The following is a 115,343-nucleotide window of genomic DNA, read 5'->3' as shown; positions in this document are numbered from 1 at the left end:
AGTAAGGATTGTCGGCAGGATACTCGACTTCCCCCGAGACCATGGACTCGACGCGCTGCATGACATCGTCAAAGCGCAGTCCGACGGCCTCCATGGCCGCCTGTGCCACGCTGCCGTTTTCATGCAGCAGTCCTAAGAGGATGTGCTCCGTGCCGATATAATCCTGTTCGAGCTCGTGCGAGGCGTATTGAGCAAACTCGATGGCCTTGATGGCACGGCTCGTAAAGTGATTCCGATAGTTCATTTTGGAACCTCCTGGCTCCGGGCATAGGTCAGCAGAGCACTCCGCACATGCTGTGCCCGCAGCCTGTCTATTTCATTCTTGGATAAATTTTCATTTTCGGCAAGGTTCTGCAGATAGCTCGTGCGGCTGCCGATGAGGATTTCGGCAAAGCAGTCTGCGGATACCTCGCCAATAAGCTTGAGGTCAATGCCCAGGCGCACCTTCGAGAGGAGTTCGAGCACTTCTTTTTCCGACAGGAGCCTTGCATAGCGCAGCGTGCCGTAGGCACGCCAAACCTCATCTTCGAGTCTTTCCTTCATATATAAGGCGAGGGCCTTGCGCGCCTGACGCTCATGCGAGACGATTTCCATGACGGCCGTCTTGAGATTCTCGATGATCTCGGCTTCCGAGAAGCCCAGGGTCAGCTGATTCGAGATCTGGAACAGATTGCCGACGCTCTCCGTCTCGTCGCCGTAGACACTGCGGATGGCAAGGCCGAGCTGCGGCGAGATGTTCATGATGCTCTGGATATTACGCGTAAAGACGAGGCCCGGCAGATGCAGAAGGACCGAAGCCCTGAGGCCCGTGCCGAGATTTGTCGGACATGAGGTCAGGTAGCCCATCTTTTCATCAAAGGCAATGTCGACCTGCGATTCGACCATATCGTCGATATGCGAAGCACGCGCAAACGGCGTATCGAGGTCAAGCCCCGAGGCCATGCACTGGATGCGCAGATGGTCCTCCTCATTGACCATGATGCTCGTCGCGCGGTCCGCTGTGATAAAGGCGATGCGGTGCTGCGGATTCTGGACGAAATTGCGGCTGATGAGCTGCTTTTCGATGAGGACATCGCGCTGCAGCGGCGTGAGACGTTCGAGGTCTAAGATGTCAAATTCCTGCCCGAGGTCTGCGGCAATGCCCGGCAGCAGTTTTTCGGCCTGCAGCCGCACCTCGGCGAGCTGGTTGAAATCCGCGCGGTTCGGGAAGGGAATCTCGCGGAAATTGCGCGCGAGGCGGATGCGGCTTGAGAGCACGACATCACTCTCTTTGCCGCCGGCGGCCAGCCACGAGAGGCGGCTGCTGCGCAAAAGTTCATTTACTGCCATGCTCTGCGCCCCCTTCCTTTTCTTCCAGTTCTTTCTCTAAGAGGCGGATCTTGTCGCGCAGTTCCGCAGCTTTTTCGTATTCTTCCTGTGCCACGCATTCCTGCAGCGTCCTGCGCATCTTTTCAATCGTATGCTTGGCCGCAAGCGTGCCGCCCGTGCGGTGCGGAATCTTGCCGCTGTGCGTGCTCGAACCGTGAATGCGGCGCAAAAGCGGCTCAAGCTGACGGCGGAACGTCGCATAGCACACCGAGCAGCCGATTTTGCCCGTCTGCTGAAAATCGCGGTAGCTCATGCCGCAGTTCGGGCAGACGAGCTCGGTCATCTGCTCTTCCTGATGCCTTGCATCATCCTTCGTCGGCGCACTGAACACGCCCTTTAAAAAGTCATTCATCGACACATTGCGATGTTTCTGGTTCTCCATGAGGAATTCACCGTATTTCGCCGCGCATTTCTCACAGAGATTCTTCTCGATCTTGCCATCCGGCCCGATCTGGGTAATATGGACGACCGCCCGATTGCGGCCGCAGTCATCACATAACATGATAATTCTCCTTATTATATTCTACTCTTCTCTGCGTTTTCCCGTCAGCCGGCCGCATGGCAGCCGGCGGTCCTACGAGAAATTCTCCACCGTCATCAGCATGGATTTCAAGAGATGCACGCGTTCCTTTGCGGACATCCCTTCCGACTCGAAGACAGACGATACGACCTGCATCATCAGCGCCGCTTCGCGGTTCGTGATCATCGCGTGCTGCAAGAGATAATGGACCATGGACTGCACTGTCTGATACTCCGTATCTTCATTAATCTTATCCATCATATCCTGATAGACGAGATTTTTGAGCGGCACCTGCACGATGCGGATGTAGCCGCCAAGACCGCGGCGCGATTCCACGACAAAGCCCTTGGCAGGCGTAAAGCGCGTTGACAAAACATAACTGATCTGGGACGGCGCACACGATATCTCGTCGGCGATATCCGTACGGCGCAGCTCCACCTTGCCATCCTGTTTGGCTGCGAGCTGGCGCAGGATGTATGCTTCAATAAGATCTGCAATATTACTCAAGATAATCACCTTCGTTTAAACTAATTGACTATTTGACTATTATTGATTTTATTATATTTGTTTTTTTGACTTATTGCAAGAGGATTTTCCTTCCCGAGCTCATTTTTTGTCAAAAATAAAAAGCCTTCTCCCTGAGGAAAAGACTTTTGTTTTTTATGAATTGGCCACGCCGATGGCCTTGTCGACATCTTTGTAAAAGCTCTTGAACATCTTGCGCAGAGCGTTGGCATAGCGGTCCGGGTCTTCGGCTTCAAGATGGCGCGAGAGGACGACATTTCCCGTGCGCGAATCGATGAGCGAAAGGTCCGCAGCCGTGCGGTACCAGAAGGAGTAATATCCATAATAATCATGAACAGTCGTCTTGTAATAGACGCGTTTGCCTTCATGCTCATTGCCCTTGTCATCGCGCCACTTGAATTTTTCCGTATTATAGTCGGTGACGCTTGTATCAGCATACGGCGGGTTCCATGTCTCGCCGCGCGCATAGTCCGTGATGGCACCCGTTACATAGTAGCGGCCGCCATTCGGCGCATAATCAACCTTGACGCGCTTCAAATCATCGCCGGCTTCATCTTTATACGCATAATAAATCGTCTTGATGGCAAATTCATCCTGACTGGCCGCATAGGGAAGCTCGAGATTGCGGAAGCCCATAGTCGGCGCGCCTGCAGGCACATTCTGGTCATGGTCTTTCTTCAGCCTGTTCCAGTCACCGGTGAAATTCTTGGCAATCTGCTCAAAGGCATGCCACTGGTCGACCTCGTAATTGCGGTAATAGTCGATGAGCGTCATGGCCTCTTTGCCCGTCGCTGCATCGTAGAGGCGAAAATCCATGTCGAGCATCTGCAGCGTCGAATCATGCGCCGGAATCATGTGGCTTGCGTACCAGCTTTGATAATTGCATTTCGACTTGTCGCCGCTCGGGCCGTTTTCGATATTGTAATACGTTTCCATCTTCACGGTCGTCCAGGTCGCCGGCGAGTGGTCGACGCGTTCCTGCTCGTAGCGGATATGCGGCAGCAGATAGCCCTCGGCCCCCGTCGTATCGTAGACGGCTTTGGCCCTGTCTTTCTCACTGTCAAAATGGCGCAGCAGCTCGTTGTAAGCTGGATCCATACGCAGGATTTCCCGCTTTTCCCTTTTCTTGTCCGCGGCCTTTGCATCGCCAGGGTCCTCAAAATTCATGAAGTTCGTGCGCTTGATGCGCTTGTGGATGCGTTTGGCCAAAGCCGCATTATAGCCCTGAAATTCATCCACCTTGCCGTCAGGAGCCTGCAGATAGCGCAGCGGAAACAGCACGACTTTCTTGAAATCCTTGGCCTGCACCTCGGCACTTTCGTCCATCCAGATATTGCCGGCCGCTTCCGCGCCGGCCAGTGGCATCCCCAAAGACAGCAGGCAGCCAAGTGCCAGCGCCTTGATGCCCGTACTTTTTGTAAGTCTCATTTCTTCCCCTCGTCTCTCCCAAAACTCACATGGCCTTCTTGAACTGGTCGGCCAGATTGACGGCAGCGTCGCTCACCGCTGAAGCGATGGCATCTTCCTCGCCGCTGTCATGACGCTGCCAGACGGCATGATAGGAAAGCTCGGCCTTGCGCCGCGAATCCGCCTTAGTCACAAAGACGATTTTGCCCGTATGCGTGTCCATGACGCGCAGCGAAAGCTCCGCGTAGACGGTCTTATCTTTGCCCGAAAGACCGAGCGCGCCGCTCTGGGCCTTGACATTTCCGAGTGTCGTCAGATAGCCGAAGACGAGATAATCTGTCCTGCCCGAGAGCTCCGGCACGATGCGGCCTTCGCCCAGAGCATCGATGTACGCACTTTCATCATAGCGGGCCTTTGTGGCTTCCTCACTGAAATCGTAGAGGTCAAATGCCTCATTATCCGCGAGCTCTGCCGTCAGTTCCACGCGGGCCGCATCGAGAATCTGGTTGATTTCCTGCGGGTCCTTGAGATCCGTCAGGGTGATGTCCGTTTTCTGGACGCGGCTCGCAAAGCCGACGACCGCCACGCTCGGTTTCGCGGCTTCTGCATGGGCGGGCAGCAGCCCGAAGGCAAAGGACAGCAGCGGCAAAAACAGCAGCAGCGCCCAAAACGAAATGCATTTTTTATGGAATTCAATGCGTGAACGACGCCTGTTCATTGCCCTTCACCTCAACCTCACGGAAGCCATGCTTCTTGATGTCACTGGCCACATCCTTAGCCGATGTCTCCATGACCTCGCCTAAAAGCGTATCGACGTCCATGCCCTTGCCCGTCTTGCCGAGGCCAAAATTGACCATCTGTGCCGTCTTCTTGTTCTCGACATGACCTTCATACGTTTTGCCCGTCTGCGCATTGATGAGATAATAATCAAGCGAAGCGCTGAGTTTCTTGCCCTTCGTCTCGCGTTCCGTATGCGTGGCAAATATGCTGTGCTTGAGACGCACATCAAAATCTTTAAGGTTCACGAAGAGCAAATAGCCGGCCTGATATTCCTGCCCGATGCGTGCGGCCTCCTGCTGCTCAGCCGGTGAAAGCCGGTACGGCGCCGTGCTCTTTTTCCACGCAGCAATGCGGTCCTCCTGATGAAAGTAAGCCCTGCCCATCGCCGCATCGGCATAATGCGCGAGTTTTGCCGCCGTGTAGCCGCGGTCGAACTGATGGCCGTGCACGATGGCGTCCATGTGGATTTCCGAAAGCTTCCCGGCCTCACCGCCCGCGCCGATGGCATCGTGGCGTCCGGCCTCGTTCGTGAGGTCAGCGCGGCCGCTGACCCCGAAACCTTGTTTCTGCAGTGCTTCGGACAGCTTGTCGACAAAGGTCGCACAGGCGTCGGCCTTGAGCTCATAATCCCCATAGCTCTGGACCTCGCCGATAAAAATCGACGGTCCTGCCTGCTTTTTCTCAAAAAGACCCGCTGCCTGCGCGGCAGGAGAACCCGTGAACAGCACCGTCAGGGCAAAAAAAGTCCCTGTCAGCAGCATTATATATGGTAGGAATCTTCCCTTCATCCTGCTTCCTCCTAAAATCAACGGTGCGTTTTGCTGCCGCTTGCCTTGCCGTCCATACGGGCGATGAGGCCGCGCGGTCCGTTCACGGCATCATCGATGGCACTTTCGAGTGCGTCCAATGCCTGCTGTTTATCGACTTCATCCGTGCCGATGCGAATGAGCCCGAGCGGGGCCTTGACGAGCGTATTGTTCTTCTTGGAACGTCCTATAGCCGCGAGCACGACGCGTCCTGTCTCGACATCGACGAGGCGCATGCTCACGGTCGCCGTGACCTGCGCGCGCTTCGTGCCGGCCCCGACGACCGTCGTTTCTGAATGACGCGTCGTCAGGCCGTTGATGCTGCCGAGCAGCAGATATTGGGCACCGAGCTGATTGCCGATGGCCGCGCAGGTATCCTCGTCGACAAGGCCCGACATGTCGAAGCTGTATTCATTGAGAATATCGCGCTGGCGCGTGCGTTCCACAAGTTCAAAGCGGTCGGACTCCGACAAAGCATTATAGGCAAAATCCACGACATCCTTCATTTCCTCGCGGCTGAACTCCTTTGAGATCAAGCCGTTATCGTGAAAAGGCACGATGCCGACCACGGGATGATTTTTTAGATTCGCCGCCATGCAGGTGCTGCTGATGCAGAAGACCAGCAGCAGCACGAGCGGCAGGATTTTTTTGACCAAAAGATGATTTTGACGCATGATTGTATGCTCCCTTTTCTCATTCCAAATTCCAGCGCGTTCCGCTTGCCATTTTGCCATTTTACCACTCATGCAGGCCGGCTTCCGAGCCGAGATGGCGGAATTTCTCTTCCAGATGCTCTGCGGCCTTGGCCGAAGCTTTCGCCGCGGCCTTGGCTTTAGCCGTGCTCTCGCTGTTGCCCACACCTTTGGCCGTCGTCGTGAACGTGCCGACCACTTCGCCCGACGCCGCGCGGATGACCTGTACCGTAAGCGAGGCATTCCCGGTCTTCAGCAAAGTTTTTTGGTAACTGCCGTTCTCGCCGTCCGGCAGGGAAATATCCGTGGCCGAAGTTTGGAGACTGCCGAGCACGAGATAATCTGCCCCGAGCGACTGGCCCGCCGCCATGCGCCCCGCAGCATCGCGAAGGCCAAAGGGGCTGGTCCCTGCCACCTGCTCTGCGGCCGCGACATGTGAAAAACCGAGCTCCAGGAGCTTATCGTCGAGGGCAGACTCCGCCGCCTTCGCGTGGCTGCCATCGGCCTGGCTGACGACGACGGCAATGCGCGGGTCATTGAGCATCATGACCATGCTGAGATTGTTCATGAGCTGTGCGTTGGGATTTGTGTCGACGTCCATGCGCGCGCGCAGATGCACGAGGCCGTTCTCCTGTTTTTTCTCGAGAATCTCCGTACTCGTAATGAAGCCCTGTGCCTTCGTATAAATCTGGTCGAGCTTGACCGCGGCATTTTCGACCAGGGTGCGCGAATCGACAAACGTCCCCGCGACTTCCTCCACGGCCGCGCGCGACGCATCCTTCAGCGCGCTGCGTTCATCCGTGCCGTAGCCGTCGACCACCACCGACTGGGCGGCAGCCGTCGCGCTCATCATGAAAACGGCGGCCAATGTCAAAAGGCTTTTCTGCCACCAGGATTTTCCCATAAAGATTCCTCCCCAAAGCTGTATTCTTTCCCCAAAATATCCTCTGTTGAAAAAACGTTCTAAAACCATCACTAAGTAACATTATAAACAGCCAATAATTTTTTCGCAAATAATTCGCAAATAAAAAGAGCCCTTTGCCAAATCCGCAGAGCAGAGATTGGCAAACAGCTCTTTTTCGTTATTGAAGGGCTTCTTTCAGCACTTCCATATTCTTTTTCATGGCCGTGATGTAAGCATCCATGGCTTCTTCATTGGCTTCGCCCGTGACGACGGGGTCGAGCTCGTACATTTTCGCGCCCGTCTCGCCCGCAATCGTCTGCGCGGCAACCGGCGAATACTGTGGCTCCGTGAAGAGAACCTTCACGGGCAGGGCCCTGACCTTGGCCACCGTATCTTCGAGTTCCTTCGGCGTCGGCTCCGTGCCCGGCTCGCGCTCGATGACGCTGATGATGTTGAGCTTGAATTCCTTCGCGAGATACGGGAACGCCTCGTGGAACGTCACGATGTCCTTATGCGGCAGATTGTCGAGATTCTCGTGCATCTCCTCGCGCAGGGCCGTGAGCTTCGTGACATAATCGAGGGCATTCTTGCGGTAGTCATCGGCATGCTTGGGGTCTGCCTCGCAGAGCTGCGAGGTGATGGCCTCGACCTGTGCGATATTGTACGTCACGCTGAGCCAGACATGCGGGTTGATTTCATCCCCATCCTTGAGGAAGTTGATGTCATCCGACTTCGAAGCATCGATGACCTTGAGATTCTTCTGCTGCTTGATGACCTTATCGAGGAAACTCTCCATGCCCGCACCGTTGACGATGAAGGCATCGGCCTTTTCGAGCGTCTTCATGTCTTCCGTCGTCAGCTGATAGTCGTGCAGGCAGCCCGTCTGCGGTTTTGTCATGTTGACGACCTCGACGCCGTCAACGCCCTTCGTGATGTTGATGGCATCGATGTACATCGGATAGAACGACGTGACAATGCGGAATTTCTTATCATGACCGGCACTCTGCGTACTGCCGCAGCCCGCTGCCGTGACGGCAAAAACGGCCAGCATCATGAAAAGCAGGATTTTTTTCAGATTCAAAAGGATTTCCCTCCCTGTAAACTCTCTTAGCTTGATATATGTTCTCAAGTATAAGAGAAGTGTTGTTTTCTGTCAAGAAAAAACAGAGCCGCCAAAAGAGACAGCTCTGCAAAAATTTCAAATTCAGCCAATGATGACAAGGGATTCCTTGACCTTGACATTCTGACCGGCTTCGACGTTGACGGCCTTGATCGTGCCGTCGGCATCCGCCGTGATCTCGTTCTGCATCTTCATGGCCTCGAGCACGAGCAGGACATCGCCGGCCTTGACCGTCTGGCCGACTTCGGCGATGACTTTGACAATCTTGCCCGGCATCGGCGCATCGATGGAATGCTCGCCAGCACCGGCTGCCACTGTCTCTTTCTCTTTGGCCTTGGCCTTCGCTGCTTTTTTCGGTGCTTCGACCTTCGGTGCAGCGACTTTCGGCGTAATCTTCGGTGCTGCCGGCTGCGCTGCTGCAGCTGTTGGTGCGGCATCCTTGACTTCTTCGACTTCTACTGCATAGGTGATGCCGTTGACCTTGATATTGAACTTCTTCATGAAAACTTCCTCCAACTGTCTGACTCTATGACTTTACGACGATGCAAATAAAAATCACATCTATATATTATAAATTTAAAAAGCTCAGCGTCTGCCGCCGCGTGCCGAGAGCGACCATTCATCGCTGCGCTTGATGCGCAGGGCAATGACCTTGTGCTCCGGCTTCGTCATCATCTCGACGGCTGCGGCGATGACGGCCACGATTTCAGGCTTCACGCCTCTTACATCCAGTCTCATACGAATTTCCTCCATTAAGGCTTAAAGCGGAATATTGCCGTGTTTCTTGGCAGGACCGACTTCGCGCTTGCTCGCCAGCGCACTGAACGCCGTGATGAGCAGAGGACGCGTTTCCTTCGGCTCAATGACCATGTCGACATAGCCGCGCTCCGCCGCAAGATACGGATTCGAGAAATCATCGATGTACTGCTGCGTCTTGGCTTCCTTATCGGGGTCACGGCGGAAGATGATATTCGCTGCGCCCGAAGGTCCCATGACGGCAATCTCTGCCGACGGCCAGGCCATGACCTGGTCCGAGCCGAGCTCGTGGCAGCACATGGCGATATAAGCACCGCCGTAGGCCTTGCGCGTAATGACCGTGACTTTTGGCACCGTGGCCTCGCTGTAAGCATAGAGCATTTTCGCGCCGTGGCGGATAATGCCCGTGTGCTCCTGATTGACGCCCGGCAGGAAGCCCGGCACATCAACGAGCGTCAACAGAGGGATGTTGAACGCATCGCAGAAACGCACGAAGCGCGCGGCCTTGTCCGAAGCATCGACATCGAGGCAGCCGGCCATGACCTTCGGCTGATTGGCCACAATGCCGACGACCTTGCCGTCGAGGCGTCCGTAACCGATGATGATATTCGTCGCAAAGAGCTTCTGGATTTCGAAGAATTCGCCGTTGTCGACGAGGGTGCGGATGACTTCTTTCATATCATACGGCATGTTCGGATTGTCCGGAATGATGGAGTTCAGGCTCTCATCCTGACGGTTCGGGTCATCCGTCGGCTCGATGGCCGGTGCATCCTCGAGGTTGTTGCTCGGCAGATACGAGAGCAGCTCGCGGATTTTGGCGAGGCAGTCGTCCTCGTTCTCGCAGGCAAAGTGCGCCACACCCGAGCGCGTGTTGTGCGTGACGGCGCCGCCGAGTGCCTCCGGCGTGACTTCTTCCGCCGTGACCGACTTGATGACGGCCGGGCCCGTGATGAACATCTGGCTCGTATTCTTGACCATGAAGATGAAGTCCGTGATGGCCGGGCTGTAAACAGCGCCGCCGGCACACGGTCCCATGATGACCGAAATCTGCGGAATGACGCCCGAAGCCGCCGTATTGCGGAAGAAGATACCGCCAAAGCCCGACAGGGCATCGACGCCTTCCTGAATGCGGGCGCCGCCCGAATCATTGATGCCGATGCACGGTGCACCCATCTTGAGCGCAAGGTCCTGCACCTTCCAAATCTTATGTGCGTGCTTCTCGCCGAGGCTGCCGCCCGAGACCGTGAAGTCCTGTGCATACGCATAAATCAGGCGGCCGTCAATCGTGCCGTAGCCCGTGACGATGCCGTCACCCGGCATATCCTTCTTGTCCATGCCGAAGTTTGAGCAGCGGTGTTTGACGAACATATCGAGTTCGACAAACGAATTCTCGTCAAAAAGTCTTTCGAGGCGTTCGCGCGCCGTATATTTTCCCTGTGCATGCTGTTTTTCTACGCGAGCCGGACCACCGCCCTGACGGATGTGCTCCTTCTTCGCGTTCATCTGATCGATTTTTTCCTGAACGCTTGCCATTCTATTCCTCCTACAAGAGATTAAGCATAGTTCTGTATTTTATTTTGCACTATTTCCCCATAAATTGCAAGCTGATACTAAATTTTCTTAGCACCTGCCCATAAAAAATCGTGCTGAGCAGCCCCAGCACGATTTTTCTTTACGCCTTCATCGAGCCCGTCTCGAGATAGCGCTGATGGAACGAGAACGCCTCGTTCAGGAGATGCGGCGTATGCGCATGGCCCGTCGCCTCATCCGCACGCTTGAAGTAATCCATGAGCAGCGGGCGGTAGTCGGGGTGCGCGCAGTTGTTGATGATTTCGAGCGCACGCTGGCGCGGGGATTTGCCGCGCAGATCGGCAACGCCCTGCTCCGTGATGATGATATCGACATCGTGCTCGGGCTGGTCGACATGCGAGCAGAACGGCACAACGGCAGAAACGTCGCCGCCTTTGGCCACGGACGGCGTATAGAAAATCGTCAGATAGGCATTGCGCGCAAAATCGCCGCTGCCGCCGATGCCGTTCATCATATGCGTGCCGGCGATATGCGTCGAATTGACATTGCCGTAAATATCAACTTCAATAGCCGTATTCATGGCAATGACGCCGAGACGGCGGATGACCTCCGCAGCGTTCGATATCTCCTGCGGACGCAGAATCATGTACTTCTTGTATTTATCGATGTCCTTGAAGAAGCGGGCCATGCCCTCAGGCGAAGGCGAAAACGCCGTGCCCGAAGCGAAATTGAGCTTGCCTGCATCGATGAGGTCGAGCATGCCGTCCTGAATGACTTCAGTGAAAACCGTGAGGTCGTGGAAATCCGAATGGACCAAACCGGCCGTCACGGCATTGGCGACATTGCCCACGCCCGACTGGAACGGCAGCAGATTCTTCGGCATGCGGTCCTGCTTGATTTCCTGCTTGAGAAATTCAAACGTCAAATCCGACATTCTCTGCGACGTCTCGTCGACCGGTGACAAAGAGCGCGTATGGTCGATGATATCACAGGGCACAATGTATTTGATCTTGTCGATGGGACAGGGAATATACGGCGTGCCGATGCGGTCATCGACGTGGATGATCGGAATGGGCAGGCGGTTGGGCGGGTCGAGCGGCAGATACACATCATGCATGCCCTCAAACTCCAGCGGCTGGGCATTGTTGACCTCGACAATGACCGTATCCGCCGACTGCACAAAAGAAGCCGAGTTGCCGACGGCCGTTGTCGGGATGATATTGCCCTCTTCCGTGATGGCACACGCCTCGATGATGGCCACATCAACGTGTCCGAGATACCCGCAGCGCGAAAGCTGCGCGACTTCCGAAAGATGAATATCGATATAATCGACCGTACCATCATTGATCTGTCCGCGCAGCGTCTTATCCGTCTGAAACGGCAGACGCTTCTTGATGCCATGGACCGAAGCCAGCGCCTCATCAAACTCAGGCCCCGTCGAAGCACCTGTCATGATGTTGACCGTAAAGGGCTCCTTCTTCATGCGGTCCGCCAGGGCCATCGGCATGGCCTTCGGATACGCCGAAGACGTAAAACCGCTCGTCGCCAATGTCATGCCCGGCTTAATGAACTCCGCAGCCTCCTCCGGCGTGACAATTCTGGACTGCAATGTTTTATTGCGTACGCGATCGAGGATATCAACCATCAAAAAACCTCCCTGCAAAGCAATGCCATAAAGATTGCTTATCATCTATTGTTTTATCGATTCGTGCGATTCATTCTTCTTCTAAATATTCTCCCTCTGACCCTAAAATCCTTCTTGATTTGCAAGTTTGTTTACCGAATTTGTTTACATCGAGGAACGAAGCGCGGGGGCCTATATTTCGGCTTCGGCGGCTCCGCTAAATGAAAACCATGTTACAAACAGAGGCTATGTTGCTTCGCCGCCTGCCGCGGCGTTCTTACATCACAAAACAATGCATATACTTATTGGTTTTCATCCCTTCGGGCAGTCGCTGCGCCGCCTGCAGGCGAAACACAGGTCCCCGCTTCAATGCTCTGTATCTAGATTCTAGCAAAAGCTGCTCATTTTGCAAAGGAGGGACACGGGGGATACCCATAAGCGAAGCTTCAGCCTGCTGCGCGGAGCGTTGGGTATCCCCCGTGCCCCTCCGCTGCCATTAGATACGCGAGAACTGCGCAAAAAAAAGACCACCGCAATATATCATGCGATGGCCTTCAAAATCTTACATGCGTGTAATATGGTAGGAAAGTGTGCTGAGTCCGATGGAAAGGTCCTCATTGACAATGTGCATCGTATCGGGAACCTGCATCTTGATCGGCGCAAAATTCCAAATGCCCTTGACGCCTGCATCGACGAGCTGGTCGGCCACGCCTTGTGCAAAGGCGGCCGGCACGGCGATGATGCCAATCTGGATATTGCGCTCCTTGACGATGCGCTTGAGATTGCGGACATCCTCGACCTTGACGTGATTGACGGTCCGGCCGATGACATTCTGGTCCTGGTCAAAGAGGGCCACGAGGTTGAAGCCGAGCGTCACGAAATTCTGGTAGTTCGCCAGGGCCACACCGAGATGACCGATGCCGACGATGGCGATGTTCCAGTGATTGTCGAGTCCCAGTATGCTACCGACGTTGCGCTTGAGCTCATTGACATAGTAGCCCACGCCCTTTTTGCCGAACTGGCCGAATGAAGCGAGGTCCTTGCGGATCTGCTCCGGCGTGATGCCGAGACGGCGGCCGAGTTCATCCGAAGAGATGATGTCGCGGCCTTCATCCTGCAGCAAACGCAGGGTGCGGAAATAAAGCGGCAGACGGTCAATCGTCGCCTTTGATATCGTGCTTGTCTTCTTCATGGCCATCAGCCTCCTTTACAGCTTTTACAGTTTTTACAGGTTTCGTAGTTTCTGCAGCATGTTCTTCTTTTTGCTCTGCCTGCGCTTCGCCGTCCGGCTGCTTCGCTTCTGCCTGAGTTTCTTTTTTCTCCGGCTCAGAGCCTGCCTCTGCTTTCTCTGCTTCTCCTGTTTGTTCTGCTGTCTTTACTTCTTTTACTTCTGCTTCTTTTGTCTCTTTTATTTCTTTGTTTTCTTTTCCTGCTTTTTCTTCAGCGGCTTTATTTTCTCCATTTGCTTTTGCAGACATTTCGGAGCTGACGGCTGCTTTCTCTTTGGCAGCAGCTTCTTCTTCCGCTTTGCGCTGCAGGAGTGCCTTGCGGACTTCTTCGGCGAGCTCATCCATGGGGTCCATGGGCTTCTGCTCTTCTTTTTTATCCGCAGCTGCTGTTTGGTCTTCCGCGGAAGGTTCCTCTGCAGGGGCAGTTGCTGCTGCATCCTTTGCATCTGCAGCCGTCTTGCCGTCTTTCTCTGCTGCAGTGCTCTTGTCCTGTTCCTCAGCAGGCACTTCGACCTCGCGGGTCAGGACGGACTGCATTTTCTCATGCGTCTTTTCGTTGACCTTGCCCCCGACTTCTTTAGCATGATGCCACAGCGACGATGTCAGGCCTGCGAGTCTGCCCGATGCGGCAGAAGCATCTGCCTCTTTAGCTGCCTTTGGCGGGCTCATCAGGGAGAGGACGCCGGCCAGCGCGGCCATCATCCAGAGGACCATGGACGAAGGAATGTTGAAGAGCAGGTCGTCGGTGATGCCGTTTAAGGCAATTGAGAGCACGGCCAGGCCGATGCCCTTCGTGAAGCCTTCGAGCAGAGCGCCTTCATCCCAGTCCTGCCACAGGCGCTGCCAGTTGAATGCTTTTCTCGCGGCAAAAACTTTTCTGCCGGCTTCCGCAGCATCCGTCTTCTTTATCTCGAAGTTCGTGCGCAGGGCCATGACCATCGTGCCGAAGAAGAACCAGAAAAATGCCACGGCTCCCGGGATGCCGATTTCTGCCATATAGTTGAGGTAGATATTGTGCGCATGCACGATGAGCACATTGGCTCCCTGCAGGTAAAAATCGTACTCGGGATAGACCATCCAGTAAGCACCCCAGCCGATGCCGAGGAACGGATGGTCCTGAATCATGGCAATCGTGCTCTCCCAGAAGGCAAGCCTCATTTCGGTCGAAGTATCGACTTTCGTGAAGACCGAGGTGATGCGTTCGTAAAGCACGGGGTCTGCGGCAAACAGGACGGCCACGACGACAATGCAGGCGATAAGGACCCTGCGGTCTTTCAAGGCACCGTAGACCGCGAGAATCACGGCGATGACGAGACAGGCTCCGCGCGCATACGTCATGGCGAGGCACGCAGCTGCTGCGAGCATAAACGCGCCCAGCAGGATGCGTCTTTCCCGGTCTTTGCAGTACATGAACAGACCAAAGGCCAGGCAGATGACGATGTCGAGGTAGCCCGCGAGGATATTCGGATTCTCCCAGGTCGAAAAGACGCGCTTCCTGAGTTCCGGGAAGGCGTCGCCGTCGACCCATTTCATCGAGCTGATATCAATGCCAAACAGGAACTGGTAATAGCCGTAAATGATGACGATGACGGCTGACGCCGCTGCCATCTTGAGGATGGACTTCATCTGTTCCGGACGCCTTACATTCTGCCCAACAAGCAGATACGTCAGCACGTAAACGCCGACGAGGTTGTAATAATTGTAGAAACTGAAGCCACGGTCCGGCGATGCCAGGATGGAAAGGGCACTGATGAGCACGAACAGGACGGCCGGCACATCAAAGTGCAGATGACGGAAGTGAAAGTCCTTGTCGATATAGAACCGCCAGGCCGTGCCCACGGCACCCAGAAGCAGGGCAGCCGTCGCGAGCCCCGGTGAAAGCGGCAAGAAAAAGACCTCTGCGAGCAGGCCGTACCAGGCAAGAGCCTTGGCGCGGTTGTTCCAGCGCTCATGATGAAACGCTTTGCGCTTGGCACGGATGTGCTCCGTCGTCGGATTGTTTTTTTCCTTCATGCCTTCACCCCTTCCGCGCCAGCAGCATCTGGCGCACGCCGCCCACAAGGTACAGGGACCCCGCTATGACGAGCAGCTTTTCGCTGTTGGCAAGCTCCAAGGCACGGTCAAGTGCCTCTTGATTATCGGCAAAGGCCTCGACATGCTGGACAGCCGGCGCCACGCGGCGCAAAAGGTCATCTGCAGAGTCAGCCCGCTCCGACTGCGGTTTTGTCACGACGACCGTGTCACTTGGACGCAGCAGGATGTCGAGCATCGTATCGATGTCCTTGTCCTTGAGGATGCCCAGAAGCAGGACGCGGCCCTCTGCCGGAAAAACCGTGTCGAGGCTTTCGCGCAGGGCCTTCATGCCGGCCGGATTGTGCGCGCCGTCGATGAGAATCTTCTGGGAGCCGAGCTCCAGACGCTCAAAACGCGCCGGCCAGCTCACGAGGCACAGGGCCTCGCAGACCGACTGCATCGTGATGCGTTCATCGATGTTGTGCAGGAGACGCACCGTCATCAGGGCCACGGCACTGTTTTCCACCTGATGGCAGCCGAGCAGATGCAGCTCATACAGCTTTTTCTCGATGCCCAAAAGCTCCGACGTGAATTCGAGCTTCTGCGTATGGCCGTCGCACGACAGGAAGTGCGAGGAAAAATCTTCCCCTGCCACAAAAATATCCGCGTTCTTCGTTTCGGCCGTCTCACGAATGACCTCTAAGGGCTCGCCCTTGGCCGCCGTGACAACGGGGACGCCCTCTTTGATAATGCCGGCTTTATTCTCGGCAATGCTTTTGAGCGTGCCGCCGAGTTTATCGGCATGCTCCATTGTGACATTTGTGATGACCGAGACTTCCGGCGTGATGACATTCGTCGAGTCGAGCGTGCCGCCGAGGCCGACCTCGATGACCGCGTACTCGACCTGGCATTTGGCAAAATAATAGAAGCCAAGTGCCGTGAGCACCTCAAACTGTGTCGGGCATTCATCGCCTTCCGCGAGCATCTCGTCGATTTTTTCACGGATGACCGTCAGGCCTGCCGCAAAATCCTCTTCACTGATGTTCTGCCCGTCCACGCGGATGCGCTCCGTATAAGAAACGAGATGCGGCGAGCTGTAAAGCCCCGTATGAATGCCGCTGCGGCGCAGGACGCCCTCGACCATGGCCGAAACCGAGCCCTTGCCGTTCGTGCCCGTCACGTGAATCGTACGATAGCGGTCCTGCGGCATATCAAGAAGCTCTAAGAGTCTCCTGATACGCACAAGGCCGAGACGGATGCCAAAAATCTTCAGTCCTTCCAGATAGGAAATGGACTCCTGATAATTCATATCGCGTCGCTCCATTTCTCAAAGCTTGGCAAGATCCTCGATGCGGCCTGCCACGGCATTCTTCTTCTCTTCATAACCGGCGAGCTTCTCGCGCTCCTTGGCGACGACAGCCTCCGGTGCCTTTTTGAGGAAGCCTTCATTGCTGAGCTTGCCCGTCAGGCGCTTGATTTCTTTTTCGAGCTTATCCATTTCCTTCTGCAGGCGGGCCGTCTCCTTCTCGACATCGATGAGCCCCTTGAGCGGCAGATAAATCTCGACGCCATCGACGACACCGGCCATGGCGTTCTCCGGCTTTTCGGCCGTCTCTTCAAGCAGCGTGACAGGTTCGGCAGCAGCCAGTGCCTTGAGGTAGCCCTCGTTGGCGGCAAAGACCGGACGCAGCTTGCTCTCCGTGAAATGCAGCATGACTTCGCTCTTATGGCCCGGTGCTGCCCCGACTTCTGCGCGCAGGTTGCGGACCGTCTTGATGGTCTCCATGATGGCCGTCATCTGAGCTTCGGCTTCATCATCGATGAATTTTTCATCGCCTGCCGGCCAGTCGGCAATCATGATGCTCTTATATTTCTCGTCATGCGGCACTTTCTGCCAGATTTCTTCCGTAAGGAACGGCATGAACGGGTGCAGCAGGCGCAGCGTATGCTCGAGAACGTACGAAAGGACATAGAGGGCCGTGTTCTTCGCGCGCTCATTTTCCTTATCGTAGAGGCGTGCCTTCGTGAGCTCGATGTACCAGTCGCAGAACTCGTTCCAGATGAACTCGTAAATCATGCGGCCCGCTTCGCCGAGCTCGAAGTTGTCGAGGCTCTTCGTGACATCGCGCTCCGTCTTCGCATAGCGCGAGAGAATCCACTTGTCTGCCAGCGTGAAGTCGCTCTCCTCAGGCTTAAAGCTCTTGTCAAAGCCCTCAAAGTTCATGAGCATGTAGCGCGAAGCATTCCAGATTTTATTGGCAAAGTTGCGGGCCGATTCGACGCGTTCCCAGTAGAAGCGCATATCATTGCCCGGCGTATTGCCCGTAATGAGCATGAAGCGCAGCGTATCCGCGCCGTATTTTTCGATGACTTCGACCGGGTCGATGCCGTTGCCGAGCGACTTGCTCATCTTGCGGCCCTGACTGTCGCGCACGAGGCCGTGGATGAAGACATGGCGGAACGGAATGTCCTTGCCGAATTCCATGCCCATCATGACCATGCGGGCCACCCAGAAGAAGATGATATCGTAGCCCGTGACGAGTGTCGACGTCGGATAGAACTGCTCGAGCTCAGGCGTCTTGTCCGGCCAGCCGAACGTCTCAAACGGCCAGAGGCCCGAGCTGAACCACGTGTCGAGCACGTCTTCATCCTGATGGATGTGCTTGCTGTGGCAGTGCGGGCATTCCGTGAGGTCCGTGCGCGAAACGCTCGTCTCGCCGCAGTCGTCGCAGTACCATGCAGGGATGCGGTGGCCCCACCAGAGCTGACGCGAAATGCACCAGTCGCGGATATTTTCGAGCCAGTTGATGTAGATTTTCGTGAAGCGTTCCGGCACAAACTGGATGCGGCCGTCCTTGACAGCTTCGATGGCCGGCTTGGCAAGGCTGTCCATCTTGACGAACCACTGCTTCGAGACGAGCGGCTCAATCGTCGAATGGCAGCGCGAGCAATGGCCGACAGCATGCTCATGCTCTTCAACGGAAACGAGCACGCCCGTCTCCTCGAGCTCCTTGACGAGGGCCTTGCGGCATTCGTAGCGGTCCATGCCGGCGTACTTGCCTGCGCCTTCGAGCATCTTGCCCGTATTGCCGATGACCTTGATTTCCTCAAGATGATGGCGCTGCCCCATCTCAAAGTCGTTCGGGTCATGGGCCGGCGTGACTTTGACGGCGCCCGTGCCGAAATTTTTGTCGACGTATTCATCGGCAAAGAGCGGGATGCGGCGGCCGACAATCGGCAGAATCAAAGTCTTGCCGACGAGGTCTTTATAGCGCTCATCGTCCGGATGAACCGCAACGCCCGTATCGCCGAACATCGTCTCCGGACGCGTCGTGGCGATTTCGACGTATTTGCCCGGCTCGCCTTCGACTTCGTAGCGCAGATGCCAGAGATGGCCCTTTTCCGTCTCGTGCTCGACTTCGATATCCGAGATGGCCGTGTTGCAGGACGGACACCAATTCGTGATGCGCGTGCCCTGATAAATGAGGCCTTTTTCATAGAGGCTGACAAAGACTTCGCGCACGGCGCGGCTGCAGCCTTCGTCCATCGTGAAGCGCTCGCGGTCCCAATCGAGCGAGGAGCCGAGGGAACGCAGCTGGAACATGATGCGGCTGCCGAATTTTTCCTTCCAGTCCCAGACGCGCTCGAGGAATTTCTCGCGGCCGAGCTCGTAGCGGTTCGTGCCTTCCTTGCGCAGCGCGGCCTCGACTTTTGCCTGCGTCGCAATGCCGGCGTGGTCGCAGCCCGGAATCCAGACCGTGTTGTAGCCCTGCATGCGGTGATAGCGGATCAGGATATCCTGCAGCGTATTGTCGAGCGCGTGGCCCATGTGCAGCTGGCCCGTGACATTTGGCGGCGGAATGACCATGCTGTACGGCTTCTTGCTCTTGTCGACCTCAGCATGGAAGAATTTATTCTTCTCCCAGAACGTATACCATTTCTTCTCAAACGACTGCGGGTCATAGACTTTCGGGATATTGTTCCCGAGCTCTTCTTTCTCTGCCATTTAAATCCTCCTCAATAAATAAAGCGCCTCCGTCCAAAAGGACGAAAGCGCCTGCCTTCGTGGTACCACCAATTTTCTCAGGCTCACGCCTGACTCTCGCGTTAACGCCGCCAACGTCCCCGCCTACAATACTTTCAGCACTTTCAGCGAAGCAACTCCGAAGCTACCTTCCGCATTCTCCTGCCAGAGCTCACACCAGCCGCCCCGTCTCTTTGCCAGAAGCAATCCGTACTCCTCTTCGTCATCGTCTTTGACAAAATTTTTCCTATACGGGAATTATCTTATCACAAGACACCCCAAAAAGCAATTCTTTCCCTAAAGTCTCTCCCGTACCTCAATCCAATTCCTTCTGACCATGCAGTGTACGGAACCTTGCTTTGTCACTGTCATAGTCGGGACTCGTCAAGTCATTCTTGTCCTCATAATCATCCGGCACCATAATCCCCATGACAGCTAGCATTGTATTATAGATCAAATCATTTGTAAAACGAACCTGCGCATGTTCTCTAAGTTCATGAAGAACACCTGGATTTCTGCTCATGTACTCATCTGAAAAAATCATATAAAATGGAATTCTTGTCATATCCTGCGTAAAGCGGCTGGCATCGTGCCCAATATTGCGGTCAACATCATCGGCATGGTCTGCAAAATACACCATTCCCTGAAAATTCGGCATCTGTTTCGCCGTGTCATAAAGATGCTGCACAACGTAATCGTTGTAAAGAATGCTGTTATCGTATTCAGCCGTCGCCCCTTGTTCTACAGCAAAATCCTTCGGATAACGATCAGCATAGCTGCCATGATTCCCCATAAGATGAATCACGATGAGCATTTTATCAGTCGGCTTAATTTGTGCCAAATGATCAGCCAATGCGCCATCGTATACAGCTGTCTCGGTTGTTTCGCCAACATGTGTATTAAGCCATTCTTGTTCATCAGCCTCGCTGGCAATCGCTGAAGTCGGTGTATCCCATGCACCATAGCGAACCTGATTGCTGAGCCAGACTGTTTCATAGCCGGCCGCTTTCGCTGCTTCAATTAAAGTTGTAGATTTTGCTAAGTCACGCTGGTCATATTGATTTTTAGCAGTCAATGCATAGGAAAGAACTGGTACCGTATGTGTATGACAAGAGCGGGCATCCGTGAAAAATACCGTGTGCGTATCATTCTTCATCTGGTCAAGCCACGGAGTTGTCTCTTTATCATAACCATACGCTGACATGTGCATCTTGTTTTGCGATTCTCCAATCACAAGTATATAAACGCCGTCACGCCCACTGCTGATGCCGGCAAGATTGTCTTTCAGAGCCGCTGCCCTTGCGTTCCTATAAAGTGTAAAATCACGATAGGCCTGCAAACCGCGCTGGGATTCCCATGCAAGATGTTTATAAAAGTTATCGCGCGTGCGATATAAGGAATATCCTGTCAGCAAAATGCAAAATACGACCAGCATGAATCCCCAACGATTTTTTAGAGAATCCCTCAGGCAAACCAAAGACGGCTGCCATTGGCGCAGTATAAAGACGTAGGCCGACAGCAAAACAGCCATAACGCCCCACGCCTGCCATGGCATAAAGTCAAGCAAATAACTCTTAGCCTCTGCCGGATTCGTCTGAAACACAGCCAGAACAGCCGTAGCGTTAAGCAAACTGTGAGAAGCAAAGAAATATCCCCATGGCAGAAGAAACACTAAAAATACAATTGCATAAAAAAATATTGATACGATTCTTCTTATTTTCCCCAATGGCAGTAAAGACTGCAGGAGGAAAAATGCCCCTGAAATTATCAAAGAGAACGCAATCGTTCTGTACTGCATGGGCAGCGGCAAAGGCTGCTTGGCCAGCAAACCAATAAATGCAGGCGACATCAATAAAACGGCAGTACAAAAGGACCGCATCAGAAACTGCTTTTTCCCGGTCAGGCATGCACAGGCAAAAGTCAAAACAAGCACACACAAGGCCAGATCACCCGATTTTGCTTTCCAAAATGGAAAAATTAAATAAATCAATAGTTCCAACAAAGCATACCCAGCCAGTGCACCGCTTGCGTAGATAAAAACGGTCTTAGGGCACCATTTCTTCACCGACAACATCTCCTAACCATTATGAAAAAACTTGATTCCGATTAGATTCGTATTATAAAATTATACATTTTGTACAATACATTTTCAAGTCTTTCCGTTTTGAGCAATACTAAGAGATTTGCCTGTTCTTATAGTATAATCGGGACAAACAGGGAGGGATATGGGTGAAATTTGGCGACCGCATTCGTTATGCCAGGGAATGTTTGGACATTTCGCGCAACGATTTGGCGAAAAAATTGCAGTTAAGTTATTTTACACTGTCAAAATATGAAACCAGTGAACGTGAACCGGATTACCAGACACTCCTGCACATCGCACAAGCTCTCCATGTATCTACAGATTTTCTGCTCGGCAATGAAATGACACAAACCGCCATGGATTTATCAGAATCAGAGCTATCCTTTTTAATGCAATACCGCGTTCTCTCTTCAAAAGCAAAAGCACGCATCCAAAATCAAATGAACTTTGAATTTATACAACAGCAACAAAAATAACGCCATGATTCAAAATACACTCTGAATCATGGCGTTATTTTTGTTAAATTAGAATAAACACTTGAAATCGGCTCAGGCTTCACTCGCCAAGTCCTTTAACGGGACATGATGAACACAGCGGCAGCCATCGCCTTTGCCGCAGCGGTTGTAGTATTCCACTTTGTCGTGATACATGCGGCGGTCGGTGATGCGCAGCGCTTCGTTGAGCGTCCTGCTGTCCGCGGTCCAGTCGCTGCCCACGGCGACAAAAATCTCCTTTTCCTGCTCCAGTTTTTCACGAAGGCGCTTAAAGCTGTTCACAAAATCGATTTTTTTGATGAGCGGCACGAGCACGACGAACTCGTCGCCGCCGGCGCGGTAGGTATTTTCCACGCCATAGCACTCCGTCAAAATGGCTGCGGCCCGCTGCAGGGCCCTGTCGCCGGCCTCATGGCCAAAGTTGTCGTTGATTTCCTTGAGGCCGTTGAGGTCCGCATAAACGACGCCGACGCTGCACGCGCTCTGCTGCACGGCATCCATTTTCTCGATCAGCGCGTTGCGGTTATGAAGACCGGTCAGGGAATCGTAGCGGCTCAGACGCTCGAGCTCCGCCATGAGACTGTGATTTGTGATTTTCGAAGCGATAAAATACGAGACCGTCTCCAAGATATCTGCGGTATTGATAAGGTCACTGACTTCGTAATTATCGGCCCCGAGATAGCCGATGCAGCTGCCATCGTGATAGAACGGCACGGCGATGAGCCTTTCTATGCCCTGCCGCTTTAAGATGTCATAGGCCGCAGGGTCATAGGCCTTGAACGCTTCGAGTTTCTCGATAAGCACGTAGGGTACATCCTTGAGCATTTTCTCCCAGCCGCTGAGATACTCCCTGCAGTCGAGATTCTGCAGCGTGTCAATCTCCGGCGTGATGCCCTCTGCGCACCATTCAAACGTATTCGAGACCGTTTTGCCGTCCGTTTCGAGGATATAAAGTCTGTCGGGATGAATGACGCGGCTGAGTTCCTGCAGCGCGTGATTCATCGAAGTCTCATAATCTTCTTCATTATTGAGGATTTTGGAAATGCTCAATATGGCCTTCTGCGAGGCATCGCGCTGCTCCATGTTCAGCTTATATGCACGGTCGGCATCGATATTCATAAAGGTATAGGACACATAGCCCGAACGAGACAGTGGCATAATCGTAAAATCAAGCCAGTGCTGAATCTCCGGCGCATAAACGCTGTCGCGGATGGGCCGCCCCGTCTTGATGGCCTGCCCGCAGTACGTCATCCAGCAGGGATCGGCCTCTTCAAATGAGGACATAAACATACTGCCGATGAGCTCCTGCTGGCTTTTCCCCGCCAGCTCGCAGTAAAGACGATTGACATAAACATACTGCGTATCCTTTACTGTCTCGCCGTCCTCAGCAAAAAACACCTTAAAAACGGCATAGGCCACCGGAACATCGTTATAAACATCAGGTGTCCAGCTGTTTTCCATCTTACTCATCCTATCTTATCCCGTCTTGCCAAAACAAAACAGACCATCTGCTCAGATACCGCAAAAAGCTTTGCTCCTATCCGAAAGAGATAATCTGTTTCATTTTATTTCTCTGCTTTCATTATAACATAAAGAAAACATTTTGTTTGCTTATTTCTTTCCTTTTGTCTGGAAAAGGCAGCATAATTTACGTTTTATCCACCAGCCTGAGGGGCTGGGCGTGGCGTGCGGCGCGGTGGCCAGTGCCCTTGTCGCGCCGATTGTAATACTCGACTTTATCATGATACATACGGCAGTCGGTGACGCGCAGCGCTTCATTGAGCTTCGTGCTGTCGGCAATCCAGTGACCGCCGACGGCCACAGAGATCTCTTTTTCCTGCTGCAGTTTCTCCCGCAGACGGCTGAGGCTGCTTTGAAAATCGATTTTCGTGATGAGCGGCACCAAAACAACGAATTCATCGCCGCCGGCACGGTAGGTATTTTCCACGCCATAGCACTCCGTCAAAATGGCTGCGGCCCGCTGCAGGGCCCTGTCGCCGGCTCCATGGCCAAAGTTGTCGTTGATTTCCTTGAGCCCGTTGAGGTCGGCATACACCACACCGACACTATAAGTGCACTGCTGCATGGCATCCATTTTTTCGGTCAGGGCATTGCGGTTATGCAGGCCGGTCAGGGAATCGTAGCGGCTCAGCCGCTCGAGCTCGGTCATGAGACTGTGATTCGTGATCTTGGAGGCGATAAAGTACGAGACCGTTTCCAAGATATCCGCGGTATTGATGAGGTCGCTCACTTCGTAATTATCCGCCCCGAGGTAGCCGATGAGCTGGCCATCGTGATAAAACGGCACATCAAGGATTCTTTTGATGCCCTGCCGCTTCAGATTGTAATAATCAACGGGGTCGTCCTTCTTGAGCATCTCGATATCCTCAATGAGCACATTCGGCGAGTCCTTGAGAAATTTCTCCCAGCCGCCGATGTATTCCTCATAGTCAAGGTCCTGCAGGGTGTCAATTTCCGGCGTGATGCCCTCCGCACACCATTCAAACGTATTCGAGACCGTTTTGCCGTCTGTTTCGAGAATATAGAGACGGTCAGGATGAATGACGCGGCTGAGTTCCTGCAGCGCGTGATTCATCGAAATCTCATAATCCTCATCATTATTTAGTATTTTCGAAATATTCAAGATAGCCTTCTGCGAGGCATCCCGTCGCTCCATGTTCATCTTATAGGCACGGTCAGCATCGATATTCATAAAGGTATACGCCACATAGCCAGGTTTCGCGAGCGGCATGACCGTAAAGTCCAGCCAATGCTGGATTTCCTGCGAATAAATGCTGTCGTGAACCGGCCGCCCTGTCCTTATGGCCTGTTCGCAGTACGTCAGCCAGCGCGGGTCCGCCTTATCGTAAGAGGACAGGAACAAACTGCCAACGAGCTCTGCCTGACTTTTCCCTGCCATCTCGCAGTAAAGCCGGTTGGCATAAACATACTGTGTGTTCTTGACGGTCTTACCATCCTCCGCAAAAAGTACCTTATAAACGACATATGCCACTGGAATATCATTGTAAACATCAGGTGTCCAGCTGTTTTCCATCTTACTCATCCTATCTTACCCGGTTTTGCAAAGACAAAACAAACCAGACTATCCCTCTCATCACCAAAAACTTCCCTCCTATTGCCTTCGCTTCTATTGGGAAAGAGATACTCCGTTTTATTTTTCTTATCCGTATTAGCTAATATCATTATAGCACAGTTAAAACATTTTGTTTGTGCAAATCTGTCCATCTCAGGAAAAATGTCCCCCCCTAATGGACTAAAACAGCAAAAGACACGCTGCAGGGCTTTACTGCAGCGTGTCTTTTCATGACTTGTCGCTTCTATTGATTTTGTTGATTTTATGAAGATTTATTTGGCAGAGGTCTGTGCCGAATTCTGCCGATGGCGCAGATAGCTCGGCACAATCAGAAGAGCGCTGACCGCAAGGCCGAAGAACAATGGATTGCCGGCGGCGCCGAGGAAAACAACGGCGAGAGCAGCGGCTGTCGAAAGTGCCATCGAGAGCGTCGCACCGATATTTGTCACGGTATGCGGCGCAAAGATGGCAAAACTCAGCGGCAGGAAAATACCGCCGCTGCGCAGGGCCATGGAAAGGTAGTTCCAGAACAGGACCTGCGAACCTTCGTTGGCAAAGGCGATGAAGGCCGCGAGGGCAATTACTGCGAGCACGATGGCACGCGTGACGGCGAGTTCGGAGAAATGGTATGGATGATTGACCGTCGGGATTTCCGTGATGTCGATTTCCTGCTGCTCGGGGTCATCGGCGAGCTTATGAATCTTGCGGGCGCGCAGCGTCACGCGGGCGCGGTGGAAGATATCGCGCGAAAGCATCGTGCCGATGCCGAGCGAGAGGCCGGCAATCGAGCCAATCAGGGACAGCATGATGCCGCCCATCGCAATGCCGCCGAGGAGCGACGGCTGCTCCGTCAAAAGATATACCGGCAGCGAGAGAATTGGCGTGACTTCCGGATGAGCTGCATGCATGTAGATGCCGACGAGGGCACACGGCAGTCCGACCGGCAGGCTGATGAGCGCGGCAAAAAAGGCGGCGACCGAGGCCGTGCGCGGGTTCGAAGCCGAAAAAATCGCCTGAATGTACGACTGCGTGCAGAGCATGCCGATGACGACGGACAGGAAATTTGCGAGGATATGGCCCGTATCGCCGTGCAGCAGATTGAACGTGCCGTCCGGAATAGCCGCTGCCACAGCAGCATCCGCGAAAAGCGAATGCGCGGCCATGGCTCCGGCGATGGCCATTGTCACCCAGATGACAATCATCTTGAGGATGCCGCCGACACCGGCACTCTTCATGCCGCCGAAAAACGCATAGGCCGCGACCGCAAGAATCAAGAGAATCGTCGACGGAAAGAACGAAATGCCAAAAATCGCCGAAACGATGTAAATGGCCGGCAGACAGCTCGCGACGGCGCTGAAGAGAATGCCGATGGACGAAACGATGCTCGAGAACACGCCGCAGGTCAGGCCGAAGTTCTGCGCGAGAAACTGCGGAATCGTCTCCAAGGCCGTTTTGCGCAGGGGCCGCGCATAAAAAAGTCCCATGATGATGAGGCCGACGCCCGAACCAATCGTGAACCACCAGGCCGAGAGCCCCGCCGTCGCTGCGAGCTGTGCCGTACCGACGGTGGCGCCGCCGCCCACGCACGTGCCCGCAATGCCGCCCGCGACGAGCGGCACACCGGCCGAGCGCCCGCCGACGCTGAAGCCCTTGGTCGAATGGACCGAACCTGCCGCGCGGATGCCAAAGCCCAAGACCACGGCAATCGTCGCACAGATGACGACAAGCTGAAATAACGAAATCTCCATGAATTCCTCTCCCTCACGATAAAACTAAAAGAAAAACGCCCCGTGCTCCAAAAGAGGGGCGCATAACATACATCCAGCAGAAAAGACGTCAAAGGGGACTTGCCAACGCTCCGCGCAGCAGGCTGAAGCTGCGCTTATGGCAAGTCCCCTTTGACTCACGATTTGCGTACGACATTATGAAAATATCTTACGCTCGTCTATTTTTTTCGTCAACTATTTTAATTGATTTATCATGTCTTAGCAAAGCCAATGCCTCAGCCAAACCAAATCCAGAGCACACCGGCTACGGCGACGACTACGGCTGCGGTGTTGCGGTGATAGTAATCCGCGAGCCAGTTTGCATGGGTTGTATCGTAGAGCCAGCCGAGCACGCGCAGGGCGATGTAGTGAATGACACAGCCCACGATGTAGGCGAGGCCGACTTCGATGGCAACGGCGAGCATCGTGATGGAAAGTCCGACCATCGCAAAAATTCCCGTGAGGAACAGGCCGAGGATCACGGCAGCTGCGACGATGACAAAGAACGTGCCGCCGAGGGCGACGCCGACACCGGCAAAGGCCGTGAGGATTGCTTTTAATGCGTCCATGATTTTCCCTCCTATCGAAATAAACATCTCCTGAAACGAAATGGTATGAATCTGCCTTCATTATAGAGAGTATCCGCAAAGATGGCAAGAGTGCATTTTGCGTCAGCCATTTTTTTCTTCGAGCAGAGGTTTCAGGAATTTGCCCGTATACGAGGCCGGCACCTTGACGATATCTTCCGGCCTGCCTGCCGCGACAATCGTGCCGCCCTTGTCGCCGCCTTCGGGGCCGAGGTCGATGATGTAATCGGCCGTCTTGATGACGTCGAGATTGTGCTCGATGACGACGACCGTATCGCCGCCATCGACAAGGCGCTGCAGAATGTCGAGCAGTTTGTGGATATCCGCAGTGTGCAGGCCCGTCGTCGGCTCGTCGAGGATGTAGAGCGTCTTGCCCGTCGAGCGGCGCGAAAGTTCCGTCGCGAGCTTGACGCGCTGAGCCTCGCCGCCCGAAAGCGTCGTCGCCGGCTGGCCGAGCTTGATGTAGCCGAGGCCGACATCCTGAATAATTTTGAGCTTGCGCGCAATGCGCGGCACATTGGCAAAGAACTCCACGGCCTCATCAATGGTCATGTCGAGGACTTCCGAGATATTTTTTCCCTTATAGCGGACTTCGAGCGTCTCGCGGTTGTAGCGCGCGCCCTTGCAGACTTCACACGGCACATAGACATCGGGCAGGAAGTGCATCTCGATTTTTAAAATGCCGTCGCCCTTGCACGCCTCGCAGCGTCCGCCCTTGACGTTGAAGCTGAAGCGGCCTGCCTTATAACCGCGCATGCGCGCTTCGCTCGTCTGGCTGAAGAGCTCGCGGATGGCATCAAAAACGCCCGTGTACGTCGCCGGGTTGGAGCGCGGCGTGCGGCCAATCGGCTGCTGGTCGATGTCGATGATCTTGTCGATGTTCTCAAGACCTTTAATTTTCTTGTGTTTGCCCGGCTTGCCCTTCGCGTGGTAAAGACGCGAAGCGATGCCCTTGTAGAGAATCTCATTAATGAGCGTCGACTTGCCCGAGCCCGAGACGCCCGTGACGAGCGTTAAGGTGCCGAGCGGGAAACGCACGTTGATGTTCTTGAGATTATTTTCGGCCGCCCCGACGACCTCGAGGAATTTGCCATTGCCCGGACGGCGCTTAGAAGGCACCGGGATGAATTTGCGGCGCGAGAGATACGCACCCGTGATGGAATTGGGATTCTCTTTAATTTCTTCGGCCGTGCCCTCGGCGACGACCTGTCCGCCGTGCGCGCCGGCCCCCGGCCCGATGTCGATGATGTGGTCAGCCGCGTACATTGTATCTTCATCGTGCTCGACGACAATCAGCGTATTGCCGAGGTCGCGCAGATGCTTCAAGGTCGCGAGCAGGCGATTGTTGTCGCGCTGATGCAGGCCGATGCTCGGCTCATCGAGGACGTAGAGCACCCCCTGCAGCCCCGAACCGATCTGCGTCGCGAGGCGGATGCGCTGGGCCTCGCCGCCCGAGAGCGTCCCTGCCGAACGCGCGAGCGTCAGGTAGTCGAGTCCGACATTTAGGAGGAAATTCAGCCTTGCGTGGATTTCCTTTAAGATCTGCGCGGCAATTTTTGCCTCGCGCGGCGTCAGCGTCAGCTGCTCAAAAAATGCATCGGCCTGACGAATCGTCATGCGCGTGACCTCGTCGATATTTTTGCCGCCCACCGTGACCGCAAGCGTCTCGGGCTTGAGCCTTGCGCCGTGGCAGGCCTTGCACGGGATTTCCGTCATGTAGTTTTCGTACGACTCGCGCATCTCGTCGCTGTCCGTCTCCTGATAGCGGCGCGCGAGCAGCGGCAGCACGCCCTCAAACGGCACGAAGTATTCCTTGTCCTCGCCGAACATATTCGTATAGCGGAATTTGAAACGCTCCTCGCCCGAGCCGTGCAGGAGCACCTGCTGCGTCTTTTTGTCGAGCTCCCGCCACGGCGTCTCAAGTGTATAGCCGCGGTTTTCGAGTATGGCCTTCATCACGCACATCGCGTACGAATGGAGGTTCTTCGACAGCGGCGCAAAGACGCCTTCGCCGACGGAAAGCGCGGGGTCCGGCAGCACGAGCTCCTCGTCGAACTCCATATGGCTGCCGAGGCCCGTGCAGACGGGGCAGGCACCGTACGGATTATTGAACGAAAACATGCGCGGCGTGATTTCCGGCAGGCTGATGCCGCAGTCCACACAGGCGAAATTCTCACTGAACATCAAAAGCTCGCCCCCGACAATCTGGACATAGGCAACGCCGTCGCCGAGCTTCAGGGCCGTCTCCAAGGAATCTGCAAGGCGCGTCTCCATGCCCTCGCGCACGACGAGACGGTCGATGACGACTTCAATCGTGTGTTTTTTATTTTTTTCGAGCTGGATGTCCTCGCCGACGTCCATGACCTCGCCGTCGATGCGCACGCGTACATAACCTTCATGACGAATGTGCGCGAGAATCTTCTTATGCTCGCCCTTCTTGCCGCGCACGACCTGCGCCATAATCAGCAGTTTCGTGCGTTCCGGTAGTTCCTTGATTTGATCCATCATCTGGTCGACGGTCTGCTGCGTGATGGGTTTGCCGCATTTTGGGCAGTGCGGATGGCCGGCGCGCGCAAAGAGCAGGCGCAGATAATCGTAAATCTCCGTGACCGTGCCAACCGTCGAACGCGGATTGTGGCTCGTCGTCTTCTGGTCGATGGAGATGGCTGGCGAAAGGCCGTCAATCTGGTCGACATCGGGCTTGTCCATCTGCCCGAGGAACTGACGTGCATACGACGACAGTGACTCGACATAGCGGCGCTGTCCTTCGGCATAAATCGTATCAAAGGCCAAGGACGACTTGCCCGAGCCCGAAAGGCCCGTGATGACGACGAGCTTGTCGCGCGGGATATCGACATTGATATTTTTTAGGTTGTGGGCTCTGGCGCCCCGAATCTTAATGTATTTTTCCATACTAAAACCTTCTATAATATATACTCAAGCTTTTTGATGAATCATCGTGTAGTAAACGAGAATGCTCAACAGATAGCCGCTGAGCATCAAAATGCCCATGGGCAGCGGATTGCTGTCACCGGCAATGCCGACGAGCGGCATCATCGCACCGCCGAGAATCATCTGACTGAAGCCCAAGAGAGCACTGGCCGAGCCGGCATTTTTCCCCTGCCGCGAGAGCGCGAGCGAGAAACTCGCCGTGCCCATGACGGAAAGCGGCACAATCGTGACGAAGAGCACGGGCAGCGTGTACCAGATGGGCGCGCCGAAAGCGAAACCAGCGAGCAGCAGCGCGGAACCAACAAGCGGCAGAAACAGGGAGTACTCCAAGAGCTTCTCATCGGGCACGCGGCCGGCAAAACGGGCCGGCACCGTGCCCGCCAAAAAGAGGCCGACGCCGATGCCGCCAAAAATCAGGCTGTACATCTGCGCCGAAACATGGTAGACATTCTGAAATACAAAGGAGCTGCCGCCAATATAGGAAAAGAACGAACCAAAAAAGAACAGCTGCAGCAGGCAGTGGCCAATAAAATAACGGTCGCGCACGAGCTGCGGGAATTTGGCAAAGGACTGCCCGACGCTTTTAATGCGCTCGGCAGGTTTCAGTGTCTCGCGGTAAATCAGCGTCGAAACGAACTGCGCCACGCCAATGAGCACGAGCAGGGCAAAAATACCGCGCCAGCTCGTAAAGCGCAGGACCTGACCGCCGATGACCGGCGCTAAGATTGGCGCGAGGCCGTTGACGAGCATCAGGATGGCGAAAAAGCGCGTGAGTTCCGGCCCCTCTGCCACATCGCGCGCAATCGCCCGCGCGATGACGATGCCGCTTGCACCGCTGAAGCCCTGCAGGAAGCGGAACACGAGAAAGGAAGAAATATTCTCTGACAGATATGCCCCAAGGCTTGCCGCCGTAAACACGGCCATGCCGATAAGCAATGGCTTTCTGCGGCCGAACCGGTCGGAAAGCGGCCCCATGAAAATCTGGCCAAAGGCCATGCCGAGCATCGTCATGGTCAGAGTCAGCTGCGCGAGTGACGCCGAAATGCCAAAGGCCTCGACAAACTCCGGCAGAGCCGGCAGGTACATATCGGTCGAGAGCGGCGCCATCGCCGTCATGATGCCGAGGAACACGGTCAAAAATAATTTCTGTTTTGGACTCAAGGTCAAAAAAATCTTCCTTCCTATTATATAGTCTTCTTATATCGTCTTCTCACGCCTATCCCAAGGTATTTGTCACTTTTTCGCACCGGGCAGGCTGCCGTCGAGCTCGAGAATCATATCGCGAAGCTCGGCCGCCCGCTCAAATTCGAGGGCCCGCGACGCCTGCTGCATTTCGCGCGTCAGCGTCTTGATGAGTTTTTCCTTATCTTTCTTCGTGAGCTTCTTCTTGCCCTTCTTGACTTCATACTTGCCATTCGTCTCCGCGACCAGTGTCGTCTCGATGAGCGGCTTGATGGGCTTGACGATGGTCTTCGGCACGATGCCATGGGCCTTGTTATAGGCGTCCTGTATCTCGCGGCGGCGTGCCGTCTCGTCGATTGCGCGCTTCATCGAATCCGTGATGCGGTCCGCGTACATGATGACGTGGCCGTTCGCGTTGCGCGCCGCGCGGCCGATGATCTGAATCAGCGAAGTATCGCTGCGCAAAAATCCTTCTTTATCGGCATCGAGAATGGCAATGAGCGAGACTTCCGGCATATCGAGGCCTTCGCGCAGCAGGTTGATGCCGACGAGCACGTCAAATTCACCGGCGCGCAGGTCGTGGATGATTTCCGCGCGCTCAATCGTCGCGATATCCGAATGGAGATAGCGGACCTTGACGCCGACTTCTGTGAAGTAGTCCGTGAGATTTTCGGCCATCTTCTTCGTCAGCGTCGTGACGAGCACGCGCTCATGGCGTTCGATGCGCAGCTTGATTTCGGCGAGCAGGTCGTCAATCTGCCCTTCAAGCGGCCGGACCTCGATTTCCGGGTCGAGAAGGCCCGTCGGTCTGATAATCTGCTGTGCGACCTGCTGCGCATGTTCGAGCTCGTATTTGCCCGGCGTCGCTGAAACGTAGATAATCTGATTGATGCGCGCGGCGAATTCTTCAAATGTCAAAGGGCGGTTGTCAAAGGCCGATGGCAGGCGGAAGCCATTCTCGACGAGCGAGACCTTGCGGCTGCGGTCGCCCGCGTACATCGCGTGAAGCTGCGGCAGCGTCACATGGCTCTCATCCATGACAATCAAAAAATCCTCTGGGAAATAATCGAGCAGCGTATACGGCGCGTCGCCGGCCTTGCGGTGCGTCAGATGGCGCGAATAGTTCTCGATGCCGGAGCAGTAGCCCATTTCCTGCATCATCTCGAGGTCGTAGCGCGTGCGCTGCTCAATACGCTGGGCCTCGAGGAGCTTGCCTTCGGCCTTGAATTTTTTGACCTGCTCCTCCATCTCCGCTTCGATATCCTTCATCGCAATCTTGAGGTCCTCGTCCTCCGTGACGTAATGCGAAGCCGGGAAAATCATCGAATGCGTGCGCTCGCCGTAAACCTCACCCGTCACGACATCGAACTCGACGATGCGGTCGACCTCGTCGCCGAAGAGTTCGATGCGCACAGCGCGGTTGTTGTAGCCGGCCGGAAAGACCTCGATGACATCGCCGCGCACGCGGAACTGGCCGCGCTCGAAGGCCACATCGTTGCGCTCATAGCGGATGGAGACGAGCTTGCGGAGAATCGCATCGCGGTCCACTTCCTGTCCCTTGTGCAGGGAAAGCACCATTTCATGGTAGCTTTCCGGCGAACCGAGTCCGTAGATGCACGAGACCGACGCGACGATGATGACATCGCGCCGTTCGAAAAGCGAGCACGTCGCGCTGTGGCGCAGTTCATCGATTTCATCGTTAATCGAAGCATCCTTCTCGATGTACGTATCCGTCGAGGCGATATAGGCCTCAGGCTGATAAAAATCGTAATAGCTGACGAAGTAGCCGACGTAATTATGCGGGAAAAACGCCTTGAACTCGCTCGCGAGCTGCGCAGCGAGAGTCTTATTATGCGCGATGACGAGCGTCGGCTTCTGGACCTTCTCGATGACCTTCGCAATCGTATACGTCTTGCCCGTGCCCGTCGCACCTAAAAGCACCTGTGCCTGCTGCCCGTTTTTTACGCCTTGTGCCAGTTCTTCGATCGCCTGCGGCTGGTCGCCCATCGGCTCAAACGGCGCCACTACCTGAAAAGGCGTCTCCTTATCAAAATGCATTGTATTGAGTTTTGGCACCATCGCCATCGCGGTCCCTCCCGTAATCAAAAAATATTATCCATTGTCAAACGTAACTCCATTATATACGTCCGGACAAAAAAAATCCACCATCTGATAGAGAGAGTTCCCTTCCCTCTTTCAGATGGCGGATTTCGATATTACAGCTTAATCAACTCAGCCTTTGACGACGATATTGACGAGCTTCTTCGGCACGCAGATGACTTTGACAATCTGTTTGCCGGCCGTGAGTTCCTTCGTGCGCGGCAGGTCCATGGCGATGGCCTTCATGCCGTCGCGGTCCGTGTCCGCAGGAATCGTGATTTTGTCGCGGACTTTGCCGTTGATCTGCAGGACGATCTCGATCTCATCGAGCTTCGTCGCGGCTTCGTCATACGTCGGCCACTTCTGCTGATGAACGCTGCCCTGACCTGCAAACAGGCGGCTCCAGAGTTCTTCCGTGATATGCGGGGCGAACGGGGCGAGCAGCTTGATGAGGTTCTTGGCGACTTCACGCGCAAGGCCTGCGTTGATTTCTTTATCCTGGAAGCCATAGAAAGCATTGACGAGCTCCATGATGGACGAAACGGCCGTGTTGAACATGAAGCGGTCGCGCACATCTTCCGTGACTTTGCGGATCGTCACGTGCAGGATGCGGCGCAGGTCTTTCTCTTCCTTTGTGAGCTTCGTGACATCGTAATCATCCGCACCGTTCTTGATGTCCTCTTCGAAATGGCCGAGGATGCGCCATACGCGGTTCAGGAAGCGGTACGAGCCTTCAACGCCCTGGTCGCTCCACTCGAGGTCGCGGTCGACAGGTGCGGCGAACAGGATAAAGAGGCGGGCCGTATCGGCGCCGTACTTCGCGATGATTTCTTCCGGCGAGACGACATTGCCCTTCGACTTCGACATCTTCGAGCCGTCTTTGAGGACCATGCCCTGCGTCAGAAGGTTCGTGAACGGCTCATCGAAGTCGACGAGGCCGGCATCATGCAGAACCTTCGTGAAGAAGCGCGAGTACAAGAGATGCAGGATGGCATGTTCGATGCCGCCGATGTACTGGTCGACAGGAGCCCAGTAGTTGACTTTATCCTTCGCGAACGGCTCCTTGTCGTTGTGCGGGTCCGTATAGCGCAGGTAATACCACGAGGAGCAGATGAACGTATCCATCGTATCCGTCTCGCGCGTCGCGTCGGCGCCGCATTTCGGGCACTTGCAGTGCACGAAGCTCTCGCTCGACGCCAGCGGCGAAAGCGAGCCCTGCTCAAACGAGACATCTTCCGGCAGCATGACCGGCAGGTCTTTTTCCGGTACGAGCACCTCGCCGCAGTGCGGGCAGTTGATGACCGGAATCGGTGCACCCCAATAGCGCTGACGCGAAATCAGCCAGTCGCGCAGGCGGAAGTTGACGCGGCGCTTGCCAAAGCCCTCTTTTTCGGCCTTGTCCATGATGCCCTTCATGGCTTCCTTGATGTCCATGCCCGTGAATTCCGCGGAGTTGACGAGCACGCCGTCCTTGTCCGTATACGCTTCCGTCATTTCTTCGAGCTTGAGCTCATGGTCGCGCGGCTGCAGCGTGATGATTTTCGGGATGTTGTACTTCGTCGCAAACATCCAGTCACGCGAATCCTCGGACGGAACGCCGATGACCGCGCCCGTGCCGTAGTCGGCAAGAACGTAGTTCGTGACCCAGATCTGGACTTTATTGCCGTTGAACGGGTTGATGCAGTATGCACCCGTGAAGATACCCTCTTTTTCGGACTCGCTCGACGTGCGCTCAATCTCGCTCTGGTTTCGCGTGCGCTTGACGAAAGACTTGATTTCCTCAGCCTTCGGGTTGTTCTCGCAGATTTTGTCGACGAGCGGATGCTCGGCAGCGAGAGCGAGGAACGTGATGCCGTAGACCGTATCCGGACGCGTCGTGTAAGCCGCGATTTTCTCGCCGAGTTCCGGTGCCTCGAGGTTGAACTCAAGGCCTTCGCTGCGGCCAATCCAGTTGTCCTGCATCGTCTTGACGCGCTCCGGCCAGCCCTTGAGCTTGTCGAGGTCCTTCAGGAGCACATCGGCATAATCCGTAATCTTGAGGAACCACTGCGACAGGTCTTTCTTGTGGACCTCATGGTCGCAGCGCCAGCACTTGCCGTCGATGACCTGCTCGTTCGCGAGAACCGTGCCGCACGTATCGCACCAGTTGACCGATGCTTTTTTCTTGTAGGCGAGGCCGCGCTTGTAGAAGAGCTCAAAGAGCCACTGCGTCCATTTATAATAGGAAGGGTCGCACGTCTTGACTTCGCGGTCCCAGTCGTAGGAAAGGCCGAGCTTCTTCTGCTGCTTTTCCATGTTCTCGATGTTGCTGTACGTCCAGTCGGCCGGTTTTACGCCGTGCTTGATGGCCGCGTTCTCGGCCGGCATGCCGAAGGAGTCAAAGCCCATCGGATGCAGCACATTGAAGCCTTCCATCGTCTTGTAGCGCGCCATGACGTCGCCGATGGCGTAGTTGCGCACATGACCCATGTGCAGATTGCCCGATGGATACGGGAACATCTCGAGTGCATAATACTTCGGGCGGTTCGGGTCTGCTTCTGTCTTATAGACCTTGCCCTCTTCCCATTTTTTCTGCCATTTTGCCTCGATGTCCTGCGGCGAATATCTTTCCATGCTGTTTCCTCCTAAATAAAAAGTCCCCGGCCGTCATTTCTGACAGCCAGGGACGATGATTCGCGGTACCACCCTGCTTGATGCCTGAGCATCCTCTCGGAGCCTTAACGCGGCTGACGTCAGCTGTTTTGGCTTTAAGGCCTCCCCAGCAGCTCCTCAGCAGTGAGTTCAGCAAATTCTGCCGCCAGCTCTCACCTGCCGCTGGCTCTCTTGGGGCTCCTTTTGCCTACTGCTCTGCCTTCATCGGATTTACGCATTTACATATGACTTATTATAGCCGCGAAAATCCATATCGTCAACTATTTCTCTTTCGGTGCATGGCTGCTTTCAAAGGCCAGCTGCTTTTCGTGCGTCTGCTGCCACTTGCGGCGGGCATCCTCGTAGCTCTCGCAGTCAAGCGTAAAGCCCTTGCCCGAGACTTCCGACGTATCCGAGACAATCATGAAGGCCTGCGGGTCGTGATGATTGACGATGGTCTTGACGCGGCTGACCTGCGTGAGGCTCACGACGACGAACAGAATATTCTTCGGCTCCTCGGCAAAACCGCCGCGCCCGTCGATAAATGTCGCGCCGCGGTGGACATTCTCCATAATGTCGCTGCAGATGGCCCTGGCCTGCGGCGAGACGATGAAGATAGATTTCTCGCGGTTGAGGCCGGCTGCCACGCGGTTCGTGAGCTCCGCCGTGACATAAATCGAAACGATGCTGAACAGTGCGACCTCGATGCCAAAGAGGGCCACCGAGCCCATGATAATCAGGAAGTTCAGGATGAAAACGACCGTACCGACATCGACGGAATAATATTTCTTCGTGACGGCCGCGATGACATCGAGACCGCCCGTGTTGGCGTTCGCGCGAAAGACCATGCCGAAGCCGACGCCGGCGAGCACGCCGCCAAAAATCGAATTGAGCATGGGGTCCTGACAGATGCTCCAGCCGACGAGAAAATGCGTCGCATCGAGGATGACGGAAAGGGCCACTGTGCCAAAAATCGTGTCCGCGGCATAGAGCTTGCCAAAAACATGATAGGCAAGATAGAGAATCGGCAGATTGTAAACGAGGTTCTGCATGCCGACGGGCAGGTCCGTCAGGTAGTAAATGATGAGCGCAACGCCGCTGATGCCGCCCGTCAGGAGATGCGCCGGTATCAAAAAGAGGTTGAAGCCAAGACAGACGAGCAGGCAGCCCAGTGTAATCTGGAAATAACGCAGGGCATGCTTGCGCCAGATATTCTGATTCATAGAGACGCTCTCTTTCTCTGACCCAAATCAGGCCAGCGAGAAAAAGTCCTTTGACTTGCGGTCGGCGATGACTTCGACATGGCCTTGATCCTGCAGCTCTTCGCGCAGGCGCTCGGCGAGGACCTCGACAACAGGGAATTCCGTGCCGAAATGGCCGGCATCGATGACGTGCATGCCGAGCTCGGCGGCGTGCTGGGCATCGTGATAGCGCACATCGCCCGTCACGTAGGCATCGGCGCCCATGGCCGCGGCTTTTGCGATGAATTCTGCACCGGCGCCGCTGCAGAGAGCAACTTTGCGCACGGGACGGTCACCGGCATCGACAAAGCGCACGTGCTCGGTTGGCAGGGCATGGCGCACCTGCTCGGCAAATTCACGGATGGTCATCGGCTGCGGAAGTGTGCCGATACGGCCGAGGCTCTCTGTCTGGCCGTCCTCAGCCTGTGCCGTGATGACAAAACTCGAGAGTTTGCCGAGGCCGATGGCTTCGGCGAGCACATCATTGACGCCGCCGCGCGCGATATCGAGATTCGTATGCGCTGCTGCCACGGCGATATCGTGCTGCAGCAGGAGCTGCAGGCGATGGCCGAGCGGCTCATCCGTGCGGATTTTCTTGATTGGACGGAAGATCAGCGGATGGTGCGCGACGATCATCTCGGCTCCTTCGCGGATAGCCTGACGGACCACGCTGTCGCTGACATCGAGGGCCGTGAGGATGCGGCTGACCTCCCTTTGCGGGCTGCCGACGAGCAGTCCCGGGTTATCCCAGTCCTCTGCTAAATGACGCGGTGCGATGCGCTCGAGCGCATCCATGACAACTTGACATTTCACCATGACAAATGCTCCTCCAATTCCTTGATATGACGAACGGCCGCCTGATACTTCTTGGATTTCCGCGCTTTCTCGCTCTTTTCCATGCCGGCAGCGGCGCGCCGCTGCTGAAACAAAAGCGACTCAATGTGATGGCGCAAAAGAGGCGGCTTTTTCTGCCAGAGCATCGGGCCGATCTCTAAGAGCAGCGGCGACGGCATCTTGCGGCGGCCGCGTTTAGCCATAATGATCTCATAAATGCGGCCGTCGTCGAGTGCCAGCGTCTCATCAGCAATATACCAGTGATTTTTATAAAGCCACTGGCGAAGCTCGGCAGCGCCTCCCTGCGGCTGCAGGATCAGCGTCTTAAGCCCTGCCACGATTTTGGGCGAAGCGGCCAGTATTTCCATCATAAGCGTGCCGCCCATGCCGGCAATGCAGACCGTATCGACTTCACCGGGGGCAAGACTCTGCAGACCGTCGCCGAGGCGCACGGAGATGACGTCATCCGTCAGTCCGTTTTCCCGCACGGTGCGGACCGCGGCCTCATAAGGCCCGGCATTTTTATCACTGGCAACGACAAATTTCGCCTTGCCAGACTGTACAAGTTCTACAGCGAGATACCCATGATCCGTGCCGATATCGGCCACACGGCTCCCCGCCGGCACAAAATCGGCCAGCGCCTGCAGCCTGTCACCAAGCTTCATGAAAATCCCTCCTTTAAAACACAAAGCATGAAAACATGAAAGCGCAAAACGGCAGCAAAAAGAAAAATTCTGACTTTGCCTTTATCTTAACATAAGAAAAAGGGTGTAACAAGCGTTACACCCTGATATTTCATTTGGCTCCTCGAGCAGGATTCGAACCTGCGACAGCCTGATTAACAGTCAGGTGCTCTACCGGCTGAGCTATCGAGGAATATCAACAACAGATATTATGATACACGAAAAAAATCATTTTGGCAAGTCTTTTTTACAAAAAAAGAAAAAATTGTGCTCAAAAAGAAAAGGCCCGCCAACCGGACCTTTCATCTCATAAAATCAATCCAAGAAATCTTTGAGCTTGCGGCTGCGGCTCGGATGGCGCAGCTTGCGCAGAGCCTTCGCTTCAATCTGGCGGATGCGCTCGCGCGTAACGCCGAAGTTCTGGCCGACTTCCTCAAGCGTGCGGGCACGGCCGTCATCGAGGCCGAAGCGCAGGCGCAGGACTTTTTCCTCGCGCGGCGTCAGCGTATCGAGAACTTCCTCGAGCTGCTCCTTCAGCAGCATGAAGGATGCCGCATCAGCCGGTGCCGGTGCATCCTGGTCCTCGATGAAGTCGCCGAGATGCGAGTCTTCCTCTTCGCCGATTGGCGTCTCGAGGGAAACAGGCTCCTGCGCAATCTTCATGATTTCACGCACGCGCTCAACGGAAATTTCCATTTCCTTGGCAATCTCCTCCGGGGTCGGTTCGCGGCCGAGCTGCTGCAGGAGCTGACGGGAAACGCGGATGAGCTTGTTGATGGTCTCGACCATATGCACCGGAATGCGAATCGTGCGGGCCTGGTCCGCGATGGCACGCGTGATGGCCTGACGAATCCACCAGGTCGCATACGTGCTGAACTTATAGCCCTTGTTGTAATCGAATTTTTCCACTGCCTTGATGAGGCCGAGATTGCCTTCCTGAATCAGGTCGAGGAACAGCATGCCGCGGCCGACATAGCGCTTGGCAATGCTGACAACGAGGCGCAGATTTGCCTCGGCCAGACGTTTCTGTGCTTCTTCATCGCCGGCTTCCATGCGCTTGGCGAGAGCAACCTCTTCTTCTGCCGTCAGCAGAGGCACACGGCCAATCTCCTTGAGGTACATGCGCACCGGATCATCGATGCTGACGCCCTCCGGCACGGAGAGGTCAATCTCGACTTCCTCATCCGACTTGTCGATATCTACATCATCGTCATTCGAATTATCCTGTGAATCATCGACGATCTCGATGCCGCGTTTGCTGAACGTATCGTACATGGTATCAATCTCGTCCGGAGAAAGGTCCTGCTTCTGCAGGGCATCGATGAGTTCCCCATAGGTCAGAGTGCCACCATTCTTTTTGCCTTTGGCCAGAAGATTCTCCACAATTTCAGAACTGGAACTGCCCGCCTTGCCGGCAGTTTTTGCTGTCTTTTTTTCAGCCATTCGACTGCCCCCTTTCCACATGTTTCATCCATCTTTTCTCTAGTGATTTACCATTCATCCATTTCATGTTTGATTCTATTTACCTCATTCAATTCCTGCAGACAGGCCTTATCCTGGCCCTTCTGCGCATATTCATTTGCCCTGCGGCTGTGTTCTTCGTACAGCACATTCAGGTACGCCCTGCGCAGCACGCGCAGCGAATCATCGTAAGCCTCTGTCTCATCACGGCCGCCAAGATCCTCAACGAGCGCGCGGGAAAGCTCCGCCGCGGCCTCATCACTCAGGGACGACGCACTGGCATCATCGACCGGCCGGCCTTCCTCTGCTGCTTTCTGCAGAAAGGCCAGGATCTCATGCTGCACAGGGTCCCTTATGCCGTCAAGCGGGACGATTGTCTGAAGATGAGCGAGTACGGCAGGATCCTGCCAGGCCATGCGAATGACGGTGCGGCCGGCTTTGCGCAGAGCCGTATCAGGCTTTGCGACGGCCCTGCGCATGTTCTGGCGCTGCCCCGTGCTGACAGGCTCAGGCTCTTCATGATAATGACGGAGCTCCGAGCGCACAAGGCCTTCATCGAGCATCAGCGTCTGCGCTAGTTTTTTCTCATATTCCAAAAGCACAGTCTGACTGCGGATGCCCGCAAGCACGGGAACCATCTCGTGCAGGGCCTTGACCTTGCCGTCGAGTGTGTCGTAATTCGTATGCGACAGGACATAGCGCAGCCGGTATTCCACCAGCGGCAGTGCCTTGCTGACGAGTTCACGGAAAGCATCCGCTCCGTGCTTCCGGATAAATTCATCTGGATCCTTGCCATCCGGTACGACAATGACGCGGACAACGGCCCCTGTATCACGCACAATGGAGAGTGCGCGAATCGTTGCTTTCTGGCCGGCCTCATCGCTGTCATAACAGAAGCAGATTTCCGGTGCATAATGCAGAAGTTTCTTGGCATGCTCGGGTGTAAACGAAGTGCCAAGCGAAGCCACGACATTATGTACACCGGCATCGAATACCGAAATGGCATCCATGTACCCCTCGACCACAATGGCCCGTCCCTCCTGCTGGATGGCGCGGTGCGAACGGTCGAGGCCGAAGAGGATTTTCCTCTTATTAAATAAGATGGTTTCCGGTGTATTGAGATATTTGGGTGTCGAGTCATCGAGCACGCGCCCGCCAAACCCTACTACCCTGCCGCGTTCATCGGCGATGGGAATGATGACGCGTCCGCGGAAGCGGTCGTAGAGGCCGCCCCCCTGCCTGCGCTCAGCCGCAAGGCCGCTTGCCAGTAAAAACTCCTGCTTAATTCCACGCTTCAGAAAAGCAGTGGACAACTTATCCCAGGCAGGCGGTGCATAGCCGAGCTGGAATTCCTCGATGGTTTCTTCCCGGATGCCGCGCCCGGCAAAATAGGCTTTGCCCGTTTCGCCCATGCGCGTCATGGTCAGACAGTTGTGGAAAAAGTCACGCGCGAGTTCATTGACCTTCCGGAGGTCCTTGATCTCACGCTCCCTGGCAATCTCCTGAGGACTCTGACGGCGTTCCGGCAGCGGTATCCCCAGTTTTTCTGCCTGCAGCTTGATTGCGTCAAAATACGAGATGTTTTCGATAAGTGAAATAAACTTAAACGCGTTGCCGCCGGCATGACAGCCAAAGCAATAAAAGAAACCCTTATCCGGAACGACAGAAAAAGACGCCGTCTTTTCCTGATGGAACGGACAGCAGCCCCAGTAGCGGTTTCCCCTGCGCTTCAGGGGCACATACCCCTGCACGACGCGCAGGATATCCGTGGCCTCACTGACCCTTTCGACGAAATTGTCCATCGCCTCATTTCGCATTCGTTCCAAAGTCTGTCATCCTTCCCCCCATTCATGCTGCTGCATAAAGGGGCACTTTTGTATATTCGCTGTCATTTGCGAAAAACCTTCCTGCACTGCACAAACTTTCTGCTGTTTTGCCAGCAGAGATTTCTCTTGGGCCTTCTTTTCAGATATATATTCCGCAAAAAAACGAAATCTCCTTTTTCTCATGTGCAAAATTTATCATTGGCCTGCCCATCAGCGGCTGTAGCGTATGACACGGCCCACGGGCGGAATGAAAATCTCCGAGAACAGCTGTACCGCATAGCTGTCCGTGAGGCCTGCAACGTAGTCCGTCACGATCTGCCTGCGGCCCCAGCGTTTTTCCCGCTGACAGAATTCCTCCGGCAGTTCCGTCGGGTGCTCCAGGAAATACGCATAGAGCTGCCGCAGCATGAAACCGGCCTGACGCCTTTCATGCGCGAGGGCGTCCGACAAATAGATATGCTCGAACATAAACTTACGGAAAATGTCCATGACCTCTTTTACTTCGTCCGACTGCCGGATATCCTGCAAATCCGCCGAACTCTCAATCATATCGGCCACCATGCTCGTAATCATATGCGAGGTATCCTCGCCAAAGCATTTGTAGACAATATCCGGAAGGTCCCCGTGATGCAGGAGTCCCGCCCGCAGGCTGTCATCATAATCATGGGTCAGATAGGCAATGCGGTCAGCCGTGCGCACGATGCATCCTTCCAGTGTTTTGGGAAGATGCGGCCCCGTGTGATTGACGATGCCATCCTTGACCTCAAACGTCAGGTTGAGGCCCCTGCCGCCCTTTTCCAGAAATTCCACAACGCGCAGGCTCTGCTCATTATGGGCAAAATGCCCCGTGAGTTCGTTCATCACGGCTTCGCCGGCATGGCCAAACGGAGTATGCCCGACATCGTGGCCGAGGGCAATGGCTTCGACGAGGTCCTCGTTGAGGCGGAGCCCCCGCGCAATCGTCCGCGAAATCTGCGCGACCTCAAGGCTGTGCGTCATGCGCGTGCGGTAATGATCGCCCGCCATGATGTAAACCTGAGTCTTATGCTTGAGACGCCTGAATGACTTCGAATGCAGGATGCGGTCGCGGTCGCGCTGGAATTTCGTGCGCAGTCTGCACTCGGTGACCGGCTGCTTGCGTCCTGCCAGGCGGCTCTTCGCTGCCTGCGGCGCCAGATACTGTTCTTCAAAAGCTTCTGTCCGTTCCCGTATGTTCACACGATTCCTCCTTCCCCCTTGTTCCCTGTTCCTTTGACCATCTGCCCGCCGCATTTTCCTGCGGATAAACAGTGACAAAGTTCTTCTTTTGTCATATAATTATATATTACGCGCTTGATGTTCAATTTCCTGCTGACAGCATCTCATTTCTTTATTTTTTGCAAAATATGCATAACAGGAGTAAAATAAAGGCATCTGACTTGATATGAGGTGATCCTTTGCTTACACTCTGGAAAAATAAAGGAAAAGTACTCTTATGCACCTGCCTGCTCACGGCCATTTCCTGTGCAGCGGCTTCTGCTGAAAATACGCAGCCCGTCACAGAAGTACGGCCCATCACATCGTTTGCCCAAAGCGTGCAGCCTGTCATTTCAGCCAATTCTGTCCGCTACGATGAACAGATGGGCCGCTATATCTGCCATGGCAATGTGCGCATCAGCCTCGGCGACCGCACAATTGCTGCCGATGAAGCCCAGCTCACGGGCGACCTCAGCGCCATCTGGACACAGGGCCATGCCAAGTTTACCGAAGGAGAAACGACGTTCTGCAGTGAGGCCATTTACGCCCGTCCGGCAGACGGTCTCGCTTATTTTTTCGGCGACCGCTGCAAACTCAAGCGCCCCGGTCTGGCCATTGACAGCGACTCCATCGAATACAACTGGCAGAATAAGATTGCGGTCTTCGACGGCCACGTGCTGCTCATCGACAGCAGCGGCGAAAAAGCTGCCGCCCATCTCGAATACGATTTCAACAAAAACAAGGCTTCCTGACCGCAGCTTGCGAAAAATATTTTCCATATTAATTCCATATAATAATAAGGGAACAAAAAGAAGGGCCCGGCATCCAAATGATTCGAATGAGTCTTTGGACGCCGGGTCCTTCTTTATGAATCTTTCAGTCAGCTCAGCCTTCAGGCCAGGACAATCTTCGTGAAATCGGCAATGCGGTTCACGAGGGTATCAATGGACTTCAGGAGTGCGAGACGGTTGTTCTTGATCTTCTCGTCCTTATCCATGACCATGACATCATCGAAGAACGCATTGATGGGCTGCTCGAGCTCGGCAAGAGCCGCGATGGCCTCAGCATAAGCTTCTTTCTTGATATCGCCGTCCACGGCAGCGGCCGCTTTTTCATAAGCGGCGAAGAGATTTTTCTCTGCGTCGTTCTGGAACAGGGCGGGACTTACTTCAGCCGCTTCGGCTTTCTTCGCGAGATTTGCCACGCGGACAAAGGCCTGAATGCCAGCTTCCGCCTTGGCAGAGGCCACAAAGTCGGCAACAGCTTTGGCACGCAGAGCTACGGCATAAATATCATCGACATCCGCAAGAACGGCGTCGACGACATCATAGCGGATATCCTCGAGCACGTTCTTGAGGCGCAGGCGCATGAAGTCGGCCACATCCTGCTGCATCTTGGCGCGGGCCTTTTCGTCCGTGATGCCATAGAGGTCCATGGACTTGGCGACGATGGCAGCAAGGCTCAGATGATACTGGGCTTCAATGATCATGTTGACGAGGCCGAGTGCCTGACGGCGCAGGGCAAACGGGTCCTGCGAGCCCGTCGGAATCTTGCCGAGGCTGAACGTGCCGACAATCGTATCAATCTTATCGGCGAGGCTCACGATGCGGCCGGCCGTCGTCTGCGGCTGACTGTCGCCGGCAAAACGCGGCTTGTAATGCTCGTCGATGGCAATGGCGACTTTCTCGCACTCGCCGTCGAGTTTTGCGTATTCGCGGCCCATGATGCCCTGCAGTTCCGTGAACTCCGTGACCATGCCCGTGACGAGGTCTGCCTTCGAGAGGATGGCAGCGCGCTTTGCATGTTTATGTGCCTTCTCGTCGGCGCCGATGGCATCCGCGATGAAGTCCGCGAGTTTTTCGAGGCGTTCCGTCTTCTCATACATCGTGCCGAGGCCCTGCTGGAAGACAACGGTCTTGAGTTTCTCGCGATGTTCTTCAAGACTCTTCTTGCGGTCTTCGTCGAAGAAGAACTGCGCGTCAGCGAGGCGGGCACGCAGCACGCGCTCATTGCCATGCTGGACCGTCTCGAGGTACTCTTTGCCGCCGTTGCGGACCGTGATGAAGAGAGGCAGGAGCTTGCCTTCGGCCGTCTTGACCGGGAAATAGCGCTGATGGTCGCGCATCGGCGTGATGACAGCTTCCGGCGGCAGGGCGAGGTATTTCTCCTCGAATTTGCCGCAGAGCGCCGTCGGATACTCGACGAGGTAAAGAACTTCCTCGAGCAGGTCTTCCGTGATTTCGGCCTGACCGCCGTTTTCCTTCGCGACTGCTTCAATCTGCTCGCGGATCATGGCCTTGCGCTTGTCCTGATCGACGATGATGAAGTTCTCTTCACAGGCTTTCTCGTAGTCATCGGCAGAAGCGATCTCAAAATCGCCCTGCGAGAGGAAGCGGTGGCCGCGCGACGTGCGTCCCGACTTGACGTTGGCAAGCTCAAACGGGATGACGTCCTTGTCGTAAAGGGCGACGAACCAGCGGATCGGGCGGATGAACTTGAAGTCGAGGCTGCCCCAGCGCATATTGTTCGGGAACGAAAGGCCGCAGACGAGGTCCGGCAGCAGCGTTTCGAGAAGTCTGGCCGTCGGCTGTCCCTCTTCGTGTACTTCTGCATAGACATAACCGTCCTTGACGACAAGGTCCTCAGGAGCCACGTGCTGGCCGCGGGCAAAGCCCTGTGCTGCCTTCGTCGGCTTGCCGTCGGCGTCAAAGGCAATCTTGACGGACGGACCGCGATTCTCGCTCGTGACATCTTCCTGCTTTTCGGCAAGGCCTTTTACGAGCAGGGCCGTGCGGCGCGGCGTGCCAAGCGTGCGGATGGAATCAAAGGCAATGCGGTTTTCCTTAAATGCCTGTTCGGCATGTTCTTTGAGCTGGGCCAGTGTGCCCGGCATGACATGGGCAGGAACTTCTTCCGTGCCGATTTCAAATAACAGATCTTTGGCCATGGCTCACTTCTCCCCTCTGTGCAGCATCGGATACCCGAGCTCTTCACGCTGTTTCAGATAACACTCGGCGCAGAGACGCGCGAGTTTTCTCACGCGGCCGATGAAGGCTGCGCGCTGCGAAACCGAGATGGCACCGCGGGCATCGAGCAGATTGAACGTATGCGAGCATTTGAGCACGTAGTCGTATGCCGGATGAACGTAGCCCTTCTCGATGATGCGCACGGCCTCTTTCTCGTATTTGTCGAAGAGGTCGAAAAGCAGTGCTTCGTCCGAAAGGTCGAAGGCATAGACCGACTGCTCGTACTCATTCTGATGGAAGACATCACCGTACGTATAATCATCCGTCCACTGGATGTCGTAAACATTCTCGACACCCTGGATGTACATGGCGAGACGCTCGAGGCCGTACGTGATTTCCGAAGCGACGGGACGTACGTCCTGGCTGCCTACCTGCTGGAAATACGTGAACTGCGTGATTTCCATGCCGTCGAGCCAGACTTCCCAGCCAAGGCCCCAGGCACCGAGCGTCGGCGACTCCCAGTTATCCTCGACAAAGCGGATATCGTGCTGCTTCGGGTCAATGCCGAGGCGCTCAAGGCTCTCGAGATACAGCTCCTGAATGTTGTCAGGCGACGGTTTCATGATGACCTGGAACTGATGATGCTGGTACAGGCGGTTCGGATTATCGCCATAGCGGCCGTCGGCCGGACGACGCGAAGGCTCGACGTAAGCGACATGCCACGGCTCCGGGCCGAGCACGCGCAGAAAAGTCGACGGATTCATCGTGCCGGCGCCCTTCTCGACATCATATGGCTCTGCCAAGATGCAGCCCTGTTCCGACCAGAATTTCTGCAGGGCCAGGATGATTTCCTGAAATTTCATGGGAACAACTCCTTTTCCTCTATATCTGTCACAGAAACAAATAAAAATCTCGTTCCTGCAACGTAACGTTACAGGGACGAGACTTGTTTTTTATCAAGTACCGCGGTTCCACCCTGATTGACCTTCCCGCATGCTGAAAAGATGCCGGAAAGCCCGCCTCAAGTTATGGGATTATGCTCCGAAGTGCCTTTCGTCTCATTTCATGTTTTTCATGCTTAAAAAATCATGGACAGCCTCACACCATCGCTGTCTCGCTGGATAGGAGATTACTCTTCTTCATCATTGCTACCTACGAGTTTAGCAAAAGGCTTAAGACTTGTCAACCGCTTCGGCGCATTCCGCAGGCTGCGTCAGGCAATCAGGAAAAAGGAACTCAGCCCTTCTGCCACATGATAATGAGCGGCTTGCCGTATTCCTTCTTGAACTGCTTGCAGTACGACTTCATCTCAAACTCTGCCGCGCTGTGGTCCTCGCCCTTCTTGCCGCGCAGCGAGAGCACGACGGCCTCTTCATCGTCGGCGACGTCAATCTTGCGCACGACGCCTTCATACGTCACATCGGCAGCCTCGGCAAGGGCCAGCAGCAGCGCAAGGCGTCTGACTTTTTTCCAGTCAGCCGGCGTCAGCATCATCGCGTAGCGGTAGGCGCGCATGATTTTATTGCTGATGCCGTGATGGAAGCCCGCAATGAACGCAGCCTTGAGCTGTTCGAGCTGGCGCATGCCGTAAAGCGGCGCATGCGCGATGATAAAGGCCGAATGGCGTGCATGGTCGTAATAATTGACGACCTTGCCCGAATCGTGCAGCCAGGCCGCGACCTCTAAAAGGCTGCGGTCGCGCCGCGTCGCTTCATGTGATTTTTTGAGCTGGTCGAAGAGGCTCAGCGCAAGATTCTTCACGCGCTCGAGGTGCTCCATGCGGCGGTCGGCACTCAGGAGATAGTTGTGTACGCTCTCGCGCAGGACATCCTGCACGATTGGGCCCTGACCGTATTTTTCACCGTAATACTCGAAGAACACGCCGTCGCGCAGGCCGCAGCCGGAAACGATGATGTTCTGTCCGCCCGCAAACTCCATGAGCGTATTGACGATGATGCTGCCCGCGACGATGAGGTCCGCACGCTCCGAAGAGAGCCCCTTCATGCGGCGGCGGGCCGAAAGATTTGACTTGATGATGTCCGCGTGCATCTCTTCAAAGCGCTTGCGCGGGATGATGTAGTTGTGGATGCGCGAAAGCTGATAGTTTGTGCGCGCCTGGTCCATCTTGGCAAAGTTGCGGACCGTGCCGCCGACGCCGATGACCGGCAGATTCGTGTCCGCCGCCCACGGAATCATCTCTTCGTACTTTGTGCGCACGAACTCAATGCAGCGCTCAATGGCCGCGCCCGTGACCTTATCCCCGAGATTGAACGCATCCGTCACGGTCACGGCACCAATCGGCACGGAGACGGACTCGACAATTTTGCGGTCGCGTACGAGCGAGACTTCGATGGACGCGCCGCCGAGGTCGAACTGCAGATAATTTCGTTCGTCAATCGTGTTGACGACACCGAGATAGCCGAGATACGCCTCGCGTTCCCCCGAGATGACCTCAATCTCAATGCCCGTCTCGCGCTTGATGCGCTCAATGAACTCCGCGCCGTCTGAAGCATTGCGCGCAGCTGCCGTCGCCACGGCGATGCATTTTGTCACCTGCATGACCTCCATCATGTGCTTGTAGACATGCAGGCAGGCCATTGCCCGCTCCACGCCCTCCGGATTGAGTTTTCCTGTTTCCGACATGCCGCGCCCGAGCCTTATGGCCTCTTTCTGCTGATATTCGAGATGATAGGCCTTGTTGTCTGCCACCTGCATGACAATAAAGCGAATCGAGTTCGACCCCATATCGATGATTGCCACTCTCTCCATGAACGGAATCCCCCTTGTCTTGCTTGAATGCATCTGTATATTTTATGAAATTTATAATTCGGATAATTTTAGTATAACAATTCAGACGGTATGCTTCAAGATAATTCAAAATTTCTCCATAATGAGGTATAATTAAACTTACATTCTTATCGATGAAATACAGGCCATGACGAATATGTTTTTCATGCTGTACCGAGTATAAGAATGCCTGTCTGCGTTTCCTTACCTTAACAAAAAATTTACGTAAAAGTAACGCGGAAAGCGCAGCAACTGCTTACAATATAAATTATGGGTATATCGGCCCTTCGCTATGGAGCACCGACCAGTACTCCAGAAAGGATGTTATTTATGAAGAAAAAGTCGATTTTCGGCATCGTTCACATCGGCTCCATCCACACGAGCATGGCCATCGTGGATTATCGTTCCCCGACGGACATCAAAGTGATTGAATCGGCCAATAAAGAACTGCCGCTCGGCGAGGAAGTTTTCCGCACACACCGGCTCTCCTTTGCCTCCATCCACGAGCTCAGCCGTATCCTGCAGGGCTTCCGTCAGCTGCTGCTCGATTATCAGGTTGACACGGTCTATCCGATTGCGACGACCGTGATCCGTGAAGCGGAAAATCGCCTTGGCATTCTCGACCTGCTCGCCATGCGCACGGGATTCCGCTTTCACGTTGCCGACATGACGGAAGAAGTGTATTACAAATTCTTCGCCCTGCATCATTTCCTCAAAAAGAACGAAATGGTCGGCAAGAAACCGACGCTGCTCTTAGATGTCACGTCAGGCGGTCTCGGCTTCACGGGCTGGCAGGACGGCACGCTGCTGTTTCAGACGAATGTCACGGGCGGCCGCCTCAGCGTCCTTGAGCACTTCACCGAGGAAGAGCGCGTCGATGTCATGTTCCCGTCGGCCGTGCGCGACTATCTGCACGCTTCGCTCTCGTCCCTCTGGCCGCGCATCGAGCATGCGGACATCCACACACTCGTACTCACGGGCTTTGAAGCGCGCATCCTCGTCTCGCATCTCACGGAAGGCGCGAATACATCGTATCCGGCCGTCATCGACCCGCGCAAATTCCTGCAGATTGCCGAATCCTTAATGCCTTTAACCACGCATAAGCTCATGCAGGCCTTTCATCTCAGCGAACGCAGGGCACAGCTCCTGCTGCCGACACTGCTTCTTTATGAAGAAGTCGTGCGCACGCTCAACATCGACACGATTCTCGTCATGGATACGACGTTTCTCTACGGCTATGCAGCCTGGTGCGGCGCGCGAGAAATCAGCCCTAAGGCCATCACTGAGCAGGACGATTTGCTCCTCGATCTCGCGCGCAGCATCGCTATGCGCTACAACTGCAACCTGCCGCACATCAGCCGCATCGATGAGTACGCGACGAAGCTCTTTGACGGACTGCGCCGCGTCCACGGGCTCACGCCGCGCCACCGCCTGCTGCTGCGCATGAGCTGCCTGCTGCACGAAACGGGCAAATTCGTCAATCTGCGCAACTATCCGCTGCATTCGTGGCAGATCATCATGGGCACGGACATCTTTGGCATTACGGATGCCGAAAAAGAGGTCATCGCCTGCATCAGCTACTATTATCACCGCGACAACCCCGGCAAGAAAGACGCACATTACCAGCGCCTGACGCAGACGCAGAAAATCGTTGCGGATAAATGCTGTGCCATCCTGCGCCTCGCCGATGCACTCGACCAGGGCCACAGCGGCCGCATCCAGGGACTTTCTGTCCGCCTCGTAAAAGAAAAACTCTACGTCAACTACACCTCGGAATACGATATTTCGCTGATTCGCTGGACCTTCAAGCAGGCCTCGACGCTCTTCCGCGAAATCTTTGGCATCGAGCCTGTCTTAAGGAGGAAATAAATATGGATTTGAATTTCAATGACCGTCAATATTATCTGAACCGCGAATGCACGTGGCTGAGCTTCAACCAGCGCGTGCTGCGCGAATCCACGAGCGAGGACAATCCGCTTTTGGAGCGCCTGCGCTTCATCGCCATCACCTGCTCCAACCTCGACGAGTTCTTCATGATCCGCGTCGCCGGCCTCAAGCATCTCATCGAAAGCGGCGTCAAGCATCACGACATCAGCGGCCTGACCCCTCAGGGCCAGATGGACGCCGTCAGCAAGATTGCGCACGAGCAGATGCATGACATCGACCGCTGCCTCAAGGCGACGCTCGCCGAGCTTGAGATGCACGGCATCCGCTTCATCCATCCTGCGGACCTCGACACGAAGCAGGAGCTCTGGCTGACGGAATTCTTCGAGCGCGAGATTTTCCCGGTCGTCACGCCGATGGCCATCGACCCGTCGCATCCGTTCCCGTTCCTGACGAGCAAGAGCCTGAACCTCGCCGTTCATCTCAAACGCCCCGAGGATAAAGAGGTCCGCCTCGCCATCCTGCCGGTGCCGGTCTCCGTACTCGGCCGCCTCATCAAGGTGCCGGACGTCCAGCACTACCTCTATCTTGAAGACATCCTGAGCTATTTTGCCAACCGTTTCTTCACGGGCTACGACATCCTCGAAACGACGCCGTTCCGCGTCACGCGCGATGCCGACCTCGATATCCGCGAAGACGTCGACGACCTGCTGCTCGAAGTCGAAAAATCCCTCGAAAAGCGCCGCAAGGGCGCGGCCGTCCGCCTCGAGCTCGCCAAGACGAGCTCCAAAGAGACGCGCAAAATCCTGGAAAAGGAACTCGAACTCAAGGAAGAGGATATCTACACGATTGACGGCCCGCTCGGCGCTTCGTTCTTCTCCTCTTTCGCAAATATCAAGGGCTATGACGACCTTCGCTACGAACCATTCGTACCGCAGCCGTCCATCGAGCTCTCCGCGCGCCATACCAAAGATATCTGGGCCGCCATCCGCGAAAAAGATGTACTCGTCCATCATCCGTATGAAACGTTCGCCACAGTCGAAAATTTCATCCGCACGGCTGCGGACGATGAAGCGGTCCTTGCCATCAAGCAGACGCTTTACCGCGTATCGAGCAAATCGCCGATCATCTCGGCCCTTGCCGATGCCGCGCGCAACGGCAAGCAGGTCACGGTCCTCATGGAAGTCAAGGCCCGCTTCGATGAAGAAAACAACATCATCATGGCCCGCCGCCTTGAAGAAGCCGGCTGCCACGTCATTTACGGCATCCTCGGCCTCAAGACGCATTCCAAAATCACGATGGTCGTGCGCCGCGAGGAAGACGGCATCCGCCGCTACTGCCATCTGGCCACGGGCAACTACAACGGCTCGACGGCCAAGATTTACACGGATATCGGCCTGATGACCGCCGACAACGAAATCGGCGTCGACGGCTCGCGCTTCTTCAACTTCCTCTCGGGCTTCAGCGACCCGCCGACCTGGAACAAGCTCATTGTCGCACCGCTGAATCTGCGCGAGACCATCATGGCCGAGATTGACCAGGAAATCGAGCATGCAAAACGCGGCGAGCCGGCCTACATCGCCGCCAAGATGAATTCCCTGCTCGACCGCTTCATCATCGCCAAACTCTACGAGGCCTCGGCTGCCGGCGTCAAGATTGACCTCATCGTCCGCGGCATCTGCGTCCTGCGTCCGGGCGTGCCGGGTGTCAGCGAAAACATCCATGTCCGCAGCATCGTCGGCCGCTTTCTCGAGCACAGCCGCATCCTCTACTGCTACAACGGCGGCCGCGAAGATGTCTTCATCTCCTCGGCCGACTGGATGCCGCGCAACCTCAACAACCGCGTGGAGCTCATGATCCCGATCCGCGAACAGGACCACAAGAACCGCCTGCACGCCATCCTGCAGACCTACCTCAAGGACAACACGAAGGCCTATCTCATGCGTGCCGACGGCTCCTACGTCCGCGCTTCGTGCCGCAAGGGGCAGACGCCGGTCGGCGCACAGCAGACGTTTATGGAAACCGCGCTCAAGGGCAAAACGCTCGGCTGATTTCCTTTTTCCCCTTCATCTAATTTCATACAGACAGCAAAAAAGACATCCTCAGGGATGTCTTTTTTATTACGAAAATATTCAAGTCATGCTGAGCTGCTGGATAAAGGCCAGCGATTTCAGCGGACGTCCGAGGAGCTCCTGCAGGTACTGCAAAAGCAGCTGTTCAGCAGTCATGAGCAAAGTCGAGGAAAGACGCATGGTCCCCTGCTGCCAGTCAAAATCGCGCAGGCCGATGATAAAATGGCGCAGTTCCGCAGGAAAAGGCTTTGCCGACGCTGTCCGGCAGTTTTCGCAGAGCACGCCGCCCTCGCTGATGGCAAAGAAAGCATCGCCTTCTATTTTTTTGCCGCAGTGCACGCAGTGCTCGTAACGAAGCTGCAGGCCCGTGAACTCCATGAGCTGATAGACAGCGGCCAGCGCGGTCACGCGCGGATTGCGCCGCTCAAAGGCTTCGAGAATCTGCAGCAGGAGCTCAAACATCTTCGGCTCCGGCTGCCCTTCGGGCAGGAACTCACGCAAAAATTCCGCGACAAAACTGCCATAGGCCATGGCTGTGAGGTCCTCACTGAGCTTCTTGTAATGATGGCGCAAAAGGCACTGGCGCACCGTATCGACGCGCCGCCCTTCCGATAATTGCAAATCGAGATGCGAAAACATCTGCATGCCTCCGGCCAAAGGGCTTCTCGGTCTGCGGCAGCCAAAGGCCGCGGCTTTTACGAGGCCGCGCTCTTTGGTGAAAAATGTCATCATCTTATCCGCGTCGCCCCAGTTTTTCGCGCCGAGCACGACTGCTTCAGTCTGGTAGATGGCCATGCTTACGCCTTCTTCTTTTTCGCGAGCTCGGCAGCCGCTTCTGCTGAGATGTTGGAAGAGGACTGTTCCGTTCCCCCATGAGCGAGTTTCTGCGGCATGACTGCGCCTGCCGTCAGCATGTACTGCAGGGCCGACTCGCTGCTGATGTCGAGATAGATGACGTCGGACTTGCGCACGAAGAGGTTCGTGCCCGAGGTCATGTTGAGGCTCCAGGGCACAAAGACGCAGACGTAATCATCGCCGAGTTTTTCCTTGAGCACCTGCGGCACATCGGCCATGATGAAGCCGAGGGCCTTCGACTGGTGAAACGGAATCAGCACGACGTGGTCAAACATATTGTTTGATTCAAAGACAGCCGTCGAAAGATGCTTGACGCTGTTGTAGATGAACTTGATGACCGGAATCTTGCCGAGCAGGGCCTCGCCGTAGTGAATCAGGCGCCGCATAATCCAGTACGACGAAATCCAGCCGACGAGGTAGATGCCCAGAACGACCGTGATGATGCCAAGTCCCGGAAAATAGAATGGCAGATGCTTGCCGAGCACGCCTTCCGTAAAATGCAGCACCTCGCTGCAGACGAGCAGCGTGATGACAATGGGCACGAGCAAAATCAGGCCGTTGACAAAACGGCGGGAAATCCGCTTCGAGAGCCGGCTCTTGTGTTCTTCTGACATTACGATTCCACTCCGAAGCCGAAATTATGCAGTACACCCTCGCGGTTGCGCCAATCCTTCTTGACTTTGACCCAGAGGTCGAGGAACACGCGTGAGCCTAAGAGCGCCTCAATATCCTTGCGCGCCATCGCACCGATTTCCTTGAGCATCGCGCCTTTCGCACCGATGATGATGCCCTTCTGCGAATCGCGTTCGACATAAATCGTCGCGCGGATGTAAACATCGCCGTTCGGGCGCGTCGTCATCTCATCCGTTTCGACGGCTACGGCATGCGGCACCTCGTCGCGCGTGAGCTGCAGGACTTTCTCGCGGATGAGTTCGGCGACAATCAGGCGTTCCGGCTGGTCCGTGACCATGTCTTCCGGATAATACTGCGGCCCCTCAGGCAGATACTTCTTAACTTCCGTCAGCAGAGAATCGAGATTCGTCTCTGCCTTCGCCGAAATCGGCACGACGCCGGCAAACTGGTACTTGTCGGCATAGCGCGAGATGATCGGCAGGGCCTTTTCTTTCTCGATGAGGTCAATCTTGTTGACGACGAGGATGACCGGCTTGCGCGTGGCCTGCAGGCGTTCAAGGATGTAGTATTCGCCCGGACCCATTTTTTCCGTCGCATCGACGACAAACAGGATGGCATCGACTTCCTTGAGCGTGCCTTCGGCTGCCTTGACCATGTATTCCCCGAGCTTGTGCTTCGGCTTGTGGATGCCCGGCGTGTCGAGGAAGATAATCTGTGCGTCAGGCTCGGTGAGGATGCAGAGAATGCGGTTCTGCGTCGTCTGCGGCTTATCGCTCATGATGGCAATTTTCTGGCCAATCAGGGTGTTGATGAGAGTCGACTTGCCGACGTTCGGACGGCCGATGACGGCGATAAAGCCCGATTTATGCTTTGTGTTCTGCTGGTTCTGTTCCATAGGATTCACTTCTCTTTCTTCTATATATTATGTTATGACGATGGCAGCTTTCCTGCCAGTCTTTTCTTATTCGCGCGGAATGCCGAGTTTTTCCATGACAAAACGCTGCTCGGCCTCCATTTCAAGGCGTTCGGCCTCTTCCATATGGTCATAGCCTAAAAGATGCAGCATGCCGTGCACCGTCAGAAAGGCCATCTCGCGTTTGACGCTGTGGCCGTAGTCCCTGGCCTGTTCCTCAGCGCGCTCAACGGAGATGACGAGGTCGCCGAGGACGTTGATGTCCGCGCCGCCCGTGACCTCCGGTTCCTCGCTCTCATTGAGGGCAAAGGACAGGACATCGGTCGGACGGTCGATGCCGCGGTACTCGCGGTTGAGTTTGTGGATATACTCGTTGTTCGTCAGTGTGATACTGACTTCGCCGTTGTCCACGCCGTAGAGCTCCCCGACTTTTTCGGCGGCTGCCGTCACATTTTTGACATATTCCTCCGGCACCTCGAGGTCTTCCGGATAATTGCTGATGATGACATTCACTTCGCGCGCACCTCCCGTTCTTTTTCCTTCTGCTCTTTTTCTTTTTTCTTTTTCTCTTCCCAGGCTCCATAGGCCTCGACGATGCGCGTGACGACGTCGTGGCGGATGACATCGATGGGTGCCATGCGCACGATGCCGATGCCCTTGACGCCGCGCAGAATCTGACTGGCCTCGCGCAGACCCGAAGACACGCCGCGCGGCAGGTCAACCTGCCCAAGGTCGCCCGTGACGACCATGCGCGAGCCAAAGCCAAGGCGCGTCAAAAACATCTTCATCTGCTTGTCCGTCGTATTCTGAGCCTCATCGAGGATGACAAAGGCATCCTCGAGCGTGCGGCCGCGCATATAAGCAAGCGGAGCAATCTCGATGATGCCCTTGGCCATGAGCTTCTGGTAGCTGTCCTGCCCGAGGATATCCTGCAGGGCATCGTAGAGAGGGCGCAGATACGGGTCGACCTTGTCCTGCAGGTCGCCGGGCAGAAAGCCGAGCCGCTCGCCCGCCTCAACGGCAGGACGCGTCAGGATGATGCGCCGCACCTCTTTATTGCGCAGGGCTGCAACAGCCATGACCACGGCGAGGTACGTCTTGCCCGTACCGGCAGGGCCGATGCCAAACGTGATGGAATTATGGCGGATGGTATCAAGATAAAGCCGCTGCCCGAGGGTCTTCGGGCGCACATGACGGCCGCGCGACGTCACGAGAATCGTATCGCCAAACAGCGTGTGCAGAGCCTCGCCCTTGCCGCCGCGCACGAGCCCGATGCCGTAGCGCACTTCGTGCATCGTGATGGCCGTGCCCTGCCGGTAAAGATACTGAAGCTCCTCGACGAGCGTCGCCGCCATTTTGACCTCTGCGGCTTCTCCGAGAATCTCAAGCTGCTCGCCGCGGCTGATGAACTGGCAGTCAAAATTCTCGCGGAGCACCTGCAGAAATTCATCGCGGTCCCCAAGCAATGCATATGCTTCTTTATGGTCTTCAAAGACAATCTGTCTTTCCAATGCCTGTTGCAAAGAATTACTTCACCTGTTTCTTTCTTATAAATAGAGATAGTATTTCACAATATAATTTCATTTTACAACACCCATTATTTTTGTCAATAATCGGCATCGTTTCGTAAATTGTATTTCAAGGAAAAGTTGACGGTTAACCTATATGCTTCTATAATGTTGACTATAAATATTTTTACAGCATCCATGCAACCATATCAGCAACGAATCGAGGGAATATTATGTCCGAATCAAAATGCCTTGCTCTGGCAAAAAAAATAATCGCCGGTTACCGTATTAAGCGCGGCGACGACCTCTCAATCTTTCTCTCCGCGCCGCTTGCGGAGCTGCAGGAAGGCGCGCGTCTGCTGCAGGACCATTTCTGCGGCAGGCACGTCGACTTCTGCACCATCATCAACGGGCGCAGCGGCCGCTGCGGCGAAAACTGCAAATACTGCGCGCAGGCAGCCTGCCATAAGACGGGCATCGAAGAATATTCCTTTCTTCCCAAAGAGACCATCATTATGCACGCGCGCGCCAACGAAAAGGCCGGTGCCAACCGCTTTGCCATCGTGACCTCGGGGCGTGCCCTCACGGGCCGCGACTTTGACAAGGCCATCGAGACATATGAGGCCATGCGCGACACACTGCACATCGGCCTCTGCGCCTCACACGGCCTCTTGTCGCGCAGCCAGCTGCGCCGCCTGCACGAGGCCGGCGTCACGAGCTACCATCACAACATCGAGACGAGCCGCCGCTTCTTCCCGCAGATCTGCACGACACACACGTATGACGACCGCATCCGCACGATCAAAATGGCACAGGAAGAAGGCTTCTGCGTCTGCTCGGGCGGCATCATCGGCATGGGCGAAACGTGGGAGGACCGCCTCGATATGGCGATTTCCCTCGCCGAACTCGGCATCGAGTCCATCCCCATCAACGCCCTGATGCCCATCAAAGGCACGGGCATGGAAGGGCGCGCACAGCTGCCGGCCGAAGACATCCTGCGCACGATTGCCTTCTTCCGCTACATCAACCCGACCGCCAACATCCGCCTCGCCGCAGGGCGCAAGCTGCTGCCGGAAAACGGTGCCACGGCCCTGCGCGCCGGTGCTTCCGCCTCCATCACGGGCAATATGCTGACGACATCCGGCACGACCATCAAGGAAGACATGCAGATGCTCAAAGAACTCGGCCTTACAAACCGCGACGATGACTGCCAGTCGGTCACCGGCACCTGCGGTGCCCGCTGATAAAAACAGCTGCACAAAAGTACACAAAAAGGAAGGATTCCCAAAAGAGTCCTTCCTTTTTACTTTGCCATACTGTTTTATTTGTTTGGGCACCGAGCTCAGTCTTCGTGGAACTCTGCCTTCCAAAGGCCGTGCAGGTTGCAGTAGGCCAGCGCTGCCACCGGCTTGTCGCCGCCAGCGAGCATGAAAATGGCCTCCGGCGCATCCCCGGCCTTGAGGTGCTTAATCTGTGCGCCTTTTTCCGTCACAAGGTGAATCCATTCAATGAGATGCTCCGGCGTCATCGGATGCGCTGCCGTGCCGACCTGTACCGTGACTTCGCCGCCCTCGCGATCGAGCGTGATGACCGGGACGTGCTTTTCCGCCGCTGCATCCGTCGTATTCGGGATGAGCTCCTTCATTGGCTGACCGCAGCAGGAAAGCGTGCCGCCGCCATCATTGATCAGGCCCACGATGTTGCCGCATTTCTCACAAAGGAAAAAACGTTTTGCCATAAGAATACCTCCCCTATTGATTCACGCGATTCACATCCTGTGAATCTTACACATCTTCATCTTCATTGTAGCGAATCCAAACGCATGTTGCAAGAGGGATACAGGGCTTAGCGGCGGCGCGCGTTAAACTTCTCGATCATCTTGACCGGCTTGTACGACTCCTTGGCCTTGCGCAGGCCTTCATGGCCCATGTCCTCTTCGCGGTTGATGTACGTCATATCGCTCCAGGCGTGTTCGACAAAGCCCTGATTGATGGCCGGATAAGCCCCGCGGATATTCGGGTCGGCCTTCTCGACGTGGATGACGGCCGTATCGGCATTAAGGGGCTCACCGAACGTAAAGGCGATGATGCGGTTATCGAGACGGATGGCACCGCCCTTGAGCTTGAAGAAATCATAGTCGTCGAAGATCTCAAGGATGGCCTTGCGCTCCCAGCCGATGAACGGGTCATCCGGTTCATCCTGAATGCGCAGCTTGTACCAATTGTTGAGTTCGATCTTGCAGGCCGTGATGATATCCTCGGTAATCGGCAGATATTCCGCCTCGGGATGGAGCTTGCGGAAGGCGTTCAGGTGATTTTTCTTGGAATGCAGCTTACGGCCCGAAAGACTGATGAGTTTTTCGGCCTCATAGACATAGTCCCAATTGTCGCGGTCGTCTTCGACTTCAAAGTCAGCGTCTTCGTACTGCTGCAAAAACTCTGCATAGGCTTTCTCGATGCCCGTAAAGACCAGCGGGCGCTGCTGCTGCTCAAAATACGCGATGATGTTCGCAGTGGCTTCGGGCCATTTTTCTTCAGCGCAGAACGGCTGAATGGCCATGAGCTCGTTTTCCCATTCGCAGGTCATGTAGAGCACGCCGTCTTCTTCCGCCCATTTGACATGGTACGGCTCGCGCCACATGAAGAAGTTCGTGAAATTGAAATGTGAGTTCTCGTAATAGCCGCTGGCAAAATATCGGTCCAGCACCGGTTTATCCTCTTTGGTTAAATCCTGAAAATTGATGGTACTCATCCCCCTGACCATAAAAAAATCCGTCAGTCATAATCTTACACCTGTTCATTATATCAATTCTGTCAAATGCTGTTTGTGACCCGCTCACGCAGAACTCCGAAATATCATGCCGATGGATTTTCCATCTTGGCGAACTGGCGTGCCGATTCGGCCTGCCTGACGACCTCGCTGAGGTCCGCGCCGTTTGCCGCTGCTACAGCCGCGAGGACTGCCCCTTCGGCAATCGGGCAGTCGACGAGGCGCACGGCTTCGTCGCGGCATTCTTCGACGGCAAGCTCTGCCGTCATGACGGCAGAGCCCATATCCATGAGCACGACCGCACCGTCTGCACCGCAGACATCTTCAATCGCGACTTTGACGCGCTCAAAGCTCGTGCCGAGCAGCCCTTCCTCCAGGCCGCCAGCCGCTTCGATGTGCACGTCATGTGCCATCATCTCTGCAAGTTCCTTTACACCTTCAGCCAATTTCTGGCTGTGCGATACAATTACGATACCAACCAAGGCAATTCCCCCCAATATAAGAATGCGGCCAGTAGCAACTGACCGCATTCGTCAACATTTCTTTTATTTTAGCACGTCAGGCGCTGAGCGTCCACTTATTTATAGTAGCGGACACCGGCCTCAAAGAGCTGCTGGTCCTTGTTGCCCGGTACGTTCTTGGCTACACAGCAGCCAATGCGCTCCGAATGGCCCATCTTGCCGAGCACGCGGCCGTCCGGACTTGTGATGCCTTCGATGGCATCGACGGAGCCGTTCGGGTTGAACGGAATGTCAAGCGACGGATTGCCTTCAGCATCGACATACTGCGTCGCAATCTGGCCGTTTGCCTGCAGCTTTTTGACCGTCTCGGCATCGGCCACGAAGCGGCCTTCGCCATGGGAGATGGCAATCGTATGGACATCGCCGACCTTGACGTTGTTGAACCACGGTGAGAGGTTCGAAATGACGCGCGTGTCGACCATGCACGAAGCATGACGGCCGAGCGTGTTGTGCGTCAGCGTCGGGGAATTCTCCGCGAGGTCGCGGATTTCGCCGTACGGTACGAGGCCGAGCTTGATGAGAGCCTGGAAGCCGTTGCAGATGCCGAGCATGAGGCCGTCGCGCTTCTGCAGCAGGTTCATGACCTCTTCCTTGATGCGCGGATTGCGGAACATCGCCGCAATGAACTTACCCGAGCCGTCCGGCTCATCGCCGCCCGAGAAGCCGCCCGGCAGCATGATGATCTGCGAACGCTTGATGCCATCGACGAGGGCATCGACCGTCTCTTCGACAGCCGTCGGCGTCAGGTTGCGCAGGATGATGGTCTCCGCCGTCGCACCGGCGCGCTCCCATGCTCTTGCCGAATCGTACTCGCAGTTCGTGCCCGGGAATACCGGAATGATGACGTGCGGGCGCGCGATATGCGTCGAAGACGTGACGGCATTGCCCTTTTCGTACGGAACATACGTGGCCGTGCCGCTGACCTTCTTCGTCTGCGTCGGGAAGATTTTCTCAAGCGGCGTCGTGTAGGCCTTCAGGGCCTCGTCAAGGCTGACTTTCAGACTGCCCATCGTGATTTTTTCTTCTGCAGTCGTCCGGCCGAGTTCGTAAACGCCCGTATCGGCGAGAGCCGTCTTGACATCGACATCATCCTCAAGCTCGAGGATAATGGAGCCGTAGTCGGCGCAGAAGAGCTGCTCTTCCATGAGGTCTTTGGCAAATTTGAAGCCAATGCGGTTGCCGAGCGTCATCTTCGTGATGGCTGCGGCGATGCCGCCTACGCCGATGGTCTGTGCGGCGCGGACTTTTCCGGCAGCCGTGAGCTGGCGGATTTTCTCGAAGTTTGCACGCAGTTTCGGGAAGACCGGCAGGTCCTGTGCATCCTTCTCTGCCGGCACGACATAGACATGGCTTCCTGCCTGCTTGAATTCCGGCGAAACGGCATTGCCGGCCTTCATGACGTCGACGGCAAAGGCTGCAAGCGTCGGCGGGACGTGAATGTGCTCAAACGTACCGGACATCGAGTCCTTGCCGCCGATGGCCGGAATGCCGAGTTCATGCTGTGCCCAGAGAGCACCGATGAGGGCGGCAAACGGATTGCCCCATTTTGCCGGGTCTTTGCCGAGGCTCTCAAAGTATTCCTGGAACGTCAGGCGAATCTTCGCGGCGTTGCCGCCGAGGGCGACCATCTTAGCCGCTGCTTCGACTACGGAATACAGGGCACCGTGGAACGGGCTCCAAGTCGTGAACGCCGGATTGAGGCCAAATGTCATGGCCGTGGCCGTCGTCGTCTCCGCGCCGAGCACCGGCAGTTTGGCGACCATGCCTTCTGCCGGCGTCATCTGCGTCTTGCCGCCGAACGGCATGAGCACCGTGTTGCCGCCGATCGTCGAGTCAAAGCGCTCGGCAAGGCCTTTCTGGCTGCAGACGTTGAGGTCGGAAAGGTTCGTCAGCCATGCTTTGTGAAGGTCACTGCCGCAGGCCTTGACCGCTGCCGGCACCTCTGCGAGGTAGCGTTTTGCCGTATCCGGCTGTGCAATGACAGCCGTGACATGCTGGCGCACGCCGTTCGTATCGAGGAAGGCGCGGTTCATCTGAACGATGGCATTGCCGCGCCATTTCATGATGAGGCGCGGTTTTTCCGTGACGACGGCGACAGGCGTTGCCTCGAGGTTCTCTTCATCCGAGAATTTCTGGAAGGCTTCGACGTCCTTCGGGTCGAGCACGACAGCCATGCGCTCCTGCGATTCGGAGATGGCGAGTTCCGTGCCGTCGAGGCCTTTGTATTTTTTCTTGACGGCATCGAGGTCAATGACGAGGCCGTCGGCCAGCTCGCCGATGGCGACGGCGACACCGCCGGCACCAAAGTCATTGCAGCGCTTGATCATGCGTGAAACGCTCGGATTGCGGAACAGGCGCTGAATCTTGCGCTCCGTCGGCGGATTGCCCTTCTGGACCTCTGCACCGCAGGTCGTCAGCGATTCTTCCGTATGCTCTTTCGAGGAGCCCGTAGCACCGCCGCAGCCGTCACGGCCCGTGCGGCCGCCGACGAGCACGATGATATCGCCGGCGGCCGGACGCTTGCGCACGACATTTTCTTTCGGGGCAGCCGCGATGACGGCACCGATTTCCATGCGCTTGGCCATGTAGCCTTCATGGTAGACCTCGCGAACCTGACCCGTAGCAAGGCCGATCTGATTGCCGTAGGAGCTGTAGCCTGCGGCAGCGCCGAGCGTGATTTTCTTCTGCGGCAGCTTGCCCGGAAGCGTCTCACTGAACGGACGGCGCGGGTCAGCAGCACCCGTCACGCGCATGGCCTGATAAACATAGGAACGGCCCGACAGAGGATCGCGGATAGCACCGCCGAGACACGTTGCCGCGCCGCCGAACGGCTCGATTTCCGTCGGATGGTTGTGCGTCTCATTCTTGAACATGACGAGCCAGTCTTCCTGTTTGCCGCCGATATCGGCCTTGACGACAATGCTGCAGGCGTTGATTTCTTCCGACTTGTCGAGGTCATCGAGCAGGCCCTCTTTGCGCAGGGCCTTGGCGCCGATGACGGCGATGTCCATGAGCGTGACGGCGCGGTCCGTATCGGCACCGTACAGTTTATCGCGGTCTTCTTTATACTTGCGGTAAGCAGCCGTCAGGGCCGGCGAGAAGTAGCCATCCTCAATCTCGACATCGTCGATGGCCGTCGTGAACGTCGTATGGCGGCAGTGGTCGGACCAGTACGTATCGATGACGCGCAGTTCCGTAATCGTCGGGGCGCGGTGCTCCGTATCGCGGAAATATTCCTGACAGAACTTGAGGTCTTCAAAGCTCATGGCAAAACCGCGCGCATCCATAAAAGCGTGCAGCTCATCTTCGCTCATGTCATTAAAAGCCGTCAGTACTTCGACATCGGCCGGTTCTTCCGTGACCATGTCAAGGGACTCCGGCTTTGCAAGCGATGCTTCGCGGCTCTCAACGGCGTTGATGCAGTAGTCCTTGATTTTCTGCAGGGCTTCATCGTCAACATCGCCCGTCAGGACAATGACGCGTGCCGTGGCAATCTGCGGACGCTCTTTCTGCGTGACGAGCTGGACGCACTGTGCTGCCGAATCTGCCGTCTGGTCATACTGGCCCGGCAGGTACTCAACCGCGAATATGCGGGAGTCCGCAAATTCCGGCAGCGTCTCTTCATAGACTTTGTCAACAGGGGCTTCTGCAAAGACGACAAATTTGACCTTGTCATACTCTTCATCGCTGAGGCCTTCGATATCGTAGCGGTTGATGATGCGGACCGACTTGAGGCCATCGAGATGGAACGTCTCCTTGAGATCGTCGCAGAGCTGCTGAGCCGGGATGTCAAATCCCTGTCTTTTTTCTACGAAAATTCTTCTTACCGTCATGAGTGCTTTTTCCTCCAAATGCAATATAGATCTGAAACACAGCGTCACAGAATCACAAACAATCCATCGCGATCTTGACCACGACTTTGGTCACGGATGCAGGTGCCCCCACTGCCGCCTGCGGACGGTGCACGTCCGCAGGATAAAGCACGGCAAAGAAGCCCGGCCGCAGGGTGATATCACTTTCCGGCACGAGCTTTTCATAAAAGAGGATATCCTTCTCTTTATTGTAGGGAACGGCCACCTTTAGGTCCGGACTGACCGGGCACCAGCCCAGTCTTTCCTCCCCTTCGACAACGTACTGGATATCTGTAAAGCGCTCATGGCGTTCGGGCCTGCAGTCGGCTGCCGGACGCGTCGTATAGCGCTGCAGATTTGCCGTAATGCCCTTGGCAATCTGGTACGAACCATCTTCCATTTTCGTAAAATCATGCGCATGCAAATACGCAAGTGACTGTTTGATGGCCTCGGCGAGATTTTTGGCATCTTCGGCAAGGATATCCATATTTCCTACAAACATGCGAAAGCTTCCTCCTCATTCCTGCTGTCATGAATGTATTTGCTTCTATATTAGTATTGTACCCAAAACATATGTCAGATGCAAGAAGCCCTCACAATCTTTTCGCAAAGAGACGCCTGTCCTGCTCTTATTCTTCATTTGTCTTTATCATATGGACAAGCCCAGACATCATTTATTCTCGCTTCCCCTTAGGGGGCCGATATGATATAATTATCTTTAACTTCTGTGAATTATTTATGCATGATGACCATCAAGGGAGGATTTCCATATGAAAGAATTGCTGGAGCTGCTCGAGCACGATGCACGCCGTCCTGTCAGTGAACTCGCTTCCATGCTGCACCGCAGCGAATACGAAGTCGAGCAGGACATCAAGAAACTCGAGAAAGACAAGATCATCCTGTCGTACAATACCCTGATTAACTGGGAAAAATTCGGTACGGACACCGTCACGGCTGTCATCGAAATCAACCTGACGCCGCAGCGCGAAGTCGGCTTCGACGCCATTGCGGAGCGCATCTACCGCTTTGACGAGGTCCGCACGGTCTACCTCATGAGCGGCAGCTTCGACCTGCTCGTCATCATCGAAGGCAAGTCTCTGAAGGAAGTCGCCAATTTTGTCGCCACGCGCCTCGCGACGATTGAAGGCGTCACGCAGACGCGCAGCCACTTCATGCTGAAACCCTATAAAAAAGACGGCGTCATCATCAACGACGAAGAGCGTGACCGCAGACTGGTGGTGACGCCATGATTGAGAAGAGAACCGACTGGCAGCAGCGTCTCTCGCCGCGCGTCAATGCCATCGCACCTTCGGGCATCCGCAAATTCTTCGACATTGCTGCCAAAATGGAAGACGTCATTTCCCTTGGCGTCGGCGAGCCGGATTTTGTCACGCCGTGGTCCATCCGCGAGAGCTGCGTCTACGGCCTCGAACAGGGCTATACCTCTTATACGGCCAACCGCGGCCTGCCGGAACTGCGCGAAGAAATCGTCAAGCACTATCAGGAAGAATACAACTGCTCCTATGATGCCGAAACGGATGTCCTCGTGACCGTCGGCGTCAGCGAGGCCCTCGACCTCGTCATGCGCGCCATTCTCGCGCCCGGCGACGAAGTGCTGATTCCGGAGCCCTGCTACGTCTCGTATCAGGCCTGCACGACACTCGCGGGCGGCACGCCGGTATCCGTCCCCGCCAAAATCGAGAACGAATTCCGCATCACGCCGGAAGAACTGGAAGAACACGTCACGCCGAAGACCAAGGCCCTCCTGATAGGCTATCCGAACAACCCGACGGGTGCCATCATGACGCGCAAGGACCTCTTAGCCATTGCAGAATTCGCCGAGAAACACGACCTCATCGTCATTTCGGATGAAATCTACGGCGATTTAACGTACGGCGGTGAAAAGCACGTGGCCTTTTCCTCGCTGCCCGGCATGCAGGAACGCACGATTCTCTTAAATGGCTTTTCCAAGGCCTATGCCATGACGGGCTGGCGCATCGGCTACGCCCTCGGCAACAAGGCCTTCATCAGTGCCATGACGAAAATCCATCAGTACACGATGCTCTGTGCGCCAATCACGGCCCAGATTGCCGCCGTTGAGGCCCTGCGCCACGGCAAGAAATACATGCTCAAGATGGTCGCCGAGTACGACCGCCGCCGTCACCTCATCTACGACGGCTTCACGAAGATGGGCCTGCCGTGCTTCGAACCAAAAGGCGCGTTCTACATCTTCCCGGACATCACGAGCACGGGCTACACCTCCGACGAATTTGCCGAAGAGCTCCTGAAGACCGAACACGTCGCTCTGATTCCAGGCTCCGCTTTCGGCGCCTGCGGCGAAGGCCACGTGCGCTGTTCCTACGCTACGTCAATCGACAAAATTGCCGAAGCACTCGCACGCATCGAGAACTTCCTCAAGAATCACAAAAAATAAAGACAGTTCTTAAAAATAAGGCTTTGCACGCGCGTTTTTTCGCGCTTGCGGGGCCTTATTTTTCTTGCTTGTCATTTCTTCATCGCAGTGCTGGAAAAAGCGCCTTTGCCCCCTTGTCAGCCCTCCATACCATGTTATAATGTAATCGTTTTCAGAGTGATAAACCGCTTTTTATCATAGACTTTTAGAAAAGAATCGAAAGGAGCATATGACATCTATGGATTGGGCAAAAGGCTATCTGCTCATTACACTTACTGCATTTCTCTGTGAATATGTCCGCGTGCGCGTCGACTATCATATTCTCGAACTCGTCCTCATTGTCGCCGCTGTGCCGGTTGTTCTGTTTGGCATCTCGCTGGTTTTCTACCTCATCCTCGCTTCGCTTACCGACCATGTCTGCGACTTCATCGAAAACAGACATTCCGTCGGCCGCATGCGCACCGACCCCTGACAAGCCACGAGGGCTCAAATTGACAATATCATGGTTTCCATGGTATACTATTTTTTGTTCACGATGAACGCGCGCTCGTAGTCCAGTGGATAGGACGTTGGCCTCCGGAGCCGAAAGCGGCAGTTCGACTCTGCCCGAGCGCACCAATTGCACACTAGGCGTATCCGCATGGATGCGCTTTTTTTATAAGTTTTTTGCAATCGATATTTACCTCTCTTTCATATTTCGCTACAATAAAGTAAAATGAAACGTTTTGCTTTTCCGAAAAGAGGATTTTTATGAAACACCCCCTCCTCTCCCTCGTGCTCGTGCTCTGCCTGCTCGCCGGCTTTCCTGTTGCTCCGGCAGAAGCCGGCGCCGATACCTCCGTCCCAAAAATCGTGCGGACGGGCTATACGCTTCCTGACCCGAATGTCCCGGACCCTTCTGCGGTGCCGCGCACGGGCTATATCTACGAGTACCAGCAGATGATCGCCTCCTTCAATAATTGGCAGTATGAGTACGTCTATCACACCTGGAGCCAGATGCTCAAAGAACTCGAAAACGGAGACATCGACCTCATGGCCAACGTCTCCTATACGCCGGAACGCGCGAAAAAATACGACTTCTCCGCCTTTCCGCTGCGCATCGAGACGTATTACATCTTCGTACCGGTGGCCAAAGCCGACGAATACCCCAATGCCGAAGCGCTGCGCGGCAAAAAAGTCGGTGTTGCGAGGAGCACGACGACGGACGACCAGCTTCGGGAATGGAACGAAAAAAACCAGGCGGGCATAAAGATTGTCGAGTTCAAGGATTTCCAGTCGCGCCGCGATGCCCTCGACCGCGGCGATATCGATGCCATCGCCGAATTCACCTCGCGCGTGGAAATCGGCACTTATGTCGTCCCTGTCGTGCGCTACGGCTCGAGCAACTCCTACATCGCCGTTTCGAAAAAACGCCCCGACATCCTCAAAGAGGTCAACGAAGCGCTCGCGATGATCAACGTCTACAATCCTGCCTTTCAGGTCAATCTGAGCCAGAAGTATTTTCTGCATTCGGCCGATGCTGCCATCCTCACGGCAGAAGACAGACTCTGGTTCAAGAAGCACGGCACCATCCGCATCGGCTACCTCCGGCACATGGCTCCATTTATTGAGGAAGGCCCTGACGGCGAGGCGCGCGGCATGTTCCGCGACCTCATCAACCACGGGTTCAAGGCCTTTGAACTCGATAATACGGTCGAGTACGTCCCCTACGATGACCCCGATGAACTCAAGCAGGACCTTATCGCCCATAAAATCAATGCGGCCCTGCCGGTCTACGATACGCCGTGGGAAGATGAAAAGCTCCATCTGCTGCAGACGCCAAATGTCGTCTCCATGCAGATGTACTGCGTAAGCCGCACGGATGAACCGACGACCAAAGATACCATTATTGCCGTGGCGGATGACCTGCCGCCGCAGCTGAAATTCGTCAAAGAGTATTTCCCTGATAACGAAATCCGCCATTACAAAACAGAGGACGAAGTCATCGAAGCCCTGCACAAGGGAGAAGCCGACGCTGCCTTCATGAATCCCTACCTCATCTCCATTTATCTGCAGGGCGAAACGAAGCTCCATCAGACCCTGCTCGATAATACGGAAAATCTGACCATTGCGGTAAGCCCCGTAGACCACCCGCTCTTCATGGCCATAAGCCGCATGAACACACTCTGGGGCGAAAGCAGCATCCGCGAGTCCCTGCTGCGCCACACGGATGAGTCCTTTGTCCCCTCCTTCTGGTACTTCGTACAGAGGCATTACAAGGAAGTCCTGCTGCTCACGGCTTTTGGCGTCATGCTGCTGACTTTCATCATCGCCTTTGCCGTCTTCCGCACGCGCCAAAAAAGGCAGGCCGACCGCATTGCCCGCCACGACTTCCTGACGGGCCTTGAAAACCGCCGTGCCTACGACGAGCAGATTCTGGCCTTGGAAAAGAATCCGCCTCAGCACTGCGCCATCTCGATGATCGACATCAACGGCCTCAAGGCGGCCAACGATACCATCGGTCATAAGGCCGGCGACGAGCTCATCCGCGGCGTGGCCGCCTGCCTGAAAAAAACTTTTGCCGACCCGCGCTGCGCTGGAGCTCCTTATTTCGGCTACCGCATCGGCGGTGATGAGTTCACGGTCATCTGTCTCGTTGACGATGCACTGTTCTGCCAAATCGTAGAGACCTTCCGCGGGCATATCGCCGCCTGGAAGGGCGAATTCTGCGATGCGCTCTCGATTTCATTTGGCTGGGCCAGTCACGAAGAATTCCCAGAGGCCTCAATCGACGAACTCCTGCACAAGGCCGACAAGCGCATGTACGCGGACAAAGCCGCCTACTACCGCCAAGCTGGCATTGACCGGCGCAAACACTAAAAAAATCCCTGCCATGGCTGCAGTTCCATGGCAGGGATTTTTTTATTACGCTTCGCTGTGCTGAAGGATATCTTGAATTTTCGTCTTCATGATGTCAAAGGCCACATCGTTGAGACCGCTGTTGATGACGATGTCCGCAAGATTTTTTGTCGGTTCGACATAGAGATAATGCATGGGCTTGACCGTTGTCAGATACTGATTGATGATATTCTCGAGGTCGCGGCCGCGCTCGTTCATATCGCGCAGCACGCGGCGCAGAATGCGTTCATCGGCATCAGCCTCGACAAAAATCTTGATGTCAAATAGATTGCGCAGGCGCTCATCCTGAAAAATCAGGATGCCCTCGACGATGATGACGCGGCTCGGTTCGATGCGCTTTGTCTTCGCGGAACGCGTATGGCGCGTGAAATCATAGACCGGACAGTCGATGCTCTCGCCAGCACGCAGTTTTTCAAGATGCCCGACGAGAAGGTCTGTATCAAGAGAATCCGGATGGTCGTAATTGATGTACTGGCGCTGTTCAAAGGGAATATCGTCATGCGGCTTATAATAATCATCGTGGTAAATGACCGTGACTTCATCGCCAAAATACGCCTTGAGTCGGTTCGTGAAGGTCGATTTGCCCGAGCCGGTACCCCCAGCAATGCCGATAATGGTCGTCTTGTTCGTATCCAATGCTAAAGTCCTCCCCTGTGTCTGCCCGTTCTTCCTATTTTGTTAGGAAACATTTCTCACTATCTTATCACAGAATTGCCTTTCTGTCTGCCCTAATGCCAAAATCAGCGGCTGACATACGGCTTGATGAGCAGCGTGATAAAGAAAATCACCGACGAAATGACGACAATCGTCGCACCGGCCGCCATGTCAAAGTAATAGGCCAGCGCCAAGCCTAAAAGGCCTGAAAACAGGGCAATCAGCACGGAAAAGACGTGATACTGCTTGACATTGTTCGCGACATTGCGCGCGCCGGCTGCCGGCAGCACAAGCATGGCATTGATGATGAGGATGCCGACCCACTGTATGCTGATGGAAACGACGACGGCCAGCATCGAGGCAAAGGCACTCTCGACCCAGAACGTCTTAATGCCGCGGCTGCGCGCAAACGAAGAATTGATGGACAGCACGAGCAGCTGGTTGAAGATGAATCCCCAGGCGATGAGGCCGAGCACGAAGACGATGGCCAGAGCCGAGATATCCTCCGGGGTAATCGACAGGATGTCGCCAATCAGGAACGAAGAAAATTTATTGAAACTGCCGCCGTGGCTCATGAGCATGAGGCCGAGGGCGATGGCCGTCGCCGAGAACACGCCGATAATCGTATCGGTCGAGGCTGTGCTCTTGTTCTTGATATACGTAATAAAGAGCGCAAACGCCACGGAGAAAATCACGAGCGATAAAAGCGGCGAGACCGAGCCTAAAAGCACGCCAATCGCGATACCCGTAAAGGCACCGTGGCCGAGCGAATCCGAGAAAAACGCCATGCGGTTCGAGACGACCATTGTGCTCATGAGGCCAAACAGCGGCGTGACGAGCAGAACCGCTAAAAACGCATTCTTCATAAAGGCGCTTGTCAGCCAGCCAAACGGCAGGATGATATCCATCACCTGATAAATCATATCCATCAGCTCCATCAGCGTTTTCCCCCTTTCTCATCGGCAGACTTTCTCGCTTCTGTCTCTGCCGCAGCTTCTTTTTCCTCTGTTTCTTCGTGTCCGGCCGGAATATCTGCCGCAGCCTCAAGTGCCGATTCCCCTGCCAGCATGCCAAAAATCTTCTTCGTGCGGCGGTCCGCAAAGACTTCTTCCGGCGTGCCGCTCATGACGACCCCCTTGTTCATCAGCACGACTTGGTCGGCATGCTTGGCGACCATATTGAGGTCATGCGAGATGAGGATGATGGCCATGTCCTCCTTTTCGCGCAGGTCCGCGACAATTTCGTAGAAAAGCTCAAGGCCGTTCTGGTCGACGCCGGATACAGGCTCGTCGAGCAGCAGCAGGTCAGGCATCGGGTCAAGCGCGAGTGCTAAGAGCACACGCTGCAGCTCGCCGCCCGAAAGAGCCCCGAGCCGGCGGTCGATGAGATGCGCCGCGCGCACGCGTTCGAGACTCTTCAGAACACGCGGCCGCAGTTTTTTGGCCGAACAGAGCCAGACCGGCCGGCGCGAAAGGCAGGCCATGAAAATATCCATGACGCTCGTCGGCGAACTCACATCAAAGCGCAGGTACTGCGGCACATAGCCAATCACGGGATGCCCCGTGTGCTTGCCCTTGGCATCGACATAATGGAGTTTGCCTGTGTGCGGCACTTCGCCGAGAATAGCTTTGAGGAGTGTGCTCTTGCCGGCGCCGTTCGGGCCAATCAGGGCCGTGAGCTGCCCGCAGTGGATGTGGATATTGACATGGTCAAAGATGGTCAGTCGGCCAATCTTGACGGAAAAATCCTCGATTTTCGTGCAGCAGAGCTTGGTGCAGTCCGTACACGACGAGGCATGATGGTGAAGAATCGTCTTAAACAATATGCATATCCTTTCTAAATTTCGTCATCTATATAATAGGAAAGTTTCTGTTTATTCTGTGAGCCGGCGGAAGGCGCGGCTCCCCCAGAAAAGGCCCGCGGCCGCATAAGCGATGAGCACGAGCAGGGAAAGCATCGATACCTCCGCACCGCTGCCAAGCCCGCGCAGCAGGTAGCTCGTGTGCGTGAGCGGCAGAAGCTCAATGAAGCAGCGCACAGCCGTCGGCAGGGCGTGCGTCGAAAAAAACGTGCCGCAGAGGAACGACATCGGCAGCAGGATGTAGGTGTTGACCTGTGCCATTTCCTCATACGTGCTGATTTTCATCGCGGCTAAGAAGCCGATCTCTGCAAAGACGATGCAGTTGAGCACGAGGACGAGCAGGAAAAGCGGCGTCATCGTAAAGTGCGCGCCGAAAAGCAGGGCGAGCACGACGATGATAGCCGAGGAAATCAGCGCGCGCAGCACGGCCGCCAGCACCTTGCCGATGAGGAACGCATCGGGCCAAATCGGTGCGATGATGTATTCTTCAAGGCTCTTATGGTAGATGCGCTCCGCATGCACCGGCGTGATGCTGTTGAAACTGATGTTCATGGAATTGAGCGCAAGAATGCCCGGCACGAGAAAATCAAGATACGAGCCCGAACCCACATCGATGCTGCGGCCGAGGCCCCAGCCAAATGCCACGAGGTAGAGCATCGGCGCGACCATGCGTGAGAGAATGAATTTCGTCATGCGGCGCCTCAAAACGACCCAGTCGCGCCAGAACACCGTCCAGACATCCATGAGATTTTCCTGAAATTTCATCGTCTCCCCCTCTCTCCTTTATCCTTTTCCGACGTCAGGGCCAGAAAGACTTCTTCCAGATTCGGCAGTGAGGTTTTCTCGCGCAGATGCGCCGGCGTGTCGAGGTCGACGAGCTGACCTTTCGAGAGAATCGCCACGCGGTCACAGAGAGCCTCAGCCTCTTCGATATAATGCGTCGTCAAAAAAACCGTCACGCCGTGATGAGCCATGTCGCGCACGAGCGACCAGATGCGGCGCCTGACCTGCGGGTCAAGAGCCACGGTCGGTTCATCGAGAAACAGGATGCGCGGCTCATGGATGAGGGCGCGCATGATGAGCAGACGGCGCTTCATGCCACCCGAGAGCCTGCGCACGCCGTCATTGACGACATCCGTGAGCTCAACATACTGCAGGAGTTCTGCGATGCGCGCTTCACGCTCTTTTTTCTTCATATGATGGAGCCGCGCGTGCAGTTCCATATTTTCTCCCACAGTGAGGTCCTGGTCGAAATTGACGTGCTGCGGCACAACACCGATGAGCGATTTAATCTTCCGCGCTTCGGTCCGCGTGTCGAGGCCGTCGTAGAAAATACTGCCGCTCGTCGGCTTTGTCTGCATCGTCATCATGCGGATGGTCGTCGTTTTGCCCGCGCCGTTCGGACCGAGCAGGCCAAAAATCTCGCCCCTGCCCACCGAAAGCGTCAAGTCGCTGACCGCCGTCTTCCAAGAGGCTTTGCCCTGTTTGTCTTTATGGGGAAAACGCTTGACCAGATGATGGAGTTCTATCATATAACTTAGCTGCCTTTCTTTTTCCTTGTACAGTACCTTTTATTTTCGCACAAAATTTTCCATATGAAAAGATATTTTCAAGAGGATTTCTCAAGCCCGCGGCGAATAATTCTCATATACCGAAAATATGCTTCGGTCAAGGAGGAATCGTTATGGATGTAAAACAGAAATTCAACCGCCTGCCACTCGGTCTGCCACTGACGGTCAGCGGTCTTGCCACGATTGCCACGATTTTCGCCGGCAAAAAAGTTCATATCGCCTGCGGCGCCGTCTGGGGGGCCTTGTCCATCCTGCATGGCCTGCAGCATGCGGGCAAAATGAAGCGCGATGTCGAAACGCTCGTCGGCGAAACCGCCAAAAAAGCCGCGGACACGGCAGAATCCATCTCCCTGCATGCCTTCCTCGCCGGCACGGACATCCAGAGCTATGTGCCGGGCCGCGTGCGCGTCTACAATCTCGCCTTGGCCGGCAACGAAAAGCTCGCCGCGCAGGTCACTGATTTTCTCAAATCATTCACGGGCGTCAGGGATGCTGTCGTTTCACTGCCGACGGGCGGTCTGCTCATTACCTACGAACCGGAGACACTGCGTAAGAATCACCATCTCGCCAATATCGAGAAATTCATCGCCGAACATGCGAAAATCAAATAACCTCATAAAAATCATCTTGTGACTGTCGCTGTATGCGGCAGCCTTTTTATTTATACTGATTTTCATTTATTAAATGTTAACATGATGTTAACAAATCCTTTGCAATTCGTCTGCAGAATCCTGTTAGACTGAGGACAAATACAAAGGAGGAAACGTAATGTTCAGTATCAGTAACAAGCATGAGGAGTTCTTTGACTACCTGATGGAAAACGCCGAGAATTTTCACCGTGGGGCTCTGATTGCTCAGGAAGCCATGACCGATATTACCAAGCTGCCGCAGCATCTCGATGACATCGTCGAGCTCGAGCATAAATCCGATGCCGTCAATCAGGATATCATCCATAAACTGTCCGTCATTTTCATCACGCCGATTGACCGCGAAGACTTCTACCGCCTGACCTGTCATCTCGAGGAATGCATCGACTGCCTGCAGGGTGCTTTGATGCGCCTGAACATGTATCATATCGACACGCTGATTCCATCGGCCGCCAAAATCATGGCCCAGATTGTCACGATGTCGGAAGAACTCAAGACCTTGTTCTCACTGTTAAAGAACATCGACCGCAACGAGGCTGAACTCATGGCCCGCGCCGACCACCTCAGCAAACTTGAATCCGAAGTCGACCACATTTACCGCGAGGAAATTTCTGACCTGTTCGACGGCAAAAAGGACCTCTTCGATGTCATTCGCTGGAAAGATATCCTGGAAACGCTTGAAGATACAGCGGATAAGGTCGAGGAACTTGCCAATATCATTAAAGAGGTGACGATGAAGTATGCCTGATACGTCACTCATTATCCTCGTCGTAGTCCTCGCCCTGACGTTCGACTTTATCAATGGCTTCCACGATACGGCCAATGCCATCGCGACCTGCGTTTCAACGCGTGCCATCCGTCCGGGCGTGGCCATCGTCGGTACGGCCATCCTGAACTTCATCGGTGCCATGATTTCCACGGGCGTTGCTAAGACCATCGGCGGCGACATCGTCATGTCGGCTTCGATGATTACCGAAGTCACGATTGTCGCCGGCCTCATCGGCGCCATCATCTGGAACCTCGTCACGTGGTGGTTCGGCATGCCGTCGAGCTCTTCCCACGCCCTGATTGGCGGCATCATCGGTGCCGTCATCGTCTCGGCCGGCATTTCCGCACTCAACGGCTGGGGCATTCTCAAAATCGTCCTTTCCCTGATTATTTCCCCGGTGGCGGCGATGATCTGCGGCTACATCCTTATGAAAATCGTCTTTGCCATCTGTCATTCGTATAAACCGGCCCGCGTCAACCTCACGGCCAACCGCCTGCAGGTTCTCTCGGCCGCACTCATGGCCTTCTCGCACGGCTCGAACGATGCGCAGAAATCCATGGGTATCATTACCCTGGCACTGCTCTCCGGCGGCTTTATCGGCACGCTTGAAGTTCCGGATATCGTCAAACTGCTCTGCGCCGCGGCCATGGCTGCCGGCACGAGCGTCGGCGGCTGGAAAATCATCCGCACCGTCGGCGGCAAGATTTTCAAAATGCATCCAATCCACGGCTTCGCAGCCGATCTCAATTCGTCGCTCGTCATTTTCTCCGCCACGCTCATGCATCTGCCGGTTTCGACGACGCATGTCGTCTCCGGCTCCATCATGGGTGTCGGCTCTGCCGAGCGCGTCAAGGCGGTCCATTGGGATGTTGCACGCCAGATGGTCACGGCCTGGGTCATGACCATTCCCTGCACAGCCCTGATGGGTGCCCTTTCGTACCTCGTGGTACACACATTCTTCTAATCTGCCCATCCTTCATTTCTTATTCTTTCAATTTCTCAAAGCAAAGACACGCCTGCTGCGTCCCTAACGCGGCAAGGCGTGTCTTTGTTTTTGCTGTCTTTTATACTTTACGTTGTCTTATGACGGAAGAGCCAGCCCGCAAGCGGCATCGTAAGGGCCGCCACGGCCACCATCGGCACAAAATCCCACGCGATTTCATTGAGCCCCGCACCCTCGAGATAAATGCGGCGCACGGCATCGATGACAAAGCGCATCGGGTCGGCGTAGGTGACGATCTGCAGGAATTCCGGCATATTGTGCACGGGTGTCACGAGGCCCGAGAGCAGGACCATCGGGATCATCAGCACGAGCAGGTAGACGAGCACCTGCTGCATATTCTTCGCGAGTGAGGAAATCGAGAGCCCGAGGCCCGTCGTGCTGATCATGAAAATCAGCAGCGTCAGAAAAAGCGTAAAGAGGCTGCCCGCAAACGGCACTTCAAACCAGAATCTTGCAATCAAAAAGACCATCGCGGCCTGAAAGAGTCCGACGAGCACCGGCGGCGTCGCCTTGCCGATGAGAATTTCCGTCGGCGAGAACGGCGTGACGAGCAACTGGTCAAACGTCCCCTGCTCACGCTCCTTCGCAATCGAGAGGCCCGCGAGGAACATGACCTGCACAAAGGCAATCATCGCGAGGAAGGAAGGCAGGAACGTCCAGCGCGAGAGCTGGTTCGGATTGAACCACGTGCGCGTCTCGATGGAAACGGGCAGGCTGGCATAGCCTTTTTCCTCACTCCACGAAGCGGCAATCTGCGTGATGTAGCTCTTGACCATGCCCGCAATCATCGGATTGCGCCCATCCGTGATGACCTGCACGGGAGCCTGTTCCCCATGTTCCAGTTTTTTCTCGAAGTCTTCGGGCACAATGACGCCGCCGAGGACGTCACCGGCATCGATGAGCGTGCTGACTTCCTGCACATTGCCGCAGACCGCATAGCACGAAAACGTCGGAGCACCGGCGATATGTGCAAGAAAATCACGCGAAGATGCTGTCGCCGAATTGTCGACGACGGCATACGGCACTTCCTCGATATTGTAATTGGCCGCATAGCCGAACAAAAAACCTTCAATAATAACCGGCATGACCAGCTGCGTGCGCATGCGCGGGTCCTTAAAAAGCGACAGCAGCTCTTTCTGGCAGATGAAATAAAGATGGCGCAGGAAACGCTGCAGCGAAAAATTCATGGCTCCACCTTCTTCCGCGTCATATGAAAGGCCCAGCCGAGGAAAAACAGCGCAAATAAGACGAGAATCGCCGTGTCGCGCGCAATGAGCGGCCAGTAATTGCCCGACAGAAACAGCGATTTCATGAGCTCGAGGTAATACGTCGTCGGGATAAGGCTGCTGACGACGCGAATCGCCGCGGGCTCCGCGTGCAGGTCAAACAGGAAGCCCGACAGCACGACCGACGGCAGGAAGCTGATCATCAGCGAGACATGGCACGCGAGGAACTGATTTTTCGTCAGGGCTGAGATGACGAGGCCAATGCCAAGCGATACGACGAGGTAGAGCATCGACTCGCCGATAATCAGTACGAGCGAACCGCGCATCGGCAGGTCGTAAAGTTCACGGCCAACCACCAGACAGAGCAGCATGCCAATCATGGCGATGACAAAGTACGGAATGGTCTTCGCGAGAATCAGCTCCAAAATCTTCATCGGCGTGACAAAAAGCGACTCAAACGTACCGCGCTCCCATTCGCGCGCCATGACGACGGAAGTCAGGAACACGCCGCTGATGGTCAGCACGAGCATGAGAATGCCCGGCACGTAAAACCACGTGCTCGTATTCGCATCATTGAACCAGATGCGCGGGACAATCTCGATGCCGCCGGCCGCCAGGCCGTGCTTCGCGCCTTCTGACGCGGCCCACGTCAGGATGCCCGCTTCAAAATACCCCTGCGCACTCATGGCCGTCGTCGCTTCCGTGCCGTTGAGGATAACCTGCAGTTTGCCTTTGCCCTCGGCAAAACGCGCCGAAAAGTCAGGCGGCACGACGAGCATCGCATCGACCTTGTGCTTTCGTATCATCGCTTCGCCTTCCTGCAGGGACGGGACAAAGACGGGCTGAAAATACTCTGAGCCCTGCGTAAAGCTCACAGCCTGCCGCGCGAGAGGCGAACTGTCCTCGATGACCACGGCCGTCGGCACGTTCTTGACATCGAGGCTCATGCCATAGCCAATGATCAAAATCAATACCAGAGGCAGCACGACGCCGAGCGCGAGACTGCTGTTGTCGCGCAGAAGTTCGCGCGTCTCCTTGCGCACGAGCGCGGCAAGGCGCCGCCAAAATCCACTTGTCATCATGATGCCGCCCCCTTTGCCCTTTCTTTTTCGCCGCGCGACGTCTCGACGATGGCCACGAAGATATCGTCCATCGTTGCACTGCCCAAGTGCATGCGCTGCCTTATTTCTGCCGGACTGCCGAGCACGAGCATTTTGCCGTGGTCCTGTATCATGAAGCGGTCGCAGTACTCGGCCTCTTCCATAAAATGCGTCGTGATGATAATCGTCGTGCCGCGCTCCGAAAGAGCCGTGATCTCGCGCCAGAACGTGCGGCGTGCCAAGGGATCAATGCCGCTTGTCGGCTCATCGAGAAACAGGATTTTCGGTTCATGGATGAGGGCTGCGGCCATCGAAAGGCGCTGTTTGTAGCCGCCCGGCAGACTGCCGGCCGCCCGGTCCGCTGCATCCTGCAGATGAAATTCCTGCATGACCGCCTGAATACGCTCGTAAAGATGCGCGCCAAAAAGGCCGTAGGCCCCACCAAAAAACCGCAGATTCTCATAAACAGAAAGGCTGCTGTATAAGGAAAATTTCTGCGCGACATAGCCGACTTTCGCGCGCGCCTCGATGCGCGCCGTGCGCAGATTGACACCCGCGACCGAGAGTTTGCCGCTCGTCGCCGGCAAAAGGCCGCAGAGCATGCGGAACGTCGTGGTTTTGCCCGCGCCGTTTGGGCCGAGCAGACCGAAGACCTCGCCGCGGTGAACGGAAAACGAAGTATGCGAGACGGCCGTAAAGTCGCCGAACTTGCGCACAAGGTCCTGTACTTCAATCTCCACAGGCGCATCCATCGGGGAACGGCCCGAAAATGCACCCATATTTTCGGCTGAGGCAGCGGCCTGACTTACAGGCTGTCCTGCCTTGTTTTCATCCTCTTTGAGAAGCGTCATAAAACCGTCCTCAAGGCGCGGCTCGATGGCCTCTGCCCTTAAGGAACGGCGCTTTAAAGGCGCCAGCTCGTCCGGATTTCCGCGCGTGATGAAGCGCACGACACCGCCCGACGGCACGGCATCGATGACGTCTTTTTCCGCGAGCAGACGGCTCTGCAGCGAACGCAGGGGCATACCCGCGGGCGGCGTCACCTTGTAGCAGGTCCCCTTGGCCACCTCGCGCAGTTCATCCGGTGTGCCGATTTTCAGGAAATGGCCGTGATTGAGCACGTAGACTTTTTCGCAAAGTGCCGCTTCTTCCATATAAGCCGTACTCACGAGCACCGACAAACGCTCCTCATGAACGAGCTGCTGCAGAATCTGCCAGAGCTCGCGGCGCGAGAGCGGGTCGACGCCGACCGTCGGCTCGTCGAGCAGCAATAGCTTCGGCGAGCGCACGAGCGTACAGGCAAGGCCGAGTTTCTGCTTCATGCCGCCCGAAAGCTTGCCCGCGAGACGCTTCGTAAAAGGCGCGAGCTCCGTCATCGCGAGGAGATGCGCAAAGCGCTGCTCCCTTATATCCTGCGGCACGCCGTGCAGGTCCGCGTAGAGGTCGAGATTTTCCTGCACGGTCAAATCCTCATAGAGGCCGAACTTCTGCGGCATATAACTTAAAAGGTCCTGTACGGCCTGCGGCTTTTCCGTGACATCAAGCCCCACGACCTGCAAGGTCCCGGAAGTTTTCGTCATCAGCCCGCAGACGAGGCGCATGAGTGTCGTCTTGCCGGCGCCGTCAGGCCCGACGAGTGCCGTAAGCTGTCCTTCCGGCACCTCAAGGTCGATGCCTGACAGGGCTCTGACCTCCGTCCCATCTTTCAGGGTAAAAATCTTCGTGAGTCCCTTTGCTTCGATGATCTCCATGCGATCACCTCCGCTCAAAGTGCAATCTTGACCGTCGCAGGCATGCCGAGGCGCAGGACATTATCATCATCGTCGACATAAACGCGCACCTCGTAGACAAGGGCCGTGCGCAGTTCGTCCGTCTGTACGGTCTTAGGCGTAAACTCTGCTGTGTCCGCGATGTAGCCAATCTGTCCCGTGAGGGGCTTATCCTTCTGGCTGTCAATGTAGACTTTGGCCGTCTGTCCCTCATAAATCTTGCCGAGGTCGTCTTCTTTGACATAGGCGCGGACCCATTTCTTGTCGAGCAGCGACAGCTTAAAGACAGGCGTCGAAGGCGAGGCCATATCGCCGGGTTCCAAGAGGCGCGAGCGGATGACGCCCTTCATCGGCGCGCGCAGCTCGTACTGCGAAAGCAAATATTCCTCACGCGATTTTTCTTCCTCAAGGGCCTGCAGCTGGGCTTCCGCGGCCTGAATATCCTCAGAACGCGGGCCGTTTAAAGCTTCATTGAGCGCTTCTTTGGCCTCATCGACCTCGGCCTGCTTGGCTTCGGCCTGCGAGCGCGCATTGTCGAGGTCCTGCTCGCTGACGCCCTGCACGCTGTCATAGACGGCCTGACGGCGTTCGTATATGCCCTGTGCGTTCGAGGCAGCGGCCTGCGCAGCCTTGAGTTTCTGCTGGGCCTGCGCGATTTCTTCTGAGCGCGTGCCGTTGTGGAGTTTATTGACGGTGCTCTCCTGCGCGGCGATCTGCGCCTTTGTCTTGCGCAGATTGATGTTCAGCTCATCTGTATCGAGCCGCGCGAGGACCTGTCCCTCCTCGACCGTATCCCCCTCTTCGACGAGAATATCCTTGACGCGGTCGCTCTCACGGAACGCCAGTGTCACTTCACGCACATCGACATTGCCCGAAAGCGTGAGTGTCTGGGCAGCGGCTTTTCGGGCCGCTTCTTCATGCTGCTCATAGGCATAAATCCCGACGCCGATGAGCAGTATGAGAATGACAGCAAGGATGCCCTTCTGTTTTCGTTTCATGAAAATCCCCCTCCCAATTCTTTGCGTACTGCAATTCTGAGGTCTGCCAGCAAAATAATAGTTCCGTTCCAAATAAAAAAATATCCTATTCTGCTTATAGGATATTTTTCTAGGAAGAAACATGGAAATCCTCTTTGTCTCAGGAATCCATCAAAATGATTTTTTCAGGAGGAAAATAAAGCGAGAGTTTCGCCGCCGCAATGCGCTGCCATTCCTCCTTCGGCAGCTCCCAGCGGATGCGGCGGGCATTCGTGCCGGCACGGCGCACCATGACGAGATACGAAAATGTATCTTCGATGACATCTGCGACTTCCATGCGGAAAATATTTTTTTCCGGGCACTCGCCGCCCTCGCGGTACTCAAGAAAATGCGCGCGCAGGCCGATATAGGCCGTCTTAGCACTGACTTTGCCTGAAACCTGCAAAGGAAGCTGCCATTCCATGGCTTCTACTGTGTGTTCTCCTGTCTTTCTTGCGGCCGAGACATTCTTGCAGCCTGTCAGCAGTGTCGCTGCCAGAGTATCCGGATGCTCAAACAGTTCATCGCGCGTGCAGACCTTCTGCATCCTGCCGCGGTCGATGACGGCCGCATGGTCGGCCAGACGATAGACCTCGCCGCGGTCGTGCGAAACGAGAATCGCCGCGCCGCCGTACGACTTCAGCACTTCGCGCAGCTCAAGCTCCAATTTCCATTTAAGATAATGGTCAAGTGCTGAAAACGGCTCGTCGAGCAGCAAAATCTTCGCATCGGCCGCCAAGATGCGCGCGAGAGCCGCACGCTGCTGCTGGCCGCCTGAGAGCTCCATCGGATAAGCCCCGCCGAGTTCACTTAAATCAAAGCGTGCGAGATTCTCGCGCACGCGCCGTTCGCGCTCCTCGCGGCTGCCCTTTGCGACAAAGCGGATATTATCGGCAATCGTCATATTCGGGAAAAGGGCAAAATTCTGAAAGAGATAACCGACCTGACGCTGCTGCGGCGAAAGGTTGATGCCCTTTTCGCTGTCAAACAGCACACGGCCATTGAGTACAATGCGCCCTTTATCCGGCCGTTCGAGTCCTGCAATACATTTTAAGGTCATGCTCTTGCCGCAGCCAGAGGCGCCGAGCAGGGCAAAAACTTCATCGCGCACGGCAAAATCTGTCTTGAGTGTGAAATTGCGCAGTTTTTTTTCAATATTGACGAGCAGTTCCATCTTCATATCCTCCTATGCTGCGGCACGCCTGTGCGTGAAATCACAATATTCATCAGGCTGACAAAGACGAGCGAGAATATGATGATGACCACGGCCCATTTAAACGCAAGGTCATAATCATTGGCCTGCACGGCAGCGTAGACGGCCGTGCTCATCGTCTGCGTGACTCCGGGGATATTGCCGGCGAACATAATGGTCGCGCCAAATTCGCCGAGTGCACGCGTAAAGGCCAGCACCAGGCCGGCTAATATACCCGCGCGGGCATTCGGCACGAGCACATGCCAGAAGATGCGCCATTCTGAGACGCCGAGCGTGCGCGCCGCACCTAAGATATTCGGGTCAATCTGCTCGAAAGCGCCGCGCGCCGTGCGGTACATCAAGGGCAGGGAGACAATGATGGCCGCCATGACCGCGGCCTTCCACGTAAAGACAATCGTGATATCAAACTGCAGTAAGAATTTACCGATATAACTGCGCTTGCCAAAGGCCAGCAGCAGGAAAAAACCGACAACGGTCGGCGGCAAAACGAGCGGCAACGTAATAACGGCATCGGCAAAGCCCTGGAAACGCCGCATGCGCGCGACGACCAGAGCCAGGCCGATGCCGAGAAAGAACGTGACCACCGTTGCCACCACGGCCGTTTTCAGCGTGATGAGAAGCGGTGCATATTCCATTATTTTACCTCGAAGCCATACTTTGCAAAGCGTTCCTTATTTTTATCATTCGATACGAATGCTAAGAAATCCTTTGCCGTGTCAAGATGTTTCGTATCTTTCAGGATAGCTGCCGGATAGATGATATCCTTGTGCGTGCCGGCCGGAGCTTTGGCGACGACGCGGACATCATTCGAAACGGCCGCATCCGTAGCATAGACGAGACCTGCATCGGCTTCACCCGAAGCGACCCAGGCGAGAACCTGACGGACATCGGAGCCATAAACGGCCTTGGCCTTGACGGCATCAAGGATGCCGAGCTTCTTGAGGATTTCTTCCGAATACTGACCGACCGGTACGCCTTTCGGTTCACCGAGGGCGATATGCTGGAGCTGGCCGCTCGTCAGCTGGTCAAAGGAAGTGATGTCCTTGCCGCCTTCTTTCGGTACAATCAGCACGACCTCATTCTGCAGCAGGTCCTTGCGCGTGCCGTCAGCGAGCAGGCCCTTCTTGTCGAGGGCATCCATCTGCTTCTGCGCAGCCGAGAAGAACAGGTCGGCATTGCCGCCATTCTCGATGGCCTGCTGCAGGGCACCCGAACTGCCGTAGTTGAATACGACTTTGACATTCGGATGCTCTTTTTCGTAATCCGCACCGATTTCATTCATGACATCCGTGAGGCTCGCTGCCGCCGAAACATGGAGCTCCACAGGCTCCTGCGACGACGACGATTTCGTTTCACTGGCATTCTGACTGCCGCCGCAGCCCGTCACCAGGGCCAAAAGGCAGACCGCCATCAGGGCAAACAGTTTCTTCATATACATTCTCCTTTTCAAGAACGGAAGGAAATATCATTTCTAATATTTCCCTGTGGGTTTTACCCAGGCTCAATCTCGTAGACTCATCGTCCTTAGAGATTTTCGCTCGGAGTATCGACTTTATTATTATAGCAGAAAACTATATCACTTCACGATGATTTTTTTCACATTTGTCCGGGTTTATCGCATAAAATAAAAAATCCGCCTGCCGAGAGACGGATTTTTCAGATGTGTGATATGGAAATAAAAAGTCAGAACGACTGCAAATTATTTTGCTTCCAAAGCATTCCAAGCGTCGTTGGCGCGCTCGAGATAGAGGTCCTGGATGGCCTTGTTCTCGCCGATGCCGTGGATGTAGGCATCGACTTTATAGCCGGCGGCTTCGAGGATGGATTTATGCGAATCCGGGTCAGAGCCTGCCATATCATTGTTGGCATGGTCACCGGCGACCATCATCATCGGCATCAGCGTGACGTGCTTGATGCCATTTGCCTTGAGCTTCGGCATGACCGTCGCAAGCGATGGCCAGCCTTCGACCGTGTAGACAAAGACATTCTTGTAACCAAGCTCATCGATTTTCGCCTGAATGACGGAATAATAGGCGTTCGAAACCTGCGGCGTGCCGTGCGCCATGATGAGGATGGCATCGTGTTTGCCCTGTTTTGGGAACTGCGTGGCCAGTGCCTTGATGGTCTCCGTAACATCGTCCGGCTGGTTTTCCTGTCCCTGCCAGTACATCAGCGACGTGCCGAGCGTCATTTTCTTGAACTGGTCCTTGTAGTTCTGATAGACGCCGAGGTCGTAGTTGTACTCCATGCCTGGGATGACATCGAGCGAGACGAGCGCGACGCGGCTGTAGCCATCGGCCTTGAGCTGCTGCAGGGCTTCCTCCGGCGTCGGGAACTTGATGCCCTCTTTTTTCGCCACGCGGTCGATGATGATGTGTGACGTGTAGGCCGTCACGACCTTGACGCCCGGATGGGCAGCCTTGATGGCATTGACGGTTGCATCAATCGTCTTGGCGCGCGTGTCCTTGTACGTCGTGCCAAACGTCATGACGACAATCGCATCTTTATTGGCCGTATCTTTAAGTTCGGGGTTCTCATTCTTGAGCACGCCGATTTCTGAAGCCTGTTTCAGGGCCATCGTCGCGTTCTTCACTTCCGGATTGAGCTGGTACGAAGCCTCTGTCACAGCCTGATTCCAGCCGAAGGCAGCCGTGCATACGAGACCGGCCGCCAGCATTTTCTGCCAATGTTTCATTTTTTTCCTCCTTCGACAAACCATATAGAAATAAAAAAGGCTCTTTTCGCACGCATGCGAAAAAAGCCTTCCTATCGTAAAAAACTGTACCACAAAGACACAGCTTTGCTGATAGCAATCGCCTTCCCATCGCTCGCAGGTCGTAACGGTGATTTTCGGACAGGCAGTTCTCCTGGCTCGGTTCATCGCTCCTCTGCGCCTTCCCAGAAATTTTCCAGTGACGTAACTATGCAGATTCGCTTCCCTTACAGTGGCGGGACCGCGCCGGCTTATACCGGCTTCTCTTTTCAGCGCCATATGGCGCCACCTGTGCCCTCATATGAAATTGTCAATCATGAACTGCTGAAATCACAGAACCTCAGGGAGCAACGTCCTTGCCGCCATCGGCCGCACGCAGCCGGCGATTGATGGACGACAGCCCCTTGTAGATGGTATTGAGGTCAATGTCATCGCTGCGCGTCTCCATGTATTTCTCGAGCTTGCGCTTGACACGCTGCAGGGCATTGTCGATGCTCTTGACATGACGTCCTAGGTCTTCTGCGATTTCCTGATAGGATTTGCCATCAAGATAGCTCATGAGTACCTTCCACTCAAGGTCTGAAAGAATCTCCTCCATCTTTTTCTCGATGTCGACAAATTCCTCCTGACTGATGACAAGTTCCTCAGGGTCCGACACCTTAGCCCCCGAAATGATGTCGAGCAGTGTACGGTCTGAATCCTCGTCGTAAATCGGCTTATTGAGTGAAACGTATGAGTTGAGCGGTATGTGTTTTTGACGGGTCGCCGTCTTGATGGCCGTGATGATCTGACGCGTCACGCAAAGCTCCGCAAAGGCGCGGAACGACGAGAGCTTGTCATCGCGGAAGTCACGAATGGCCTTGTAAAAGCCAATCATGCCCTCCTGCACGATGTCCTCGCGGTCCGCACCGATGAGAAAATACGAACGTGCCTTAGCCCGGACAAAATTCCGGTACTTGTTGATCAGATAATCCAGTGCGACCTTGTTGTTATGTTCCTTGATATCAAGCAGGATTTCTTCGTCCGTCAGATTTTCATATCCACGGTACATGTCCTCCATGATATCCGTGTCTGCTGCTTCTGCCATCGCACTTTCTCCTTTTTTTATGACAAACACGTATCCTTATAAACTTCCCTAAAATCCCTTCATAAATTCGATTATACGCTCTTTCCCCTAAAAGCTCAAGATGAAGCCCGCTTCTTTGCCAGGCGCTGACGCATGGATTCGTACATGAGGATGGAGCCGGCGACCGAGGCATTGAGCGAATTGATGCGGCCGACCATCGGCATGCTGACAATGAAGTCGCAGGCTTCTTTGGTCAAGCGGCTCATGCCCCTGCCCTCGCTGCCGACAACGAGCACGAGCGGGCCCGTGAGGTCGGCCTCATAGTAGGCTTTCTCGCCGTCCATATCGGCACCGGCCACCCAGAAGCCCTTTTCCTTGAGCTTCTTGATGGTCTGCGCGATATTGCCGATGCGGGCCACGGGGACGTATTCAACGGCACCGGCCGAAGTCTTGGCGACCGTGGCATTCAGGGAAACGCTGCGGCGTTTCGGAATCAGGATGCCATGCACGCCGGTCGCATCGGCCGTGCGCAGCAGGGCGCCGAGGTTGTGCGGGTCCTCGAGTTCATCGAGCAGTACGAGAAACGGCGCCTCGCCTTTTTCCTCGGCAGCCTTGAGGATGTCGTCAAGCTCGACATACGGCACCGGCGCCACATAGGCCAAAACGCCCTGATGACGGTGCCCGCCCGCAAGAGCCTCAATTTTCGCGCGTTCGACATACTGCACGACGATGCCGCGCTCTTTGGCGAGGGCGGCAATCTCCGTGATGGAGCCTTCCCTGTCGCCATTGGCAAGCAAAATCTTGTTGATGCCGCGGCCTGCCTTCAAGGCCTCGGTCACGGCGTTGCGTCCGATGAGAACGTCATCCGGCAACTCGCGCGGCTCTTCCCGATGGGGATTCATTGCCTGCTCGGGATTTGACCGGCGCTTTTCTGCCCGCCAATCTTTTGCCGGACGGTCCTCCTGCCTGTGGTTTCTCTCCGGATGCTGAAAGTTATTTTTTCGGCGGCCGCGGCTTTCCTGCGGACGCGGCTTTTTCTTTTCTTCGTATCTGCGTTCTTTTCGTTCCATAGGCCTCAGTCCTTTTCTCTGAGCTTCAGCATCTCAGCCAATTTGCCGCAGGTCATATCGCCTTCCGGGCAGCGGCCCGTATTGACGCAGCTCGCACCGGCATTGTGGAACAGCGTCGGCGCGACTTTCTTGACCTCGGCGAGCATCTTGTACGCCATCTCGCGGATTTCCCACTGCGCGCGGTTGCAGCAGCGCAGATTGAAGAAATGCAGAAGTGACCTGGCATTCATCGTCACGAGGATTTTCGTCTCGGCCGCGTTGGCGAGAACATAGCGCGCATCTTCTTTGGGCACGCCCATCTCCGTGAGCTCGTCATACGTCCTGCGGATTTCTTCCATCAGGGCGTCGTATTTTGCCTTGGCCTCAGGCTTTTCCGCGATGGTCGGCGGCGTGATGTACTTAAAACCATGCGCTGCCACATAGCGCTGCGACTGCTGGTCGTACGACGCGATGCGGTGGCGCACGAGCTGATGCGTCAGCACGCGCGAAACGCCTTCAATGCCAAACGTGAAGGAGACGTGCTCGATGGTCGAAGCATGGCCAAGCTTGACCATCTTGCGGACCATCTCGCGGACCTTTTCATCGCTGAGGCGTTCGGCGAGCTCTTCCGCGCCGACAGGCGAATAGCAGAGACGTGCGGCCATCGCCACAACGCGCTCCGGCTCCGGTGTATAGTCCAAAAGTTTGACTTTAATCATGCCTTGTTCTTCTCCTCCGTCTTTTTGTCATGAATTTCCTGCATCATAGCCTTGCTGATGACCTCAAACGCCGCTTCAGAAACCTCTTCGAGACGCTCGAACTGCTCCGTGAGGTAAAGCGTCCCCAAAAGAGCCTCAAAGCCGGTACTCGAATGATATTCCGCCACGCTCGAGCTGCGCGGTGCGTGGCTCTTGGCGTTGCGTCCGCGGCGGTAAATGGCCTTTTCCTCTTCCGTCAGCATGGATTCAATGCCGAGGTATGCTTTGTGCTGCCAGACGGCCGAGACAATCTGGGCACTGAACGCATGCAGGGCATGAACCTTGGCCTGCTCATATGCCAAGAGACGCGTGCGCACAAACAGATGAAAGACGGCGTCGCCGACGTAGGCGAGCACGAGAGGATTCATCTGCCGGACGTCCGTGCCTTCATAGCGTTTCTTGATGCCGCCGTTTTCGTCCGGCGTGAACATCATATCGACGAGCAGCTTGAACTGCGTGAACTTCATGCCTTTTTCCACCGTACGCCGTTTGGCGTATCCTCAAGCACGACACCGGCGTCTTTGAGGGCATCGCGGATTTTATCGGCCACGGCCCAGTTCTTTTCCCTGCGCGCGTCCTGACGCAGCGTGATGATGATGTCCATGAGCTTATCCGTCAGACCATCGTCGGCGGCTTTGTCCTGCTGCTCGAAGATGCCGATGATCTCGGCCATCTCGGAGTAGACATCGCTGACTTTCTTGAAGTTCTCAGCATCAAAGGCCTTGCCGCCATTCACGACATCCTGGTAGTAGATGTTGATGTCCTTCGACAGCGCAAACATCTGGCTGATGGCCAGAGCCGTATTGAAATCGTCGTCCATGGCTTCGTAGAAGGCTTTTTTGAGCTCTTCTGCTTTCGCTGCGAGCTCTTTGGCCGTATCAGCCGTGCCCTGTTTCTTCAGCAGTTCATCAACATATTCCTTCGTATTCTGCAGGCGGCCGAGGCTCGTCTGTGCTTCCTTGAGGCGTTCATCCGAAAAATCGAGCGGGCTGCGGTAATGCGTCTGCAGGATGAAGAAGCGGATGACTTCACCCGGATATTCCTTGAGGATATCCTTGACCGTGAAGAAATTGTTCTTCGACTTCGACATCTTCTCGTTGTGAATCGTGATGAAGCCGTTGTGCAGCCAGTACTGGGCGAAGCTGTGGTCATCGCCGATGCAGGCCTGCGACTGTGCAATCTCGTTCTCGTGATGCGGGAAAATGAGGTCGCTGCCGCCGCCGTGGAAGTCGAATTTCTCGCCGAGATATTTCAGAGACATCGTCGAACATTCGATGTGCCAGCCCGGTCTGCCCTTGCCCCACGGGCTGTCCCACGAAGGCTCGCCCGGCTTTGCTGCCTTCCAAAGGGCAAAGTCCATCGGATGATGCTTGGCCGTGTTGACCTCGATGCGGGCGCCGGCCTGCATGTCGTCGAGGCTGCGGCCGCTGAGCCGGCCGTAATGCGAGAATTTCTCGACGCTGTAGTAAACATCGCCATTGTCTACGACATAGGCATAGCCCTTGTCGATGAGCTTCTGCACCATGGCGATGATTTCCGGCATCGTCTCGCTGACGCGCGGATAAACATCGGCGTGGCGGACGTTCAGGGCATCCATCGCTTCAAAATAAGCCTTGATATAGCGGTCGGAAATGTCCTTCCACGTCACGCCCTCTTTGTTCGCCGCGTTGATGATCTTGTCATCGACATCCGTGAAATTCTGGATATAGCGGACTTTATAGCCCTTCTTGGCAAAGTAACGGCGAATGACATCCCAGGTCACAAACGGGCGCGCATTGCCGATATGCGGATGGTTGTACGGCGTGACGCCGCAGCAGTAAATGCTGACCTCTCCTTTTTTGAGCGGCTTGAACTCCTCCTTGCGGCGGGTCATCGTATTGTAGACTTTAAGCATGTTCTTTATCCTCCAATCTCTTTTCGAGTTCATCAACTTTCTTTTCGAGCGCCTGAATCTGGCGCATCATGCATTCGCGCATCTCCTCATCGGGGTCCGGCAGCATGTCATGGTCGAGGTCGACATCGAGTTCTTCCTCGATATCATTGATATTATCGTCTGACTCGACAAGGCGCGTGCTGCGCAGGGCCTGACGAAGCTCTTCAGCCGTGTGGACGCGCTTGCCGTGCATGACGACAATGCGTCCCGGAATGCCGACGACCGTTGCATAGGCCGGCACGGGTTTTAAAACGACGGAACCGGCGCCAATCTTGGCGTGGTCACCGACCGTGAAGGAACCGAGGACCTTGGCGCCGGAAGCCACGACGACGTTATTGCCGATAGTCGGATGGCGCTTGCCCTTTTCCTTGCCCGTGCCGCCGAGCGTCACGCCCTGATAGAGCGTGACATTGTTGCCAATCTCGGCCGTCTCGCCGATGACGATGCCCGTGCCATGGTCGATGAACAGGCCCTCGCCAATTGTGGCCCCCGGATGAATCTCAATGCCCGTCAAAAAGCGCGCAAAATTCGAAATCATGCGCGGGATAAGCACCCAGCCCCTTTTGTATAGGGCATGGGAGATGCGGTGAAACCAGATGGCGTGAAGTCCGGAATAACAGAAGAGCACCTCGATGACACTGCGTGCAGCCGGATCGCGCTCAAAAACGACACGGATATCCTTGCGGAGCCGCGAAAAAAAACTCATATTCCTTCCTCCTAGTTCGTACACAGCAAAGGCCCCGCATCTCTCAGAGACGCGGGGCCGTGGTTCCACTCTGGTTAAGGGCCACGCCCTTCACTCAAGAATATAACGCCTTCCTGCGTCAGGACATACTCACATTCAGCCCTGCAGCTCCCGGGTGCATTTCAGGTATTCTCCATAGTCCTCTCACAGCCAACGGGGACCTCTCTGCATGGATACAGGACCTTACTCCTCCCGATCATCACTTTTTCTAATATGGAATTCATTCTATCACAGCTTCTCGATTCCTGCAACCGCATAGGCAGAGATTCCCTGTTCTGCGCCGGTGAAACCAAGCTTTTCCTCCGTCGTCGCCTTGACGTTGACCTCGTCTTCCGCAAGGCCGAGCACACGTGCGATATTCGCGTTCATCTGCGGGATGTAATCCTTCATCTTCGGCTTCTGCGCGACAATCGTCGCATCGACATTGCCGACACGATAGCCCTTTTCCTGCAGCAGACGGCCGACTTCTTCAAGAAGTTTGAGACTGTCCGCGCCCTCATAGCGCGGGTCCGTGTCGGGAAAATGGCGGCCGATGTCGCCAAGGGCAGCAGCGCCTAAAAGTGCATCTGAAATGGCGTGCAGCAGAACGTCGGCATCGGAATGGCCGAGAAGACCAAGTGTATGCGGAATCTCCACGCCGCCGATGATGAGCCTGCGGCCCGTGACGAGGCGGTGGACATCATAGCCCATACCAAAACGCGTCATGTGCAATCAATCCTTTCCATGCAAGAAATCATGTACCTTGGCGGCGGCATCCTGCATCGTATCGTGCAGGCTCCTTTTCTGCCGCAGAAAAGCTTCGGCCACAACGAGGTCCTCAGGCGTCGTGATTTTGATGTTCTGATACGAATCCATGACGACATGGACCTTGGCACCATAGTGTTCCACAAGGCTCGCGTCATCCGTACCGAGGAAGCTGTCTTTTTCCGCCTTTTCGTTGGCGGCCATTAACAGGCTGCGCTGAAAGCCCTGCGGCGTCTGTACAGCCCAGAGTTTGGCACGTTCAGGCGTCGAGACCACCACACCATCTTCCACGATCTTGACGGTATTTTTCTCGGGCACAGCCGCAATGGCAGCCCCGTATTCCTTTGCCGCCGCAATGACGTCTTCTATCGTCTTGCGTGAGACAAGCGGACGCGCCGCATCGTGAACAAGCACGACATCGGCGTCCGCAGACGAAGCCTCCAGGCCGTTCCAAACAGAATACTGCCGTTCACTGCCGCCGGTCACGACTTTCACGGCAGGCAGGCCCGGCAGATGCTGCAGGGAACGTCTGAGAGCGGCCACTTCGTCTTTGCCTGTCACGACAATGAGCTCCCCGACCTCCGGCACCGCCGCAAAGGCCCTGAGCGTATGGTAAAGAATGGGCTTGCCCAGAAGGCTCAGGAATACTTTATTGACTCCCGCCTGCATGCGCTTGCCGCGCCCTGCAGCGGGCAGGATGACACTGACCAAGATATTTCTTCCTTTCCACGTTTCCGTTTCTGCGCATCAATGGGCCGGTTTAGCAAAAATCATGCGGCCGGCCGCCGTCTGCAGGGCAGAAGTGACTTCGACCGTGATGCTTTCATTCATATGATGGTAACCGTTCTCGACAACGATCATCGTGCCGTCGTCGAGGTAGGCCACACCCTGTCCAAGTTCCTTGCCCGACTTGACAATCGTCACGCGCATCGTCTCGCCCGGAATGACCACAGGCTTTACGGCGTTTGAAAGCTCATTGATATTGAGGACTTCGACGCCGCGCAGCTGGGCGACCTTGTTGAGGTTGTAGTCATTCGTGATAATCTTGCCGCCGACCTGCTGGCCAAGGCGCACAAGCTTCGAATCGACTTCGGCAATATCATCAAAATCGACATTTGTAACCTCGACTTTGACCTTCTTGCTCTGACGGATGCGCTGCAGGATATCGAGTCCGCGGCGGCCGCGCGTGCGCTTTAACGCATCGGCAGAATCCGCGATATGCTGGAGTTCTTCGAGCACGAAGACCGGAAGCAGCAGCGTCCCTTCGATAAAGCCCGTATCGCAGATATCGGCGATGCGGCCGTCGATGATGACGCTCGTATCGAGCAGCTTGTAGTATTTGGGAGCTGCCGATGCATCCTGCGGCTTCACGGGGACAGCAGCTGCCTTTTCCGCGGTATTCGCCTGTGCCTGCTGTGCGCGCATTTCCCGCATCTTCGTGAATTCCTTCATAAAGCGCGGCACAAAGTCAAAAAGGCCCGTGAGCTCCTGACGCTTGCGTATGGTAATCGTGATACCAAGATAACCGAAAACAATGCTGAAAATGACGGGAATATAATCTCCGACGACCGGAATCTTCGCAAAGGAATAGCCAAGCAGATTGGCAATAATAAGTCCGACAGCGAGGCCAATGGCACCGGCGATGACATCATGAATTGGCATCTTGTTCAGCTGCACTTCAACCCAGCTCGAAAAACGCTTGAGCCGGCCTATGAGATACGGCGACACCAGATAGCCGATAATACCGCCAAGGATGGCACCTAAGAGGATGCAAATAAGACTTCCCACCGTAATCCTGACAACGCCCATCTCCATTTTGAAGATTTCCGTACCAACGTACATCGTCAAGACAGGACTGGCGAGGTCCAGAAGTGCACCTCCGGCAATCGCTAAAAATAACGTGATAAAAAAACGTAAGACACGATCCAGCATGTTTTCACCTCCTTAATAAAAAAGACAAAAAGAAAAGTCCGAACAGAATCAGTATACTCTACTCTGCTTGGACTTGTCAAAAGTCGTTTTCTCATTTTGCTTTGTTTCGTTATTTTTTTCCCTACCAACCCGGCTTCAATGCGCAAAGGCATTTTCTGCCAATACCGAAGAAAGCCAATGCTCGACTTCCTTTGGCGTTTTATTGCAGGCATAAACAAGTTCGCTGACAAGGATCTGTTTTGCCAGGTCCAAAAGGCGCCGTTCACCGGAAGAAATATGACGGCGGCGGTCCTGCAGGATGAGATTGCGCGCGACTGCAGCAACATCGCAGATATCGCCGCTTTTCATGCGGTCCAGGTTCGCATGGAAGCGTTTATTCCAGCTGCCCTTTGGTTTTTCCGGCTTCTCCTCCAGCACTTCGCGCACCTGCTCTACCTTATTTTCCGGAATGACATCGCGGAGTCCGACATGGTCGGCATTGTCCGTCGGGATCATGACCTTCATGTTGCCAAGCGGCATTTCAAGAACGTAGTATGACTTGCCCTCGCCGAGGACTTCACAATTCTCGATGCCAGCAATCACCCCGGCACCATGCATCGGATAGACGACCTTATCTCCTATCTGTAACAAGAACACCCCTCCTCTACACACGAGCCAACCACCTGTCAAGTCCATGACATTTACATATTTATTCTAGCATAATTCCGTAAAAAAGTAAAATTTTAATTTTATCACAACGCATAGGCAGAGTCAATATAAAATATCATAAAAAAAAGGAGACTGACGCCTTCTGCGTGAGTCTCCTTTGCATTTTTGTATGTTCTCAGACCGCTTCCGCTAAGTCTCAACGCACAAAAACGACGTTCGTGCGGTCAAGGAAGCCCGTGGCACCATTTTCAATCAGGACACGGTTGGCATCTGCGACCGAAAGAATCGGATTGCCATTGTGGTTGTCGAGTCCGACAGCCTTGACAATCAGAGGATTCTGGCCTGCGCGGGCTGCTTTGTTGATATCCGTCGTGTAGCTGGCCATGCCATTCTTGATGACCGTAGCCGAATCGAGGTTCTTATAGCCATAGATGGGTTCCCCGTTCGCATTCTTGATGACAGGGGACATGACCGGCTTGAGACCAAGTCCGCGGCAGTCCACGATCAGGCCCGTATAACCGCCAATGGCTTTGCCGGCCGGAGCGGCTGCTGCCGAAGAGCCCAGCACGGACGGCGTGCCCGTCGTTGCAGCCGTCGTGCCCGGCGTCACCTGCACATTGACCTGTACGGAAGACGGCGTGCTTGCCGGCACGGAAGCATCCGGAGCAGGGAAGGACGTCTGCGTGGTATTTGGCGTCAAAACAGCCCCGGCGAGGGAGTTTGAGGCACCAAAGACCGACATCTCCATTGTCACGGTGTAGCCGCCGCCCTCAACGGCCTGCTCCGAAACGATGCGTGCGCCCTGAATCAGGGCCGTAACTTTTGTCCTTGTGACGTCACTCGTCACCATCATATTCTCGACCGTCGTCTCGGAATCGACATTGACGCCCTTGACGAGCTCAGCGAGCTGACGGTAGGCGTCGACCACAGCCGCACGGCGTGCGAGCATGCGGGCCTGAATGGAATTGACGGCAGTCGTCGGTGCTACGCCCATGCCCTGCACCGTAAGTTTGCTGTCACCGCTCCAGTCCATGCCGGTTCCTGCCGCAAAGGCACTGGCAGCCGACATGATGACCATGGTCATGGCCAGAAGACACGCGGTCAGCAACTTGGAAATATGTTTCTTCATCCTACTTCCTCCCCCTGTATCAAAAGGTTAAAGATTTTATTATGAAGTGAGCATACACCCACTATCTTAAGATTTCCCCAAAAAACAAAAATTATTTTACCACATCAACCAATAATTTGACAAGGCCGTCTCATTCCGCCTTTGTTGCACGCATAAAGAGCTGCATGAGCTGTGCCTTCGGGTCTTTATGCTCGTGGATAATCGCATAGACCGTCGCACAGATCGGCAGTTCCACATGGAATTCACGCGAAAGGTCCATGAGAGCTTCCACTGTGTAGACTCCTTCTGCCAATTTCGTAAAGGGTTTACCGGTGATGAGGTCCTCACCGAAGCGGCGGTTGTTGCTGTGCGGCGAAAAAAGCGTCGCTTCATAATCCCCGAGATGAGAAAGGCCGTAAACCGTCATGCGGTCGCCGCCCATTGCCTCAATCAGTCGCGAGAGTTCATGTGTGCCGCGGGCCATCAGTGCGCCCTTGAGACTGCTGTAGCCAAAGCCGTCGAGCATGCCCGCAGCCAGGCCGATGACATTCTTCGAAGCAGCGCCGATTTCCGTGCCCAGCAGGTCCTCTCCATAATAGAAGCGAATCAAGGGACTCGAAAAAGCTTCGACGAGCTCTTTTGTCAGCTGCATCTCACGCGCAGCGATGACCATGCAGTTCGGGATGCCGCGCACAAAGTCCTGCACATGGCCGGGCCCGACCCAGACGGCCACGCGCACCGCAGAGCCCATTTCTTCGTAAAAGACCGTCGTCAGGCGCTTGCCCGTGCCAATCTCCAGCCCCTTCATGCAGAGAACAAAGCGTTTTTCTGCAAGACTGCAGTCAAGGGCCTGCAAATCGCGGCAGAACGAACGAAGCTGCTGTGAGCTGATGGAAATGATGATGATATCGGCCGTCATAACAGCGCTTTTGAGGTCGTCCGTCAGCTTGACTGCATCCGGTAATGTCAGATACTCATTTTTTCTCGTTTCCTTGAGTGCCTCGAGATGTTTCGAGCCCGGACGTCCCCAAAGGGTCACGTCATGACCGATGTGATTGGCATACCAGGCATGGAACGTTCCCCAGCGTCCGCAGCCGAGTACGGAAATATTCATGCAGATACCTCCACTTTGGCCCCCGTGAGGTCACGCACGACTTCGCCGGCAATGATGAGGCCGACGACAGACGGCACGAACGAGATGCTGCCCGGCACGGCACGGCGCATATCGCAGTTGCGCGCACTGCCCGGCGGGCAGATGCAGTTCTTGCCGCAGCCGCTCTGGCGGACCCGCAGGGGTTTTTCCTTTGAATAAACAACCTTGAGTTTCTTAACGCGGTTTTCCTTGAGCTTTTTGCGCATGACGCGCGCGAGAGGGTCGACGCTCGTCTTGTAGATATCCGTGACCTCGAACTTCGTCGGGTCAAGCTTGTTGCCGGCTCCCATACTGCAGATAATCGGAATATGGCGGTCGCGGCACTGCAGGACAAGGTCAATCTTGCCCGTCACGGTATCGATGGCATCGACAACATAGTCGTAATGACCGACAAAGAACTTATCGGCATTTTCCGGCAGGTAAAAATCCTCGATGGTATCGACCACAGCCTTCGGATTGATATCGAGGATGCGCTCTTTCATCGTCTCCGTCTTCTTTTTGCCGACCGTCTTGGACGTCGCATGAATCTGGCGGTTGATATTCGTCAGGCAGATGAGGTCATTGTCAATGAGGACAAGATGACCGACACCGGCACGCGCCAGCCCTTCCGCTACAAAGGAGCCGACCCCTCCCACGCCGAAAATAGCGACCGTACTGTTTGCAAGTTTTTCCATGCCAGCTTCGCCAAGCAGCAGTTCCGTGCGGGAAAAACGACCTAATTTACTCAAGATATCTGTTCCTTTCTATGCACTATGCACTATGCATTGATGCAGTCTCGTTATTTCTCGTCCTTATCGTCAGGTGCCAGACGGAACGCGGGAATGGCAAAAGCCCCCTGCGGCTTTGTCTGTGCTGCCGGACGATTTCCCACAGGAGCCTGCTGCGTCATAAAACGCGGCGGCTCCAGCGTAAACGAGTCTTTCTTCGGCTGCGGCGCTGCCTGCTCTGCAGCCGGCTTTTGCGTCTTTTCTTCCTGTCTGCCCGCGCCCGTTCCCTTGAGCATGACACCATCCGTGAAGTCCGTCGCGATGATCGTCGCGCGCACATCGCCATTCAGCGAGTTGTCAATGACCGTGCCGAGGATGATGTTGACTTCAGGGTCCGTATGCTCATAAATGTAGCGCGTCGCTTCATCGACGTCGTAAAGGCTCAGCGTCTTATCGCCCGTAAGATTCAGGATAATGCCGCGCGCTCCTTCAAGGCTCTTGCTGATGAGCGGGCTGTCAACGGCCTGCTGCACGGCTTCCACGGCACTGCGCGAACTGCGGCCAATGCCGAGCAGGGCATCGCTCGACGCGCTCTGACGGAAAATCGTTGTGACATCGGCAAAGTCGACATTGATGACACCCGTCGTCAGGATGAGCTCTGCAATGCAGTTAATGGCCTGCTGCAGGATATCATCGGCACACGAGAAAGCCTTAACCAGCGTCATATGGCGGTTCTCGGGCAGCTTCATTAAATTGTCGTTGGCCACGAGAATCAGGGCGTCCATTTGTGCCTGCATTTTCGCGAGGCCTTCATTGGCCAGACGTTTCTTGCGGCTGCCTTCAAAGCTGAACGGCTGCGTGACGACGCCGACCGACAGCGTGCCGAGGTCGTGGGCAATCTTGGCCACGACGGGGGCTGCTCCTGTACCCGTGCCGCCGCCGAGACCGGCCGTGACAAAGACGAGGTCTGCACCGGACATGGCATCGCGGATTTTTTCCGAGGCATCGAGAGCTGCCTTCTCGCCAAGCGCGATATTGCCGCCCGTGCCGCGTCCTTTTGTCAAATCCTCACCAATCTGCAGTGTTTCCACGCCGGCTTCCGCCACGCGTGCAAGCTGCTTGGCATCCGTATTGACGGCAATCAGGTCAATGTCGAGATCCTTATGACGGCCCATACGCATGAGTACGCTGTTGCCGCCGCCGCCGACACCAAATACTTTGATTTTTACTTTTGGCTTTATGATTAACGTTTCTTCTGCTGCCATGCGCTTTTACCCCTCTCGAATCAGAATCTCTGGGAAATATTTCGCCATTCAAAAAACAATTTCCTGCTCCTGCCGCGAATTTCGCAGGCTTCCATTCATCGAAAAGAGCAGGGCTGCCACCAGCAGCTCTGCTCTTTTATCCGACGGACTCCTATAGCAAATCAATGGAAGAGAAGTACAGCCGCACAGGCCAGAACAATCTTCAAGCTATCGAGCTTCACGTAAAAACACTTCCTTGTTATATTCCATCTAAATTTTATGATTTCTGCAGTCATATTACCAGCTGCTATTAATACGATTATACAATGATGCCGTACCTTTTTCAAGACATACGGCGGCGATCCTTGAGAAGCGGCCGAATCTGCGTGATAATCATACCGGACAGCATCAAAACGCAGCCCATGATCTGGGCAATGGTCATCTGTTCACCGAGCAGCAGCCAGCTCGAAAGCACGCCAAAGACGGCCTCAAAACTCATGATAATCGCAGCCTGCCCCGGCTCTGCGTACTGCTGGCCGAGAATCTGCAGCGTGAACGCCACACCCGCTGACATGACGCCGCCGTAAAAAATGGCAAACCAGGCACTAAAGATCGGCTGCACGGCAATGGTCTCAAAAAGCAGCGCCGCGACGAGACTTCCCGCCGCACAGACGCCTACCTGTGTCGTCGAAAGTTCAATCGGGTCAACGAGACTGGCAAACCGGTCAATAAAGAGAATATGACCGGTCCAAAAGAAGGCACTGATCAAGACGAGCCCATCGCCAAAACTCAGGGATACTTCACCGTGTATCGAAAGAAAATAAAGACCGGCCAAAGCCAAAAAAGCACCAATCCAGTTCTCAATATGGATGCGCTTGCCAAGAAGCACGGCCCCGAGCGGCACCAGGATAATGTAGAGTGCCGTAATGAACGCCGTCTTGCCCGCCGTCGTATAAAGCATGGCTACCTGCTGCAGCGAAGTCGCCACGAACATGATGCAGCCGGCGCCAAGGCCTGCCTTCCAGCCGGCATGGTATGTCCCGGCACGCTTGGCCGTCTCACGCGGCCCCTTCCAGGTGTACCAGAGCCCGACAAGAAAGAGAAAGCCCAGAATATAGCGCGCAGCCGCATACGTAAAAGGGCCTAGTCCATCCATGCCGACCATCTGCGCGACAAAAGTCGTGCCCCAGATAAACGCCGCTAAGAGCAGCATGAGATTCCCACGAAGATGCATAAAGTCCCCCTGTTATAATGAATGAAGCAAATAAAGCGTCAAAAAACAGGTATGCAATGCATACCTGTTTGTATTTTACGATGTTTGTGCGCCTCAGGCAAGTCCCGTAATCATGTAGAACAAGATGCAGAGGAACGGCACGAAGAACTTGAGTCCCATGATGACCGCGATATCGAAATACGAATCGTGATGCGTAAGTCCGCAGATCGCAAGCAGCGTAACGAGGGCGCCGCAGTGCGGGACCGGGTCAATACCGACCGAAGCGATGGCCACGATGCGGTGCAGAACCTCAAGCGGAATGCCCGCAGCCTGGGCCATGGCAGCCCACTGGTCACCGAGCATCGAAAGGGCAATCGTCAAACCGCCCGAAGCAGAACCCGTGATGCCGGCCATGATATTCGTCGTAATGACGGCCGAGAGCAGTGGGCCGAACGAATCCGCAATGCCGATGAGGGCCTGCGTAACCGGCACAAAGCCCGGCAGAGCCGTGATGACACAGCCAAACGCGTAGCCGGAAGCGACGTTCAGGACGGCCGTAGCCGAAGAAATGGCTGCGTAGTTGATCGGTGCGAGGAAGCCATCCATGACCATGAAGCGCTTGCGGCCAATGAAAGCCGCTGCGATACTGCTCAGGATGAGCGCTACCGTAATCGACCAGATGGCCGAGACCTTGCCGACATTTGCTGCGAGCAGACTGAGCTTCAACGGCAGGAACGCCTCGAGTGCATTTGCATCCCAGTGGAAGCCCCACGACCATTTAAACGGATTCGAAAGGATGATGTTGATGACGATAACCATCACGAGAGGCAGGAGGGCCCAGTACCACGGAATATGGATTTTCGGACTCGGCTTGTGATGAGGAGCTCCCTCAAGATGACGGCCATAGCCTTCGCCGCGTGCCTTCAGGATTTTTGCACGGCGCGTCACCCAGCCCCAGCCGATCAGCAGGAACAGAAAAGACGCGAACAGGCCGATGATTGGTGCCGACCATGTGCTCGTGGAAAAATACGAGGACGGAATGATGTTCTGGATCTGCGGCGTGCCCGGCAGAGCGACCATTGCGAAAGAAAAGATACCGACCCAGAGTGTTGCTGGCAAAAGGCGTTTTGGGATGTCCGCCTTGCGGAAGACGACAGCGCCGAACGGATACATGACGAATGCGACGACAAAAACCGAAAGGCCGCCATACGTCAGGGCACCGCAGCCCAGAAGGACTGCCAGCACAGCACGCTTCTCGCCGAGAACATCGACAATTTTTGCTGCTACAGAAGAAGCCAGACCACCTTTTTCCATCAGGCGTGCAAACACAGCGCCAAATAAGAAAATCGGATAATATGACTTTGTATACTCAGCCATACGTGTCATATAGAGCTCACTGTACGTAGGCAAAACGCCAAAGATACTGGCAAGCGCTGCGACACCAGCAAAGATTGGTGCAATCAGAATGATTGACCAGCCGCGGTAAGCAAAATACATGAGACCGACAAGGGCCACCGCGATACATATTCCTTCTAACAGATGGATCGTCCCCTTTCTTTCATGTTTCAGAGCCCCCCGGCGCGAAACATGGCGAATGGCAGCCGTTCGGCTCCACCGGCTGCCATTCATTTGTATTGTCCTGCGTCATGCAGAAAACGAACTATCATCCTGCATGACGCGCATTACGATGTAATCATACCATTAGTATTTTTTATTGTCAATATTGCTTGCTAAAAATTTTTGTAATGTTGTAATCTTGCGAATTTAGTCAAAACTTGTCTGCAGGCGCAGTTTCGGTTACAATAAAAGAAATACGATAAAACTCCCTGTAAGGGAAATGAAACAAGCGAAAGAACAGGTGATAGTACATGGCTGTCCATGTCATCAATGAGGCACGCCGCTGCCTCCAGTGCAAAAAGCCGCTCTGCCGCCTCAAGGGCTGCCCTGCGCAAACGAATATTCCCGAGATGATCCGCCTTTTCCTCGACGGAAAAATCAATGAAGCCGGCGAGATGCTCTTCATCAACAATCCCATGAGCATCGTCTGCTCCCTCGTCTGCGACCACGAGAAGCAGTGCGAGGGCAACTGCATCCAGGGACGCAAAGGGGCCCCTGTACAGATTTCCAGCATTGAACATTATATTTCGGATATCTATCTCGACAAGGTCGTCATGAAGCACGAACCGCCCAAAGGACAGAACGTTGCGGTAATCGGGTCCGGTCCGGCCGGCATCACCGTGAGTGTCAAGCTCGCGCAGCTCGGCTACGATGTGACGATTTTCGAGCGCAAGAGCAAACTCGGCGGCATGATGCGCTACGGCATTCCGTCGTTCCGTCTGCCGCTCGAGATTCTCAACCGCTATCAGGAAAAACTCGTCGAGCTCGGCATCCACATCCGCCCGAACACTTCGATTGGCGGCGTGCTGACGCTCGACACCCTGTTTGCCGATGGCTACGATGCCGTGTTCATCGGTTCCGGCGTCTGGCGTCCGCGCGGACTCGGCGTGCGCGGGGAAAGCCTCGGCAACTGCCACTATGCCGTCGACTACCTGCAGAACCCCGATGTCTATCATCTCGGTGACCGCGTCGCCGTCATCGGCTCGGGCAATTCGGCCATGGATGCCGCCCGCACGGCCATCCGCAAGGGCAGCCGCTTCGTCACGGTCTATGCGCGCCGCAGCGAGGTCCGCGCGAGCATCCGTGAATACGAATACGCACAGGCCGACGGCGTTGAATTCGACCTCTGCAAGGGCGTTGCCGCCATTACGAAGGATGGTCCGATGCTCTACGAGCGTCATTTCGATGAAGAAGGCAATCTCATAAGTGAAGACGAACCGCGCCTTTACCAGGCCGACAGCACAATCATCGCCGTCAGTCAGGGACCGAAAGATAAAATTGTCCGCTCGACCACAGGACTCGAAGTCAATGAACGCGGCCTTGTCGAAGTCGACGAAAAGGGCGCCACAACACGCGAAGGCGTCTTCTCCGGCGGCGATGTCGTCCTTGGCCCTGCCAACGTCGTTCAGGTCGTCAAGGACGCCAAGCACGTGGCCAAAGCCATGGATGCGTACCTGACAAAAAAACGCGAAAATGCCTGATCGTCATTAATACAATAACTTCCTTCTATATAATATAGGAAGGAAATATATAAAAAAGAACCTTTTCCATACGCAGGGAGAAACACAGTGTGTTCCTTCCTGAGTGGAAAAGGTTCTTTTTATTGACATACCGACTTAAAAATCAACCGCTTTTTCACGCATATCCTTTGGCGTTTTCATTCTCTGGTCGTAATTTCCCGTCAGATAGTCGCCGAGCAAGCCAACTTTGAATTTTTTCGGGTCCCCGTCGGGACGCTGCTCATTTTTTGTCAGTAACAGGTCAAGAGCGTACGGCGTGCGTTCAGCCGTACGGCTCATATGCATAATAAGGATTGCACCGCGGCGCACATCGCCATTGCGTTTATGGACGATATGGTCCATGATACCTTCAAGAGACTCCATCGTGACAGAACCATAGTCTTCGGAACTGCCCACGCCGCTGACCATATAGGTAAATCCCTCATCAAGGATGATAGCTGCACCATGGCGGCTGACAGCTAATTCAGGCGGACGAAGCAGACGCGTGAGGCCGTAGCGGCGTCCATTCTCTATTTTCATATCGCCGATGGCATGAACTAGTTTTTCATAAGAAGCCCTGACATTTTCCCGATACGTCTTATCATCTTCCACAGGATGACTGCGCCCCTTCTCATCAATGCGCAGCATCGGCACATGATGGTCGGTATGACTGCCGACTTCATTGCCATCGGCCACAATCGCACGCAGGAGATTCGGGTTATTGACCATATTTTTCGTGATGATGAAGAATGTCGCATGCACCTGATGCTTGCGCAGGACATAAAGGAGCTTATTGATGGAATCGTCACTGCCCCAGTCATCAAACGTTAAGAAGACGGTCTGCGGTGCTGCTGTTTTTACAAGACCTGTCTTATCCGCTAAGGCCATCTCCCGCGCTGAAAAGCCGTACATGCGGTCGTCTTGGCTGACTTCAGGCGCACCAATGTAGCGCTTAAAAAATTCCTTCTGAAAATTCTTATTCGTGATTTCGCCGCTGCCGTAGCCCGGCTGCATCTCGATGGGCAGGTCCATATCATCGACAGGATACGTATAGCGGTGTGCCGTGTCATTGAGTACGTCCTGAATCGATTCTACCGCATAAGCATTGTGAATGTTCTGTGCGGCATCCGCCTCATCATGATAGGCGATATTGTCCACTTTCTGCTGCTTGATGGCCATCATGACTTCAGCAGCCAGCGTTGGCTTCGTGTAATAATCCGTGCGGATATAGATGATTTCACCGCGGTTCAGCGACGTGGTCCATTTGCCGAAGATATGCGGCATGACCTCATCGGCGGACACGGCCGCCTTGTCTTTGGTCTGTACGGCATTCAGCCCCTGTCCGACAAGATAACAGTTCATGGCCGAAGCCGCCTCTTTCATCGCCGCTTCATGATCGGCCGCGGCCATCTGGCGCACAATATTCGTACGTACACCGTAATCATGCTGCAGCGCCTGCTGTACGCGCCAAATCTGCGCGGCGTAGTCTGCGGCCGTGCCGTCCTGCAGTGAAGTCAGGCCAATGCCCAAATCCTGCCCATAGTCCTGTACGAGATGAATATTATCTTTATTGCGTTTGAGCTCGCGCTCCGTCACAAAAAATGTGCCATGCATCCCCTCGGCCTTCATATCATCCAGCACATGCTTCAGTGGTTCTTTCTTACTCAGTCCGCCAAAGGTAAAAATCACGGAAGGGCGTGTCGAAGGCACGAAACGCCATTTCTCCGCCTGATGGCCCTCGTTGCGCGCAAGAGCCGATTTGACTTCCTGCGGCACGGCAGTTTTAGCCGTGTATCTGTTCTTTGCCAGTGCAGCGGTCTTGATGCCCGCTGCAGCACTGGCCACCTGCTCAGCCTGCGGCACATCCGCCGCTGCTGCCGCACTCGCCGGCAGCGGGGTCAGCGCGCAGGCCGACAAAAGGCTCGTGCCAAGCAGTACCTGCCGGATAAGCTTTATATTTTGCAAGAGTATCACAACCTTTTCTTGAAATTCACGGATGGACCCTGCCGATTTTTTCATTGCCGCCCAGGCGCCAAATACTCACGTCCGTAATGCCGAGATTGGCAATTGCCGTAATCCACGCATTGAGCGTCTCAGCATCGGCATACCAAACCTCGTAATGATGCCCGCCTTCCTCATAAGAGAAATTCAGGGCACCGCTCTCATCATCGCGCGTGACCTTGGCCTTCTGTTTGGCTGCCAAAGACGCTGCTTCCTGCTCACTGAGGAAACGAATCCTGCCATGACTCAGGCCCAAAAGTTTATAATCCTGCCAGATACAGCCGCCTGTCGCGATGGCCACGGATTTTTTGCCGGGCAGTTTTTCCATGCGGCCGATGGTCTTCTTGATGAACGCGCCGTCGGCCTTAGGCCCGGGACCATTGTGCAGGCCGTGCAGATTGTAGAGCATGACGACATATTCAGGGCCTTTGGCGAACGGAGCCTCAAACGGGGCCGACGGCTCGAGCACGATGCGCAGCTTCAGATTTTCCTTGTTGCAGGCCATACTCAGACAGTACGTAAAGCGCAGGAATTTTTCTTTGAGCTTATCGTCCTTGAACACGCGTTCAAAGTCGAGCTCGAGGCCATCGGCGCCAAGTTCTTTCGCCTGACTTGTGAGCAGGGCCGTCTGCGCGTCCATCGCCTCATCGTCCTGCACCAGCCGCCCGACAAGGGCCGGGTCCTTCTCTGTAGTTTTCCCCGAAGCATCCAGACTGTCGTTGACGACGGTCAGATACGTCTCTTTGCCGTCTTTTTTCGCCTGCCGCAGAGCAGATTTTGTTTCATCCGGCACCACGAGTGTATCGTCAGGGCCATAATACGCGGCAAAGGCGCTGAGTCCTGTCAAATGGCGGCGCACATCCTTATAGTCCCTGCTGCCGGCCTCGTCATCCCAGTAAGCCGTCCAGGCAGATAAGCGGACATCGGGATGCGGCCCCGATTTTACCGGCTCGGCCCCCGCACAGCTGAGTCCTGCGGCGGTCAGCGACAGCAAAGCAGCAGCCAGCACCAGCCCCCTCTTGACTTTTTTATTCATCTTCATAGCAGAGGATTCTCCTTACAGATACGTCAGAAACCACTTCAAGATGGCCTCCCAGATTTCTTTCGCGCGGTGTTCGTAGTGTTCAAGTCCGGTATACTGCATCGTAAACAAGACTTTTTCATCTTTCTCGTCCCTGCCCGTATTCGAGAGTACGGTAAATTTGTCAAAGACGCCGTCATAGACATCATCGGCAAGATTGCGCTGGCTCCAGGCATCGGACTTCCAATCGGCACCGAGCAGGATGCTGCCGCGCTGCGTATTGCTAAGAGGCAGTTCCTCCACGGCCGGCTTGCCATCGACAGTTACCGTCAATGAATCATCCTTGAAGGCGATATCGATATCGTGCGAGCTGCGTTCGTGGAAACTCGTCATTTCCGTATCAGGCTCGGCACCGTCTTCTACCGAAGCCGCCGGCTGCTGCTTGCGGTATTTCGCACGGGCGAGATATTCCTTGGCTTCGGCCGGTGAATCAGCATAGCGGGCAAAAGCCTCGTTTTCCGCTACTTCGGCTTCGCGCTTCATCTCTTCTTTCGAAGGAATCTTCTGCCCGAGAATCACAGCGAGTTTCTCGCGGTAGAGCTCGCGCTCACCGCCGCCGTTCTTTTCGGTTACGACGAGGTCGCCGTTGCGCAGGCTGACTTCGTCGTAGCGGCTCAGGTCATCTGCCGCGCGGAAATAAATTTTCTGCGAGCCAAAGGTGTTGCCCTCGAGACGCGTATGCAGGCGTGCATCGCGGAAGTCCTTTTTCGAATTGAGACGCGAAAGCGCTTCTCCCTCCGGCAGGGTCGTCAGGATGTACTTTTCCTCCTTGATTTCTGCCGCACCCTTGGTATTCTCCCAGTCCTCCTGATGGCGCTTCTCGCCCTTTTCAAACGTGATGGGCTGGTTGATATCGTATTTGATGCGCATGAGCAGGTGATTGACCGGCCAGTACGGCTGCGGCTGCATGCGCGTGAGGTCATAGATGCTGCTGTTTCTCTGGTTGAAGCAGTAGCCCTCGCGGTTGAAATTCATCGCAAACAGGTCGCGAATCCAGTACTCATTGACCGCGCTGACATCGCGGTTGTTGCCGAACCGGCCCGTATTGGCATGCATGAGCACATAAACAGACGGCACCTTGCCGAGCTTATCCTGATAAACGTCATTCAGGTGCTCGTAATCGTAGCTCACACGCCGTTTCATATGGTCGTAGCTCTCTTTGGGCACGCCGTTCTTGTCGCGGATATAATCCATGAGATAATGATTGTAGTAGCGTCCAAGATAGCGGTGCACCATGGCATAGCGCAGAGGGTCGATCTCGCCGAGATAATTGCCGTAGCGGTCACGGACATTGATGTACTCAAGGCGGTAGCCATTGGTGCCAAGCTCCCAGAACGTCGAGTCTTCCATATCGCGCAGTTCTTTTGGCTTCAGGAATTTGGGGTCCTCGCGGTCAAATTCCCCGGCATACGTCATCATGGTCGCCTTGTAATTCATGCGCTCCATGAGATTGTCGGCAAAAATCGCCGTATCGCGGCGCCCGTCCTCAAACATCAGATAGAGAGCCCGCCTTGGCAGCTTCTTGCCGTGCAGGTAATAGTCCTCGATATCCTTCTGCGTGATCGTGACATAGCCCTGTGCCTTGAGTGCCTTTAGATGCTGTTCCAAAAGGTCCTTGCCGATGAGCGTCGAGGTATCGCCGATGCGGTCAACGCCAAAATACGAGATGGCAATGAAGCCCGTGTCCTCGCTGCTGTCCGACACCTCCCCCTCTCCATAGGGATGATAGGTCTTTAAATGAAAGAAGAGACTGAACAGCAGTGCAAGGCAGACCGCGAGAATGAGGAACTGCAGCAATGTGCGCAGGCGTTTATGGCGCTCCTTGCGCTTCGTGAAAGCATCGTCGCCGAGAGCCGCAATTTCCGCTGCCAGATTTTCCTTTCCTTCTGCGGGATTTTCCTGCGTGTTTTCTTGTTTGTCTTTATCAGAAATATCACTCACGGCTCATTCACCTTCTTCTTTTTCTTCTCCTCTTTCTCACGCTCTTTTTTCTTCTTCTTCTCGAGTTCCGCGAGGTCCGCCGGCGTCATGCGCGTGCCCCAGGTCGACTTCCAGAACGTGAACCAGGCGACCGGCATCTGCCAGAGAAGGACCGCTTCATAATAAAGGCAGAACCAGACACCGAAAATCCACGTCGTGCTGCGGCGAAGGAAAAGCTGAGCCATGCTCATTAAGAGTGCCATCATGAGCATGCCGACGAGGAATGCGAGCGGGAACACGCGGTGCATAATCGGAATATAGATGAGGTTGTAGAGCACGATGATCGGCGCGGCAATCGGCACCAAAAGGCCCATGTAAAAACTCAGGGACATAAAAGGCTCTTTTTTCCACATATAGCAGGCCGCGATGATGGACTCGCGCAGCCACGAACGCTTCCAGCGCATCTGCTGGCGCAGGAACATCTTATACGACTTCGGCACAATCGTCATGCAGACGGCCGTATCCTGATACGTCGTCCGGTTGTGGCGCAAAATGAAATTTGTCATGCTGCGGTCGTCGCCGAACGTCGCCTTCTGCCCGAGGAATTTCTGATTGATCCAGTCATCGGCGTATTTCAGCACGAGGTCCTTGCGGTAGCAGGAAAGCGGCCCCGACAGGCAGGTGACGGCGTCGAAAAATCCCTCTGCCGCCTTCATGATGCGGAACGCGATGTAATAGCGCACGGCCTGCATCTTCGTCAGCGTATTCGTATACGTATTGGCCACATCCGTGCGGCCCGAGACACCGCCCATTTTCTTGTCCTTAAACGGCTGGACGATATTGCGCACGGCATAAGGGTCGAGGAAACTGTCGGAATCGACGAAGACCAGGAGCTCATGCTTCGCCTTATGCGCGCCTAAGTACATTGCATCGCGCTTGCCCTTATTGACGGGCTGTACGTAGTAATGAAGCCGGTCTTCGATGCGGTACATCTTGCGGTCGCCATCGTTTTCCTTGAGTTTTTCGATGATTTCCTTGATTTTCTCGACGGAATGGTCGTTGGAGCAGTCATCGACCACGATGACTTCAAGCTTGTCAATCGGATAGTCCTGATTGATGCAGCCGAGGATCGTATGCTGGATCCATTCTTCTTCATTGAAGCACGGAATGATGATGCTGACGCCCGGCGTATACTTCGGGTCGATCTTCGTCGGCCGGTAAAAAGAACCGAAAAGATAGCGCGTCAAAAGGAATGTCGCGGCGATAATGCTGTAGAGATAGAGCCAGCGATTAAACTGGAAGTAAATGACCGATTCAGCACGCATAAGCACGATGACAAAGACGATGACCGCGAGAAAGAACGAAGCGACAGCCAGCATGTAGTTCTTGCGGTGCGTGTTCGAAAACTCAGCGAGCGTCGACTTGAACTGCATGCCGTAAAGCTTCGTGCCGTCCGGCCGTTCTGCCTCGCGCACACACTGTGCCGGAATACGCTTTACCGTCATCTCATAGCCTTCCGGCATCGACCCCGGCGTGATTTCAAACGTCAGCTTGATGTTTTCCGCTTCCAGCAAAGGCAGGGCCTCGCTGCCGGCCGGCTGCGTCAGCAGAATGCCGGTCGTCGAGATATCTTCGCCCTTCAGCGTTTCGGTGTATTTTTTCCCTTCGTACTGGAAAACGGCCGTGACCTTATAATCGACGAGATAGCGCTGACCGTTTTTATCATCCTGCTGCAGCTTGATATACCCTTCGCTCGTCCCTGCTGAATCTTTGCCGCGGCGGTCGCGGTTCGTGCGCGTGCCCGTACTGTCCGGCGCGTAGGAAAGCAGACGGCGGTCCGGCTTCAGATGGAACAGTACATCCTGCTCTTCCTGTTCTTTTTTCTTCTTGCCTTGTTTCTCCTGCTCACTGCCCATCAGCTGCCCCTCCTTCCTGATTTACCAGCGCATCAGCCTGTGCCTTCGCCGCCTCTTTCGCCTGACCGGCAAGGACAGCAGCATTGGCGGGGATGTAATGGATTTTGCGGAAGCCGTTGACATTCATCACCTTGAACCCCCGATTCTCAAGAGCCGTCAGCAGCCAGTCGAGCTCATCGGCAAGGTCGACGGTCGGTGCGGCCGGTTTTTGCCCGTCATCGTGGATGGTCGGCTTCATATCAATGGCGGGACGCTCATCGATATCGCCCTTCGTCTCGGCCTTGCGCTCGACCGGATGACCGATTTCAACGGCTATGATGCTGCCGTCGGGAATATTGGCCGCATACGCAGCAGCATTTTCCTGACTTGCCAGCGTCCCCTTCTTATAGCGCATATTTTCCTTGACTGCATAAGAAAGGCCGGCTGCATGAACCGTCTTCAGCAGTTCATCGGTAAAGACCGTGCGCGGTGCCCGGAAAAGCGTTGGCGTAAAGGCAGAACGCACATTGACGATTTTCTGCGTGCGGCATAGTTCAGCAAGCTGCTCGTCCTGTGAGGCCTTATCAAAATCTGCAAGCCCGACCAATGTGTAATTGCCCAGCTCAAAGCCCTTGTCGCGCAGCAGGCGGATGGTCTCAGGCTGGTCCGCCGCATTCTGCCCTTCCACAAAAAACGTCGCCGTGGCCTGATGTTTTTCGAGTACATCGATGAGACGCGCCGTCAGGGGACGGTCGGGCAGACCGTCGATGACGATGGCCACGCACGAGGCTCCTTCCGGCAAAGTCGTGATGACCTGTGCCGGCTCAATCCCAGCCTGCAGTTTGTCCTTTGCTTCCGCGATTTCCTCATCGGCCTGATACGCAGCGCTGACATCGGCGATTTCATTCAGTTCATGCTTTCCTACCGATGTATGGTCCCGCAAATAAACGAGGCCCGCGCATATTACCAGCAGCACCGCCAGGGCAATCGCTGCAATTTTTTTATAGCTCAAGTTTCCCACTTCCCCGAATGAAAACGAACTTCCTATTCACCTGCTTCTTTCAGGGCTCAAAGGCCCCAATAGGAAAAGCCAGCCCGCCCGGCTTCCTTCCTATTAAAGATATGCTTCACATCGACGAGCACGGGCCGGCCTTCTCCACGGGGCCTTGCCATTTTTTGCAGTTCTGCCATCGTCAGCTCCCGAAATTCCTGATGCGCCACGAGGAAAACAAGAGCATCCGCTTCCTGAATCTCGTTCAGCGGCCGCAATTTTATGCCAAATTCTCTGACAAATGACGCTGCCTCGGCCCGCGTATCAACGGCCAGCGGTGAAATTCCATAGCTCTCGAGCTGGTGGTAAATATCGACAGCCCGCGAATTGCGCGTATCGGGACAGTTCTCTTTGAAAGTCATGCCGAAAAGGACAATGCGCGCATGAGCTACATCGATTTTCTGCCGAATGAGCTCGCGCACGATATTGCCGGTCACAAAGTCACTCATGCCCTCGTTCGTCCGCCGTGCTGCCAGAGTCAGTGGCGTGTGGCCCCCCAGACGTTCTGTCTGATGAATCAGATAATAAGGGTCGACACCGATGCAGTGCCCGCCGACGAGCCCCGGGCGGAAATGCAGCGAATTCCACTTCGTATCCATGGCCCGGGCGACATCTTCTGTGTCAATGCCCATGCGGTGAAACGAACGCGAAAGCTCATTCATGAACGCGATGTTGACATCGCGCTGGGCATTTTCCGAGAGCTTGGCCGCTTCTGCTGCCTTGATGCTTGACGTGCGGTAGATGGATGGCGCAACATTTTGATAAACGGCTGCAATCTCAGACAGAGCCTCTTCATCGGAGCCTGACACGATTTTTGTCACCTGTGCCAGACGATGCTTTTTGTCGCCCGGATTGATGCGTTCCGGTGAATAGCCAATCTTAAAGTCATGCCCGCAGCAAAGTCCGGATTCCTGCTCGAGGATGGGCCTGCAGACATCTTCGGTAACCCCCGGATAAACCGTGGACTCGTACACGACGATACTGCCCTTTTGGAGATTTCGGCCCACGCTGTGGCTTGCCGCTGTCACAGGGCCGAGGTCCGGTGTCTTATCATCATGAACAGGCGTCGGCACGGCCACCACGATAAAAGAGGCCTGCGCAAGTTCAGAAGCATCTGACGTAAATTTCACCTTGGCCTCGCGAAGAGCAGCATCGCCGACTTCTTCCGTGACATCATGTCCCTTTTGGTAACAGGCAATTTTTTCCTCATTCAGGTCAAAGCCGATTACCTCGAAGTGTCTGGCAAATGCAACAGCCAAAGGCAGGCCGACATAACCGAGGCCGACGACAGCCAATGCCGTCTGCCGTGCCTTTAATTTTTCTACTGCCCCCATCATTTCTATCGTCCCCTTGTTATGAATATATTCTGTATTGTATCGGTATCTTCTCTTACTCAGTCAGTCTTCATAATTCTTGAAATACGTGGTCAGTGAGCCCCAGATGGTATTGCTGGCCTTGTGCCCATCGAGATCCCAGAGATGATAGTACTCGAGATTAAAGAGCCAGTCTTTGCTCAGGGTGTACGAATATCCGGCCCCCCAGCCCTTGAAGCCGCCATACTTGCGCATAAAATCGGCCGTGCCGTTCATCGTATGCGAGTAATACGTCTCATACGGCTGATAATAGTATTTGAGCCACCAGCTGCGGCTGCGCGGCTTCCAGCTCTGCTCCTGTCCGTTTGCCGCCGAGATGACGTACCCTGTGCCATCATGCCCGCGGTCCTTGCCGTAAAGGACCATGGCCCCGAGGTCAATACTGCCCACGAGCTTATGGACATTGGCCATGGCGATGCTCTGTTTGCCATCGCGGACGACATTGTCTTTATCGTAGCCGCCCTCAAAGCGGTAGACGCCCGCGCCGATGCTGTAAGTTGGCTGCACATAATCGGCCGTAGCATCCCAGGCCTTGTCCGTATCATTCGCTTGGCCGTATTCAAAAGCGTATTTTACAGGCACACCTCCCTCAATGCGTATGCCCTTGAACTTGCTGTCGTAGATATTGCCCTCGGCCATCAGGGAACCAAAGGCCCCGGCATCGACCTTGGCCAGCCCAACATGGCCCTCAAGGTAATACCGGTCCAGACGCAGTTTTTCGTCATCTTTGTCCTTGCGGCTGCCGAATTCCTTCTTGCCTTCCACCATGCCGATTGCATGCCAGTTGCCGTCGATGTTGTAATCCGGATAAACGCGCAGGCGCAGTTCCGAATTGTGGTAGCGGTATTCATCCCGGTCTCCTGTAGATTTGCCATCCGACAGACGTACCTCGCTATCGATACGCAGCCTCGGACGCTGAACATCCTTGACCGGAAGGTCGTCTGCCAGATGCGCATTCTGCTTGTCAAGAGCCCCCGCTTCGTCCAGCTCGCTGACAAATTCCGTGCGCAGGGCCGAAAGACGCGCCATCGCGTCCGCATCCTGAGCAGAGCTGTCGCGCAAAAGCCCTGCACTCTGAGGGGACGCAGCCGAACCATTTATGCCGGACGTGCCAGTCATGCCAGCTGTGCCGGCTGGCAAAGAGCTCTGCGGCAGCGGTCCTGTGCCTGACGATGCCCCTGTCATGGCCGCCATGATATCATTCTGTCTCTGCTCGAGTTCGTCGGCCATGCGCTGACGGCGCAGGGCACGCTGGCGTGCAATCGCAAAGTCGCGCGCCGCTCCCTGCAGCCGCATCTGGCTTTCCTTAGCCCGTTTCTGCAGGGGCTCCATGACTTCAAGGCGGTTGTTGCCGCGCAGGGACTGGCGTGCCAGGGCATCCGTATCGCGCCGTGCCTCTCTTTCCCGCTGGCGAAAGATTTTGCCGGCAGCTTCGAGCTGCTCTTTGGCCAGCCCGAGTTGGACTTTATCTTCCACGAGCAGCTTCGTTACGCGGCCGTATTCATCGGCAAGGCTTGTTCCCTCATAAGACTCCATCCGGTCCATCGCTTTGCCGACCAAAGCAGCGAGGTCTTTGCGGCTCAGCTGATGCAGGTCCCCTGGGGGAAGTTCGAGATACCCTGCTCCGGCAAGCTGCTCTAAATCTTCATATACCCATTCGTCCGCCACGGGTGCTGCCATGGCAGAGGACGGCATCACGCTGATGGCAGCGGTCACCAGCGGCAGATACCAAATCCACTTCTTTCTATTCATCAACCATCAATCCCCTCGTGTGAATCTCTTTTCATCCATTCCCCTGCGTCCGTCTTTTCTCAAAAAAGCTTCTGCAGCATGACGAAAGACTGCCAGCCATGGCTGTCTCCCTGTATCCCATCGTTCTGTTTATAATAGGAAAGCTCTGCGCCCAAACTCAAGTCTTCGCGAAGCAGCCGCTCCATGCCAAGTACGCCCGACCAACGCCTCACATCCTTTTGCAGCAAATAGCGGGAAGGTTCGATGCGCGTACCTCCCATTTTCATATAAGAGGCTCTGGCATAATATAATAAGAAAGGATTTTCTTCATGACGCCAGCCAAGTCCGTAAAGAATGCCGCTGCAGCGGCCATCTTCCCCTGCCTCAAGACCTGTGAACCCAGAAAAATCCGTGCTGTAACGGCCGGCCAGCTGGCGGAAGGAAGCCGCATAAGCCTGCATGGCATCACGGGAAGACACGTAATGCTCTGCATACCCTCCGAAAAGAGTCTGGGTACCGGGACGATAGCGGAGATTCCCGATTTCGCTCTTTTCCTCTGTCATACACACGGCCTTCAGCATATAAGAGGAAGCAGCGCCGCTGTGCAGGTAAGCAAGGGACTGGCGGTAACGATTGCCGGGATGAACATCCGGCTGCCACCCCTGCAAAGCCGGTGCCCGATAATGCCCCGGTACCGTGATGTCAAAACGCGTTTTCAGGACGTCATCCTTCGTATAATGATAAGAAAATTCCATGCCCGGCGTGACTTCCCAGCCGCGATGAACATAATCTATGGTACCAAGGCCATCGGGGACCAAATCACGCACGGACTGCGTCCTGCCCGTCGGCAGGCGAAGCCCCAGAATATAGCGCAGGCCGCGCGGTCCGGAATGCGCAGGTTCAAAGGAAGTTTCCGTTTCCAGATCCAGCAGACTGGCAAAGTCTTTGCCGAACCCTTCCTCATTTTGCTGATGCTGCCATAAAAAACCGCCTGCCGCCTTGACCGCAAAACCATCTTTTGCATATGATGCTGCCAGCGGCCAGACAAGCTGGCTGCCCTTATCGGCACCGGCAGGCCATGAAGAACGGCCGGACCATGACGCATAGGACATGCCCATCCTGACGGTATTTCGCTTGTCCAAGGCCCTGAGCTGACGCTCGATTTCAAGGGCCCGGACCTGTTTATCGGTCAGAAAAAGTTCCGCTTTATCACGCGCCGCGGCCGCTTTTGCCGTTTCCTGCTGCCAGTAAGCGCGCCTTTCTTCAATCAATTGATTGTGAAACTGCGTTTCCTGATAGATTCTCAGCTCCGTCTGACACATCTCAAGATGCTGCTGCGCTGCGGCCAGTTCCTTTTGGGCCTGCTTTTCTGCCTGAGCGTTCCGGTCTTTTTCTTTTGCCAGTCTCTGTCTTTCATGATGTTCATGACTCGTCTGGCTGAGTTCCTTAAGGTCTTCCTGTGACTGTGTCCACGGCTGCAGGCTGCCGGACGCCAAAGCGCGGGAATGAAGAAAAGGCAGCAGGCATAAGGAACCTGCTGACAGACAGGCCAGAGACTGACGCAGCTGGCGCTGCCGTCTCTGCCGGTCGCGAAAACGGCGTAAAGAAAGACGGCTTCCATACCTTGACCCTGCACAATCTTCATTCTGCTCTTTGCACCGTCTGAGCCATGCCCTGCGGCGCCGTCGTGTCATACGCATGTATCCGTCTTCACTACCTTTATTCCATTCTTCTATCGCTTAACAGTAGTTTACAACTTTAAGCAGCCTCTTCATCAGACCGAATTACGTCTTGC

96 protein-coding genes, 2 tRNA genes, 2 riboswitches and 3 other annotated features (1 of these 103 running past the window's edge) are annotated in these 115,343 nt (G+C 55.1%); of the genes, 14 read left to right on the top strand and 84 right to left on the bottom strand.

The window, feature by feature from the left end; translation table 11 throughout:
- The 19 genes from ACI4OH_RS03325 to ACI4OH_RS03235 form a co-directional block, all read right to left on the bottom strand.
- Nucleotides 1-244, bottom strand: the 5' portion of a protein-coding gene (locus ACI4OH_RS03325; protein WP_435720747.1) for an ATP-dependent Clp protease ATP-binding subunit. The gene continues 2,285 nt to the left of window position 1, outside the view; only the first 244 of its 2,529 coding nucleotides appear in the window; its start codon is at nucleotides 242-244; its stop codon lies beyond the left edge, outside the window.
- Nucleotides 241-1,329: a protein arginine kinase gene (locus tag ACI4OH_RS03320; protein WP_439784163.1), complete on the bottom strand. Its 1,089-nt coding sequence runs from the start codon at nucleotides 1,327-1,329 to the stop codon at nucleotides 241-243. The genes ACI4OH_RS03325 and ACI4OH_RS03320 overlap by 4 nt, the downstream gene beginning before the upstream one ends.
- Entirely contained in the window at nucleotides 1,316-1,870 is a 555-nt protein-coding gene (locus ACI4OH_RS03315; protein WP_439784162.1) for a UvrB/UvrC motif-containing protein, read from the bottom strand. The genes ACI4OH_RS03320 and ACI4OH_RS03315 overlap by 14 nt, the downstream gene beginning before the upstream one ends.
- Nucleotides 1,871-1,942: 72 nt before the next feature.
- The gene (locus ACI4OH_RS03310) at nucleotides 1,943-2,395 is read right to left on the bottom strand and encodes a CtsR family transcriptional regulator (protein WP_432646023.1); all 453 of its coding nucleotides are present in this window, start codon (nucleotides 2,393-2,395) and stop codon (nucleotides 1,943-1,945) included.
- Nucleotides 2,396-2,548: 153 nt separating this feature from the next.
- Complete coding sequence (locus tag ACI4OH_RS03305; protein WP_439784161.1) at nucleotides 2,549-3,841, bottom strand: hypothetical protein; 1,293 nt, start codon at nucleotides 3,839-3,841, stop codon at nucleotides 2,549-2,551.
- 25 nt (nucleotides 3,842-3,866) lie between these two features.
- Nucleotides 3,867-4,538, bottom strand: a complete 672-nt coding sequence (locus ACI4OH_RS03300; protein ID WP_439784160.1) for a hypothetical protein — start codon at nucleotides 4,536-4,538, stop codon at nucleotides 3,867-3,869.
- A complete protein-coding gene (locus ACI4OH_RS03295) occupies nucleotides 4,513-5,388 on the bottom strand; it encodes a hypothetical protein (RefSeq protein WP_439784159.1) in 876 nt (291 codons plus the stop codon). The genes ACI4OH_RS03300 and ACI4OH_RS03295 overlap by 26 nt, the downstream gene beginning before the upstream one ends.
- A gap of 17 nt (nucleotides 5,389-5,405) precedes the next feature.
- The gene (locus ACI4OH_RS03290; RefSeq protein WP_439784158.1) at nucleotides 5,406-6,080 is read right to left on the bottom strand and encodes a CsgG/HfaB family protein; all 675 of its coding nucleotides are present in this window, start codon (nucleotides 6,078-6,080) and stop codon (nucleotides 5,406-5,408) included.
- Nucleotides 6,081-6,141: 61 nt separating this feature from the next.
- A complete protein-coding gene (locus ACI4OH_RS03285; RefSeq protein ID WP_439784157.1) occupies nucleotides 6,142-7,002 on the bottom strand; it encodes a hypothetical protein in 861 nt (286 codons plus the stop codon).
- Between the two features lie 178 nt (nucleotides 7,003-7,180).
- A complete protein-coding gene (locus ACI4OH_RS03280) occupies nucleotides 7,181-8,056 on the bottom strand; it encodes a metal ABC transporter substrate-binding protein (protein ID WP_439784191.1) in 876 nt (291 codons plus the stop codon).
- 150 nt (nucleotides 8,057-8,206) lie between these two features.
- Nucleotides 8,207-8,623 carry a biotin/lipoyl-containing protein gene (locus ACI4OH_RS03275; protein ID WP_439784156.1) on the bottom strand — a complete coding sequence of 139 codons (417 nt, stop codon included), beginning with the start codon at nucleotides 8,621-8,623 and terminating at the stop codon, nucleotides 8,207-8,209.
- Between the two features lie 84 nt (nucleotides 8,624-8,707).
- Nucleotides 8,708-8,860: a methylmalonyl-CoA carboxyltransferase gene (locus ACI4OH_RS03270; RefSeq protein ID WP_432646030.1), complete on the bottom strand. Its 153-nt coding sequence runs from the start codon at nucleotides 8,858-8,860 to the stop codon at nucleotides 8,708-8,710.
- A 21-nt stretch (nucleotides 8,861-8,881) separates the two neighbouring features.
- The gene (gene mmdA, locus ACI4OH_RS03265) at nucleotides 8,882-10,411 is read right to left on the bottom strand and encodes a methylmalonyl-CoA decarboxylase subunit alpha (protein ID WP_432646031.1); all 1,530 of its coding nucleotides are present in this window, start codon (nucleotides 10,409-10,411) and stop codon (nucleotides 8,882-8,884) included.
- Nucleotides 10,412-10,550: 139 nt separating this feature from the next.
- Complete coding sequence (gene scpC, locus ACI4OH_RS03260; RefSeq protein ID WP_432646032.1) at nucleotides 10,551-12,053, bottom strand: succinyl-CoA:acetate CoA-transferase ScpC; 1,503 nt, start codon at nucleotides 12,051-12,053, stop codon at nucleotides 10,551-10,553.
- A 541-nt stretch (nucleotides 12,054-12,594) separates the two neighbouring features.
- The gene (locus ACI4OH_RS03255) at nucleotides 12,595-13,224 is read right to left on the bottom strand and encodes a redox-sensing transcriptional repressor Rex (protein ID WP_432646033.1); all 630 of its coding nucleotides are present in this window, start codon (nucleotides 13,222-13,224) and stop codon (nucleotides 12,595-12,597) included.
- The gene (locus tag ACI4OH_RS03250; RefSeq protein WP_435720756.1) at nucleotides 13,187-15,274 is read right to left on the bottom strand and encodes an O-antigen ligase family protein; all 2,088 of its coding nucleotides are present in this window, start codon (nucleotides 15,272-15,274) and stop codon (nucleotides 13,187-13,189) included. The genes ACI4OH_RS03255 and ACI4OH_RS03250 overlap by 38 nt, the downstream gene beginning before the upstream one ends.
- 4 nt (nucleotides 15,275-15,278) lie before the next feature.
- Nucleotides 15,279-16,583 (bottom strand): bifunctional folylpolyglutamate synthase/dihydrofolate synthase, encoded by a 1,305-nt coding sequence (locus ACI4OH_RS03245; protein WP_435720757.1) that lies wholly within the window; start codon nucleotides 16,581-16,583, stop codon nucleotides 15,279-15,281.
- A gap of 18 nt (nucleotides 16,584-16,601) precedes the next feature.
- Nucleotides 16,602-19,280: a valine--tRNA ligase gene (locus tag ACI4OH_RS03240; RefSeq protein ID WP_439784155.1), complete on the bottom strand. Its 2,679-nt coding sequence runs from the start codon at nucleotides 19,278-19,280 to the stop codon at nucleotides 16,602-16,604.
- A 34-nt stretch (nucleotides 19,281-19,314) separates the two neighbouring features.
- Nucleotides 19,315-19,534 (bottom strand) — a binding site (T-box leader).
- Nucleotides 19,535-19,614: 80 nt separating this feature from the next.
- The gene (locus ACI4OH_RS03235; protein WP_432646036.1) at nucleotides 19,615-21,363 is read right to left on the bottom strand and encodes a phosphoethanolamine transferase family protein; all 1,749 of its coding nucleotides are present in this window, start codon (nucleotides 21,361-21,363) and stop codon (nucleotides 19,615-19,617) included.
- A gap of 164 nt (nucleotides 21,364-21,527) precedes the next feature.
- Between ACI4OH_RS03235 and ACI4OH_RS03230 the strand changes: the two genes are divergently transcribed.
- A complete protein-coding gene (locus tag ACI4OH_RS03230; RefSeq protein ID WP_432646037.1) occupies nucleotides 21,528-21,857 on the top strand; it encodes a helix-turn-helix domain-containing protein in 330 nt (109 codons plus the stop codon).
- Between the two features lie 72 nt (nucleotides 21,858-21,929).
- Here the strand turns inward: ACI4OH_RS03230 and ACI4OH_RS03225 are convergent, their stop codons facing one another.
- The 15 genes from ACI4OH_RS03225 to ACI4OH_RS03155 form a co-directional block, all read right to left on the bottom strand.
- Nucleotides 21,930-23,345, bottom strand: a complete 1,416-nt coding sequence (locus ACI4OH_RS03225) for a GGDEF domain-containing protein (protein ID WP_439784154.1) — start codon at nucleotides 23,343-23,345, stop codon at nucleotides 21,930-21,932.
- A 178-nt stretch (nucleotides 23,346-23,523) separates the two neighbouring features.
- Nucleotides 23,524-24,939, bottom strand: coding sequence for a GGDEF domain-containing protein (locus ACI4OH_RS03220; protein ID WP_439784153.1), 1,416 nt, complete (start codon nucleotides 24,937-24,939; stop codon nucleotides 23,524-23,526).
- Nucleotides 24,940-25,241: 302 nt separating this feature from the next.
- A complete protein-coding gene (locus ACI4OH_RS03215) occupies nucleotides 25,242-26,717 on the bottom strand; it encodes a sodium:solute symporter family protein (protein ID WP_432646040.1) in 1,476 nt (491 codons plus the stop codon).
- 254 nt (nucleotides 26,718-26,971) lie between these two features.
- Nucleotides 26,972-27,304 carry a hypothetical protein gene (locus ACI4OH_RS03210; protein ID WP_435720762.1) on the bottom strand — a complete coding sequence of 111 codons (333 nt, stop codon included), beginning with the start codon at nucleotides 27,302-27,304 and terminating at the stop codon, nucleotides 26,972-26,974.
- Between the two features lie 102 nt (nucleotides 27,305-27,406).
- On the bottom strand, nucleotides 27,407-30,235 hold the full coding sequence (gene uvrA, locus ACI4OH_RS03205; protein WP_435720763.1) for an excinuclease ABC subunit UvrA: 2,829 nt from the start codon (nucleotides 30,233-30,235) through the stop codon (nucleotides 27,407-27,409).
- Nucleotides 30,236-30,259: 24 nt separating this feature from the next.
- The gene (locus ACI4OH_RS03200) at nucleotides 30,260-31,441 is read right to left on the bottom strand and encodes a Bcr/CflA family efflux MFS transporter (RefSeq protein WP_503128866.1); all 1,182 of its coding nucleotides are present in this window, start codon (nucleotides 31,439-31,441) and stop codon (nucleotides 30,260-30,262) included.
- A gap of 66 nt (nucleotides 31,442-31,507) precedes the next feature.
- Nucleotides 31,508-33,541, bottom strand: coding sequence for an excinuclease ABC subunit UvrB (uvrB, locus tag ACI4OH_RS03195; RefSeq protein ID WP_432646044.1), 2,034 nt, complete (start codon nucleotides 33,539-33,541; stop codon nucleotides 31,508-31,510).
- Nucleotides 33,542-33,688: 147 nt separating this feature from the next.
- Nucleotides 33,689-36,169, bottom strand: coding sequence for a leucine--tRNA ligase (gene leuS / locus ACI4OH_RS03190; RefSeq protein ID WP_432646045.1), 2,481 nt, complete (start codon nucleotides 36,167-36,169; stop codon nucleotides 33,689-33,691).
- A gap of 45 nt (nucleotides 36,170-36,214) precedes the next feature.
- Nucleotides 36,215-36,422, bottom strand: a binding site (T-box leader).
- Nucleotides 36,423-36,468: 46 nt separating this feature from the next.
- Nucleotides 36,469-37,410 (bottom strand): YitT family protein, encoded by a 942-nt coding sequence (locus ACI4OH_RS03185; RefSeq protein WP_432646046.1) that lies wholly within the window; start codon nucleotides 37,408-37,410, stop codon nucleotides 36,469-36,471.
- Between the two features lie 27 nt (nucleotides 37,411-37,437).
- Nucleotides 37,438-38,244 carry a Nif3-like dinuclear metal center hexameric protein gene (locus ACI4OH_RS03180; RefSeq protein WP_435720765.1) on the bottom strand — a complete coding sequence of 269 codons (807 nt, stop codon included), beginning with the start codon at nucleotides 38,242-38,244 and terminating at the stop codon, nucleotides 37,438-37,440.
- The gene (locus ACI4OH_RS03175; RefSeq protein ID WP_435720766.1) at nucleotides 38,238-38,927 is read right to left on the bottom strand and encodes a tRNA (adenine(22)-N(1))-methyltransferase; all 690 of its coding nucleotides are present in this window, start codon (nucleotides 38,925-38,927) and stop codon (nucleotides 38,238-38,240) included. Before ACI4OH_RS03175 ends, ACI4OH_RS03180 begins: the two co-directional genes overlap by 7 nt.
- Before the next feature lie 135 nt (nucleotides 38,928-39,062).
- A tRNA-Asn gene (locus tag ACI4OH_RS03170) sits at nucleotides 39,063-39,138 on the bottom strand.
- Nucleotides 39,139-39,260: 122 nt separating this feature from the next.
- Entirely contained in the window at nucleotides 39,261-40,388 is a 1,128-nt protein-coding gene (gene rpoD, locus ACI4OH_RS03165) for an RNA polymerase sigma factor RpoD (protein WP_432646049.1), read from the bottom strand.
- Between the two features lie 47 nt (nucleotides 40,389-40,435).
- Complete coding sequence (gene dnaG / locus ACI4OH_RS03160) at nucleotides 40,436-42,223, bottom strand: DNA primase (RefSeq protein WP_435720968.1); 1,788 nt, start codon at nucleotides 42,221-42,223, stop codon at nucleotides 40,436-40,438.
- Nucleotides 42,224-42,442: 219 nt separating this feature from the next.
- On the bottom strand, nucleotides 42,443-43,450 hold the full coding sequence (locus ACI4OH_RS03155) for a deoxyguanosinetriphosphate triphosphohydrolase (RefSeq protein WP_435720767.1): 1,008 nt from the start codon (nucleotides 43,448-43,450) through the stop codon (nucleotides 42,443-42,445).
- A 218-nt stretch (nucleotides 43,451-43,668) separates the two neighbouring features.
- Here ACI4OH_RS03155 and ACI4OH_RS03150 point away from each other — a divergent pair, with 218 nt between their 5' ends.
- Nucleotides 43,669-44,220, top strand: a complete 552-nt coding sequence (locus tag ACI4OH_RS03150) for an LptA/OstA family protein (RefSeq protein ID WP_432646051.1) — start codon at nucleotides 43,669-43,671, stop codon at nucleotides 44,218-44,220.
- A gap of 140 nt (nucleotides 44,221-44,360) precedes the next feature.
- Here ACI4OH_RS03150 and glyS read toward each other — a convergent pair whose 3' ends face one another.
- The 3 genes from glyS to ACI4OH_RS03135 form a co-directional block, all read right to left on the bottom strand.
- Nucleotides 44,361-46,415 (bottom strand): glycine--tRNA ligase subunit beta, encoded by a 2,055-nt coding sequence (glyS, locus tag ACI4OH_RS03145; protein WP_439784152.1) that lies wholly within the window; start codon nucleotides 46,413-46,415, stop codon nucleotides 44,361-44,363.
- A gap of 3 nt (nucleotides 46,416-46,418) precedes the next feature.
- Entirely contained in the window at nucleotides 46,419-47,297 is an 879-nt protein-coding gene (glyQ, locus tag ACI4OH_RS03140) for a glycine--tRNA ligase subunit alpha (RefSeq protein ID WP_118015016.1), read from the bottom strand.
- A gap of 373 nt (nucleotides 47,298-47,670) precedes the next feature.
- Entirely contained in the window at nucleotides 47,671-49,203 is a 1,533-nt protein-coding gene (locus ACI4OH_RS03135; protein WP_432646054.1) for a Ppx/GppA phosphatase family protein, read from the bottom strand.
- Nucleotides 49,204-49,551: 348 nt separating this feature from the next.
- Between ACI4OH_RS03135 and ACI4OH_RS03130 the strand changes: the two genes are divergently transcribed.
- Both ACI4OH_RS03130 and ppk1 read left to right on the top strand, forming a co-directional pair.
- The gene (locus tag ACI4OH_RS03130; protein WP_432646055.1) at nucleotides 49,552-51,090 is read left to right on the top strand and encodes a Ppx/GppA phosphatase family protein; all 1,539 of its coding nucleotides are present in this window, start codon (nucleotides 49,552-49,554) and stop codon (nucleotides 51,088-51,090) included.
- Nucleotides 51,091-51,092: 2 nt separating this feature from the next.
- Nucleotides 51,093-53,156 (top strand): polyphosphate kinase 1, encoded by a 2,064-nt coding sequence (gene ppk1, locus ACI4OH_RS03125; protein WP_439784151.1) that lies wholly within the window; start codon nucleotides 51,093-51,095, stop codon nucleotides 53,154-53,156.
- A gap of 81 nt (nucleotides 53,157-53,237) precedes the next feature.
- Here ppk1 and recO read toward each other — a convergent pair whose 3' ends face one another.
- The 5 genes from recO to ACI4OH_RS03100 all read right to left on the bottom strand — a co-directional run bounded on the left by recO (nucleotide 53,238) and on the right by ACI4OH_RS03100 (nucleotide 57,101).
- On the bottom strand, nucleotides 53,238-53,972 hold the full coding sequence (recO, locus tag ACI4OH_RS03120) for a DNA repair protein RecO (protein WP_439784150.1): 735 nt from the start codon (nucleotides 53,970-53,972) through the stop codon (nucleotides 53,238-53,240).
- Nucleotides 53,973-53,974: 2 nt separating this feature from the next.
- Entirely contained in the window at nucleotides 53,975-54,646 is a 672-nt protein-coding gene (locus ACI4OH_RS03115) for a DUF502 domain-containing protein (protein WP_439784149.1), read from the bottom strand.
- Nucleotides 54,646-55,560, bottom strand: coding sequence for a GTPase Era (era, locus tag ACI4OH_RS03110; protein WP_439784148.1), 915 nt, complete (start codon nucleotides 55,558-55,560; stop codon nucleotides 54,646-54,648). Before era ends, ACI4OH_RS03115 begins: the two co-directional genes overlap by 1 nt.
- 66 nt (nucleotides 55,561-55,626) lie before the next feature.
- Complete coding sequence (gene ybeY, locus ACI4OH_RS03105) at nucleotides 55,627-56,091, bottom strand: rRNA maturation RNase YbeY (RefSeq protein ID WP_435720772.1); 465 nt, start codon at nucleotides 56,089-56,091, stop codon at nucleotides 55,627-55,629.
- Nucleotides 56,088-57,101 (bottom strand): PhoH family protein, encoded by a 1,014-nt coding sequence (locus ACI4OH_RS03100; protein ID WP_432646061.1) that lies wholly within the window; start codon nucleotides 57,099-57,101, stop codon nucleotides 56,088-56,090. The genes ybeY and ACI4OH_RS03100 overlap by 4 nt, the downstream gene beginning before the upstream one ends.
- Before the next feature lie 218 nt (nucleotides 57,102-57,319).
- Here ACI4OH_RS03100 and bioB point away from each other — a divergent pair, with 218 nt between their 5' ends.
- Nucleotides 57,320-58,330, top strand: coding sequence for a biotin synthase BioB (gene bioB, locus ACI4OH_RS03095; RefSeq protein ID WP_439784147.1), 1,011 nt, complete (start codon nucleotides 57,320-57,322; stop codon nucleotides 58,328-58,330).
- 98 nt (nucleotides 58,331-58,428) lie between these two features.
- Here the strand turns inward: bioB and ACI4OH_RS03090 are convergent, their stop codons facing one another.
- From ACI4OH_RS03090 to ACI4OH_RS03070, 5 genes are all read right to left on the bottom strand, one after another.
- A complete protein-coding gene (locus ACI4OH_RS03090; protein ID WP_432646063.1) occupies nucleotides 58,429-58,824 on the bottom strand; it encodes a desulfoferrodoxin family protein in 396 nt (131 codons plus the stop codon).
- Nucleotides 58,825-58,931: 107 nt separating this feature from the next.
- Complete coding sequence (locus ACI4OH_RS03085) at nucleotides 58,932-59,837, bottom strand: DUF2156 domain-containing protein (protein WP_435720773.1); 906 nt, start codon at nucleotides 59,835-59,837, stop codon at nucleotides 58,932-58,934.
- A 104-nt stretch (nucleotides 59,838-59,941) separates the two neighbouring features.
- Nucleotides 59,942-60,337: a dihydroxyacetone kinase phosphoryl donor subunit DhaM gene (dhaM, locus tag ACI4OH_RS03080; protein ID WP_432646065.1), complete on the bottom strand. Its 396-nt coding sequence runs from the start codon at nucleotides 60,335-60,337 to the stop codon at nucleotides 59,942-59,944.
- 95 nt (nucleotides 60,338-60,432) lie between these two features.
- Nucleotides 60,433-64,209, bottom strand: coding sequence for a phosphoribosylformylglycinamidine synthase (locus ACI4OH_RS03075; protein ID WP_435720774.1), 3,777 nt, complete (start codon nucleotides 64,207-64,209; stop codon nucleotides 60,433-60,435).
- Between the two features lie 52 nt (nucleotides 64,210-64,261).
- Complete coding sequence (locus tag ACI4OH_RS03070) at nucleotides 64,262-64,729, bottom strand: NanQ anomerase/TabA/YiaL family protein (protein WP_432646067.1); 468 nt, start codon at nucleotides 64,727-64,729, stop codon at nucleotides 64,262-64,264.
- Nucleotides 64,730-64,997: 268 nt separating this feature from the next.
- On the opposite strand from ACI4OH_RS03070, the gene ACI4OH_RS03065 reads away from it, so the two are divergent.
- From ACI4OH_RS03065 to ACI4OH_RS03045, 5 genes are all read left to right on the top strand, one after another.
- Nucleotides 64,998-65,477, top strand: a complete 480-nt coding sequence (locus ACI4OH_RS03065) for an Lrp/AsnC family transcriptional regulator (protein WP_295630449.1) — start codon at nucleotides 64,998-65,000, stop codon at nucleotides 65,475-65,477.
- Nucleotides 65,474-66,661, top strand: a complete 1,188-nt coding sequence (locus ACI4OH_RS03060) for a pyridoxal phosphate-dependent aminotransferase (RefSeq protein ID WP_435720775.1) — start codon at nucleotides 65,474-65,476, stop codon at nucleotides 66,659-66,661. The genes ACI4OH_RS03065 and ACI4OH_RS03060 overlap by 4 nt, the downstream gene beginning before the upstream one ends.
- Nucleotides 66,662-66,878: 217 nt before the next feature.
- Complete coding sequence (locus ACI4OH_RS03055; protein WP_435720776.1) at nucleotides 66,879-67,112, top strand: hypothetical protein; 234 nt, start codon at nucleotides 66,879-66,881, stop codon at nucleotides 67,110-67,112.
- Nucleotides 67,113-67,183: 71 nt separating this feature from the next.
- Nucleotides 67,184-67,258 (top strand) — tRNA-Arg (locus ACI4OH_RS03050).
- 132 nt (nucleotides 67,259-67,390) lie between these two features.
- Nucleotides 67,391-69,499, top strand: a complete 2,109-nt coding sequence (locus ACI4OH_RS03045) for a transporter substrate-binding domain-containing diguanylate cyclase (RefSeq protein WP_439784146.1) — start codon at nucleotides 67,391-67,393, stop codon at nucleotides 69,497-69,499.
- 45 nt (nucleotides 69,500-69,544) lie between these two features.
- On the opposite strand, the gene udk is transcribed toward ACI4OH_RS03045, so the two are convergent.
- From udk to ACI4OH_RS03020, 5 genes are all read right to left on the bottom strand, one after another.
- The gene (gene udk, locus ACI4OH_RS03040) at nucleotides 69,545-70,174 is read right to left on the bottom strand and encodes a uridine kinase (RefSeq protein ID WP_432646769.1); all 630 of its coding nucleotides are present in this window, start codon (nucleotides 70,172-70,174) and stop codon (nucleotides 69,545-69,547) included.
- Nucleotides 70,175-70,278: 104 nt separating this feature from the next.
- A complete protein-coding gene (locus ACI4OH_RS03035) occupies nucleotides 70,279-71,121 on the bottom strand; it encodes a metal ABC transporter permease (protein ID WP_439784190.1) in 843 nt (280 codons plus the stop codon).
- 8 nt (nucleotides 71,122-71,129) lie between these two features.
- The gene (locus ACI4OH_RS03030) at nucleotides 71,130-72,014 is read right to left on the bottom strand and encodes a metal ABC transporter ATP-binding protein (protein ID WP_439784145.1); all 885 of its coding nucleotides are present in this window, start codon (nucleotides 72,012-72,014) and stop codon (nucleotides 71,130-71,132) included.
- 51 nt (nucleotides 72,015-72,065) lie between these two features.
- Nucleotides 72,066-72,818 carry an ABC transporter permease gene (locus ACI4OH_RS03025; RefSeq protein ID WP_439784144.1) on the bottom strand — a complete coding sequence of 251 codons (753 nt, stop codon included), beginning with the start codon at nucleotides 72,816-72,818 and terminating at the stop codon, nucleotides 72,066-72,068.
- Nucleotides 72,815-73,585, bottom strand: coding sequence for an ABC transporter ATP-binding protein (locus ACI4OH_RS03020; protein ID WP_439784143.1), 771 nt, complete (start codon nucleotides 73,583-73,585; stop codon nucleotides 72,815-72,817). Before ACI4OH_RS03020 ends, ACI4OH_RS03025 begins: the two co-directional genes overlap by 4 nt.
- A gap of 152 nt (nucleotides 73,586-73,737) precedes the next feature.
- Here ACI4OH_RS03020 and ACI4OH_RS03015 point away from each other — a divergent pair, with 152 nt between their 5' ends.
- The 3 genes from ACI4OH_RS03015 (at nucleotide 73,738) to ACI4OH_RS03005 (ending at nucleotide 76,004) form a co-directional block, all read left to right on the top strand.
- Nucleotides 73,738-74,235 carry an HMA2 domain-containing protein gene (locus ACI4OH_RS03015; protein WP_439784142.1) on the top strand — a complete coding sequence of 166 codons (498 nt, stop codon included), beginning with the start codon at nucleotides 73,738-73,740 and terminating at the stop codon, nucleotides 74,233-74,235.
- Nucleotides 74,236-74,392: 157 nt separating this feature from the next.
- Nucleotides 74,393-75,019, top strand: coding sequence for a DUF47 domain-containing protein (locus ACI4OH_RS03010; protein ID WP_295630486.1), 627 nt, complete (start codon nucleotides 74,393-74,395; stop codon nucleotides 75,017-75,019).
- Nucleotides 75,012-76,004, top strand: a complete 993-nt coding sequence (locus tag ACI4OH_RS03005; RefSeq protein WP_439784141.1) for an inorganic phosphate transporter — start codon at nucleotides 75,012-75,014, stop codon at nucleotides 76,002-76,004. Before ACI4OH_RS03010 ends, ACI4OH_RS03005 begins: the two co-directional genes overlap by 8 nt.
- A 107-nt stretch (nucleotides 76,005-76,111) precedes the next feature.
- On the opposite strand, the gene ACI4OH_RS03000 is transcribed toward ACI4OH_RS03005, so the two are convergent.
- The 24 genes from ACI4OH_RS03000 to ACI4OH_RS02885 all read right to left on the bottom strand — a co-directional run bounded on the left by ACI4OH_RS03000 (nucleotide 76,112) and on the right by ACI4OH_RS02885 (nucleotide 100,877).
- Nucleotides 76,112-77,230, bottom strand: coding sequence for an ABC transporter permease (locus tag ACI4OH_RS03000; RefSeq protein ID WP_439784140.1), 1,119 nt, complete (start codon nucleotides 77,228-77,230; stop codon nucleotides 76,112-76,114).
- Nucleotides 77,227-78,351 carry an ABC transporter permease gene (locus tag ACI4OH_RS02995; protein WP_439784139.1) on the bottom strand — a complete coding sequence of 375 codons (1,125 nt, stop codon included), beginning with the start codon at nucleotides 78,349-78,351 and terminating at the stop codon, nucleotides 77,227-77,229. The genes ACI4OH_RS03000 and ACI4OH_RS02995 overlap by 4 nt, the downstream gene beginning before the upstream one ends.
- Nucleotides 78,348-80,120, bottom strand: coding sequence for an ATP-binding cassette domain-containing protein (locus ACI4OH_RS02990; RefSeq protein ID WP_439784138.1), 1,773 nt, complete (start codon nucleotides 80,118-80,120; stop codon nucleotides 78,348-78,350). The genes ACI4OH_RS02995 and ACI4OH_RS02990 overlap by 4 nt, the downstream gene beginning before the upstream one ends.
- A 14-nt stretch (nucleotides 80,121-80,134) precedes the next feature.
- Entirely contained in the window at nucleotides 80,135-81,136 is a 1,002-nt protein-coding gene (locus ACI4OH_RS02985) for an HlyD family secretion protein (protein WP_432646759.1), read from the bottom strand.
- A gap of 139 nt (nucleotides 81,137-81,275) precedes the next feature.
- On the bottom strand, nucleotides 81,276-82,328 hold the full coding sequence (locus ACI4OH_RS02980) for a sulfate/molybdate ABC transporter ATP-binding protein (protein WP_439784189.1): 1,053 nt from the start codon (nucleotides 82,326-82,328) through the stop codon (nucleotides 81,276-81,278).
- 2 nt (nucleotides 82,329-82,330) lie between these two features.
- Complete coding sequence (gene modB / locus ACI4OH_RS02975) at nucleotides 82,331-83,002, bottom strand: molybdate ABC transporter permease subunit (RefSeq protein WP_439784137.1); 672 nt, start codon at nucleotides 83,000-83,002, stop codon at nucleotides 82,331-82,333.
- Nucleotides 83,002-83,805: a molybdate ABC transporter substrate-binding protein gene (gene modA / locus ACI4OH_RS02970; protein ID WP_439784136.1), complete on the bottom strand. Its 804-nt coding sequence runs from the start codon at nucleotides 83,803-83,805 to the stop codon at nucleotides 83,002-83,004. Before modA ends, modB begins: the two co-directional genes overlap by 1 nt.
- A riboswitch (molybdenum cofactor riboswitch) is annotated at nucleotides 83,791-83,923 on the bottom strand. (Overlaps the previous gene by 15 nt.)
- Nucleotides 83,924-84,066: 143 nt before the next feature.
- Nucleotides 84,067-85,062: a sirohydrochlorin cobaltochelatase gene (locus ACI4OH_RS02965; protein ID WP_435720790.1), complete on the bottom strand. Its 996-nt coding sequence runs from the start codon at nucleotides 85,060-85,062 to the stop codon at nucleotides 84,067-84,069.
- A gap of 145 nt (nucleotides 85,063-85,207) precedes the next feature.
- Nucleotides 85,208-85,388: riboswitch (cobalamin riboswitch) on the bottom strand.
- Nucleotides 85,389-85,420: 32 nt separating this feature from the next.
- A complete protein-coding gene (gene sigH, locus ACI4OH_RS02960; RefSeq protein ID WP_295630518.1) occupies nucleotides 85,421-86,167 on the bottom strand; it encodes an RNA polymerase sporulation sigma factor SigH in 747 nt (248 codons plus the stop codon).
- Between the two features lie 95 nt (nucleotides 86,168-86,262).
- Nucleotides 86,263-87,048: a 23S rRNA (guanosine(2251)-2'-O)-methyltransferase RlmB gene (gene rlmB / locus ACI4OH_RS02955; RefSeq protein WP_435720971.1), complete on the bottom strand. Its 786-nt coding sequence runs from the start codon at nucleotides 87,046-87,048 to the stop codon at nucleotides 86,263-86,265.
- Nucleotides 87,049-87,221: 173 nt separating this feature from the next.
- Nucleotides 87,222-87,914 carry an FAD-dependent thymidylate synthase gene (thyX, locus tag ACI4OH_RS02950; protein WP_295630521.1) on the bottom strand — a complete coding sequence of 231 codons (693 nt, stop codon included), beginning with the start codon at nucleotides 87,912-87,914 and terminating at the stop codon, nucleotides 87,222-87,224.
- The gene (locus ACI4OH_RS02945; protein ID WP_295712542.1) at nucleotides 87,911-88,420 is read right to left on the bottom strand and encodes a Mini-ribonuclease 3; all 510 of its coding nucleotides are present in this window, start codon (nucleotides 88,418-88,420) and stop codon (nucleotides 87,911-87,913) included. The genes thyX and ACI4OH_RS02945 overlap by 4 nt, the downstream gene beginning before the upstream one ends.
- Entirely contained in the window at nucleotides 88,417-89,847 is a 1,431-nt protein-coding gene (gene cysS, locus ACI4OH_RS02940) for a cysteine--tRNA ligase (protein ID WP_435720791.1), read from the bottom strand. The genes ACI4OH_RS02945 and cysS overlap by 4 nt, the downstream gene beginning before the upstream one ends.
- Nucleotides 89,840-90,592, bottom strand: coding sequence for a serine O-acetyltransferase (cysE, locus tag ACI4OH_RS02935; protein WP_432646750.1), 753 nt, complete (start codon nucleotides 90,590-90,592; stop codon nucleotides 89,840-89,842). The genes cysS and cysE overlap by 8 nt, the downstream gene beginning before the upstream one ends.
- A gap of 42 nt (nucleotides 90,593-90,634) precedes the next feature.
- Nucleotides 90,635-90,840, bottom strand: a binding site (T-box leader).
- A 19-nt stretch (nucleotides 90,841-90,859) separates the two neighbouring features.
- Entirely contained in the window at nucleotides 90,860-91,336 is a 477-nt protein-coding gene (gene ispF, locus ACI4OH_RS02930) for a 2-C-methyl-D-erythritol 2,4-cyclodiphosphate synthase (RefSeq protein ID WP_439784135.1), read from the bottom strand.
- 6 nt (nucleotides 91,337-91,342) lie between these two features.
- On the bottom strand, nucleotides 91,343-92,086 hold the full coding sequence (gene ispD, locus ACI4OH_RS02925) for a 2-C-methyl-D-erythritol 4-phosphate cytidylyltransferase (protein WP_439784134.1): 744 nt from the start codon (nucleotides 92,084-92,086) through the stop codon (nucleotides 91,343-91,345).
- 36 nt (nucleotides 92,087-92,122) lie between these two features.
- Nucleotides 92,123-93,307: a PIN/TRAM domain-containing protein gene (locus ACI4OH_RS02920; RefSeq protein ID WP_439784133.1), complete on the bottom strand. Its 1,185-nt coding sequence runs from the start codon at nucleotides 93,305-93,307 to the stop codon at nucleotides 92,123-92,125.
- Nucleotides 93,308-93,442: 135 nt separating this feature from the next.
- Nucleotides 93,443-93,937 carry a CarD family transcriptional regulator gene (locus ACI4OH_RS02915; protein WP_432646746.1) on the bottom strand — a complete coding sequence of 165 codons (495 nt, stop codon included), beginning with the start codon at nucleotides 93,935-93,937 and terminating at the stop codon, nucleotides 93,443-93,445.
- Nucleotides 93,938-94,151: 214 nt separating this feature from the next.
- The gene (locus tag ACI4OH_RS02910; RefSeq protein WP_435720795.1) at nucleotides 94,152-95,084 is read right to left on the bottom strand and encodes an LPP20 family lipoprotein; all 933 of its coding nucleotides are present in this window, start codon (nucleotides 95,082-95,084) and stop codon (nucleotides 94,152-94,154) included.
- A gap of 130 nt (nucleotides 95,085-95,214) precedes the next feature.
- On the bottom strand, nucleotides 95,215-96,177 hold the full coding sequence (locus ACI4OH_RS02905) for an NAD(P)H-dependent glycerol-3-phosphate dehydrogenase (protein WP_439784132.1): 963 nt from the start codon (nucleotides 96,175-96,177) through the stop codon (nucleotides 95,215-95,217).
- Entirely contained in the window at nucleotides 96,174-96,890 is a 717-nt protein-coding gene (locus ACI4OH_RS02900) for a tRNA threonylcarbamoyladenosine dehydratase (RefSeq protein ID WP_432646773.1), read from the bottom strand. The genes ACI4OH_RS02905 and ACI4OH_RS02900 overlap by 4 nt, the downstream gene beginning before the upstream one ends.
- A 104-nt stretch (nucleotides 96,891-96,994) precedes the next feature.
- Complete coding sequence (ftsZ, locus tag ACI4OH_RS02895; protein ID WP_439784131.1) at nucleotides 96,995-98,188, bottom strand: cell division protein FtsZ; 1,194 nt, start codon at nucleotides 98,186-98,188, stop codon at nucleotides 96,995-96,997.
- Nucleotides 98,189-98,510: 322 nt separating this feature from the next.
- Complete coding sequence (locus ACI4OH_RS02890; protein WP_439784130.1) at nucleotides 98,511-99,401, bottom strand: DMT family transporter; 891 nt, start codon at nucleotides 99,399-99,401, stop codon at nucleotides 98,511-98,513.
- A gap of 93 nt (nucleotides 99,402-99,494) precedes the next feature.
- Complete coding sequence (locus ACI4OH_RS02885; RefSeq protein WP_435720972.1) at nucleotides 99,495-100,877, bottom strand: GntP family permease; 1,383 nt, start codon at nucleotides 100,875-100,877, stop codon at nucleotides 99,495-99,497.
- 371 nt (nucleotides 100,878-101,248) lie between these two features.
- Here ACI4OH_RS02885 and ACI4OH_RS02880 point away from each other — a divergent pair, with 371 nt between their 5' ends.
- Nucleotides 101,249-102,478, top strand: coding sequence for an NAD(P)-dependent oxidoreductase (locus ACI4OH_RS02880; RefSeq protein WP_439784129.1), 1,230 nt, complete (start codon nucleotides 101,249-101,251; stop codon nucleotides 102,476-102,478).
- Nucleotides 102,479-102,613: 135 nt separating this feature from the next.
- Here the strand turns inward: ACI4OH_RS02880 and ACI4OH_RS02875 are convergent, their stop codons facing one another.
- The 8 genes from ACI4OH_RS02875 to ACI4OH_RS02840 all read right to left on the bottom strand — a co-directional run bounded on the left by ACI4OH_RS02875 (nucleotide 102,614) and on the right by ACI4OH_RS02840 (nucleotide 115,248).
- Nucleotides 102,614-104,461: a polysaccharide deacetylase family protein gene (locus ACI4OH_RS02875; protein WP_439784128.1), complete on the bottom strand. Its 1,848-nt coding sequence runs from the start codon at nucleotides 104,459-104,461 to the stop codon at nucleotides 102,614-102,616.
- A 25-nt stretch (nucleotides 104,462-104,486) separates the two neighbouring features.
- The gene (locus ACI4OH_RS02870) at nucleotides 104,487-105,539 is read right to left on the bottom strand and encodes a glycoside hydrolase family 18 protein (protein ID WP_439784127.1); all 1,053 of its coding nucleotides are present in this window, start codon (nucleotides 105,537-105,539) and stop codon (nucleotides 104,487-104,489) included.
- A gap of 15 nt (nucleotides 105,540-105,554) precedes the next feature.
- The gene (locus ACI4OH_RS02865; protein WP_439784126.1) at nucleotides 105,555-107,519 is read right to left on the bottom strand and encodes a polysaccharide deacetylase family protein; all 1,965 of its coding nucleotides are present in this window, start codon (nucleotides 107,517-107,519) and stop codon (nucleotides 105,555-105,557) included.
- Nucleotides 107,516-109,414, bottom strand: a complete 1,899-nt coding sequence (locus tag ACI4OH_RS02860; protein ID WP_439784125.1) for a glycosyltransferase family 2 protein — start codon at nucleotides 109,412-109,414, stop codon at nucleotides 107,516-107,518. Before ACI4OH_RS02860 ends, ACI4OH_RS02865 begins: the two co-directional genes overlap by 4 nt.
- Entirely contained in the window at nucleotides 109,404-110,414 is a 1,011-nt protein-coding gene (locus tag ACI4OH_RS02855) for a polysaccharide deacetylase family protein (RefSeq protein ID WP_439784124.1), read from the bottom strand. Before ACI4OH_RS02855 ends, ACI4OH_RS02860 begins: the two co-directional genes overlap by 11 nt.
- A gap of 47 nt (nucleotides 110,415-110,461) precedes the next feature.
- A complete protein-coding gene (locus ACI4OH_RS02850) occupies nucleotides 110,462-111,778 on the bottom strand; it encodes a nucleotide sugar dehydrogenase (RefSeq protein WP_439784188.1) in 1,317 nt (438 codons plus the stop codon).
- A 63-nt stretch (nucleotides 111,779-111,841) separates the two neighbouring features.
- The gene (locus ACI4OH_RS02845; protein ID WP_439784187.1) at nucleotides 111,842-113,569 is read right to left on the bottom strand and encodes a translation initiation factor IF-2; all 1,728 of its coding nucleotides are present in this window, start codon (nucleotides 113,567-113,569) and stop codon (nucleotides 111,842-111,844) included.
- A gap of 59 nt (nucleotides 113,570-113,628) precedes the next feature.
- On the bottom strand, nucleotides 113,629-115,248 hold the full coding sequence (locus tag ACI4OH_RS02840; protein WP_435720806.1) for a hypothetical protein: 1,620 nt from the start codon (nucleotides 115,246-115,248) through the stop codon (nucleotides 113,629-113,631).
- Nucleotides 115,249-115,343 lie beyond the last annotated feature (95 nt).

The sequence above is a fragment of the Mitsuokella apri genome, from assembly GCF_051886055.1.
Taxonomy (GTDB): Bacteria; Bacillota; Negativicutes; order Selenomonadales; family Selenomonadaceae; genus Mitsuokella.
Note: the sequence above shows the minus strand (reverse complement) of the source record. Positions and strands in the feature narration are given on the sequence as shown.

Bases quoted from the DNA above. Each gene is read 5' to 3' on its own strand.
- ACI4OH_RS03320 (WP_439784163.1), bottom strand. From the start codon at position 1,329: ATGGCAGTAAATGAACTTTTGCGCAGCAGCCGCCTCTCGTGGCTGGCC.
- ACI4OH_RS03315 (WP_439784162.1), bottom strand. From the start codon at position 1,870: ATGTTATGTGATGACTGCGGCCGCAATCGGGCGGTCGTCCATATTACC.
- ACI4OH_RS03305 (WP_439784161.1), bottom strand. From the start codon at position 3,841: ATGAGACTTACAAAAAGTACGGGCATCAAGGCGCTGGCACTTGGCTGC.
- ACI4OH_RS03300 (WP_439784160.1), bottom strand. From the start codon at position 4,538: ATGAACAGGCGTCGTTCACGCATTGAATTCCATAAAAAATGCATTTCG.
- ACI4OH_RS03295 (WP_439784159.1), bottom strand. From the start codon at position 5,388: ATGAAGGGAAGATTCCTACCATATATAATGCTGCTGACAGGGACTTTT.
- ACI4OH_RS03290 (WP_439784158.1), bottom strand. From the start codon at position 6,080: ATGCGTCAAAATCATCTTTTGGTCAAAAAAATCCTGCCGCTCGTGCTG.
- ACI4OH_RS03285 (WP_439784157.1), bottom strand. From the start codon at position 7,002: ATGGGAAAATCCTGGTGGCAGAAAAGCCTTTTGACATTGGCCGCCGTT.
- ACI4OH_RS03280 (WP_439784191.1), bottom strand. From the start codon at position 8,056: ATGATGCTGGCCGTTTTTGCCGTCACGGCAGCGGGCTGCGGCAGTACG.
- ACI4OH_RS03275 (WP_439784156.1), bottom strand. From the start codon at position 8,623: ATGAAGAAGTTCAATATCAAGGTCAACGGCATCACCTATGCAGTAGAA.
- ACI4OH_RS03270 (WP_432646030.1), bottom strand. From the start codon at position 8,860: ATGAGACTGGATGTAAGAGGCGTGAAGCCTGAAATCGTGGCCGTCATC.
- mmdA (WP_432646031.1), bottom strand. From the start codon at position 10,411: ATGGCAAGCGTTCAGGAAAAAATCGATCAGATGAACGCGAAGAAGGAG.
- scpC (WP_432646032.1), bottom strand. From the start codon at position 12,053: ATGGTTGATATCCTCGATCGCGTACGCAATAAAACATTGCAGTCCAGA.
- ACI4OH_RS03255 (WP_432646033.1), bottom strand. From the start codon at position 13,224: ATGAAGAAGACAAGCACGATATCAAAGGCGACGATTGACCGTCTGCCG.
- ACI4OH_RS03250 (WP_435720756.1), bottom strand. From the start codon at position 15,274: ATGAAGGAAAAAAACAATCCGACGACGGAGCACATCCGTGCCAAGCGC.
- ACI4OH_RS03245 (WP_435720757.1), bottom strand. From the start codon at position 16,583: ATGAATTATCAGGAGTCCATTTCCTATCTGGAAGGACTGAAGATTTTT.
- ACI4OH_RS03240 (WP_439784155.1), bottom strand. From the start codon at position 19,280: ATGGCAGAGAAAGAAGAGCTCGGGAACAATATCCCGAAAGTCTATGAC.
- ACI4OH_RS03225 (WP_439784154.1), bottom strand. From the start codon at position 23,345: ATGAGTAAGATGGAAAACAGCTGGACACCTGATGTTTATAACGATGTT.
- ACI4OH_RS03220 (WP_439784153.1), bottom strand. From the start codon at position 24,939: ATGAGTAAGATGGAAAACAGCTGGACACCTGATGTTTACAATGATATT.
- ACI4OH_RS03215 (WP_432646040.1), bottom strand. From the start codon at position 26,717: ATGGAGATTTCGTTATTTCAGCTTGTCGTCATCTGTGCGACGATTGCC.
- ACI4OH_RS03210 (WP_435720762.1), bottom strand. From the start codon at position 27,304: ATGGACGCATTAAAAGCAATCCTCACGGCCTTTGCCGGTGTCGGCGTC.
- uvrA (WP_435720763.1), bottom strand. From the start codon at position 30,235: ATGGAAAAATACATTAAGATTCGGGGCGCCAGAGCCCACAACCTAAAA.
- uvrB (WP_432646044.1), bottom strand. From the start codon at position 33,541: ATGGCGATGGTGCCAAAACTCAATACAATGCATTTTGATAAGGAGACG.
- leuS (WP_432646045.1), bottom strand. From the start codon at position 36,169: ATGGAAAGATATTCGCCGCAGGACATCGAGGCAAAATGGCAGAAAAAA.
- ACI4OH_RS03185 (WP_432646046.1), bottom strand. From the start codon at position 37,410: ATGAATCAGAATATCTGGCGCAAGCATGCCCTGCGTTATTTCCAGATT.
- ACI4OH_RS03180 (WP_435720765.1), bottom strand. From the start codon at position 38,244: ATGGTGAAATGTCAAGTTGTCATGGATGCGCTCGAGCGCATCGCACCG.
- ACI4OH_RS03175 (WP_435720766.1), bottom strand. From the start codon at position 38,927: ATGAAGCTTGGTGACAGGCTGCAGGCGCTGGCCGATTTTGTGCCGGCG.
- rpoD (WP_432646049.1), bottom strand. From the start codon at position 40,388: ATGGCTGAAAAAAAGACAGCAAAAACTGCCGGCAAGGCGGGCAGTTCC.
- dnaG (WP_435720968.1), bottom strand. From the start codon at position 42,223: ATGCGAAATGAGGCGATGGACAATTTCGTCGAAAGGGTCAGTGAGGCC.
- glyS (WP_439784152.1), bottom strand. From the start codon at position 46,415: ATGGCCAAAGATCTGTTATTTGAAATCGGCACGGAAGAAGTTCCTGCC.
- glyQ (WP_118015016.1), bottom strand. From the start codon at position 47,297: ATGAAATTTCAGGAAATCATCCTGGCCCTGCAGAAATTCTGGTCGGAA.
- ACI4OH_RS03135 (WP_432646054.1), bottom strand. From the start codon at position 49,203: ATGGAGAGAGTGGCAATCATCGATATGGGGTCGAACTCGATTCGCTTT.
- ACI4OH_RS03130 (WP_432646055.1), top strand. From the start codon at position 49,552: ATGAAGAAAAAGTCGATTTTCGGCATCGTTCACATCGGCTCCATCCAC.
- ppk1 (WP_439784151.1), top strand. From the start codon at position 51,093: ATGGATTTGAATTTCAATGACCGTCAATATTATCTGAACCGCGAATGC.
- recO (WP_439784150.1), bottom strand. From the start codon at position 53,972: ATGGCCATCTACCAGACTGAAGCAGTCGTGCTCGGCGCGAAAAACTGG.
- ACI4OH_RS03115 (WP_439784149.1), bottom strand. From the start codon at position 54,646: ATGTCAGAAGAACACAAGAGCCGGCTCTCGAAGCGGATTTCCCGCCGT.
- era (WP_439784148.1), bottom strand. From the start codon at position 55,560: ATGGAACAGAACCAGCAGAACACAAAGCATAAATCGGGCTTTATCGCC.
- bioB (WP_439784147.1), top strand. From the start codon at position 57,320: ATGTCCGAATCAAAATGCCTTGCTCTGGCAAAAAAAATAATCGCCGGT.
- ACI4OH_RS03090 (WP_432646063.1), bottom strand. From the start codon at position 58,824: ATGGCAAAACGTTTTTTCCTTTGTGAGAAATGCGGCAACATCGTGGGC.
- ACI4OH_RS03085 (WP_435720773.1), bottom strand. From the start codon at position 59,837: ATGAGTACCATCAATTTTCAGGATTTAACCAAAGAGGATAAACCGGTG.
- ACI4OH_RS03075 (WP_435720774.1), bottom strand. From the start codon at position 64,209: ATGACGGTAAGAAGAATTTTCGTAGAAAAAAGACAGGGATTTGACATC.
- ACI4OH_RS03070 (WP_432646067.1), bottom strand. From the start codon at position 64,729: ATGTTTGTAGGAAATATGGATATCCTTGCCGAAGATGCCAAAAATCTC.
- ACI4OH_RS03065 (WP_295630449.1), top strand. From the start codon at position 64,998: ATGAAAGAATTGCTGGAGCTGCTCGAGCACGATGCACGCCGTCCTGTC.
- ACI4OH_RS03060 (WP_435720775.1), top strand. From the start codon at position 65,474: ATGATTGAGAAGAGAACCGACTGGCAGCAGCGTCTCTCGCCGCGCGTC.
- ACI4OH_RS03055 (WP_435720776.1), top strand. From the start codon at position 66,879: ATGGATTGGGCAAAAGGCTATCTGCTCATTACACTTACTGCATTTCTC.
- ACI4OH_RS03045 (WP_439784146.1), top strand. From the start codon at position 67,391: ATGAAACACCCCCTCCTCTCCCTCGTGCTCGTGCTCTGCCTGCTCGCC.
- ACI4OH_RS03035 (WP_439784190.1), bottom strand. From the start codon at position 71,121: ATGGATATGATTTATCAGGTGATGGATATCATCCTGCCGTTTGGCTGG.
- ACI4OH_RS03025 (WP_439784144.1), bottom strand. From the start codon at position 72,818: ATGAAATTTCAGGAAAATCTCATGGATGTCTGGACGGTGTTCTGGCGC.
- ACI4OH_RS03020 (WP_439784143.1), bottom strand. From the start codon at position 73,585: ATGATAGAACTCCATCATCTGGTCAAGCGTTTTCCCCATAAAGACAAA.
- ACI4OH_RS03015 (WP_439784142.1), top strand. From the start codon at position 73,738: ATGGATGTAAAACAGAAATTCAACCGCCTGCCACTCGGTCTGCCACTG.
- ACI4OH_RS03010 (WP_295630486.1), top strand. From the start codon at position 74,393: ATGTTCAGTATCAGTAACAAGCATGAGGAGTTCTTTGACTACCTGATG.
- ACI4OH_RS03005 (WP_439784141.1), top strand. From the start codon at position 75,012: ATGCCTGATACGTCACTCATTATCCTCGTCGTAGTCCTCGCCCTGACG.
- ACI4OH_RS03000 (WP_439784140.1), bottom strand. From the start codon at position 77,230: ATGAATTTTTCGCTGCAGCGTTTCCTGCGCCATCTTTATTTCATCTGC.
- ACI4OH_RS02995 (WP_439784139.1), bottom strand. From the start codon at position 78,351: ATGATGACAAGTGGATTTTGGCGGCGCCTTGCCGCGCTCGTGCGCAAG.
- ACI4OH_RS02990 (WP_439784138.1), bottom strand. From the start codon at position 80,120: ATGGAGATCATCGAAGCAAAGGGACTCACGAAGATTTTTACCCTGAAA.
- ACI4OH_RS02985 (WP_432646759.1), bottom strand. From the start codon at position 81,136: ATGAAACGAAAACAGAAGGGCATCCTTGCTGTCATTCTCATACTGCTC.
- ACI4OH_RS02980 (WP_439784189.1), bottom strand. From the start codon at position 82,328: ATGGAACTGCTCGTCAATATTGAAAAAAAACTGCGCAATTTCACACTC.
- modB (WP_439784137.1), bottom strand. From the start codon at position 83,002: ATGGAATATGCACCGCTTCTCATCACGCTGAAAACGGCCGTGGTGGCA.
- modA (WP_439784136.1), bottom strand. From the start codon at position 83,805: ATGTATATGAAGAAACTGTTTGCCCTGATGGCGGTCTGCCTTTTGGCC.
- ACI4OH_RS02965 (WP_435720790.1), bottom strand. From the start codon at position 85,062: ATGAAACATTGGCAGAAAATGCTGGCGGCCGGTCTCGTATGCACGGCT.
- sigH (WP_295630518.1), bottom strand. From the start codon at position 86,167: ATGGCAGAAGCAGCAGACACGGATATCATGGAGGACATGTACCGTGGA.
- rlmB (WP_435720971.1), bottom strand. From the start codon at position 87,048: ATGAATCCCCATCGGGAAGAGCCGCGCGAGTTGCCGGATGACGTTCTC.
- thyX (WP_295630521.1), bottom strand. From the start codon at position 87,914: ATGATTAAAGTCAAACTTTTGGACTATACACCGGAGCCGGAGCGCGTT.
- ACI4OH_RS02945 (WP_295712542.1), bottom strand. From the start codon at position 88,420: ATGAAGTTCACGCAGTTCAAGCTGCTCGTCGATATGATGTTCACGCCG.
- cysS (WP_435720791.1), bottom strand. From the start codon at position 89,847: ATGCTTAAAGTCTACAATACGATGACCCGCCGCAAGGAGGAGTTCAAG.
- cysE (WP_432646750.1), bottom strand. From the start codon at position 90,592: ATGAGTTTTTTTTCGCGGCTCCGCAAGGATATCCGTGTCGTTTTTGAG.
- ispF (WP_439784135.1), bottom strand. From the start codon at position 91,336: ATGACGCGTTTTGGTATGGGCTATGATGTCCACCGCCTCGTCACGGGC.
- ACI4OH_RS02920 (WP_439784133.1), bottom strand. From the start codon at position 93,307: ATGCTGGATCGTGTCTTACGTTTTTTTATCACGTTATTTTTAGCGATT.
- ACI4OH_RS02910 (WP_435720795.1), bottom strand. From the start codon at position 95,084: ATGAAGAAACATATTTCCAAGTTGCTGACCGCGTGTCTTCTGGCCATG.
- ACI4OH_RS02905 (WP_439784132.1), bottom strand. From the start codon at position 96,177: ATGAATATTTCCGTACTCGGCTGCGGACGCTGGGGAACGTTCCATGCC.
- ACI4OH_RS02900 (WP_432646773.1), bottom strand. From the start codon at position 96,890: ATGGAAAAACTTGCAAACAGTACGGTCGCTATTTTCGGCGTGGGAGGG.
- ftsZ (WP_439784131.1), bottom strand. From the start codon at position 98,188: ATGGCAGCAGAAGAAACGTTAATCATAAAGCCAAAAGTAAAAATCAAA.
- ACI4OH_RS02890 (WP_439784130.1), bottom strand. From the start codon at position 99,401: ATGCATCTTCGTGGGAATCTCATGCTGCTCTTAGCGGCGTTTATCTGG.
- ACI4OH_RS02885 (WP_435720972.1), bottom strand. From the start codon at position 100,877: ATGTATTTTGCTTACCGCGGCTGGTCAATCATTCTGATTGCACCAATC.
- ACI4OH_RS02880 (WP_439784129.1), top strand. From the start codon at position 101,249: ATGGCTGTCCATGTCATCAATGAGGCACGCCGCTGCCTCCAGTGCAAA.
- ACI4OH_RS02870 (WP_439784127.1), bottom strand. From the start codon at position 105,539: ATGAAGATGAATAAAAAAGTCAAGAGGGGGCTGGTGCTGGCTGCTGCT.
- ACI4OH_RS02860 (WP_439784125.1), bottom strand. From the start codon at position 109,414: ATGGGCAGTGAGCAGGAGAAACAAGGCAAGAAGAAAAAAGAACAGGAA.
- ACI4OH_RS02850 (WP_439784188.1), bottom strand. From the start codon at position 111,778: ATGGGGGCAGTAGAAAAATTAAAGGCACGGCAGACGGCATTGGCTGTC.
- ACI4OH_RS02845 (WP_439784187.1), bottom strand. From the start codon at position 113,569: ATGAATAGAAAGAAGTGGATTTGGTATCTGCCGCTGGTGACCGCTGCC.
- ACI4OH_RS02840 (WP_435720806.1), bottom strand. From the start codon at position 115,248: ATGCGTATGACACGACGGCGCCGCAGGGCATGGCTCAGACGGTGCAAA.